We start from the raw sequence: 115,343 nt of genomic DNA, 5'->3' as shown, positions 1-115,343 counted from the left end.
CGTTCAGTCGGCATAAACTGAATTTTGCGAACATCCGTCACCCCGTCCAACTGACGAATCTGTGACATCAGCTGACTGAACTGCTCGAATTCAATTTCAGGGCAATTGAGGTAAATGATCCCTACCCGATCAATTTCAATCCCACGTAAGTCAATTTTCCGGCTGCTCAAGATATCCAGCAACTCACGGGTTATACCAAGTCGGTCTTCACAAAAGACTTGTAGCCTCATATTCTTCTCTTCCAAGGTGTCAGGAATTGTTGACACCATGAAGTTTGCGTCTTCCCTTCCATGCAGTCAAGACAGTGAATAATGACGGTGCGCTCAATTTCATTATTTTTCTCTGCTTTCTTTCATCCCAGCCAGACGGCGGACTAAATCTTTCCGGATATCATTCAGTTTCGGCTGATTGTCCGACAGCCATGGCATTGGCCGCATCAGGCTGATTGCCTTCAGCCCCAGTCGGCCGGTCAACAGGCCCACGCCCACGCCCTGTGCAACTCGGGTCGACATCCGCCCGGCCAGATCCATCGACAGCAGATCCATACTGTTATCAATAATCACCTCACTTGCCCCTGCCAGCGCCATATTCGCCAGTACCAGCTTCACCAGCCTGATCCGTGACCAGTAACCCAGCTCAATGCCATATACTGCCGAGATTTGCTCAATCAGGCGGAAGTTACGCCAGGCCACCAGCAGCATGTCTGCCACTGCCAGCGGACTGACCGCAACCATGACCGCCGCTTCCGTGGCATAGCGGGTAACCAGCTGACGAGCCAGCTTGTCCTGATGTGCCAGTACCATCTGGTCATACAGCTGCAGAACTTCACGATCATTATGCGTGGCTGCCAATGATTGCATCCAGCGATCATACCCGGCGTGCTCTTCCTGAATCCGCGCCTTGCGAGCCAGTTGCATACAAAAACCTTTGGCCTGACCGATACCATCGGCTTCCAGCATCGCCTGAGCCTGCTCTTGTTCGCTCTGGCGCTGGCGTAACCGGCGCAGACTGACAAACTCGCGCCCCAGCGCAGTGATACCGGCCGTGGCTACGCCTGCCACCAGCAGGCTCCAGCCCAGACTCAGCCAGTCACCGCTCTGAACCGCCGTCACGACATAGTCGACCGTTTGCCAGCCAATCATAACGGCGGTACCGGCCAGCAGACCTTTCAGCCAGCGTGTCCGCAGTTTAGGACGGGCTGACAACGTTTTTTCCAACGCCTTCTCAACCGATGCGGCCGACGAGGCCTGCTCCGGCAGAAACGTCTCCTGCTCAGCAAATTGCATCGCGGCAGTTAAATCGTGTTCTGCCCTTTTTGGCTTATCCGTCGATGATGCATCGGCCGGTTCATCAAAAACGATTTTTCCCTGATATTTGTTATTCATTGCAATTTGTCCCCCAACAGATATTCAAGGGCTTTGTCCATCCGGATATGCGGTAGCGGTTCGTCACTCTGCGCCACCAATGGTCGGAAATTAAGAAAATCAAATTCACTGCTTTGCCAGAATTCATCTGACGGCAAGCGACGCGGTACGTCTCCCGGAAACAGGGTTTTGGCTTCGCCGGATAAGGTGTGGCCACGTAGCGCCGGCACCTGACGCCCCTGATAGTCAACAAAACCGGGCTCCGTCGCCTGAATGGACGACAGACTGAGGCAATCCATCTGAATGCCTTCGAAAGAAGCGGTCTGCCAGGCTTCATTAACCAGTTGCTGCAACAAACTCACCAGATTCGGGTGCTGCTCCGGGGTCACATGATCCGCTTTGGTCGCAGCAAACAGCACTTTATCAATCCGAGGCGAAAACAGCCGCTTTAGCAACGAGCTGCGGCCATAACGAAAGCTTTGCATCAGTTGATCCAGAGCCTGCCGCATATCATTGAACGACTCCGGCCCGGTGTTAAGCGGCTGCAGGCAGTCGACCAGGATGATTTGCCGGTCAAACTTGGCAAAGTGCTCTTTATAAAACGCTTTGACGACATGCTGCTGATAGTAGCGGTAACGGCTTTTCAGCATGCCGGCATTGGTGTCTTCGCCCGCCTCTGCCAGTTGCTGCTCAGTGACTTTATCGAACCAGACCATAGGAAAGAACTGAATAACCGGCGCACCAGCCAGTTCACCGGGCAGCACGAACCGGCCGGGCTGCACCCAGTGCAAGCCCCCTTCGGCCTTACACTTAAACAGGTACTCGGTAAAACGGGCCGAAATACGTTCAATCAGCGCCTCATCAGCCGGAGCCAGCGGATCAAACTGTTCACCCTCAGCCAGCCAGTCGTGCGCCAGCTCTTCCCGTTTTCCTTTCAATACCTGCGCCTGCTGACGCGACCAGGCCACAAAATCCATGTCCAGCAGCGGTAAATCGAGCAGCCATTCCCCCGGATAATCCACAATATCGAGATAAAGCGTGGCGGTATCCTGCAGCAACTTCAGTGGCCCTTTTTGTGGCTTGTAACGCAATGCCAGACGAATCTGACTCACATCCCGGGTCGGCGACGGCCAAGCCGGCGGACTGGTCAGCAGGGCACTCATCCCTTCTTCATACCCAAATTTCGGAACATGCATGTCTACTTGCGGCACGCGCTTGGCTCCCAGCAAATAGCCTTCCCGCACAGCTGAAAACAACGGTAGCCGGGGGTTAGTACTGACATGCATCAACTGATTCACCAGTGATGTGATAAATGCGGTTTTCCCGGCCCGGGACAGACCCGTTACCGCCAGCCGGACATGACGGTCCAGACTACGGTTAACAAGTTTGTTTAACTCACTGCCAAATCGGTTCATAGCAATTCCTGATTCAAACATTTAGCGGAGAAGATAATAATAAAGCGTTGATTAACCTGGGATGAATCAGTAGTTCAGGTTAATAAAAGGATCATTCAAATTATCGGTTAGTCAGCAGACTGGAATCCGTCGCCCTCTGGCGATAGCCAGAAAAGAGTGCCAAGCCAGAAAACAAACGGCGGGACAGAACATACACAAACAGAAAAGCAGGCTTTCGCCTGCTTTTAACCACCCGAACGCTTACAGGTTGCGGAATTCGCGATCAACCTTGAAGGCGGTTGACGTGACGTAGGCTTCCATCTTGCGCAGTTCCTGCTCCATGCCATTGAGTTCACTTTCGACATTTCGCAAAATCTGCCCCGCTGGCTGACCGGCCTGCCATGCCTTCTGCTTCACATGATGCTCCCGGTATACCGAATGTTGCTGCTCACGCTCTTCCGGCATTTTGTCGAGAAATAACCAGGCTGCAAAATACGCCAGGGTGACAAAGAATCCGACCCCCAGCAGGAATGCTGACACCGTCAGAATCCGAACCAGCCAGATTTCCATCCCGAAATATTCGGCAATACCGGCACACACACCGCCAAGTTTGCCGTTTTTGGGATCTCGGTAAAGGGTCTTATTCATTGCTTGTGCCTCCATTGCGGCGCTTCTGCATCCAGAATCTGCTCCAGTGTCACAATCCGATCTTTCATCTGCTCTGCACGCGCCACCAGCTCCTGTAGTTTCTGGTGATCGTCCCCGGATAAGCCTTCACCCGCATGTTTTTTACTGCGGTAGTGCAGGATCAGCCACAACGGGGCTACAAAGATCATAAACACGATGAGCGGACCAACAATAAACCCCATAGACATTTTTTTCTCCTTTTCGCGCAGATTCAGTCAGTTACTTTAATAGGATTGCCACACCGAATATCATACCAAGCGATATTCAGACCGTTGAATTACTCTTTGTCCTTCAGGTTGGCTTTCATGCGCGCCAGTTCTTTTTCAATGTCATCCTGGGCTTGCAGATCAGCAAACTCGTCTTGCAGACTCTTGCCACGGCCAATGCTGTAGCTGTCGGCTTCGGCTTCCATCTCGTCAATACGACGCTCGTATTGCTCAAACTTCGACATTGCCTCGTCCACTTTGCTGGTATCCAGCTGACGACGAACATCACGGCGGGTGTCGGCCGTCTTATGACGCATTACCAGTGCCTGCTGACGAGCTCGGGTTTCCTGCAGCTTGCGCTCCAGTTCCGCCACTTCTGTACTCAGCTTATTAATGGTCTCTTCAACCAGCTTGTACTCTTCGTTCAGTGTCAGCGCCACATCATTGAGCTTTTGCTTCTCAATCAGCGCGGCGCGGGCCAGGTCTTCACGGCCTTTTTCCAGTGCCAGGCTGGCTTTTTGCTGCCAGTCAGCACTTTGAGATTCGATGGCCTGAATGCGACGTTGCAGTTCTTTCTTGTCGGCCAGGGCACGGGCGGAAGAGGTGCGTACCTCAACCAGTGTGTCTTCCATTTCCTGAATGATCAGGCGGATCATTTTTTGCGGGTCTTCTGCTTTATCTAGCAAAGAGTTAACGTTCGCGTTTACGATATCAGCAAAGCGTGAAAAGATACCCATAATCATTTTCTCCAGTTGTTGAATATGCGAAGTAGTCAGCTTGTTATGCTGTCGCTTGCATGGTTTCATGTCTCAAGCTTACATCAGTTATTACAACAACTGTGCCAACTTTTAATTTCATTAAATATCATAGGCTTATGATTTCACCCATTCTATAGCGGTGCTAAAGTCTGAGGATATACGCCAATAGTTAGCGAGATTGACCATGCGAAAACCTGATAATCTGATTGGAGAGTCCGAGGCGTTTCTCACTGTTCTCGATCATACATCACGTCTGGCCCCTTTGGATCGCCCAGTGCTGATTCTTGGCGAACGAGGCACAGGTAAAGAACTGATTGCACAGCGTATTCACTATCTGTCCCGACGCTGGGATCAGCCGCTGGTTTCACTCAACTGTGCCGCCCTGAGCGACGGGGTGATTGATTCCGAGCTGTTTGGTCACGAAGCCGGTTCCTTTACCGGAGCAAAAGGCCGCCATCAGGGACGGTTTGAGCGGGCAGAAAACGGCACCCTGTTCCTGGATGAGCTGGGTACGACGCCCCTTGGCGTGCAGGAAAAACTGCTGCGGGTCATTGAATACGGCGAATATGAACGGGTCGGGGGCAGCCGGACCTGTCAGGCCAATGTGCGGCTGATCTGCGCAACCAATGAAAATCTGCCGCGACTGGCTGAAGACGGAAAATTCCGGGCGGACCTGCTGGACAGGCTGGCCTTTGACATCATCCACCTGCCCCCTTTACGGGAGCGCCAGGACGATATTCTGCCCCTCGCCGAACATTATGCAGTAAGAATGTGTCGGGAGCTGGGCTACAGCTATTTTGCCGGTTTCACGCGGCACGCCAAAGCGATGCTGCAGGACTACAGCTGGCCGGGGAATATCCGGGAGTTGAAAAACGTGGTGGAACGCTCTGTCTTTCGCCACGGTCTGGAAGATGAGCCAGTTGGTGAGGTTATCCTCGACCCGTTCCATGCGCCCTGGCACGACAAATCCTTGTCACCGAGCACAAAACAAACTGAGGTCCATGCAGCAACCACTCAACCAGCTGACCTCGCTTCCCCGTCGGCGCTGTTTTCCACGCTGTCAGTATCCCATACGCCGGAGTTGCCCCTGGACTTTCGCCAGTGGCAACAGGATCAGGAAGTTGAACTGATCCAAAAAGCGCTGGAACAAAGCCAGTTTAATCAGCGGAAAGCCGCTGAATTGCTTTGCTTAAGCTACCATCAACTGAGAGGCCTGCTGAGAAAATATCAGCTGGTTGGCAGCAATGAGACTTAATTGCGGGTCCACTTTGCTTAATTGGTGATTTTCCCATCATAAAACACCTGCCCCTGGCAGGTATTTATAGCTGATGGCTTGGTGTGTCAGTGGGATAATGGTAAATTTGTAACCTTGTTTTCAGAAAATTTCTTATCTTATGAGCGCTTATACTCGTCTTCTGCTTGCGTGTGTCAGCCTGGCCAGCCTGGTTGGCTGCAGCGACCCTCAGCAGGACAGCAATATACGCAGCCGCGGCTTTGTATATTGCGGGCAAGATACGCCGGCAACCTTCAACCCTCAACTGACTGACGGAGGGCTAACGGCCGATACGCTGGCGGCGCAAATTTTTGACCGCCTGCTGTTGCTGGATCCGGTCAGCCACCAGCCGACCCCGGCACTGGCGAGTAACTGGACTATCAGTGAAGATGGTCTGGCATACACGTTTGAGCTGCGAAAAGGCATCGCCTTTCAGACCACGCCCTGGTTTACCCCGACCCGCGAGTTTAACGCGCAGGATGTCGCATTCAGTTTTTCACGGGTCATCAACCCAAATCATCCTTATCACGCGGTCTCCGGCGGGCGTTACCCTTGGTTTGACAGCCAGGGCTTTGCCAACCTGATAGAAGAGATAGAAATTCTCGACCCTTATACCGTGCGCTTTAACCTGAAGCGCCCGGATAACGCCTTTCTGGCGAACATGGCAACCACCTACGCCGTTATCCACTCGGCGGAATATGCTTCCAGCCTGCTGCGTGCCGGTAAGCCGGATCAAATTGACCGCAAACCGATTGGCACCGGTCCGTTCGCGCTCTACAGCTATCAGCCAAATGATTTTGTCCGTTTAAAACGCCATCCGGGCTACTGGCAGGGTCAGGCAGAAATGGAACAGGTTGTTTTCGATATCGCCTCGCGGGGGACCGGCAGTCTGGCTAAATTGCTCAGCGGTGAGTGTGATGTCTTGTCGTCACCGGTTGCCAGCCAGTTACCGGTGATCAGCGATAACGACAATTACGAATTGAATGCCCAGACCGGCATGAACGTGGCGTTTCTGGCGCTCGATACGAATCAGCCGGAACTGAAAGATGTACGGGTACGCCAGGCCATCAATCACGCCATCAACCGGGAAAATCTGCTTAATTCCGTCTACTACGGCACCGGTACTAAAGCGCGCAGCCTGCTGCCGCCAATGTCCTGGGCGTATAACCATAACAGTCAGGCGCTCGATTACGATCCGGAGCGGGCTCAGGCCCTGCTCAAAGAAGCCGGGTACGAGAAAAATCTGATGCTCAGTCTGTGGGTACCGCTTGAGCCGCGTCCGTATAACCCGAGTCCACGCAAAACGGCAGAACTGATTCAGGCTGACCTCAATGCCATTGGGGTGAAAGTGAACATCATCACGCAGGATTCGGTTCGTCGCTTCAGCACTATTGATAAAGCCAACAGTGATTTGATTCTGGCCGGCTGGATTGCCGACAACGGCGATCCGGATAACTTCCTGCGTCCGTTGCTTTCCTGCGATGCCAAACAGGCCGGTCTGAACGTCGCCAACTGGTGTAATCTGGATTTTGAAAACCTGCTGGAGCTTGCCTCCCGGACCACAAAACTGGATCAACGGCTGGATTTTTACCACGTCGCTCAGGATATTCTGGATAAGGAAGTTCCCATTGTTCCGCTGGCACACGGCGTCCATTTTCAGGTTCATCACCGCTCACTGAGCGGATTGCAGATGAGCCCGTTTGGCACCCGTTCTTTCTCGACTGTATACCGGAACGAAAACTAGTATGTTTATTTATACGATTCGACGGTTAAACCTGTTCATCATTACCATGCTGATCCTAACCCTGATTGGCTACAGTATTCTCCGCCTGGATCCTGAATCTTTCTGGAGCGTGCGCTCTTTCTGGTCGGGCTGGTTCATTTACCTGGATAACCTGCGCTTTGGCAACCTCGGTATGAATCAGGCAGGTGTGCCTATTGTGCAAGAAGTGATCGCAGTTTTTCCGGCGACGTTGGAACTCTGTTTCTTTGCCTTCATTTTATCTCTGGTCGTGGGGATTCCGCTGGGCACGCTGGCCGGAGTTAAACGGGGCCGGTTCATCGACACGGTGATCTCCTCCGTGACTCTGGTCGGCTACTCAATTCCGCTGTTCTGGCTGGCGTTGCTGCTGATTATGCTGTTTTCGCTGAAGCTGGGCCTGCTGCCGGTTTCCGGTCGGTTCAGCCTGCTGTACGAAATTGAACCGGTGACGGGGGTTGCCCTGTTCGACGTGATGCTGTCACCACAGCCTTATCGCGCCGAAGCACTGATGAACGTCATCAGCCATTTGATCCTGCCCACTCTGGTACTGGCCATGGCACCCACCACCGAAGTTATTCGCCTGACCCGGGCGTCAGTTTCGGATGTGATGGATCAGAACTTTATCAAAGTCGCGCAAACTAAGGGTCTGTCGATGTTTGAAATCATCACTCGCCACGTGCTGCGCAACGCCATTCCGCCGATTATTCCTAAGTTGGGGATGCAGTTTTCGACCATGATGACCTTTGCCATGCTGACCGAGTCTATCTTCAACTGGCCGGGCATCGGGCGCTGGCTACTCGATGCCATTTCGGCGCAAAACTATGTGGCGATTCAGGCTGGCGTAATAACGGTTGGCAGCTTTATCCTGCTGGCCAATATTCTGTCTGATCTGGCTGGTGCCTTCGTTAACCCGCTTGTGCGCAAGGAATGGTATGCTATCAAATAACATTTACCAGGAAACCAAGATCCCGACGCAATGGGAGCGCGCCTGGCAAAACTTCCGCGCCAATTCGATCGCCTTTTTTGGTTTCTGGTGCCTTATTTTACTGATTTTGGTGACGCTGGCGGCCCCGCTGCTGGCTCCGTATGCGCCGGCCAGCCAGGTTGGTGAGCTGTTGATGCCGCCCTCCTGGGATCCAAGCGGCCATGTGGAATTTTTCTTCGGCACCGATGATCTGGGTCGCGATATTCTCAGCCGCCTGATTCTGGGCTCACAGCTCACATTCGGCTACGCCGTGCTCATCGCGCTGGCCTCTGCCGTGATCGGTATTCTAATTGGCGTCCTGGCCGGGATGACTCAGGGTCTGAAATCCAGCTTCCTGAACCACGTTTTGGATACCGTAATGTCTATCCCTTCCCTGCTACTCGCCATTATCGTTGTAGCCTACATGGGGCCGGGGGAAGTGAACATCCTGCTGGCTATCTGGCTGGCCCTGATCCCGCGATTTATCCGCGCGGTATACCTGGCAGTGCATACCGAAGTAGAAAAAGACTATATCATCGCGGCCCGTTTGGACGGCGCCAATAACTTCTACCTGCTGTATAACTCGATACTGCCGAATATTTTGACCGTGCTGACCAACGAGCTGACGCGTGCGATTTCCATCGCGATCCTCGATATTGCCGCCCTAGGTTTTCTCGGGCTGGGTGCTCAGGCACCGCAGCCGGAGTGGGGAGCCATGCTGGGCGATTCGATTGAACTGATTTATCTGGCCCCATGGACTGTTACATTACCGGGTCTGGCCATTACCTTCAGTGTGTTAGTGGTAAACTTAGTAGGAGAAGGACTCCGCCAGGCCATTAATGCGGGGATTGACTAATGCCACTGTTAGATATTCGAAACCTGACGATTGAAATCGACACCCCACAAGGGATGGTCAAAGCTGTTGACAGGATGAGCCTAACCATCAATGAAGGTGAAGTCCGCGGTCTTGTGGGTGAGTCAGGGTCAGGAAAAAGTCTGGTTGCCAAGGCGATTGCCGGGGTGACCAAAGCCAACTGGCGTGTCAGCGCAGACCGTTTGCGTCTGGGAGATATTGATCTGCTGGCCCTGTCACCACGCGAGCGCCGAAAGGTTGTTGGCCGGGAAATTGCGATGATTTTCCAGGAACCGTCATCGTGTCTGGATCCCAGCGAGCACGTCGGGGCGCAGTTGGAAGAAGCGATTCCATCGTCCTCTTTCAACGGACATTTCTGGCAACGCTTCCACTGGCGTCAAAAACAGGCGATTGCCCTGCTCCATAAAGTCGGGATTAAAGAGCACCGCCGGGTCATGCGCAGCTATCCGTACGAACTGACGGACGGTGAGTGCCAAAAAGTCATGATTGCCATGGCCATTGCTAACCGCCCGCGCCTGCTCATTGCCGATGAACCGACCAATGACCTGGACCCGATCACGCAAGCGCAGATTTTCCGTCTGCTCAGCCGGATGAACCAACTCGGCAATACCACCATTTTGCTGGTCAGTCATGACTTGAGTGCCGTAACCCAATGGGCCGACCGCATCACCGTGATGTACTGCGGCCAGTCTGTGGAGTCCGGCAGCCGCCAGCAACTGTTGGAATCGCCGCATCATCCATACACCGAAGCCCTGCTGCGCGCGATGCCGGATTTCAACCTCGATATCCTGCCGCACAAAAGTAAGCTGGAAACCCTGCCCGGCTCGATCCCACCGTTGCAGCACTTACCGATTGGTTGCCGATTGGGCCCCCGCTGCCCGCACGCCCAGCGCAAATGCGTCGAAGTACCGAAGCGACGGAAGATTAAAAACCATAAATTCAGCTGCCACTTCCCGCTGAATATGGAGGAAACCAATAAATGAGCGCGCTGCTAGAGGTCGAGAACCTCAAAAAAGATTACCACTATCGCTCAGGCCTGTTTCATCGTCGTACTATTGAAGCGGTGAAACCGGTTTCCTTTTCGCTGGAAGCCGGTGAAACCATCGCGTTCATCGGTGAAAACGGATCCGGCAAATCAACACTGGCCAAAATGCTGGCCGGTGTAGTCGAGCCAACGGAAGGGATTATTCGTGTCAACGGCGAACCACTGGCTCACCGTGACTACCAGACCCGCTGCAAGCTGATCCGGATGATCTTTCAGGATCCCAACACCTCCCTGAACCCGCGCATTCAGATTGGTAAGATCCTGGAAGGACCATTAAAACGAAACACCCAGATGACCCCGCAGGCACGTGAGCGTCGAATCATGGAGACCCTGAAACGGGTTGGCCTGTTACCCGAACATGCGTACTTTTACCCACAAATGCTGGCAACCGGCCAGAAACAGCGGGTTTCTCTCGCCCGGGCACTGATTCTTCAGCCTTGTATCATCGTGGCAGACGAAGCACTGAACGGTCTGGATATGTCGATGCGTTCGCAAATCATCAACCTGCTGCTGGAACTGCAGGAAGAGATGGGGCTGTCCTACATCTATGTGTCACAGCATATGGGGGTAATCAAACACTTCACCGATAAGGTGATGGTCATGCAGACCGGAGACGTGGTCGAACAAGGCCCGACTCTGGAGGTCTTCAACAACCCTCAACATCCACTGACCCAGAAACTGCTCGACAGCCATTTTTCAGCCCCCGCCCACGACCGGACCAACCGTCTCAGCAGCGTGACACCCAAAATCGAGTACTGAGCGGGTGTGACCCTTTGCATGTGCTGGCACTATCCACGTGTCAGCACAACAAACCTTGCTCAGCTCATCAGAACCACAGAGCCCGCCCCCAGAGCCACCGCCAGAAGAATTGGCCAGACCACGAATTTTGCCATTCGGCTATCACCAATAACCACCGCCATTCCCATTTTCACCAAGCTGTTAACCGCCGAGGCAATGAAGATCCCGGTGGCAGCCGTCGTCAGCGTCAATGTGTCGATACTCTGCCGTCCCAATGCCAGCGTGATGGCATCAACATCGGTGATCCCGGAAATCGCCGACAGAATCAGGGTCCCGGTATTGCCAAACCACTGCTGTAATGCGGTCGCCAGCAATATAATCAGCATCAACCCCAAACCAAACATCAAGGCTGAGGAAAGTGCCAACGGGTTTTGTTTCATTTCAGGGTTGGTCTGGCTGTCCATTTTATTTTTTTTCCAGATCCAAGCGGCAGGCAGATAGAAACCGACCATCATGGCCGTCATCGGCAACCAGAGCAGGCTCAACAGCGATGAGTTAATCACGTAACTGATGAACAAAATACGCGGGAACATAGTGCCGCAGCTGAGTAAAATGCCACTCGCGAGCAGCCCACACAACCGAGGCTGCTGTTTGGAAAGGTTAGAAAACTGCAGTGTCAGCGCCGTCGAAGAGCTAAGGCCAGCAAACAGACAGGTCAGCAGAATCCCCTTTTCAGCTCCGCCGATCTTCATGGCGAAGTAGCCGATAAACGAGATACTGGCAATCAGGACAACCATCCACCAGATTTCGTAAGGATTTATCGCATTAAAAGGGCCCACTTGCTCATTGGGCAACAACGGCAGCATCACCACAGAAATCAGCAGCAGGCGCAAAGCCGCATCCAGCTCGTACTCCTGCAGCTTAGACAGGGCATCATGCAGCTCACGCTTGTTGTCGAGAATAATGGCGGTGATTACCGCAGCAGATGCCGCCAGCGCTGGGTTCTCGACCACGGCCAGTGCGCCAAGCAGAAACGTCAGCAGCATCCCTATCAAGCCGGTAATACTCAAATTCGCCTGGCTCCGCAGACGGTAAGCGTAGGCCACAGTAATGATCACAGCCAGGCCAAGGAAGGACAGACCCAAAAACAGCTCCGAGTATAAACTGGCTAACAGCCCACAAACCCCACCGAGCAGGCCAATCAGTGAATATGTCCGGATGCCTGCTACCCGACTGCCAGCAGCTTCATTACGCTCTACCCAGCCGCGTTGAATACCAATGATCGCCCCCAGCAACAGGGCGATTGCAAGACGAACAAAAGGAGAAGACAGATCCAGGGTGGTTTCCATATCGCGCTTCCGTATCGATGGCTGTCATACCGGATATTGGTATACTCTGACCTTCACTGAGGCGGTTCGGCGTTCGAGCGCACACCTTCAGCATGGCCCCACGCCGATAAGCTTATCGGGGGGCAACTGGGGAACAATACTCAGTTTTGTATTCAGTGTAGGCCGGACAGGAAAAGATAACTGCCTGCTTTGTCACGATTTATCATCAGTGAAGCACATCATAATGCCCTAAAAGGCATAGGCTCGATGACAGTGCCAGTCGAACCATACGGTTCTGCAGCAGCAAGAAGCAAGAAGCAAGAAGCAAGAAGCAAGAAGCAAGAAGCAAGAAGCAAGAAGCAAGAAGCAAGAAGCAAGAAGCAAGAAGAATAAAACACTGACAGGGCAATGCAACTGGCTCTGAACACCAGAGCCAGTTGATGACATTAAGACAGGCTCTGGTTAATTTCAGCCAGCACAGCGGCTGGATCTGCGGCCTGTGTAATCGGACGGCCAATCACCAGATAATCGGAACCCGCCTGTACCGCTTCAACCGGTGTCATCACACGGCGCTGATCACCTGCGGCACTGCCTGCTGGGCGAATACCAGGCGTCACCAGTTTAAATTCAGTACCCAGCTCTGATTTCAGCATGCTGGCTTCCTGAGCAGAACACACGACCCCATCAAGACCGCTGTTTTTCGTCAGACGCGCCAGATTCAGTACATGCTCCTGAGGCTCGGCTGTAATACCAATACCACGCAAATCAGAAGCTTCCATGCTGGTCAGTACAGTCACCGCAATCAGCAACGGACGATCTTTGCCATAAGGCTCAAGAATATCACGTGATGCAGCCATCATACGCTCACCACCGCTGGCATGGACATTGACCATCCATACACCCAGTTCCGCAGCCGCCGCTACCGCGCGGGAACAGGTATTCGGAATGTCATGAAATTTTAGGTCCAGGAATACAGAATGGCCCCGATCATGCAGTTTACGCACAAAATCAGGGCCAAAATAAGTAAACATCTCTTTGCCGACTTTTAATCGACAACTACCCGGCTCAATCCGGTCAACAAAAGCTAAGGCTTCGTCCTGGCTTGGATAGTCGAGTGCAACAATGACTTTTGGATCTAACATGGCATCTCCTGCTGAGTTACGGTTCACAAATCACCCGGCGAGCACAGGCGCGCTGAGGGCGGTCAGGATTGTACAATAAAATGTCCATTTATCGAGAATTTTTTAAGCTTTTCGACAAAAGCACCAAAAGTGACACTTTTCTCAGGAGACCAATCGTTTGTCAGGCGAGGTTAATTGCGAAAAGACTAAATACAAAAAAGCCCGTTCATTGCTGAACGGGCTTTCAAGAATGCTTATTCACCATCAAGACCACGAATCGGTTTGACGGATCCCCACCCTTTACAGGAAGGACACTGCCAGTATAGAGAGTGCGTCGCAAATCCACACTGGCTGCACCGATAATGAGGCTTGGTTTTCAACTGCTCACCAACCAGGCCGCGCAATGTCGACAGGCTGTCTTTCGCCCGCCCTTCTTCGGCTTCGTCCAGGTGGTACTCCATCAGCTGATAAAAACCCTTCATGGTCGGATTTTTCTGGAGCTGCCGGGTCATGAACGTCTGCGCTAAGGTTGATCCCTCACGCTTGGCAATTTCATCAGCTAACATCAGCTCGGCGGTTGAACCAGCTTCATGTTCCACACAATAGTGCAGAAAACGCAGCCAGCCGGCTTCATTATTTGTGGCTTCATAACACTGCAGCAGCAAAGGCAGCGCCTCACCAACGAAGACGATGTCCTGCTCCACCACCTTTTCGAGTTGCTTGGCAGCCGCTTTAAAGTCGTCCTCAGTGATCAGGATTTTCGCCAGCATAATCGTTGCACGAACACAGGATTTATCAACCGACAGGGCTTTTTTCAGCATCTGCTTGGCTTTATCCGGATTTTGCGCACTCATTTCCAGCATCGCCATCTCACACCAGAAGTGAGCAATGTCATGCTTGAGCCGGGATTTCCCCATTTTGACCAGCTGCGTCGCCATTTCAATGGCTTTATCCCACTCGCGGGTCTGCTGGTATATGGTCAGCAGTTGTTGCAGCGCCCCTTTGCGATGATCGGGCTCATCCAGCAGCTGCTCAAAAATTTTCTCGGCCCGGTCAAAAAAGCCGGCGGCCATGTAGTCCTGTGCCAATTGCTGCAATGCAAGATTGCGCTGGTCAATGGTCAGGTTTGGACGTGCAATAAGGTTTTGGTGAATGCGGATAGCACGATCGACTTCGCCCCGGCTGCGGAACAGATTCCCCAGAGCCAGGTGCGTATCAATTGTTTCACTGTCAACTTGGAGCAGCTCAATAAACACATCAACTGCTTTGTCAGACTGATCTGACAGCAGTAAGTTTAACCCCGTCACGTACTGACGTGACATGTGGTGAGACTGCTCCTGTTGTTTGTTACTAGCGCTCCTGTTACCCATATACCAGCCGTAACCGGCGGCAATCGGCAATAACAGGAACAACAGCTCTAGCATTAACGATTATTCCTTAACAGGCTCAGCGCGTAACTGCTCCAGTTCTTTCTGCTGTTTAGCCACTTTTTTGCCTAGGCGATTTTTAGTGAAGCGGGCTTTCAGATACAGCAGGCCGCAAATCATCCAACCAATGATAAAACCGGCACCGAAGGCAATGCCAAGCAGAGTTGATAACTGGAACTCACCCTGAGCGAGCAAATAGTCAAAATTGACAAGCTGTTGGTTCTGGGCGCCTAACGCAAGGGTAAGTAAAAAGCAGGCAACCAATACGAGAACAGTCAGTATCTTCATCGTGAATCCTTCTCACTCGAATGAAAAATAGATTGTACCTATCTGCTAAAGTAAAAGCTCTATGTTTTAAAAAATTCGCTTACCTGTAAAGGCAGATGGTATGGGCTGATTATGCAGGATTTTGGCTCTACAGACCATGATCAAAACGCATAAAAAAAAACGGCACACTTAACAGCATGCCGTTTTTTTATTTATACGCGGTTAACCAATAATTGAAGCGTTAACGCGGTCGCGTAATTCCTTACCTGGTTTAAAGTGAGGAACGTACTTGCCGTCCAACTCAACCTTATCCCCGGTTTTAGGGTTACGACCTACACGTGGAGCGCGGTAATGTAAAGAGAAGCTACCAAAGCCACGGATTTCAATACGGTCACCTTCAGCGAGCGTTGAAGCCATGTGCTCAAGGATTTCCTTGATTGCATCTTCTACCTGTTTGGCAGAAAGATGTGTTTGTTGACTGCATAGTCTTTCAATTAATTCAGACTTTGTCATAAACACTCCGTTTTTAGTATGTTTCTCAATAGTATAACCGCTTAGGGGGAAAAATGATCCCCCTATGCTCAATTATTCGCCTTTAGCAGCTTTGAAAGCGTCAGCCATAGCGTTACCGAACGCAGCATCATCTTGCTTGTTCAGTGCAGCCATTGCTTCTTGCTCTTCAGCAACGTCTTTAGCGCGAACTGACAGGTTGATTACGCGGTTCTTACGATCAACGCCTGTGAATTTAGCTTCAACAGAATCGCCAACAGACAGAACCAGAGTTGCGTCTTCAACACGGTCAACAGAAGCTTCAGATGCACGCAGGTAACCTTCAACACCTTCAGCCAGCTCAACAGTTGCGCCTTTCGCGTCAACAGCAGTAACTGTACCAGTTACCAGAGCGCCTTTCTTGTTCATAGCAACGAAGCCGTTGAACGGATCTTCTTCGATTTGCTTGATGCCCAGAGAGATGCGCTCACGCTCAGCGTCAACAGCCAGAACAACTGCAGAGATTTCGTCGCCTTTCTTGAAGTCACGAACAGCGTCTTCGCCTGCAACATTCCAAGAAATGTCAGACAGGTGAACCAGACCGTCGATGCCGCCGTCAAGACCGATGAAGATACCGAAGTCAGTGATTGACTTGATCTTACCAGTTACGCGATCGCCTTTAGCTTGCATTTCTGCAAATGACTGCCATGGGTTCGCTTTACACTGTTTCAGACCTAGGCTGATACGACGACGTTCTTCGTCGATATCCAGAACCATAACTTCAACTTCATCGCCCACGTTAACAACTTTAGATGGGTGGATGTTCTTGTTAGTCCAATCCATCTCAGAAACGTGTACCAGACCTTCAACGCCTTCTTCGATTTCAACGAAGCAGCCGTAGTCAGTCAGGTTAGTTACGCGACCAGACAGCTTAGTGCCTTCTGGGTAACGCTTAGCGATAGCTACCCATGGATCTTCGCCCAGTTGCTTAAGGCCTAGTGATACGCGAGTACGCTCACGGTCGAACTTAAGAACTTTAACGTTGATCTCGTCGCCAACATTAACGATTTCAGATGGGTGCTTAACGCGCTTCCAAGCCATGTCAGTGATGTGCAGAAGACCGTCAACACCACCCAGATCTACGAACGCACCGTAGTCAGTCAGGTTCTTAACGATACCTTTAACTTCCATGCCTTCTTGTAGAGAAGCCAGCAGTTCGTCACGCTCAACGCTGTTTTCAGATTCGATAACTGCGCGGCGAGAAACAACTACGTTGTTACGCTTCTGGTCTAGCTTGATTACTTTGAACTCTAGCTCTTTGTTTTCCAGGTGAGCAGTGTCACGAACTGGACGAACGTCAACCAGTGAACCTGGTAGGAACGCACGGATACCGTTCAGTTCAACTGTGAAGCCGCCTTTAACTTTACCGTTGATGATACCAACAACAGTTTCAGCGTCTTCGTAAGCTTTCTCTAGAACGATCCAAGCTTCGTGGCGCTTCGCTTTCTCACGAGAAAGCTTAGTTTCACCAAAGCCGTCTTCAACAGCGTCAAGAGCAACGTCAACTTCTGCACCGATTTCGATTTCAATTTCGCCAGCAGCGTTCTTGAATTCTTCAGCAGGGATAGAAGACTCAGACTTCAGGCCTGCGTCAACCAGTACATAACCGTTTTCGATAGCTACAACAGTACCTTTAACGATGGCACCTTGACGTGTTTCTACTTCTTTTAGTGACTCTTCAAAGAGCTGAGCAAAAGATTCAGTCATTATTCAATCTTCAATTTAATAAACAACCACGGGTATCCTACCGCATGGGGTTGATAGTAAAGTCAGTTTTCATCCGTGAAACCGACGCGATCATGCTGATTACTCAGCAGATAATTTCTGTTCAATATACGCTAATGCCTGTTCGGTCACTTGCTCTATTGACATCTCAGTAGAGTCTAGCACCAAAGCATCAGCTGCGGGACGTAACGGCGCGACCGCGCGATTGCGATCTCGATGGTCACGTTCCTGAATTTCTTTCAAAAGGTGGTCAAAGTTAACATCTAAGCCTTTCTGTTGCAACTGCTTCATACGACGTTCTGCACGTTCCTCTGCACTTGCATCAAGGAAGATTTTCACTTCAGCCTGCGGGAAAACTACGGTTCCCATATCTCGGCCGTCAGCGACCAGACCCGGTGCTTCGCTGAAAGCACGCTGACGTCGCAGCAGCGCTTCACGCACGCGAGGCAGTGCCGCAACTTTGGAGGCAGCCATGCCGGTTTCTTCTTTACGAAGTTCGCCGGAAACATCTTCACCTTCCAGGATCACCTTCACCAACTCGCCTTCCGCAATGAATTCAACATCCAGATGCGCCGCCAGTGGTACCAGGGCATCTTCTGATTCCAGATCAACGCCGTGATGGATAGCCGCCAGAGCCAACACACGATAAATCGCACCTGAATCCAGAAGCTTCCAGCCCAGTTTTTCTGCCAACAGCATACACAGTGTGCCTTTACCGGCACCGCTTGGTCCATCGACAGTGATCACTGGCGCGTGAGTAGACATAGGTTTTCTCCGAACTTGTTCTAATGTAAGCAGTAATACGCATCTGCGCGAGTCAGACGGGCAACACTGATGCGTATTACCGCTCCCAAGCGGGGCCATAGTATACGGGAAAATAGGCGGTGATACCAATCTGTAATCCGGTTATCTTCTGGACCATTAACGAATAAAAAAACAACCCGCCGTGATGGCGGGTTGTCGGACAACGGTCTGAAATTATGCCAGTTACTGACTAAGAATGGCCAGTTTATCAAAGTAATCCGGGAAGGTTTTTGACGTACACTTCGGATCATTGATGGTTACCGGCGTATCACTCAATGCCACCAGCGAGAAACACATTGCGATACGGTGATCGTCGTAAGTATCGATGGCCGCATGCTGCAACTGAGCCGGCGGTGTGATAGTGATGAAATCTTCACCCTCTTCCACTTCCGCGCCCACTTTACGCAGCTCGGTTGCCATGGCACTGAGACGGTCAGTTTCTTTGACGCGCCAGTTGTACACATTGCGAATTGCGGTCGTACCTTCCGCAAACAACGCCGCAGTAGCGATGGTCATGGCAGCATCAGGGATGTGGTTGAAGTCCATATCAATGGCTTTTAATTCACCTTTGCGGGCAATTACATAGTCATCGCCCCATTCGATGTCAGCCCCCATCGCCGCCAGTGCGTCGGCAAACTGCACATCACCCTGAATACTTTTCTTGCCGATACCGGTGACTTTCACTTCACCACCGCGAATTGCGGCGGCAGCAAGGAAGTAAGACGCTGAGGACGCATCACCTTCCACCAGAAACTCACCCGGCGACTGGTAACTCTGCCCGCCTTTAACGATAAAGGCCTGGTAGTTCTGATTTTCCACGTTCACGCCAAACTGAGCCATGATATGCAGAGTGATATCAATATAAGGCTTGGAAACCAGATCGCCGATGATGCGAATTTCGGTATCCGCTTCAGCCAGCGGGGCCGCCATCAGAAACGCGGTTAGGAACTGGCTGGAAATCGAACCGTCAATCTCAACCCTGCCACCTTTCAGTCCGGTTCCGGTTATGTTCAGCGGCGGAAAACCATCGTTTTCCAGATAGGTGATATCTGCCCCGGCAGAACGCAGCGCATCAACCAAGTGGCCAATCGGACGCTCTTTCATACGTGGTTCGCCAGTCAGGATGTACTCCCCTTGCCCGAGGCAAAGAGCCGCTGCCAGCGGACGCATCGCCGTACCGGCATTTCCCAGAAACAGCTCCAAGGGCTGAGCAGAATGAAATGCACCGCCCACTCCCGTCACTTCGCAAACAGTTTTATCGTCGGACAACTGGTAGTTCACGCCCAACAAGCTCAGGGCATTGAGCATATGACGAATATCGTCACTGTCGAGCAGATTGGTCAGGCGGGTTGTCCCATTTGCTAACGCAGCCAACAGCAAGGCGCGGTTGGAAACACTTTTTGAACCCGGCAGGTTCACAGTACCATTGATCTTGTTTATCGGCTGTAACGTTAAACTTTCCATCTGTATTATCTTTAATCCTGTTTGGTCACAGTCTCAGCAGAGTAACCAATAATATGGCGGTTCGCCAGTCCTGTTTAAGGTCTAATTTTGCTGTTTTGACCCGTTAGTGCGCTTTTTTCCTCAAACTTATCAGGAGATACCATGAACTGGCTGATGTGCCTTTGTCGAAAACAACGTGATCGATTCATCATTCCCTTGTTTGCACTGTTCTTTTTACAGGGATGTACCGGAATACCGGACAACATTCAGCCAGTCTCATCTTTTGATGTGAACCGTTACCTGGGAACCTGGTATGAAATTGCCCGGCTGGATCACTCTTTTGAACGCGGCCTGACCCAAGTCTCCGCAACATATGAAAAGAATAGCGATGGCTCAATCAGCGTGCTGAACCGTGGTTATGACCCAAGTCATCAAGAATGGAAGCAGGCTGAGGGGCGCGCCGTTTTTGTCGGTGAGCCAAACAAAGCACACCTGAAAGTTTCATTCTTTGGCCCGTTTTACAGCAGCTATGTGGTGTTTTATCTCGAGCCGGATTATTCAGTGGCACTCGTCAGTGGCTACAATAAGGAATATTTCTGGATTCTCGCCCGTCAACCGTCATTAACAGAGACGCAACTGGGCAATTACCTGCAGCGGGCTCGAGAGGCTGGTTTTGCCGTCGACAACCTGATCTACCCCCAACCGCCGCTGAAATCAAAAGCATCTGTTGATGAATAAAATTTAAGGCTAAGAACAGAAAACGGCGCCGCAGTCCTGCATGGAAAAAGAAAAAGCCGCACTCGGCGGCTTTTTACTTGTACAACAATGTCGTCTCACGACTTCACTCAGGCATTGTCCTGCTCAAACTTCACCATGAAGTCGACCAGAGCCTGAACACCTTCAATAGGCATTGCGTTGTAGATAGACGCACGCATTCCACCGACCGCGCGGTGCCCTGCCAGCGCCTTCAGACCCGCCGCTTCAGCCTGCTCCAGGAACAGGGCATCAAGTTCAGGGTTCTTCAGCTGGAACGGGACATTCATCAGAGAACGGTTGTCCGAATGGACCTCATTACGGTAAAACGCTGACTGATCGATGTAATCGTAAAGTACCTTGGCTTTGGCTTCATTGCGTTTTTGCATTTCTGCCACACCGCCAATGGATTTCAGCCACTTGAAGACTTCACCGGCCAGGTACCAGGCAAATGTCGGCGGGGTGTTAAACATCGACTCTTTATCGACCTGTACGGTGTAATCCAGCACGCTTGGCAGGGCAGCTCTGGCTTTACCCAGCAAATCATCACGGACAATCACAATCGTCAGGCCGGCAGGACCGATGTTCTTCTGTGCACCAGCATAGATTACCCCATATTTGGAGACATCAATTTCACGGGACAGAATTGTTGAGGACAAGTCCGCGACAATCGGTTTATCGGTAACAGGCAAGTCACGGATTTCAATCCCGTCGATAGTTTCGTTCGGGCAGAAATGTACAAATGCTGCATCATCTGACAGCGGCCATTGTGCGGCAGGCAGCACTGCACGTTTACCGTCTTTTTCACAGGTAATATCAATGATATTCGGCGAACAGTATTTTTCCGCCTCTTCGGCCGCGCTATGAGCCCAGTAGCCACCATCCACATAATCGGCACTGCTGGCCTCACCCAACAGGTTCAGCGGTACAGCCGCAAACTGAGCACGAGCCCCGCCATGGCAGAACAGAACGTGGTAATTATCAGGGATGGACAGCAGGTCACGCAGGTCTTGCTCGGACTGCTTGGCGACGACTACGAACTCTTTGCTGCGGTGACTGATTTCCATCACCGATGTGCCCAGTCCATTCCAGTCGATCAGCTCTTGCTGTGCTTTTTTTAAAACCTCTGCCGGGATCATTGCCGGTCCGGCGCAAAAATTATAAACCTGCTCCATGATGAAAGACTTGCTCCTGCTATAAAACATGGGGTTACATTATAGTTGCGACACAAGTCACAAATGTTTTCTGACAGTTTGTGACCAGGATCGAATACCTGTTTTTACACCTTTATGACGGCGCTGAAAAGGGTTTCATGACGAATTCCTTCATCCTCTTTTTTCAGCCATAAAAAAACGCAGCCCGAAGGCTGCGTTTAATACATGAAGATACACACTCAGGGATTATTCCTGATCGGTATCCTGCTCAGCAGAATCATCATTGCCAGCATCTTCGTCAGATACTGATGACTCAGTGCTATCAGCCTCGTTCTCAGCGTTAATCACGTCGCCTTCGAGAGCATCATTCAGCTCATCTTCTTCAGGCTCTTCGATACGCTGCAGACCAACAACCTGCTCGTCTTCTGAAGTACGAATCAGCGTCACACCCTGGGTGTTTCGGCCAACACGGCTCACTTCCGCCACACGGGTACGAACAAGCGTACCGCCATTGGTGATCATCATGAACTCGTCGCCGTCCAGTACCTGGATAGCACCGACAACGCTACCGTTACGCTCGGTCACTTTGATCGATACCACGCCCTGTGTAGCACGACTCTTCGCCGGGTACTCAAGCAGCTCAGTACGCTTACCAAAGCCGTTTTCGGTCACAGTCAAGACATCGCCGTCGTTATGAGGAACGATCAGTGACACCACTTTGTCGTTCTCTGCCAGCTTAATACCGCGTACACCTGCCGCAGTACGGCCCATGCCACGAACCTGCTCTTCAGAGAAACGTACCACTTTACCGGCTTTCGAGAACAGCATGATGTCATCGCCGCCAGCGGTGATATCAACACCGATCAGGGAGTCGCCATCACGCAGGTTCACTGCAATGATACCGGCGCTACGCGGACGGCTGAAATCAGTCAGCGGGGTCTTCTTCACGGTACCGTCAGCGGTAGCCATGAAGATAAACTTGTTCTCTTCGTATTCTTTCACCGGCAGGATGGCAGTAATACGCTCACCTTCTTCCAGCGGCAGAATGTTCACGATCGGCTTACCACGTGCAGTCCGGCTGGCCTGTGGCAACTGGTATACTTTCAGCCAGTACATACGGCCGCGGCTTGAGAAGCACAGAATGGTATCGTGCGTATTCGCCACCAGCAGACGTTCGATGAAGTCTTCATCCTTCATACGGGTGGCTGCTTTACCTTTACCGCCACGACGCTGTGCTTCATAGTCGCTCAGCACCTGGTATTTCACGTAACCTTCATGAGACAGAGTTACCACAACATCTTCCTGAGTGATCAGGTCTTCCAGATCGATATCATGGCTGGCCGCAGTGATTTCAGTACGACGAGGGTCGTTAAACTGCTCTTTCACCGCTTCCAGTTCTTCACGAATCACTTCCATCAGACGCTCAGAACTACCCAGGATATGCAGCAATTCTGCAATTTCACCCAGCAGAGTTTTGTACTCGTCGAGGATTTTCTCATGCTCAAGGCCTGTCAGTTTGTGCAGACGCAGATCCAGAATAGCTTGCGCCTGTTGCTCAGTCAGGAAGTACTGACCGTCACGGATACCGTATTGCGGTTCCAGCCACTCAGGACGCGCCGCATCAGTACCGGCACGTTCCAGCATTGCCGCAACGTTGCCCAGGTCCCAACCGCGAGCGATCAGACCGGCACGGGCTTCCGCTGGTGTCGGTGCTTTACGGATCAGGTCGATGATTTCATCTATGTTAGCCAGCGCCAGTGCCAAACCTTCAAGGATGTGGGCACGTTCACGGGCTTTACGTAGTTCAAAAATTGTACGACGTGTCACCACTTCACGGCGGTGGTTCACGAAGCACTTCAGCATCTCTTTCAGGTTGAACGTTTTAGGCTGACCGTTATCCAGGGCCACCATGTTGATACCGAAAGTTGTTTGCAGCTGAGTTTGTGCGTACAGGTTATTCAGTACCACTTCGCCCACAGCATCGCGCTTACATTCGATAACGATGCGCATACCGTCTTTATCAGACTCGTCGCGCAGCGCGCTGATGCCTTCAACTTTCTTCTCTTTAACCAGTTCAGCGATCTTTTCAATCAGACGTGCTTTGTTCACCTGGTACGGGATCTCAGTAACAATGATGCTTTCGCGGCCATTTTTGTCACTTTCGATATCCGCTTTAGAGCGCATGTAAACTTTACCACGACCGGTCTTATAGGCATCAATGATACCTTTACGGCCACTGATCATCGCAGCAGTCGGGAAGTCCGGACCTGGAATATATTCCATCAGCTGGTCGATAGTGATGCTTTCATCATCGATATACGCCAGACAGCCGTCGATCACTTCACCCAGGTTATGAGGAGGAATGTTGGTTGCCATACCTACCGCGATACCTGACGAACCGTTCACCAGTAGGTTAGGAATCTTCGTTGGCAGTACCGCAGGGATTTGTTCTGTACCGTCGTAGTTAGGTACGTAGTCAACCGTTTCTTTTTCCAGATCAGCCAGCAGCTCGTGGGCAATCTTGGACATACGTACTTCGGTATAACGCATTGCAGCGGCGGAGTCGCCATCGATCGAACCGAAGTTACCTTGACCATCTACCAGCATGTAGCGAAGCGAGAAAGGTTGCGCCATACGTACAATCGTGTCGTATACCGCACTGTCACCATGGGGGTGATATTTACCGATTACGTCACCGACCACACGGGCAGATTTTTTATATGCTTTATTCCAGTCATTGCCCAATACATTCATCGCGAACAAAACGCGACGGTGTACCGGCTTAAGGCCATCACGCACATCAGGAAGAGCACGACCCACGATAACGGACATCGCGTAGTCGAGATACGAGCCTTTCAGCTCCTCTTCAATGTTTACGGGCGTGATCTCTTTTGCAAGATCGCTCATGGAGCCAATATCCCTCAGGTAATTTCTGTCGTATACGTATACCAAACGGCATAGCTATCACATATTTAGAGTTATCACACGTCAGGACGGGCCTTCGTGATGTGATACCTATAGCGTTTGGAACCATACGTGCAAGGTGCGAGAATATAGCATATTTCAGTCTAGATAGGCACACCTTTCACTATGATGTTGTGAGTAATTTAGCGGATTAGTAAAAAATCGAAAGTGCTTATTTATCAAATTGGCACAGAACAGTTCACTTTTCACCCAACCCCTGTTTTTTGCGACTTTTCCTGTTTTGTACCGAATCAGACTAAATTGCAACCAGTTGTAAATTAGCGATCGATGCGGCAGTTTCACACTTTTGTCACCAAGCTGTTCAGAGTCTGAACGTGAAACCTGATCCTTATCAACATTGCCCTTTTTTCACCCGCTACAATAATCCTGTATCGCGATATTTGTGTTTTTCTACAACCCGTTACATTTAAGCGGAGGTCTGTATGTTAAGCCAAGCTATCAATACCATCGGCATGTGCATTATGGGTGGGAAATACCTGCTTATTGTGATTTTAGCCGCCACTATGCTGTTATCCGGTAACGTTCAGGCAGAAATGCTGGCATTCAGCCACCTGGACCCGACGGAGTAATTACACTGCTCACCCGTGACAGGGCTAATGAACCCGGTCGTTTTACCATCGGCTCACTGGCTGTCGGCCTGTCACCTTACTAAACCAACCTTAAATCAAAAGATGGCGCGCCTGGATCACGCTCCGGGCGGTTTTTCACACTGCTGTATTACCTCTGGGACGGTTTTCGCTATAATGTGGTCATTAATAAGGAATATGGCAATATCAGATGACTAAGCAGTTAAACGTCGATCCGGCTGAAATCAGTAAATTCGAAGAGATGGCGTCCCGCTGGTGGGATCTCGAAGGTGAATTCAAGCCGCTACACCAAATTAACCCGTTACGCCTGAACTTCGTCATGGATCATGCCGGTGGTCTGTTTGGCAAAAAAGTGCTGGATGTCGGCTGCGGCGGCGGCATTCTGGCTGAAAGTATGGCCGTTGAAGGTGCTGAAGTAACCGGTCTGGACATGGGTAAAGAGCCTCTGACGGTCGCCCGACTGCACGCCCTTGAAACCGGCACTAAGCTGGAGTACGTCCAGCGGACGGCGGAAGAGCAAGCAGAAATGTTCCCTGAAACCTACGACGTCGTTACCTGCATGGAGATGCTGGAACACGTCCCACAGCCAGCTTCTGTCATTGCCGCTTGTGCCAAAATGGTTAAACCGGGCGGCCACGTGTTCTTCTCGACCCTGAACCGCAATCTGAAATCGTACCTGTTTGCGATTGTCGGTGCCGAGCAACTGCTGAAGCTAGTGCCTAAAGGCACTCATGATCACGAGAAGTTTATCCGTCCTTCAGAGCTGCTGGCGATGATCGACAACACACCGTTGCAGGAACGTCACATCACGGGTTTGCACTACAATCCGCTGACTGATAAGTACTGGCTGGGCAAAAACGTGGACGTGAACTACATCGTTCATACCGTGAAGCTTTAAAACGATCACGCTCATTTGGCAAAGAATCCGCAGGGACTTTCTCAAGATCGCTGCCAAAGACTTTGCCAAAAACAAGCCACACATTAACAGCTGCGGGCATCGCCTCTTCGGCACTGCTTCTTCGGTATTGCTTCTTCGGCATGACTCCGCAGCTGTTATGACATCGCAAAAAGATGTTGCAAGCAGAAAGATGTCACTCGCAGGAAACCTGCGTCCCCTTGCTTCGCCCTGATGCCAGCCACTACACTAATGTCAGTTTGTCATTACAAGGAAACGTACCATGGCATCAACGATCAAGGCTGTCCTGTTTGATTTGGACGGCACCCTTCTTGACACCGCACCAGACATGGCTGACGCCGCTAACCGGGTACTCGCCGACTATGATCATCCCCCGCTGTCTGATGAACAAATTCGTGCCAACACCAGCTACGGTGCCCGGGGATTGCTGACCGCCGGTTTCGGCACAATTCCGTCGCACCTCGATATACATCAGCTACGCCTGCAATTTCTTGACTACTACGAGCAAAATATCTGCGTTAATACGTCTCTGTATCATGGTATTAGCCCGATGCTGACAGCGCTTGATAACATGCAGCTGCCATGGGGGATCATGACCAATAAACCCGGTTTTCTTACTGAGTTGCTTTTGCCATTTTTCCCGGAACTGATGCGCGCACGCGTCATCGTATGCGGCGATACTCTGTCAGTCGCCAAGCCCCATCCGGCTCCCCTGCTGCATGCCTGTGAAATGATGGGAATTCAGCATCAGCATTGCGCCTATATTGGTGACATCGAAAAAGACATGATTGCCGCCAGAGCAGCCAGTATGCCGGGCTATGTGGCCGGATGGGGATATATTGGCGCTGACCATACGCCACAGGCATGGCAGGCAACGGGGATTTTATCCCACCCGGGAGATCTACTTTCCATTTTATAAACCCCGTTTTTACGGGCTAACTAGCCAAGAAATAACCAGAAAATTTTGTATCATCCGACCTGTACAATGAGGGTCAAAAATCAAGGATTTTTTTTTCGGCGCCCCCAAATTCGGGGCGAATTTTTTTTGCATTTTTCTATGATATTGTCAGACCTGCGCAAATCGGTTAGTTGGCACTAACTAAAAATTATAAGTCCCCATGTTATCCACAGCCGGTTAAAAAATACCACCTTGCATTACCCCATTATCATCACTATCTTGTAACTCAAATAGCTCAACACCCCAATATATAGTGTTTGTAACGATTGGCTGAAACCTAACAAAGATCACACTCTTTGTTCACGTTCGTGCTAATTTTTGCAAAACTCCCTGTTTTGGGCTGATATCCGGGAAAACGACCAAAAATGAATCAACAGCTCACTGTTACCAAGCGTGATGGACGCAAAGAAAACATCGATCTGGAAAAAATTCACCGTGTGATCACCTGGGCCGCTGAAGGTCTGGAAAACGTCTCGGTCTCTCAGGTCGAACTCAAGTCTCACATTCAGTTTTACGACGGCATCAAAACTGAAGACATCCACGAAACCATCATCAAGGCAGCAGCTGATCTGATCTCGGAAGAGACACCTGATTACCAGTACCTGGCTGCACGACTGGCTATCTTCCACCTGCGTAAGAAAGCCTACGGCCAGTTTGAGCCACCAGCACTGTACGACCATGTCACCGGTCTGGTTGAGAAAGGCAAGTACGACAAACACCTGCTGGAAGACTACAGCAAAGAAGAACTTGACCTGATGGATACCTACATCGATCACTGGCGCGATATGAACTTCTCATACGCAGCAGTGAAACAGCTGGAAGGTAAATATCTGGTTCAGAACCGTGTCAGCGGCGAAATTTACGAAAGCGCCCAGTTCCTGTACATGATGATCGCGGCGTGTCTGTTCAGCAAATACCCACGCGAAACACGTCTGGACTACATCAAACGTTTCTATGACGCGGTATCTCTGTTCAAAATTTCACTGCCAACGCCAATCATGTCTGGCGTGCGCACCCCTACTCGTCAGTTCAGCTCTTGTGTACTGATCGAGTGTGATGACAGCCTGGATTCTATCAACGCCACAGCCAGCGCCATCGTGCGTTACGTGTCTCAGCGTGCCGGTATCGGTATTAACGCAGGCCGTATTCGTGCTCTGGGTTCTGAAATTCGCGGCGGCGAAGCGTACCACACCGGTTGTATCCCATTTTACAAGTACTTCCAGACCGCGGTGAAATGCTGTTCTCAAGGCGGTGTACGCGGCGGCGCGGCCACCCTATTCTACCCAATCTGGCACGGCGAAGTGGAATCACTGCTGGTGCTGAAAAACAACCGTGGCGTGGAAGAAAACCGTGTTCGTCACATGGACTACGGCGTACAGATCAACAAACTGATGTACACCCGTCTGATCAAAGGCGACAACATCAGCCTGTTCTCGCCATCTGACGTTCCTGGACTGTACGATGCGTTCTTCGCGGATCAGGCAGAATTTGAACGTCTGTACGTGAAATACGAGCAAGACCCAAGCATCAAGCGCAAAACAATCAAAGCCATTGACCTGTTTTCACTGCTGATGCAAGAGCGCGCCTCAACCGGCCGTATCTATATTCAGAACGTTGACCACTGTAACACGCATAGCCCGTTCGACCCGTCTGTTGCACCGATTCGCCAGTCAAACCTGTGTCTGGAAATCGCACTGCCGACCAAACCACTGAACAACGTGGAAGACGAGAACGGTGAAATTGCCCTGTGTACGCTGTCTGCGTTCAACCTGGGTGCCATTGACTCTCTGGATGATCTGGAAGAGCTTGCGGACCTGACCGTTCGTGCACTGGATGCCCTGCTGGATTATCAGGACTACCCACTGCCGGCGGCGTTCCGTGCAACCATGAACCGTCGTACCCTGGGTGTGGGCGTTATTAACTTCGCTTACTACCTGGCTAAACACGGCGTTCGCTACTCAGACGGCAGCGCAAACAACCTGACACACGAAGCGTTTGAAGCCATTCAGTACTACCTGCTGAAAGCGTCTTTGGGTCTGGCTAAAGAACAAGGCGCGTGCCCGGCGTTTAACGAAACAACGTACGCTCAAGGCATTCTGCCGATTGATACTTATAAGAAAGATATCGACAACATCTGCTCTGCAGAACTGCGTTACGACTGGGAAGCACTTCGTGAGGAAATCAAAACTCACGGCCTGCGCAACTCGACACTGTCTGCCCTGATGCCTTCTGAGACATCATCGCAGATCTCAAACGCGACCAACGGCATTGAGCCTCCTCGCGGGTACGTGTCAGTGAAAGCGTCTAAAGACGGTATCCTGAAGCAGGTAGTGCCTGAGTACACCAAGTACAAAGACAACTACGAACTGCTGTGGAACATCGGAAGCAACGACGGTTACCTGCAGTTGGTGGGTATCATGCAGAAGTTCATCGATCAGGCGATCTCTGCCAACACCAACTACGACCCGAGCAAGCAAGCAGGCGGCAAAGTGCCAATGAAACTGTTGCTAAAAGACCTGCTAACAGCGTATAAACTCGGCGTGAAAACCTTGTACTACCACAACACTCGTGATGGTGCATCCGATGCCCAAGGTGACGTTGCAGACGACTGCACAAGCTGCAAAATTTAAAAGTTAGATGAATGGGAGCTTCGGCTCCCATTGATGTTGAGGATAAGATGGCATACAGCACTTTTTGTCAAACCAATAACGATCAAATGAAAGAGCCGATGTTTTTCGGCCAGTCAGTTAACGTTGCTCGTTATGACCAACAAAAATTTGAGATTTTTGAAAAGCTGATCGAAAAACAGCTTTCCTTCTTCTGGCGTCCGGAAGAAGTGGATGTATCCGGTGATCGCATCGATTTCAATAACCTGCCGGACCATGAGCGCCACATTTTTATCAGTAACCTGAAATATCAGACCCTACTGGACTCCATTCAGGGCCGCAGCCCGAACGTCGCACTACTGCCAATCGTGTCGCTTCCTGAGCTGGAAACCTGGATTGAGACTTGGTCTTTCTCTGAAACCATTCACTCGCGCTCTTACACCCATATCATCCGTAATATCGTGAACAACCCAAGTGTGGTCTTTGACGATATCGTGGATAACGAGCACATCATCAAACGTGCGGGTGACATTTCTAAATACTACGATGACCTGATCAGCGCCACCAACGACTACCACCGTCTTGGTGAAGGTACGCACACCATTAATGGTAAAACCGTCGTCGTCAACCTACGTGAGATCAAGAAGAAACTGTACCTGTGCCTGATGTCTGTCAACGCACTGGAAGCGATTCGCTTCTACGTCAGCTTCGCATGTTCTTTTGCCTTTGCCGAGCGTGAGCTGATGGAAGGGAACGCGAAAATCATCAAGCTGATCGCCCGTGACGAAGCCCTGCACCTGACAGGCACTCAGCACATTCTGAACCTGCTACGTACCGGTCAGGACGATCCTGAGATGGCTGAAATTGCCGCTGAGTGCCATGAGCAGTGTTTCCACATCTTCAAAGATGCGGCCATTCAGGAAAAAGAGTGGGCAGAATACCTGTTCAAAGACGGTTCGATGATTGGTCTGAATAAAGACATCCTGTGCCAGTACGTGGAATACATCACGAACCTGCGTATGGCGTCTGTGGGTCTGGAACATGCCTTCCCGGGCGCGACGCAGAACCCGATTCCTTGGATCAACTCCTGGTTGTCTTCTGACAACGTTCAGGTCGCCCCACAAGAAGCAGAAATCAGTTCCTACCTGGTTGGCCAGATCGACAACGATGTCAGCGCCGACGATTTGGGTGATTTCGAGCTATGAGTCAAATCACCATCAAGGTGAATGGCATGAAGGTTCACGGCAACAGCCGTGAGCCTTTGCTCATCCAGCTGGAGCGCGCCGGATTGCGTCCGGAATTCCAGTGCCGTGACGGTATGTGCGGTGCTTGTCGCTGCAAGCTGGCTGCCGGTGCGGTTGATCAGAAAGACAGCATGGCGTTTATTGCCCCCAATGAGATTCTGGCTTGTTGCGCGATTCCGAAATCCGGGGTCGAAGTTGAGTTCGCCTATGATATTGGCGAAACAGAGCAGGAAGACCTGACTAAAAACACGCTCTCTGGCACTGCCCACCGCTCCTGATCCCAACCCCTAATCAAGTTTGCTTCTCCGTTTAGGCTATTTCTCAGACAGGGCTATGTCTCAGATAAAACTTTGCCGCAAACAAGGCTAAATCACAGACCAGGTTGTATCGCAGACCAAGCGCTGCCAATGAAATCTGTGCTCTGCAAATCTGTGTTCAGCAACAACAACCGCCACATCAAGCACTTTGGCTCAGAGCCAGCTTGCACCCGAAATACACAAACAACCCACCTGCCAGTTTATTCAGCCAGACAGTAAATGCCGGATTGTGTCTCAGACGGGCCCCGAGTCTGGATGATGTCCAGACCAGAAACAGGCTCCAGAGCAGACTGTTAACATTGAAAATCACCCCAAGCAGAATAAATGACCAAGTCTTCTCCGTTGCATCAGGCGCGATGAACTGAGGCACAAAAGCCAGGAAGAACAGTGCCACTTTCGGATTCAGTGTGTTGGTAAGAAAACCCTGAAAATAGATGGCATTTAGCGGCATGCAAGCCGAGCCATAATTTAATGGCAGCTCCGGTGACGCATGGCGGGCACGCAACATGCCAAAGCCGATATACAGCAAGTACAGGCAACCGATGACTTTCACCACCGTAAAGGCAGTGGCCGAAGTAGCCAGCAAAGCCGATAGTCCCAACGCAGCAGCCAGCACATGCACCATAACCCCGGACGCAATTCCCAATGCCGCTACTGTCCCGGCGCGCCAACCTTGATGCGCACTGCGCCCGATAATATACAGCGAGTCCGGGCCCGGCGTGATGTTCAGCGCAAAGGCCGTAATAATAAACAATCCCAGTTCTGTAATGCCGTCCATGCTCTTCCTTTCGCTCTGATTAGTCTCGCGCTCGAATGAATCATTTTTGCACTTTGAGTATAAAAGTTTGCCCTGACCAAACCTGAATACAATCGTTGTTTTTCTCTAGCCTGGCGTTGTCTGGTGTGAATAGCCTCTCTCTGGCAAACGACATCCGATTCCGCAATCATCAATCGCCCGACCTAAGAGATACACGCTAAGAGATACACCCTAAGAGATACACAACGTATTTTGCATCCGTAAAACTACAACCGGACACCCCTGTACTGACACCACTTGTCTGCCCACGATATCAAACTGGCAGGACTGATACAGACGAATCGCCTTATGGTTAGAGGCTGTCACACAAAGGCTTATAGTGCCTGTACCTAATTCTGCTGAACAGACTTCAGTAACCTCATTGTCAGAAACCCGTTCTTGGGACACATCACACCCGCTTTCACCTGACTGCGTGATACCGGAGTGAGTAACCCCAAAGTTCGTGGGAACAGAATAATTCGCAACCGCCTCCGGCGTTACAGACAAGGTGGCCGAAGTAGCCGCATCAGAATAGCCTCGTGGCAGAGAAAGTACATACTTCAGTAACTGCCGGCCAATACCTTTCCCCTGCCAGCGGGGACAAACATACAGCCAGCCAATATGCACGCCTTGGGGTGAAACAGCTTTTTTATGAGGGGCTTTTTTATGAGGGGCTTTTTTGTGACGAGCATTATCAGAAGAAGCAATGTCATGCCGAGTTGCTGTCTGCAGAGGTTGGTTGCCTTGCGCTTCCAGGGTGATAAACCCCACGACCTGCTTGTCTCTCTCACAGACAAACACATCCGAGGCGAAGAACTGGCGTCTGGCAGGCAAATTGTCCTGCAGCGGCAAAATCACCAGTCCCTTTTCGGCAAACGCTTCACCGGCAAACTCAGCCGGCTTGCATTGCAGATAGATTTCCGTGACCGATTGCCAGTCGGTTTGGCGATAACGTCGAATCATAAAACGGGACTTAAATTCCTTTTCACGCCACATAAGAAGTGGGCAGCAGACTTACCGTTTATGCCATTCATACTGCCATTTATGTGATCGAAAACATGTCCTCACAGACATAGCTTCACGAACATAGCATCCGGCCATCATTTCCCGGGCGCAATGTGTTCGCTGCTTGCTTGCTTGCTTGCTTGCTTGCTTGCTTGCTTGCTTGCTTGCTTAGCATGATGGCAACATCAACTGCCCTTTCAATACGGTTACCGCTTGCCCTGACAGCTTGACCCTGTTGTCGTCGCAGAGCGTCATGTTTACCTGACCGCCTCGCGCGGAAGCCTGATAACCGCTCAGAGTTGTCAAATTCAGCATGTTCCCCCAGTAAGTTGCCAGCGCACAATGCGCCGAACCGGTCACCGGGTCTTCATTCACCCCCACCCAGGGAGCAAAATACCGGGAGATGATATCCGTCCCCTCCGCGGCACGTACCGAAATCAGCACACTGCGACCGGGCAACTGCTTCAAGGCAGAAAAGTCGGGTGACAAGGAACGCACAATGGCCTCATCGCTCACTTCTATAAAGTATTTGGTATCGAACAAACCCGACGCCACTACCTGCGATTCTGTCAGTCCCAATCCGCTCAGCAAGGCCTGAGGAAGTTGCGCGGAGGTATCCACCTCAGTGGCAGGAAAGTCCATCACAATGTCATTGTCACTGACCGTTACCCGCAAAACTCCGGACAAGGTGGAAAACGCGATCGTTTCCCCTTTTTCAATGCGTCCCAGCTCTTTGAGGACATGCGCCACAGACAAGGTCCCGTGCCCGCAAAGTGCAACCTCCACCTCTGGTGTAAACCATCGCAGGCGCATGTCATGCAGGAACAAAAAGGCGGTTTCCGAGACCGCCATTTCTCTGGCAATGGCCAGCATCAGCGTCTCATCCATGTGATGAGTGTACTCGGGCGGAATCAGACACACTGCCGCCGGGTTGCCTTTGAATGGTTCAGAGGTAAAAGCATCGACCTGAAAAACATCAAGATTCATGGGTATATCCATATTGTTTAGGGTGCAGCGTTTAAAACACTGCTGCGTCAAAGTATTGCGCTAAGGCAAAGTTCATCGCGCAATAAAACATCGCATAACAAAACAGAGAGCAATAAAACAGAGCGCGACAAAAACGGGGCTCCGCATAAGAGCCCCTTCGTACGGTCAGCATTTGTCATTTTTTCGCTACATTTACAATCTGGCGAGAATGTACTCCGCTTTGACACTGATGCCGGTTAACCTCTGCCGCTAAACGACTGCAAAAAAGCGACTGCAATAAAACTGCTGCGATTAAACTTCAGCTATTGTGCACTCTGCTGTAGTACTTTGCTGCCCAGGCGCTGAAGCGATTCTGAATGACCAAACACAGGTTGAGCGTTCAGCCAGCGCCGCAGCATATCCAGCATCAGGGTCGAGATAACATGGCGGAAAGACTGATGATTGTACCGACGTTTCGTGGTCACCTCTTGCGACCAGATACCATCAGGGGTCAGCAGGGCAACCGCAATCTTTCCATCGCGGATTTTGCCTGAGGCCAGCACCAGTTGGGCACCACTTTGCACCGCTGCCGCCTGCGCCATCGACTCCACATCCAGTAATGGTTCACCATCTGAAAGATCACAATCTGCATCTGCCGGCCCTGATGATTCGCCAAACACCCAGCTTTGCTTCAGGCGCATCTGTAACGTGGGTTGTTCCTGCAGCCAGTTCACCACAAAACCCCCGGTGCCTTGTTCGGCAAGAGCCAGCGAATAAGAGGTCGCAGCCAGCTTTTCTTCCAGTAGCGCCAGCAACGGCTGATCCATCGACACGACGTTCTCACCCAAACGTTCACTGATGGCTTGTTTTACCGTACCAGCCTGCGGGTGAAGACGTGGACAGAACACTTTGACTTCGATAAACGGCAAAGCTGACCGGTAACCCAGCTCGAATTCCTCCGGCAACGGCAGAGACTGCAGAGTCTGGCCAATACCCGACTCGGATAAACCGAATGTATACAAGCGGTGACAATCTTTGGCGAGGTTCTCCGGGAAACGGTTTTTCAACCTTGGTAAGATCTGCTCGTGAGCCATCTTTTTAAATTCGCTAGGCACACCCGGGGTGAAAAACAGCCAGGCCCGATTAAGCCGCATCGCGAACCCGCAGGCGGTTCCAATCGGGTTATCCAAAATTCCCGCCCCTTCCGGCAACATCGCTTGTTTCAGGTTTGTTTCCGGCATTTCACGGCCAAGTTCCGCATATTTAGCTTGCATAGCCGCTACCCAGGAGTCAGACAATTCCAGCCCGACATTCGCTGCAATCGCTGCGGCCTGATTAGTAAGATCGTCCGTTGTTGGCCCTAATCCGCCGTTAACAATCACAACGTCCGCCGTCAGGCTGCAATGCTCAATTTCTTTTACCAGCATGTCCAGTTGATCCCCCACCGTCGTACGGCGGGTCATCGCAAAACCCTGCTCAAAAAACAAACGCGACAACCAGGCTGCGTTTGTATCTGTAATATCTCCGTGCAGTACCTCTTCACCGGTACTGATCATCACTACCTGTAGCATTCTGTCCCCTACATGCTGATTTACGTTCTGCCTGAACGTTATGGTCTGCCTGAACCATGGCCGAAACGACAGCGGCCAGTCCATCGCTTTAATTTGCCATTGGGTGTGTTCTCATCTTAATTCGCTTTTCTATCTATCTCACTCTTTTTTCCCTATCTCATTCTGTTCCCTGAGTTTTTTTTCATTCGAACACGACGCTTCCATACCCTCATTCAACTTACCAATCATTTGAGTGTAAACCTAAAATTACACCAAGATAAAGTAAAGTTGACAGTCAGATATCATAAGGATAAGGTACGCACACAAAACCAAACCTTACCCTGAGTAAGAAAACCGCAATTTACAACTAAAAAGCAGCGTCGAAGTATGGAAAACCACCAGATGAACACTTGCTATCGATAGCCACAACGGCTTAGACAGGTGTAAACAAAAATAAACACTCTGAACGCGCCGTTGTGGCCTCCTTACATGCAGGAAGTCACCGCAGGTGTAAACACTTCCTCCCGAACCGCTAAATCCTTTTTCTGGGAGTGATCCATTTAATGTCCATGAATAAAACATTCGGCAGTATGCTGATTATTGCCGGTACAACCATTGGTGCCGGTATGCTTGCCCTTCCCCTGGCTTCAGCCGGACTGGGGTTCACCACTGCCACGCTGATCATGTTCAGTATCTGGCTGCTTATGACTTACACAGCACTGCTGATGCTGGAAGTTCACCAGCATGCCGATCCGTCAGCAACCCTGAATTCCCTCGCACATCAGCTGTTGGGCCGTAAGGGCCAGTTACTGGCCAGTTTCGCGGTGGTGTTCCTGATGTACTCACTGTGTGCGGCTTACATTGCCGGTGGCGGTGATCAACTGAATGAGAAACTGAACTACTGGGCCGGATTAAGTATTTCTCCGCAAAGCAGCGCCGTGTTGTTTACAGTAATTATTGCAACTATCGTCGGGGTCGGGACACATTCTGTCGATTTGGTGAACCGTGTCCTGTTTACGCTTAAAGTCGTTGCCTTGGTAGTGATGCTGGGCCTGCTGGTTCCCAACGTTGAGGGGGGGCATCTGGTGAACATGCCGGTAGAGAAAGGTCTGGTCATTTCTGCCCTGCCTGTAATTTTTACCTCGTTCGGCTTTCACGGCAGTATCCCGTCGATTGTGCGCTACATCGGTTTGGATATGAAATCACTGCGTAAGGTGATGATTTTTGGCTCGTCCCTGCCGCTGATCATCTACATTTTCTGGCAGGTAGCCAGCCAGGGGGTGATGAGCCAAAGTGAGCTGATGGCGAATAATTCTCTGGGTACTTTTATCGGTGCACTAAGCGAAATTCTGCATAACCCGATGGTCAGCCAGTCTGTTTCCGTGTTTGCCGATCTGGCGCTGGCCACATCTTTCCTGGGTGTGAGTCTGGGGCTGTTTGACTTCATCGCGGACAGCTTTGGCAAAGGTCAGAGCAAGAGTGCCCGTCTGCAAACCGCACTGATCACCTTTGTACCACCACTGTGCTTTGCCCTATTTTACCCACAGGGCTTCATTATGGCGCTGGGTTTTGCGGCGATTGCCCTGGTCATTCTGGCGGTGTTCCTACCAGTCGCCATGGTGACAGCACAACGCAAGCAACGGGGTCAGGAAGATGACGCCTACCGGGTGGCAGGCGGTAAACCGGCGCTGCTGCTGGCGGCAAGCGCCGGAGTGCTGATTATCTCCTCACAGCTGCTGCAGATGGCTGGTCTACTACCCGCTGTTGGCTAACCGGTTAAAATGAGACCTGTATAATTAACCAGGCAGCTGATTCTTGCAGCTGCCTTTATTTTATCTGGCGATTCAAAAATACAATTTGATACTTTTTAGTCATACCCAAGCTAGGGTTTATCGTTCAAAATAGTCACTTATTTATATAAAAACAGTGATCAGCTATCGATTTTTTTGCTGACTTTCAAGAAATAACACAGAATAATTCATTATTCGTGAATTAGCATCACGCTTTCGTAGTGAGCACATACTTAACATCCTGTTTTTAATATAGTATTTATCAACTATCACAATAATTTATATAGCTTGGTGATGAATCGTTCTTTTTCTCTTTTTGAATACCTTCAGTCGCCTGTATGGGTATTCGACATTCACCAAAAACGTATTCTTTGGGCAAATTCTGCCGCCTTGCCTTTATGGGAAGCGACCTGTCGAGAAGAGCTGGTATCGCGCGACCTTAGCCGGGATATGTCAGAGGCGGTGAATGCCGTGCTCGACAGCTACCTGAAATGTTTTGAAGAGGGTGAAACTGTCAAAACCTGGTGGTATTTCTCCCCGAACAACATTCTCAAGAAAGCGCTTTGCTATTTTTCCGGCATTCCATTAGAAGATGGTCGCATCGGAATGCTGGTTGAAGTCATTGCCGAAGAATCCAGTTTGCGCCGCGAACTGGCGTTTTCCAGTACCTCCAATTTAGCCCTGCTGTTTGCCGAAGATGGCGAACTGGTCAGTGCTAACAACACATTTACCCACGCTTTTGGCGATCGATTACTCAGCCTGGAAGGATTTCTGGGTGACAGTCAGTTAGCTCTGGAATGGCTGGCCAAAGCCAAAACCGAAGGCAACTTGAAAACCAAAAAGTTGTGCTGGACCGGCAAAAATCATCACTGGTTCAGTATTGATGGCAAGTGGCTGACAGACAAACACCAGTTGCTGCTTAATCTGGTTAACATCAGCCAGGAGAAAGAGCAGCTGCAAAAAGCCAAATACAATGCCGAACATGATTTTCTGACCGGCCTGCTGAACCGCCGCGGTATCACTAACGCCATTACCGAAAACCAAAACAACCAGCACCCTTACAGTCTGCTGTTTCTGGATATTGACGGGTTTAAAATGGTCAATGACACCTATGGCCATGCCATTGGTGACAAACTGTTGCGGGCCATTGCCATCCGCCTGAAGGACGAGGTCAAAGATGATGGCCTGCTGGCGCGGTTTGGCGGTGATGAGTTCATCATTCAGGTCGAGCACCGTAATATCCGCCAGCCTTCGTTGTTTGCCCAGAAGCTGATCCGCGCCCTGAACCGGCCGTTTCACCTCAAAGAAGTGGGCGAGCTCTCAATCGGATGCAGCATTGGTACTTCGGACTTCCCGACAGATGCCAAAGATATTGAAACCCTGATCACTCAGGCTGACATGGCGATGCACCGCGCCAAGCTCCGGGGGCGCAACCGCAGCCATCATTTCTCGCCGGATATGGCCGATGCCCTGTACCGGAAAATGACCCTGCGCCATCACCTGACGCTGGCTCTGGAAGCGGAAGCTTTTGAGCTTTACTACCAGCCGATTGTTGATATGACGACCCAGCAACTGAAAGGGTTCGAGGCGCTGATCCGCTGGCACGATGAAGAACTGGGACAGGTTTCCCCGGCCGAATTTATTCCGCTGGCAGAAGAAACCGGCCAGATTGTACCGCTCGGTAAGTGGATTCTGAAGACCGCCTGTAAGCAGTTGTCAGTCTGGCGCGAGAAGTTCGGTAAAGGCTTTATTATGAGCGTGAACCTGTCACGGGCTCAGCTCCAATCCAGCCTGGCTCCCACGATAGAATCGCTGTTGCTGCGCTATAACATCCCGCCATCGCAACTTGCCCTTGAGCTGACGGAATCAACCATGCTGCAGGAATACGATGATGCCAAGCAGTGCCTGGATGATCTCGCGTCGCTGGGTCTGGAGCTGTATCTGGATGATTTTGGCACCGGCTATTCATCCCTGTCTCAGTTGCAGGATCTGCCAATCAGCACAGTTAAGCTGGATCAAAGCTTTGTGCAGGGCGAGCACAAAGGCAGCCAGGCGATTATTGAAGCTACCCGTGCAATTTGTGAGAAACTGGATCTGCGTGTTGTTGCAGAAGGGGTAGAAACCCAGGAGCAGCTGGACTACCTGAAGTCCTGCCGGTTTGATTACTGTCAGGGCTATTTCCTCGGTCGTCCAATGCCGGCTCATGAGCATGAAGAACGCAATTTCACGCTGCAGCATACGGCAGTGGTCTGACTTTCAGCCCAGCCAAAACCGACTAAAAAGGCCAGTGCATTGCACTGGCCTTTTGTATTTGGCTCGGTAACACCAACGCATGCTGCAGCATTGATGCTTCCCCGTCATTATTTACGCCATTTGTGGTGACAGTCCCTGCCAGATAGCAATCACTCCCGAAAATGAGCACAAACCAAGCAGGGCAAACCGCAACCACTCAGCTTTGATTAAATGCTGAATCCGATACGCAAACCAGGTCGCCAGAATCGGCGCAGGTAAAATCATCAGCGCATACTTCAGGTGCCACCAGCTAAAATGTCCCGTCGCCGACAACGTGATCAGTGACAGAATACAACTGAACACAAAATACCCGGCCAGATTGGCTCGCAGACTACCGGCTTCGGCATGTTGCAGTACCAGCGCCATCGGCGGACCACCGATTGATGTGGTGGTACCCATCAGACCGGAAGCAAAACCAGCCCAGAATAAGGATGTCGAGGTCGGCCTAATTCTCACTTTCAGTACACTGATCAATACGGCAATCAGTACCCCTGCGCCCAACACCAGAGCCAATGCTTCAGCGGAGATATACAGCAACAACGCGCCGGCGACCAGCGTACCAGGCACCCGCCCGACAAATGCCGCCCCCAGCCCTTTCAGAGAAATCATGGCCCGGTACTGCCACATGTTTATCAGGGCCAGAACCAGCCCCACAAAGGTCACCGTACCAGGCACAAATCGAGGTTCAAAAAAGTACACAATGGGGGCTGCGACAATAGCCATACCAAAACCCACCGTGCTTTGGACAAAACAGCCCGCCGCTAAAGCCAAGGCGCAGTAAATCAGTGTACTTGTGTCCATTTAAGGTGTTCTCTCCGCATGAATAAGAATATTACGTGGAGTGATCGGCTTGTCGCAGAAAGTACCGACGCTTACCCGATAACCCGCTTCTTCCATAAAGCACGCCCGATCGTATACCAGCCACAACTCGAGCGGACGACGAAACACTTGCTGCACCAACTCCAGGCGTTCCACCCAGTGATAGCGCTGCTCTCCCTCATTCTGCCAGACCGCAAAATCAATGTTGCCCGGCAATGGCAATTGCTTTTGCCCGGCAGCCCAGCGGCAGAAGGCTTCAAAGCCTTCATTCAGTAATGCTTTCTGCACGTTCGGCACTGGCAGATAGCTGTCCTGACCGAGGATATTCCTTTGCAGGCTGTCAAACCCGAGGCGGTAACTCACCTCAAGAAAACGCAGGTTTCTCACCCGGTTGCCTGCGGTGACCGTTTCCTGCAAGGGCAGTTTTAAATCCTGCTTTGACAGCGATAACTGGCTGTTGCGCGCCACGGCCGACATCGGCTCATAGGCATGACCACGAATCAGGTGATAACAACAGGGAGACACACTGACGGCCTGCCCCTTTTTCCGGGCCACCCGTGACAGCAATGACACATGGAGATCGCCGCAGGCATGCAAAGCCACCGCATGCTGCTCCGGCACAATGTACTGCTCACTGTCCGCGGAAAACGCATCGCCCTGTACAAACGTCATCGGCAACTTCAGCTTATGTGCCGCAGCCTGACCAGCCTCGCATAATCCAGCTTGCCATTCTAAACTCGTCACCGGCATAAAATGGCTCGCTGCCAGCACCCGCCCCAGAAAGCCTTTTCCGGCGCACCATTCCAACCAGGGCAGCCCTAACGCCGGCATTGCGCCATTAAAAGCTTCCAGCTGCTGCCATTTCCTTCCTGGTACACCGGCGTCCATTCCCCGGGGTAACGGACGGGAGACCTGCGGCAGGGATTTCAGCTCACTTAACGCCAACAGCGCTTTCGCTTCAGGGATCCACGGTAACAGTGCCCGGGCAAGTTGCTCAGGATCGTCCCTGTACAGCTGAAGATCGTCGTCCTTCAACTGAGCGAGCCACTGGTACATCTCCGGATATGAGTGCTGCCACTGCCCCGGCGGTGTGGCGAATGGCAGAAACTGCCAGTAATCGCGGGTCGCAGTCAGAAGGCTATCAAGCTGTTGGAATAACGGGATGTACATCAGTATCTCTTGCCAGGGTCAGGTAAAACCTCGCAATTATATACTAATCCTGGGAGGTTGAGCAGAAAGAGAGCCTGTCTCAACAAGAAAGAAAAACAAGATATAAAGGAGTTAGAAGCCCTGAGGAAAAACGAACTGAGAGGGGATCGCAGGGCAGCCTCTGCCACCCTGCAAATCATGCGATTAGCGGACCGGAAGCTCCATATTGGCAAACAGCGCTTCAATTTCGGCGTTGGTTTTCAGTGCAACCGCCTGATCGACCACATTACGGGTCAGATGCGGGGCAAAGCGCTCCATGAAGTCATACATGTAAGATCGCAGGAAGGTCCCTTTCTTAAAGCCGATCTTCGTCGTGCTGGCTTCAAAAATATGGCTCGCGTCAATCGCCACCAGGTCGCTGTCCGTCGCCGGATCCATCGCCATGCTGGCAATCACCCCAACCCCGATGCCTAGCCGAACGTAGGTTTTAATCACATCGGCATCTGTCGCGGTAAACACAATTCTTGGTGTCAGGCCGGCACGATTAAAGGCACTGTCCAGTTCTGAGCGACCGGTAAACCCAAACACATAAGTAACCAGCGAATACGCCGCCAGGTCGTGAATGGTAATCTCTTTCTTCTGTGCCAGCGGGTGATCCGCACGCACCACAATCGAGCGGTTCCAGTGGTAGCACGGCAGCATGATCATGTCCTGATACAGGTGCAGCGCTTCGGTGGCAATCGCAAAGTCAGTAGTCCCTTTCGAGACCGCATCCGCCAGCTGGCTCGGCGTCCCCTGATGCATGTGCAGGGTGACTTTCGGGTAACGCGCAGTAAAGCCCTGAATAACCGCAGGCAGCGCGTATCGCGCCTGTGTATGCGTCGTGGCTATGTTCAGGGTGCCCATTTCTGGGTGGGTATGCTCACCGGCAACGGCTTTGATGCTTTCAACTCTGGACAGAATATCGCGGGAAATTTTGACGATTTCTTCCCCCGCCGGCGTCACTTTGGTCAGGTGTTTGCCGCTGCGCTCAAAAATCTGGATACCCAGCTCGTCTTCAAGCAAGCGAACCTGTTTACTGATTCCCGGCTGAGAGGTGTACAGGCTCTCAGCGGTTGAGGAGACATTAAGGTTATGATTAACCACCTCAACAATGTATCTTAACTGCTGTAATTTCATGGTACCGCCTATTCATAGTCCATTATATTAATGCACCCATCTATGACTTAATGTTATATAACTTATTAGCTTCTTTTCCTAGTGTTAGATGATTTTTCACCAGCGAATAGTCAAGTTTTCTGCAGATGTGAAACCCATTCCAGCCTGCCAGACAACATTTGTCCGCCTCCATCCCCGTTAAGCCCGGTTTTACTTAGCAAAAATAGCCACAACGCTATGACCCCTTTACGAGATAGTGTATCTTATGAGGCTTAGTGTCAGCATGGACGGTCTATCTAATTTATGAGCATGCCACTGATTATAGGCTTAGTGGGCTTATTACTGGTGTTAATCATTGGATACAACATCATTATCCAGTATCGCCAGAAACTGCAAAGCAGCAAACAGCAGGAACTTGCCAAATACATCGCAATTATTGATGCAACCGAAGATTTGATCGGCAATGCCCATCACTTGCCTTACAGCAAAGAGCTATTGGTATGCCTGAATAAACGGATTCTGTATTCCCTGCAGAGTATGCTGGATACCGATCCATCCGATAAATCACTGCCGCAACGCATTGATAATGTGGCCGAGCAAATCCGCCAGTTACAGGACAACTATTCGGCGTCAGATGTGGCCACGTTTAAAGTCCCGAGTACAGACAAACAGGCGATTGGCATGTTACAGCTGGTTAAACGACTGAAAACGGTCATTAAGAGTGAGCACAGCAAGGGGCGCATGCCGACCCAGTCATTTGTGGCGGAAAATGCACGGCTTGAAGGGATCCAGCTGCGTATTAACATCGAAAATGTGATTAAGCGTGCTAACGATGCCACGGCCAAACGCCAGTTGGGTACCGCCAAACAGTTGCTGAAGAAAGGTCTGGACGTACTGGCAACGAAAAACGACAACTATGCGAATCAGGCTCGTGAAAAGCTCCAGCAAATGCTGGCGGATATCGACAGCAACCAGAACCGCAATCAGGAGCAACAACGCCAACAACGGATCGAAAAAGATCAGGATGAGCTGGATGTTCTGTTTCAGCCGAAACGTAAATGGTAAGGTCATCGACCCTCAGCAAGACTCGCCAGAGGCCACCGCAAGGTGGCCTTTTTCATGGAGTGGCTAAGCTGCGCCAACACCACTTTTTTTGCTATACTGCGCCGAATTAATTTCACCAATTTCAGACAAGCAAGCCCATGAATACCACCGAGCGGATGATTGACGAGCTACTGACGCCAATTAAACAGTTCCTGCATTGTGAAACGCCTCAAGCCTGGATTGACGAAGCCCGTAAACCAGAGAACCAGACCGCATTGCTGGTCGATCACTGTAATTGCGAGTTGAAAGCCAGTCAGACAGCCATGTTCCTGATCCGCAAGTACGCGGTGGATGCTGAAAGCGGCAAGGCGCTGTTGGAATGGGCCAAGCCGTACGAAGAATTTGTGTATGGTATCCATCGCGACACCGCCGCCTTCCACGGCAAGAAAAATGGCCTGAGCGCAGAATTGAAGCCAAAAGCGGACTTTCCTTTCGGTGCAGAGCTTATCGACAAGATGGTCCGTCTGATCAAAGAAGAATTTCACCACTTTGAACAAGTGCTGGATATCATGGCTGCTCGCGGCATCCCCTACTCCAACCTGCGTGCCGGTCGTTATGCCCGTGGCCTGATGAAAGCGGTACGCACCCATGAGCCTGCCACTCTGGTGGATAAGCTGATTGTCGGTGCCTACATTGAAGCCCGCTCCTGCGAGCGCTTTGCCAAACTGGCACCGTACCTCGATGACGAACTCAAGAAGTTCTACATTTCATTGCTGCGCTCTGAGGCACGCCATTATCAGGACTACCTGACACTGGCCGAGCAGATCGCCGGTTGCGATATCACAGATCGCATCCGGGCAATTGGCGCAAAAGAAGCAGAGCTGATTATCGGCGGCGACCCCGACTTTCGTTTCCACAGCGGTGTACCGGTAACCAGTGACATTACCGCCTGAGCCGTTTCACAAAAGTGTGCACAGCCCTATTCACTTTAGATTTTTGACACAGGATTCATTGACACCGTTTTAATTGGCACTGCTTCAGAGACAAAAAAACCGCCTTTATCGGCGGTTTTTTTCGTTTTCAGACTCAACTTTCCTTGGTCTTTTTACGCTTGTCGGTCACTTCCCATTTTCCGTCAATGTACAGTGCCGTCCAGCCCGTCGGCTTGCCGTCATCCTCAGAGCGAACATAGTTCTCTTTGGTTTTACGGCTGAAACGCACCACTGTCGGACGACCATCCGGATCATGCGTAGGCGCTTCTGTCAGGTAATGGAACTTCGATGACAGACGATCCTGGAAGCGCACCAGCTCTTCCACCAACGGCGCACGGGTTTCACGCGATTTCGGGAACGTGCTGGCTGCCAGGAACAAACCGGATGCCCCGTCACGCAGTACAAAGTACGCGTCAGGATCCTGCGAGCATGGCAGCTCTGGCAGGTGAACCGGATCTTCCTTCGGTGGTGCCACTTCGCCGTTCTTCAGAATCTTACGGGTGTTCTTACATGACTCATTGGTACAACCCATGTATTTACCGAAGCGACCGTTTTTCAACTCCATGTCCGAGCCACACTTGTCACACTCAATCACCGGGCCTTCGTAACCCTTGAGTTTGAACTCGCCTTTCTCAACCAGGTAACCATCACAGCTTGGGTTATTACCACAAACATGCAGTTTACGGCCCTGATCAATCAGGTAGGCATCCATCGCGGTGCTACATTTCGGACAACGTTTCTTCGCACGCAGCGCGGCAGTTTCAACGTCTTCTTCCAGAACGTTCACGATCCCTTCTTCGTCACCCAGGTTGATCGTTGTTTTACAACGCTCCTTCGGTGGCAAAGCATAACCGGAACAGCCCAGGAACACCCCGGTTGAAGCGGTACGGATACCCATTGGGCGGCCACAGGTCGGACACTCAATATCAGTCAGAACAATCTTGTTCGGCTTCATGCCGCCTTCATCTTCTTCCTGCTCGGCTTTTTCCAGTTCAGCAGAGAAATCATTGAAGAAGTTGTCCAGCACCTTCTTCCAGTTCGCTTCACCTTCAGCGATCTTATCCAGGTTGCCTTCCATGCGAGCCGTGAAGTCGTAATCCATCAGATCCGCGAAGCTTTCGCTCAGACGATCCGAAACGATCTCACCCATTTTTTCAGCATAGAATCGACGTTGGTCAACACGCACATAGCCACGATCCTGAATGGTCGAGATAATAGACGCGTACGTCGACGGACGACCAATACCGCGCTTCTCAAGCTCTTTAACCAGTGCCGCTTCAGTAAAGCGAGCCGGCGGCTTCGTGAAGTGTTGTTTCGGTTCCAGCGACTCTAGCTTCAGGGTATCTCCGACACTAACCATCGGCAGCGTAGTGTCTTCATTTTTACCCATCGGGCGCTGAACATGCGTCCAGCCCGCAAAGCGCAGGGTGCGGCCCTTGGCTTTCAGAGTAAAGTCACCTGCTTCCACCGTAATGGTGCTGGAATCGTATTTAGCCGGAACCATCTGACAGGCGACAAACTGGCGCCAGATCAGATCGTACAGCTTCACCGCATCCGCATCCATCCCTTCCAGATTCTCGGCTTTAACAGCCACATCGGACGGACGGATCGCTTCGTGCGCTTCCTGTGCATTTTGCTTACTGCCGTACACATTCGGTTTACCCGGCAGGTACTGCTCACCGTATTCACTGGTGATGTATTCGCGTACCGTCTCAACCGCTTCTTTCGACAGGTTCGTCGAGTCCGTACGCATATAAGTAATGTAGCCCGCCTCATACAGACGCTGAGCCAGACCCATGGTGCGCTTCACCCCGTAGCCCAGGCGCGTACTGGCCGCCTGCTGTAGCGTCGAAGTGATGTATGGCGCAGAGGGTTTGCTGGTTGTCGGGCGATCTTCACGATCTACCACGGTATACGCCGCTTTTTCCAGCAGCGATTTCGCCGCCATGGTGTCAGCTTCGTTTTCCGGACGGAAGTTTTTACCCGCTTGCTGAGCGACCATCAAACGCAGCGCATCCTGACCGGCAGTCAGCGTGTTCGCGTGAATATCCCAGAACTCTTCAGGAACGAACGCCTTGATTTCACGTTCGCGTTCAACAATCAGCTTAACCGCTACCGACTGAACCCGTCCGGCAGACAAACCACGGGCCACTTTTTTCCACAGCAGAGGCGAGACCATGAAACCCACGACGCGATCGAGGAAACGACGTGCCTGCTGAGCATTCACCCCATCCATGTTCAGTTCACCAGGCTGTTCAAACGCCTGCTGAATCGCATTTTTGGTGATCTCGTTGAAAACCACTCGTTTATAACGTTCATCATCGCCGCCGATGATCTCACGAAGGTGCCACGCAATAGCTTCTCCTTCGCGGTCCAAATCGGTCGCGAGATAAACGCAGTCAGCATCAGCCGCCAGCTTTTGCAGTTCAGTAACGACTTTTTCCTTGCCCGGCAGGATTTCGTACTGCGCATCCCAATCGTGGTATGGGTCAACACCCATTTTGTTGATCAGTGCTTTCTGTTCTTTTTCTTTTTTAATACGGGCTTTGTCTTCCGCACTCAGCCCTTTGGTTGTAGTGGCTGCTGCTTTTTTGCCCGTACTCCGCGCACCGGTCGGCAAATCACGTACGTGACCTACGCTTGACTTAACAATGAAGTCCTTGCCCAAGTACTTATTGATCGTCTTCGCCTTGGCTGGGGACTCCACAATAACGAGAGATTTACCCATAATAATTCTATTACGTCCTCGTGCTTACAAAATTCAAAATAAAACAAATAGTTGCACGCTTAAAAACCTGAATAGCACGGCAACGTTGATACGCCAAACTGATTAAGTAACTATTCACATAGTGAGACCCGAACTGGGTGGAGGACACTGTATAGATAAGTAGTTACGTAATGTAATTGGTATTTACATATTGGGCTACAATCCAAGAAGGTCAACTGGTTTTTAACAAATCGGGTTTGTTTGGTTGTCCCTTCCCCACTTGTTAATAGCCCGTTACACAAGCCGGAAACCGAATTTTTCCTCTTCACGAGAACGAAAAATCACCGTTTTCCCTCTTTTATATAGTTCATGTCAGTGCAATACCTTAACGGGCGCTAATCATTACCACCTCATCAACAATTTGACTATAAAAAACAGCGGATCTTTGTCGTGGCTCACAGAATTTGAGCATTTCAATCACTTAGCGACCTACTCTTTCATCACTTTTGCAATAACCATCATATAAACAAGGATTTGTAATCCTGTGTCGGTTTCAATACACTGAACGCGTCTGTACCGGCCTGCCGGGACAACAAATTGCTCAATTTACCCACAGAGACATTCCCATGAGTCAAAAAAAGTCAATTTCATCTACCGACCTTCTGATGATCGCCAACCAACTGATTCAGGACCATGATGCTTACCAGGAAGGTATGCGAGCCACCTCCGTTGAGGAGCGCGACGGAGTGCTGGTGTTTAAAGGGGAATATTTCTTGGACAGCAATGGACTGCCAACGGAAAAAACGACGGCTGTATTCAACATGTTCAAATATCTGGCCCACCAGCTGTCGCCGGAATTCACCCTGGAATAATCCATACAGACCAAAAACAGCAGCCCCGCGAACGGGGCTGCTGTTATCGTCTTTTCAGTGCTATAGCATACTGGACCAGCCGTTACATCTCGATGGTCACTGAATCTTTCTCCGCCTTGTCAGACGGCTGCCCTGAAGATGGTGTACCCGAAGATGGCGGTGCACCCCGCCCCTTTGGATCCGGACCGTACTGGTTTGGCCCAGCAGTGCCATCCAGAATACCCAGCTCGATAATCACAAAAATAGGGCCAATGACCGGCAGGAAGGTCAGAATGATCCACCACGCGCTTTTATTGCGATCGTGCAGACGTTTGACATTCAATGCGGTGGAAGCCCAGGTCACGAAGCCCATTATCACCAATGATAACGTTTCGAGCAGCGGATTCTGGCTGAAGTTCTCCGGAGACGTATAGAAAAACACTGGCATGATCATGAGCAGTACCGGGATACTGTACAACCAGTAATCACGCCGACGCATGCGCCCTTTAAAAGAGAACAGAGCCCATTTCTGGTTCATAGCCATCCCTTAAACAATCGGACGCTGACCGCGGCTGATCCACTTCAGCAGCAGATTGTCAGCAGCGTCACCGGTGGCACCAGCCAGTTTTTCTGCCAGCTTTTTACGCTGCACATAACGCACCTGCAGCACTTCACGCTCTTTGCAGGCATGACTGATAAAGTCATCGCTGGTACCGATTTCATCTACCAAACCCAGCTCAAAAGCCTGCTTACCAAACCAGTGTTCCCCCGTCGCCACTTTTTCCAGATCCAGTTCCGGACGGTGATCGGCAATAAAGGCTTTGAACAGCTCGTGTGTTTCTTCAATCTCACTTTGGAACTTTTCACGCGCTTTATCTGTATTTTCACCGAACATTGTCAACGTTCGCTTAAATTCACCGGCTGTAATCTGCTCGAACTCGATGTCGTTTTTCTTCAGCAACTTGTTAAAGTTCGGCAGCTGGGCAATGACCCCGATCGAGCCGACCACCGCGAACGGCGCCGAAATGATACGGTCAGCGACACACGCCATCATGTAGCCGCCACTGGCTGCAATTTTATCCACCGCGATGGTCAGTTTAATGCCGGCAGATTTCAGGCGATCCAGCTGAGATGACGCCAGACCATATCCATGTACCATACCACCGCCGGTCTCAAGACGCAGCAGGACTTCATCCCCTTCAACTGCCACCGCCAGAATGGCCGTTACTTCTTCACGCAGCGAGGTGACCTCTCGGGCATCCAGGCTACCGTGAAAATCCAGCACAAACAGGCGAGGTTCACGGGTTTGAGACAGCTCGCCGGATTTCGCAGCCTTTTTAATCTCATTCTGACGCGCTTTATTTTTCTCTTTGTCAGCCTTTTTCTCTGCTTTATCGCGTGCTTTCAGCAGAGGCTTATCGAACAAGTGGGATTCGAGTTGATGAACGGTATCGTTGTATTGCTCGGTTAAATCGGTTACTTCCAGCTCGCCCTTTGCGCCGTGCTGGCCTTTCAGTCCTTTCGCAATCACTAAAATACCGACAATTGCGATCACCACCGTGGCAATCTTGGCCAGGAAAAGCCCGTAATCAAACAAAAAATCCAATGTTGAGTCCTCATTTTTTGACGTCACCCCATTGTAACCAAGTTGTCATTGGTTCGGCTATCGCAATACAATAGGAAAACGAAAAAACAATAAGGATGTAAAGCGTGGAGTATCAAATCGCCGACAACTCTCTGAAAGATAGAGTGATTCTTGTAACAGGCGCGGGTGACGGTATCGGGCGTCAGGCCGCAATCAGCTACGCAGCGCACGGTGCCACCGTGATTCTGCTGGGCCGAACCGTCGCCAAGCTGGAAGCGGTTTACGATGAAATTGAGTCGCTCGGCTACCCTCAGCCTGCGATTATCCCGCTGGATATGATGGGTGCGACTAAACAGCACTACATCGACATGGTGGAAACTATCGAAGGGCAGTTCGGTCGCCTGGACGGCGTGCTGCACAATGCCGGTCTGCTGGGCGTATTGAGCCCGTTTGACCAACTGGGCGAAGATACCTACGACGAAGTCATGCAGGTGAATGTGAAGGCGCAGTTCCTGCTGACTCAGGCGGTACTGCCGCTGGTGAAGAAGTCGCAAGACGGCCGTATCGTTTTCACATCTTCCACTGTGGGCCATCAGGGGCGCGCATTCTGGGGGGCATACGCCATCTCAAAATTCGCCACAGAAGGTATGATGCAGGTGCTGGCAGATGAACTGGCAAACACCAACGTGCGCGTCAACGCCATCAATCCGGGCGGTACCCGCACCGGCATGCGTGCCAAAGCGTTCCCGGCAGAAGATCCGAATCTGCTGAAAACTCCGGCTGATATCATTCCGCTGTACCTTTACCTGATGGGACCGGAAAGCAAAGACGTCAACGGCCAGTGCATTGATGCCCAGCCTAAACGCAAGCCCGGTGCTGCCAGCTAAGACGAAGCCCACCGTCGTCTGCTCTGAATGACAGGCATAAAAAAAGCAGCCAACCGGCTGCTTTTTTTCATATCTGGTACTTATTTACGTGTACGCGGCTTAGCCGGTTTGTTCTTCAGCGGATTGCGGCGGTTAGCTGCATTCCCTGACGGCTTGCGACGTGGACCATTGTTGCTTTCGCTACTTTCCACTTTGTTAGTGCGGGAAGAGGAACGACGCTGATCCTGACGGCGACGACCACCACGAGTTTCGTCATTCAGACGTTCTTCGTGACGACGCACGGCACGACGGATCTGACGCACACCACGCTTACGCTTCTGACCTTCAACAGTCAGATGTGTCTCGGTTTCCGGCGGCAGTTCCACTTTCTCACGCAGGTAGTTCACTTCCTTCAGCTCAAGCTCCATCCATCCGCCGCGAGGCAGATCTTTGGTCAGGAAGATATCACCGTAGCGAACACGCTTCAGGCGGCTTACGGTCACACCCTGTGAATCCCACAGACGACGAACCTCACGGTTACGGCCTTCGGTGATCACCACGTAGAAAGTGTGGTTCATACCCTCACCACCGGCGTAAACCACGTCTTCAAAACGTGCCATACCATCTTCCAGCTCAACGCCGCGAACTAGGTTACGCACCATTTCTTCGCTCACTTCACCGAAGACGCGCACCATGTACTCACGTTCAATGCTGCGGCTTGGGTGCATCAGGCGGTTTGCCAGTTCACCGTCAGTGGTGAACAGCAACAGACCTGCTGTGTTGGCATCCAGGCGTCCAACTGACACCCAGCGCCCGTCCGTCAGGCGTGGCAGACGGTCGAATACCGTACGACGACCTTCCGGATCATGGCGAGTACATAACTCACCTTCTGGTTTGTTATAAGCCAGTACACGACATACTTCATCAGAAGAAGAAACCAACTGAATCTTGTGACCGTCAATACGAACAACAGAACTCAGGTCTTCCAGTCGGTCACCCAACTGTGCAACCTTGCCGTCCACACTGACACGCCCATTCTGGATCAATAATTCGACTTCACGGCGAGAGCCCTGGCCAGAACGCGCCAGTACCTTCTGTAATTTTTCACTCATTAGACAAACCTTTGTCGCCTTCACAGGCGTCGAAAATCATCACACTTTAAGCCATCTTAAAGCGACGGCGGATTATGCCAAAAGCTTAGCTCAGTTACCACCGAAAACACGGTACAGAGCGCAGGAAATCATCATTTTTCCCACCCTATGCAAATATGCCCCAAGCGGCCGACTGACTCCTGCGGGCGCTAAGCTGTTGGCTATTATCTGTTCAGCTGACGCCGGGTTACTCAAATGGCGTCGGGTCACCGGCACCCACACGCACGATTTCCATTTCATCGTTGCTGAAATCAATCACTGTCGTGGGTTGCTCACCCAGGAAACCTCCATTGATGATCAGATCCACCGCATGTTCCAGCTTATCGCGAATATCATCAGGATCGGACTCAGTCACGTCACTTCCCGGCAAGATCAGCGATGTTGACATCATTGGCTCGCCCAAGGCTTCCAGCAGCGCAAGTGCAATAATATTGTTCGGCACCCGAATACCGATGGTTTTTCGTTTCGGGTTCATCAGCCGGCGCGGTACTTCCTTCGTTCCCTTAAAGATAAAGGTATATGCCCCCGGCGTGTTGTTACGCAGCAGGCGGAACGCCCCGTTGTCAACACGGGCATACAACGACAGCTCAGACAGATCACGGCACAACAGCGTAAAGTTGTGCTTATCATCAAGGCGACGGATTTGACAGATACGCTCCAGTGCCGATTTGTTTTCCAGCTGGCAACCCAGGGCATAGCCGGAATCAGTCGGATAAACAATTACCCCGCCATTGCGAATAATCGCCACGGCCTGATTGATCAGGCGGGTTTGCGGGTTTTCCGGGTGAACATAAAAAAACTGACTCATTCTTCCTCCGTTGAAAGTGTCCGCTCTTCCGACACTTCCTGTTCAATGCGCTTCTTCTCAACGCTCCAGTCCTGCCAGACTTCTGTCACCCCTTTGGGCTGCCACAGGTTGCGCCCGAGATCGGTCCAGGGAGAGACATAATGAAAATCAGAGCCTTGCGAAGCCAATAATTGAAATTCAATGGCATAATCGGCCAGCATGCGACGTTCCTGAGGGGATTGCTGCGGCAAGGCCACTTCCATCGCATCACCGCCGGCTTCCACAAAGGTTGTCAGCAGCCGCTTTAACCACTTGCCATTGAGTTTGTACCGTCCCGGATGGGCCAATACAGCCTGGCCGCCGGCAGCTTGAATCGCCGCCACAGCCTCGGCAATCGAGCACCAGTTAGGCGGTACGTAACCCGGTTTATTGCGGGTCAGAAACTTTTTGAACACACCCTGCATGGTCTTGGCGTGCCCTTGCTCGACCAGCCATTGGGCAAAATGTGCCCGGGTCAGGGTGGCCCCATTCGCCAGCGCTTTTGCCCCGTCCAGTGCCCCGTAAATCCGGTTCTTCGCCAGACGCTCACCAATCAGCACCGCACGGGCTTCACGACGTTCAGCCTGGGCCGCAATCAGAGTGGTGATTGCCGGGTGCTGCGGGTCGATATTCAGTCCGACAATGTGAATATCAAAATTTTGCCAAACTGTCGATATTTCAATGCCTTTGATCAGAGATATTGGCAGATCACCCTCCAAAATCGCCTGCTCAGCCGCTTCCAGACCGGCTACCGTGTCATGGTCTGTAATGGCCAGCACATCCACCCGTTTTTCTACGGCCCGGAGCATCAACGCTTGCGGGGATAAACGTCCGTCTGACGCCGTGGTGTGGCTGTGTAAATCAAACAACATAAAATTAAGGCCTTGACATTACTTCTCTGAACTAGTTTACTAGTACGCAGTTAAACGCAACCAAATGCATCGCGTTAAGGATTATTAACATGGTACAGCAAATTCATCATCAACTCTGCGCTTTCTTCTCTTGGTGGTGGCACTTCCCAACGCGGGTGGTGTGATTCGCTGTGCCTTGAGCCAGACAACACAAACCCGCCTGAGTGCGGGTTTTTTTCACTCTGCACCCAGATGGCAAACGATTAACTTCTTAATTTTTAGCAGTGCCAGGCACTGAATAGGGACTGAAACATGATTATCGTACTCAAACCCAATGCAACTGAAGAACAAGCGAAGACCATTCTGACCCGCATCGAAGAAGCCGGTTTGAAACCGTTGTACATGCCGGGTGTAGAGCGCATCGTGCTGGGCGCGCTGGGTGACGAACGCGTGCTCCAGCAACTGCACCTGGACGCCTACCCTTGCGTGGAAACCGTCAAGCCGATTCTGACCAAATACAAAATGGTCAGCCGTGAAGTACAGGCGCACGACACTGTGGTGCGCTTTGGCGGCGCAGCTATTGGCGGCGAAAAATTTGCGGTGATTGCCGGGCCATGCTCCGTCGAGTCCGAAAGCCAGCTGATGTCCGTTGCCGAAGTGGTGAAAAAGCATGGTGCGGTTGCATTGCGTGGTGGCGCATATAAACCCCGCACCAGCCCGTATGATTTTCAGGGTATGGGGCTGGATGGATTAAAATTACTGAAACAAGCCAACCAACAACTGGGGCTGCCAACCGTCTCAGAAGTTATGGAAGTGAGTCAGATGGATGCCATGTGCGAATACATTGACTGCTTACAAATTGGCGCACGCAATATGCAGAACTATGCGCTGCTGAAAGCTGTTGGTGAGAGTAAAAAACCGGTATTGCTCAAGCGTGGACTTTCCGCCACTATCGAAGAACTGCTGCTCGCGGCGGAATACATTTATGACGCAGGGAACCCGAACATTATCCTGTGTGAACGTGGTATCCGCACCTATGAGACAGCAACACGCAATACATTGGACCTGAACGCAGTCGCCGTTCTTAAACAACGCACCCACCTGCCGGTGGTTGTGGATCCAAGCCACGGAACCGGCGTGCGTGAACTGGTGATTCCGCTGTCCCGCGCAGCCGCTGCTGTCGGCGCGGACGGTATCATCGTCGAAACACACCTCAACCCGTGTGAAGCCTTGTCTGACGGTCACCAGGCACTGACCGGTCCAATGTTCGAACAATTAATGCAAGAGCTGAAACCGTTTGTAGAAGCGGCAGGGAGAACGCTGTGAATACGACCCCATTAGGCATGGGCGAGCTAGATGTGCTCAGCCTGGATGTCCCTTACGTATCAAACCCAACGGAGCTGTATTACTCCGTGTGTGGCAACCGGCCGCATAATCTGCTGCTGGAATCCGCCGAGATTGACTCTAAACAGGATCTAAAAAGCCTGATGCTGATTGATGCCGCGGTACGAATTGTCTGCCGTGGCCATCAGGTTCGCCTTGAGGCCCTGACTGATAACGGGCTGAACGTCCTGCAGACGCTGGAAAGCAAACTGCCAACCGACATAGAGGCCAACCGTGAAGCACGTTGCCTGATCCTGGATTTCCCGCAGGCAGGCCGTGCGCTGGATGAAGACAGCCGTCTGCGCCAGACCTCATCGTTTGACGCGTTGCGTCTGATCCAGCATGCATTTGACTGTACCGGGCAGCCTCGTGAAGCCCTGTTCCTCGGCGGGCTATTTGCCTACGACGTGGTGGACAGTTTTGAACCGCTGCCGCCGGTCAATCAGGATAACCGCTGTCCGGATTACCTGTTCTACATCGCCGAAACGCTGCTGGTAATTGACCACCAGCGTCGCAAAGGCAAACTGCAGGCGAGCCTGTTTGGCGGCGATGCCTACACCGCCAGCTATTTTGAACTGAGCCGCCGCCTGCAACACATTAAGGAAGCCTGCTTAGAGCCTAAGCCCCTGCCGGCTGCCGCCATTCTGGAAGCCTGCGAACCGCAAGCCAGTGTCAGTGACGAAGCCTTCTGCCAGCAGGTTGTCGACCTGAAGCAGCATGTGGTTAACGGTGATGTGTTCCAGGTGGTGCCGTCACGTCAGTTTATCCTGCCGTGCCCGTCACCGCTCAATGCCTATAAAGAGCTGAAAATCGGCAACCCGAGCCCATACATGTTCTTCCTGCAGGACGCCGATTTCACCTTGTTTGGTGCCTCGCCGGAAAGTGCCCTGAAGTACTGCGCGGACAGTAATCAGGTCGAGATTTACCCGATTGCCGGAACCCGACCTCGCGGCAAAAATCCAAACGGCTCCATCAATCTGGACTTAGATGGCCGCATTGAGCTGGAACTGCGCAGCGACATGAAAGAAAACGCTGAGCACATGATGCTGGTTGATCTGGCACGCAATGACGTCGCACGCATCAGTGAGCCCGGTACCCGCTATGTGGCGGACCTGCTGAAAGTCGATCGCTACAGCCACGTCATGCACCTGGTTTCGCGGGTGGTCGGCCAGCTACGCGGCGATCTGGATGCGCTCCATGCATATCAGGCCTGCATGAACATGGGAACACTGACCGGAGCACCGAAAATCCGCGCCATGCAGCTGATTCGGGAAGTGGAACAACGCCGTCGCGGCACCTATGGCGGGGCTGTTGGCTACCTGACCGGTGAAGGCGACATGGACACCTGCATCGTGATCCGCTCGGCGTATGTCGAAAACGGCATGGCCAGTGTGCAGGCCGGCGCCGGGGTTGTGTACGACTCACAGCCGCAAGCCGAAGCCGACGAAACCCGGAGTAAAGCGCAGGCGGTGATCAATGCGATCCGTCAGGCGCATACCGCGCCTCTGATGGCCTCATCATCGCGCAAAACTGCTGAATAAGGAGCCGGATATGACATCCCCACACATTGTATTACTGGATAACTTCGACTCCTTTACTTACAACCTAGTCGACCAATTCCGTTCGCTCGGCTGCACGGTCACCATCTATCGCAACAGCCTGAGTGCCGAACAGGTCGAACAGGCACTGGAAGCCTTGACCAATCCGGTGCTGGTCCTGTCTCCCGGCCCCGGTGCCCCTGCTGATGCTGGCTGTATGCCGGCACTGATCCAGCGCGTGCGGGGCAAAGTGCCGATGATTGGTATCTGTTTAGGCCATCAGGCCATCATCGAAGCCTATGGCGGTAAAGTCGCAGGAGCCGGTGAAATTGTGCACGGTAAGGCCGCCATGATGCGCCATAACGGACACGAAGTGTTTGGTCCACTGCCAAGCCCGCTGACCATTGCACGTTACCATTCGCTGGTCGCCCATGATGTTCCGGACAGCCTGACCGTTGTTGCGGATGTTGACAGCCTGGTGATGGCCGTGACCAACGACGCCGATCGGGTTTGTGGCTACCAGTTCCACCCGGAGTCCATCCTGACAACCCAAGGAGCCCAGCTGCTGACCAACACGCTGGAATGGGTCATGGCTGTACCACCAGGCGGACAACATACCGCCGAGCAAACTGCGCGCGGATAAGCGCTGGCATACCAAGCACTGAAGGATACTTTTATGGATGCGACCATTTACACTCTGGCTGACAAACTGTATGACCAGCAAAACCTCAGCCAAGAAGAAAGCCATACCCTGTTCGATGCCATCATCAAAGGGGAGGTCGAGCCGGTACTGCTGTCAGCCGTGCTCACCGCATTGAAAATCAAGGGCGAGACCCCGGCAGAAATCGCCGGCGCCGCACAGGCTTTGCTGGCCAATGCCAGCGATTTCCCCCGCCCGGACTATGACTTTGCCGATATCGTCGGGACCGGCGGCGACGGCCATAACACCATCAATATTTCGACCACCTCGGCGTTTGTTGCTGCAGCGTGTGGCGTCAAAGTCGCCAAGCACGGCAACCGCGGGGTATCGAGCAAATCCGGCTCGTCTGATCTGCTCGATAAATTCGGCATTAACCTCGCCATGTCACCGGACAGTGCCCGGGCAGCGCTTGACGAACAGGGCGTATGCTTCCTGTTTGCACCGCAATACCACGGCGGCGTCCGCCATGCCATGCCGGTTCGCCAGGCCCTGAAAACGCGCACCATCTTCAACCTGCTGGGGCCGTTGATTAATCCGGCCCGCCCGAATATCGAACTGATGGGCGTGTATGACAAAGCGCTGGTTCGCCCGATTGCCGAGACCATGGCTGCCATGGGCTTTAAACGGGCGGCAGTCGTACACGGCAGCGGACTGGACGAAGTGGCAATTCACGGAGAAACCACCGTGGCGGAAATCATTAACGGGGACATTCGTGAATACACTCTGACCCCGGCGGATTTTGGCCTGGAAACTTACCCGCTGGATGCAATTAAGGGTGGCGAGCCGGAAGAAAACCGTGCCATTATCACTGATATCCTGACCGGTAAAGGCACCGACGCCCAGATGGCTGCCGTTGCAGCTAACGTCGCGCTGTTACTGCGTTTATTTGGTCAGGAAGAGTTAAAGGACAATGCCCGACAAGCGCTGGCCGTGATGCAGTCCGGTCAGGCCTACCAGCTTGTGGGTCAACTGGCGGAACGAGGATAATCATGGAAACCGTGCTAGCAAAAATTGTCGCCGACAAACACCTTTGGGTTGAAGCCAGAAAACAACAGCAACCGCTGGAATCCTTTCAGGATGCGCTGACACCCAGCGACCGGGATTTCTATCAGGCGCTGTCCGGCGATCAGGCGGCATTTATTCTGGAATGCAAAAAAGCGTCACCGTCAAAAGGACTGATTCGCGAGGATTTTGACCTCGACTATATCGCACGAGTGTACAACAACCACGCCAGTGCCATTTCCGTACTGACTGATGAGAAATACTTTCAGGGGAACTTTGACTTTCTGCCGCAGGTACGTCGTCAGGTCTCCCAGCCGGTCTTGTGCAAAGATTTTATGATCGACCCGTATCAGGTTTATCTGGCGCGTCATTATGGAGCCGATGCGATCCTGTTGATGCTATCGGTGCTCGATGACGACCAGTACCAGCAACTGGCCCAAGTGGCAGAGTCACTGAACCTCGGCATCCTGACTGAGGTCAGTAACGAGGAAGAACTGGAGCGTGCCATTACCCTGAAGGCCAAGGTTGTCGGTATCAATAACCGTAACCTGCGTGACCTGAGCATTGATCTCAACCGGACCAAAGAGCTGGCACCTCGCCTGCCCGAGGGCACCATTGTGATTTCTGAGTCCGGTATCTACAACCACCAGCAGGTACGCGATCTTGCCGCCTATGCCAATGGCTTTCTGATTGGCAGCTCGCTGATGGCAGAAGATGATCTGGAACTGGCGATACGCCGCGTGACCCTCGGTGAGAATAAGGTCTGTGGCCTGACCCATGCCGATGATGCAGCCGCAGCGTACAAAAGCGGCGCCATCTATGGCGGTCTGATTTTTGTGTCAGGCTCTCCGCGTCAGGTCGACATTGAACAGGCCCGCATGATCATGAGTGGTGCTCCGCTGAAATACGTCGGTGTTTTCCGCAATGCTGATCCGGATGCAGTCACGAAAGCGGCAAAAGCCCTGGCACTCTTTGCGGTTCAATTACACGGTGAAGAAAGCCCGGAGTATGTGCAGGGGCTGAAAGCTCAGCTCCCCGCAGGCTGTGAGATCTGGAAAGCTCATGGTGTAACCGATTCCGTACCGGATTTCTCCCAGTGGCAAGTTGACCGCCATCTGCTCGACAGCAAAGTGGGCAACCAGTCCGGCGGCACCGGCGTTGCCTTTAACTGGCAACTGATCCCGGATGAGCAGAAAAAAATCACCATGCTGGCTGGCGGGCTGACCCCTGAGAACGTGTGTGAAGCGGCCCATATCGGCTGCAAGGGGCTGGATTTGAACTCCGGTGTTGAGAGCCAGCCCGGCAAGAAAGATGCGAACAAGTTACAGGCTGCATTTACAGCGATTAGAAAGTATTAAGGATAAGTACGATTATGAGCAAAATCAGCGCCTACTTTGGCGAATTTGGCGGGCAGTACGTACCGCAAATCCTCGTCCCGGCTTTGGACCAGCTGGAAGCCGCTTTTGTTGAAGCCCAGCTGGATCCGGCCTTCCAACAAGAATTTATGCACCTGCTGACCGAGTACGCAGGTCGCCCGACGGCCCTGACCCTGTGCCGTAACCTGACCAAGGGCACAAACACTAAACTGTACCTCAAGCGTGAAGACCTGCTGCACGGCGGCGCGCACAAAACCAATCAGGTGCTGGGTCAGGCACTGCTCGCCAAACGCATGGGCAAAACCGAAATTATCGCCGAAACCGGTGCCGGACAACACGGTGTGGCAACGGCCCTGGCCTGTGCCCTGCTCGGCCTGAAATGCCGCGTTTACATGGGTGCCAAAGACGTTGAACGCCAGAGTCCTAACGTATTTCGGATGAAACTGATGGGTGCAGAAGTGATTCCGGTTCATTCGGGCTCTGCCACCCTGAAAGATGCCTGCAACGAAGCGATGCGTGACTGGTCTGCCAGCTACGATACGGCGCATTACCTGCTGGGGACCGCTGCCGGGCCGCATCCGTTCCCGACCATTGTGCGTGAGTTCCAGCGGATTATCAGTGAAGAAACCAAAGCCCAGATTCTGGCGCGTGAAGGCCGTCTGCCGGATGCCGTCATCGCCTGTGTCGGTGGTGGTTCAAACGCGATCGGGATGTTTGCCGACTTCATTGAAGAAGAAAACGTGGGCCTGATCGGCGTTGAACCTGCCGGGAAAGGACTGGATACCAACATGCACGGTGCGCCGCTTAAGCACGGTAAACTCGGTATCTTCTTTGGTATGAAAGCCCCGTTGATGCAAGACGAGCACGGTCAGGTTGAAGAGTCTTACTCTGTCTCGGCCGGTCTCGACTTCCCGTCCGTCGGCCCTCAGCACGCTCACCTCAACGCCATTGGCCGTGCCGAATACGTGGCAATTACCGATGACGAGGCGCTGGATGCCTTCCAGTCCCTGGCGCGCAATGAAGGGATCATTCCGGCGCTGGAATCTGCGCATGCCCTGGCATACGCACTGAAACTGATAAAAGAAAACCCGGAAAAAGAACAGCTGCTGGTCGTTAACCTGTCAGGCCGCGGCGATAAGGATATTTTCACTGTTCACCACATTCTGGAAGAGAAGGGAGTGCTGTAATGGATCGTTATCAAACCCAATTTGCCCGTCTGGCGGCTAAACAGGAAGGCGCATTTGTTCCTTTCGTAACGATTGGCGATCCAAACCCGGAGCAGTCGCTGAACATCATCGAGACCCTGATTGCAGCCGGTGCTGACGCACTGGAGCTGGGTATCCCGTTTTCAGATCCGCTGGCCGATGGCCCGACGATTCAGGGCTCAACCATTCGGGCGCTGGAATCCGGTACCACCCCGACCGTCTGTTTTGAGCTGCTGAAAACCATTCGTGAGCGCCACCCGGACATTCCGGTTGGCCTGTTAATGTACGCCAACTTGGTATTTGCCAACGGAATTGAGCACTTCTATCAGCGCTGCGCAGATGCCGGGGTCGATTCGGTTCTGGTCGCTGATGTGCCGGTGAAAGAATCTGCCGAGTTTCGTGCTGCCGCTGAAAAGTACGGCATTCACCCGATTTTCATTGCCCCGCCAAATGCTAATGAAGATACGCTGAAAACTGTGGCTGAATATGGTGGCGGTTATACCTACCTGCTGTCCCGAGCCGGGGTGACCGGTGCTGAAACCAAAGCCGGTATGCCCATTGATAACCTGCTGGCCAGCCTGAAAGCACATGACGCCCCGCCGGCGCTGCTGGGTTTCGGAATTTCTGAACCAGCCCAGGTAAAAGACGCCATTCAGGCCGGTGCTGCTGGCGCCATTTCCGGCTCTGCCGTGGTGAAGATCATTGAGCGAAACCTGGCGGACAATGATGCCATGCTGTCGGAACTGCATCGCTTTGTCAGTGACATGAAAGCGGCGACCCGCGTCTAGTCGCCATATGTAGCAATAATGTGAAGCAAATAATGTGCAGCAAGAGTATGTAGTCGTAATAGGGTCAGTCTCGCATCATGCTTTGCATGGCCTCGGAGTGACCAGCGCACTTTATCGCATACCGCCGCACTTTATCGAAGACCGTATAGCTACTTGTTATAGCTACTTGTTGAAGCCGCCCCTGCTGGGCGGCTTCTTTATTTAGCCGGGTTGTAAATCGACAAGTTGCCGCCATTTCAGGGTTATACGGCTATGTATAAGACGTTTTCACATAGTCAATTAGAAGGAATGAGAGCAACCCACCACGAAAGCAGCAAAGCGCCAGCCAGACAGCGGAAAAGGCAATTTCGTGACACCCAACAAAAACTGAACAAAGATCAAAGAACTTCCCCTTATCTGCCCTTACAGTAGCCAACTTGTTAAGACAAAGGTCACGCTTCGCTACCAAGTGTTAGAAATGATAACCCAGGAATAAAACATTTAAATTTATTATTGATAAATATTATGTTTCGGTGTAAAAACACATCCGCAAAATATTGGGTTAACATTTAAAACAATTTCAAAACAAAATTCCAAACAGTAACGTGACCCTATAAAATTAAGCTAGCAGCAAACACAACTGAGGTATCTAAAGGTGTTAAAAGAAAAAGGACTGTTAGGCAATATCGGCGTCCAGGTCGTTATTGCCATGTGTGTGGGTACACTAGTCGGTGCAATGATGGGCCAGTCCGCCAGCATGTTTGCACCACTGGGCAGCATCTTTATCCATCTGATCAAAATGCTGGTCATTCCTCTGGTCGCAGTCGCGATCATCTCCGGTGCTGCCGGTCTTGGCGGCAGTCAGTCTGCCGGTAAAGTCGGTCTGACAACACTTGGCTTCTTCGGCCTGACCTCTGCGGTAGCCGTTGCCCTGGCACTGTTCATGGGGGAAGTCTTCAAACCGGGGATTGGTGTTGACCTCAGCGGTGTGGAAGGCATGTTCTCTAATGCCTATGCCGATAAAGGCGACCTGCCTTCGTTCTGGGCGACCCTTTTGGGGATGATCCCAACCAACGTTTTCCAGTCCCTGAATGAAGCCAACATTCTGCAGATTCTGGTGTTCTGCCTGTTCTTCGGTATTGCGGTATCGAAACTGGAAAAAGAGCGCCGTGAGCCACTTATCAACGGGGTCAATGCCATTGTGGATGCGATGGTATGGATGATCAACGTTGTCATGAAAGTTGCACCACTGGGCGTATTCGGTCTGATGGCCGATGCGGTCGGTACCTTCGGCTTTGGGGCGCTGATGGTCGTGTTTAAGCTGTTCGTGGTGTATGTGGGCGCGATTCTGATTTATGGCTTCCTCTTCTATCCGGCCATGATCAAGCTATTCAGCAAAACCTCGCCAATGAAGTTCCTGTCAGTAATGAAGAAACCTCAGGCCGTTGCCCTGTCTACCGCTTCTTCGATGGCGACCCTGCCAGTGACCATGGAAGCCTGTGAAGAAGAACTGGGTGTGAAAAACTCCACCGCTTCTTTCGTGCTGCCGCTGGGCGCAACCATCAATATGAGTGGTAATGCAATTTACTACGGTCTGGTGGCTATCTTCTTTGCCCAGATGTTCAACATCGACCTGGGCATGGGGGCATACATCGCCATTATTATCACCTCGACACTGGGTGCTGTTGGCCAGGCCGGCGTACCGGGCCCATCGTTCTTGGTTGTTGCGGTACTGCTGTCAGCCGGTATTCCGATTGAAGGCCTGCCACTGCTGTTCGCCCTAGACCGTATCTTCGATATGATTCGTACTGCGCTGAACATTACCGGTGACGCGGCATGTGCGGTCATCGTTGATAACATGATGAACGACGAAAGCGAACAAGCACCAGAGAACAAACCACAAAACGTGTGAGTTATCGGTTAGCGGTTCAAAACCGTTAAACGAATCAACAGGCGGCCGGGCACAACCCTGCCGCCTGTTTCTATACTGACTTAAGGTATACTATGGTTCTGCGTAATTAACTGGTTAACCTTATGAAGCAGCTACTCGATTTTATCCCACTGATTATTTTCTTCGTGTTATACAAGACCCACGATATTTATACCGCTACCGGCGCGCTGATTATTGCCACGGCGGTACAAGTTTCGCTGACTTGGTTTCTGTATAAGAAAGTCGAGAAAATGCAGCTTATCACCTTTGTAATGGTGACGATTTTTGGCGGATTGACCATTTTTCTCCATGACGCCGACTTTATTAAGTGGAAAGTCACTATTATTTACGGCCTGTTTGCCATTGGTCTGGCCATTAGCCAGTATATGGGTAAGCCACTGATAAAAAGTATGTTAGGCAAGGAAATTACGCTGCCGGACACCGTCTGGCGCCGTATCAATACTGCCTGGATGGTGTTTTTCATTGTATGTGCGGTCGTGAATGTCTATATTGCCTTCCGCCTGCCCTTAGATGTCTGGGTAAATTTTAAAGTGTTTGGGCTATTAATTCTGACCCTGCTCTTTACCCTTGCCACTGGCGGGTATATTTATCACCATATGCCAAAAGAAACCGATTCAAAGTAGTTATAGAGTCGCAACATGACAGCAGAAAACAACGTTCCTCGCGGGCAACTTTTGCTTCGCACCCTCGCAATGCCAGCTGACACTAACGCCAACGGCGATATTTTTGGTGGCTGGATCATGTCTCAACTTGACCTTGCCGGCGCCATTCTGGCGAAAGAAATTTCCGGCGGCCGGGTTGTGACCGTCTCGGTCGACAGCATCGCCTTTAAAGCCCCGGTCAGTGTCGGTGACGTGGTTTGCTGCTATGGCGAATGTAAGCGCATTGGTAACACATCCATGAGTGTTGCGCTGGAAGTATGGGTTAAACCGGTAGCTCATGACGGTATCGGGGATCGCTACCGCGTATGTGAAGCGACCTTTAACTATGTCGCGATTGACAGCAACGGCCGCCCTCGCCCGGTCAAAAAAGCCTGAGTTTCTGTCAGATGTCCGCAAAAAAGCCCTAAGCAGATGCTAGGGCTTTTTTTTTCCTTTAAGATATCGGACATTAACACGCATTCAGCTTACACTGCCGTCCACCGATCTAGTGTGAGAGCAAACAAGGAGAGACACACATGTGGTACGTTATTTTTTCCCAGGACGTTGAAAACAGCCTAGAGCGCCGCCTGAGCGTCCGTGAAAAGCACCTTGCCCGCCTGAAAGATCTGCAAGAAGAAGGTCGTCTGCTGGTGGCGGGACCTATGCCTGCGATTGACAGTGACAATCCGGGCGAAGCTGGTTTTACCGGCTCCACTGTGATTGCGGAATTCCCGTCTCTGGAAGAAGCACAAGCGTGGGCTGACGCGGATCCGTATATCGAAGCCGGTGTCTATGAGAAAGTCATCGTGAAACCCTTCAAGAAGGTGTTGCCATAACACTTTAACGTGAGACTCAAAGTTATGCTGAAACGAACGCTCGCTGTCATGGCGGCGATGCTGCTGGCAGGTTGTGCATCGAATTCTAAAGATCAGGCGGTATTTGACCTGGCTAAGTCACGTGCGATGGCAATCAACAGTAAAGCGCCGTATGCCAAGATTGATCAGTACCAGATCATGAAAGCGCAGGCGCGCGAAAAGAACGTTGAGATCACCATCCTCTACGGGGGTGGCGGTAAAACCCCACCCACTATGGCAGCGCAAAACGCGGCCGCCAGTTACTGCAACAGCAGTGAACTGAGCCCTCTGGTGAGTGAAGGCGTCAGCTACACGATCGTGATTATGGACATGCGCGGCCGCCCTATGGTCACACAACCAATCACCGCGGCAATCTGTAATCAGCTTGCCCAAGGCGCAGCAAAGTCCTGATCACCAGATACCGGTCTTTCACCCGTTACCAAAACGCCAGCTGCTGCTGGCGTTATTTTTTGACTGAACAGCGCTTCTGTTAACGGCACTTCCAATGGCAAGCCCTAAAATAGAGCTGGCCCTAAAAAACCGGTTTCGAAGACTGTGCCGTAAATCAGCCTTTGTCTGCCCTTTACTCTTTCCTTTACCCAATCAATGACCGGCCTGTCCAACCGTGCCTCAACCTTCGCAATTCATACTCATGCTAATACCGCATTCAAACCTTGTTTACCGTCAGAATGGCCTTGCGACGGTTTACGTATCAACACGTGAATAAACAGATCAAACCAATTTTTTCGTAAGGCTTGTCCTGACAGAAAAAAACTCATCCATACTCATTGATGGCACTGCATAAAAACGTCCACCAGGTTCGAAGCGTTCATGCAATTGATGGAAATAAATCACATGTGCAGGGATAAACATAACTGATTGCAATGTAATGCGCCGTCAGCGTGTGCACTTCCCCATGTACGTTGTCATCACATTTTAAACCGCAGTACGCATAATCCCGTAGTAATGCAACACGCTCATTCCCTGTAAATGGTCTTTTGACTGATTACTGATTACTGATTACTGATTACTGATAAAAAGATGGGAAATATGACAGCCAGACAACAGCTTACTTATCCTTTCATAGCGTGTGCGATCACTCTGTTCTTTATTGCTATCAACTTCCATTACCGGCCTATTTTGCCCATCGATGAAACGCGCTACGTCTCTGTTGCCTGGGAAATGTGGCTGAATAACACATGGCTGGTACCGCACGCCAACGGACTGCCCTATTCCCACAAGCCACCACTGCTGTTCTGGCTGTTCAGTTCGATGTGGACACTGTTTGGTACATCGGAATTCATTACTCGCCTTACCATTCCGCTGTTCGTTTTACTCAATCTTTTTCTGATCAGAAAACTGGCGCAGAAAATCTACCCCGACAACCCGCAGGCAGCCGCTCTGGCTCCGTTAGTACTCTGCAGCGGCTTAGGATGGTTTCTGTATTCAGGCATGATCATGTTCGATTTGCTGCTGACTGTTTTTGTACAGACCGCCATGTTGTCCGTGTGGAAATATGCCGAGACCCGTCGGATGGTATGGATAGTGTCTGGTGGCGTGGCAATAGGATTAGGGTTGCTGACAAAAGGGCCGGTCACCTTTATTTATCTGATTCCCTTCGTGGCACTGGTCAAATGGTGGAACCCTGACCCGCAGGCTAATCACACCGCCATCCTCAAGGCGAGTGTAGTCATGGCTGCCATTGGTATATTGATCATTCTCGCCTGGGCGATTCCGGCTGCGGTGGTCGGAGGCCAAGATTATGCCTATGCGATTTTTTGGGGACAATACGCAGGACGGATTCATGAGTCGTTTGCTCATGCCAGACCTTTCTACTGGTACCTGTTGTTACTGCCTGTGCTCATTTTTCCCTGGCCGTTCTTAGTTGGGTTCTGGCGCAGTGGCCTCTGGAACAACAACCAGAACAGCGACAAATTCTGTCTAGCAATGTTCACAATTATCCTGGCCGTATTCAGCTGCTTCAGCGGTAAGCAGCTCCATTATCTGTTTCCCGCTTTTCCGGTGCTTGCTATCTGGGCAAGCAACAAACTCAGACCTGAAAAATTCAACCTTGAGCCTGTCGTCATTATCTTTCTGGCAGCCGCCACCATTGCGATATTCAGTGCCTCATTATGGGCACCACAGGTATTTCGCAATGCAGAGAGCGCGAATGTCATCCCTTGGTGGGGCGTGTTACCTTTAGTGCTGACTGCACTGGTCATGAAGCCTAACGTCCTGACCTCCTCCCGACTGGCATTACATATCATTGCGGTGCTACTGAGCTTATCGGCGCTGCTCGCCAGCATTTCCCCGATGATCAATGAAATTTATAACGTTACGCCGATCGCTCAGCAGATCAACGCTCTGCAACGGCAAGGGAACAAAGTCGCTTACGTCGGAAAATACCAAAATACTTTTGGCTATGCCGGTAAATTAACCGCACCTATCGAACAAGCCCCAAACAATCCCAACGCGCTGCAAAACTATCTGCAAGAAACGCAGGGGTATACCGTCCTGATTCAAAAAAAGCCGGATATAGCACAAAACATCAATGCCATCTTAGCGACCCCATACCGAGGGGGATGGCTGTATATTGTTGACAACCAAAGATACGCGGCTCAAATGGAACTGGCTTCAGAGTAAACACCAAGACTCTAAAACAAAAAAGCGCTATCGAACGATAGCGCTTTAACAGGGTACAGCGAGAACGAAGAACTAATAAGTGAATCTCATCACTTTCAACCCTTTTTCAGGATCAATGTCCTCAAATTCAGGTGGATTCTCTAATCGCCCAATAAATTGTAATTCAGGGGCTTCGGCGGCCATGCCATCAATTAAAAACTGCGTGGAGATGGCCGGTGAGTTAACACATGCCAGAACCTCACCACTTGCTGATAACAAGCTAGGCAGGCGACGAAGAATCTTCTGATAATCCTGAGTCATGACAAAACTATTTTTTTGGAAACTTGGCGGATCGATAATAATCAGATCATACGGGCCCAGTTTCTTCAACTTACCCCAGGATTTAAACAGATCATGCCCCAAAAACTTCACTTTCGATAAATCATGCTGATTCAATCTATGATTATCACGCCCGCGACTCAGTGACGCTTTGGCCATATCCAGGTTTACCACCTGCGTGGCGCCCCCTTCAATTGCTGCGACGGAGAAACCACATGTGTAAGCGAATAAGTTGAGAACAGATTTACCCTGACTGTTTTCCTGCACCCACTTACGGCCATAGCGCATATCCAGAAAAAGCCCCATATTCTGGTTTTTCTTAAGCTCTAGTTGGTATTTCAGGCCATTTTCGACCCCAACAGGGTAGACATTCTCTTCGCCCCACAGCACCTGCGTCGGCGCCAGTTCTTGATAGCGGTGTTGTATCAGAATCGCGTAGCCCTCGGCCTTGCTCCAGACGTCTCTGGTTGTTAACGCCAGCAATTCCGACTCAAGAGCCTGAATAAAATGATCGTCCTGCTGCTTGAATACGGCGACAACCAACTGGCCTTGCAGCCAATCAACCGTAATCTGCTCCAGCCCATCCACTGTTTGACCACGCCCGTGGAACAGACGGCGCAATTCTTTCGGTGGCTCACTGAGTAAATTCTCAATTCGGTCAACTAATTCTTTCAGGGCTTCAATTTTCATTATTTATTCAGCTTTACAAGGGAAAACAGGCCAGAGCACAAATGTCCACGATGACGTTCTGCGCAGGATCAAACAACAGCCGCTAGTTTACCCGCAAACGGCAGGCAGCAATAGCGCGCTGAGGGGACATTCCCGTCATGCGACCAGTTTGAGTTGTTCGAGTTCAGGTATACGGTGGCTGGCAAGGTGGACATATTCAGCCTGGAGACGGACTTGCCGGGAACGGCGGGCGCGTTGCTTGAGCAGCTTATGGTGTCGTCTTGACTGCGCCAGCCCCCAAAATCGAGATTGGGACTTTTTCTTTTTCAGTCGCATTCTCAGCGACACAGAGCGGGATAGGCGCATAATTTCCTCGGTCTAGGGTAATTCCTAGACCGGTAGGATAAAGGATTTTGCTTTATTCGGCTATCACAGCGCCCATGCAACAAGCTCATATGCAGGAAAAACCATCAAAATATGGCGTTATGGTGCCTTTTGTCGCAAAACCTACATTTTATTAACATTATGCCTTTTTACCCGGCAGTACCGGCCAATCCAGCGTCCAGGGCTGCTGCCAGTCTGCCAGCGCCTGTTGTGTTTCCGGCAAAGCCCACAATTCGCCCTGCTCAGGCAGACAGACAAACTGCCTCATCGTCCCCTGGTATGGAAAACACAAAGCATAAGCATGAAGGTAGCCACGATCTGCCGCTTCTGAACCGTAGATATCATCGCCAGTGATCCCAGAGCCAACGCTGCGCAGTGCAACACGAATCTGATGGGTTTTTCCCGTATGCGGTTTACACAGGAACAAGCGCCGCCCCTGCCCGGCCGCTGTCGAAAAGAACTGGGTAATGGCCGGATTCTCACGCGTGGTTTCCAGCTTCCAGCTGCTTCGCCGTGAGCGGGTCATGTCGCCAATCACTACCCCCTGCTTTTTTTTCGGCTTCTTGCTGCCAATTGCCAGGTAATATTTTTCGACATCCCGGTTGGCAAAATTTGCCGACAACAGAGCCGCCGCCTCCCGGTTTCTCCCCAGCAGCAACAGACCCGAGGTCATTTTGTCCAGCCGATGGATCAGGTACAGCTTTTCATCACCAGTCTGACGGGCAATTTCCGCCAGCAAAGGCTGATCATTATCGTCTTTATGCACGCTGACGCCGGGATGTTTATTAATAACCAGAAAGTCCGGATGCTGGTAAAGCAGGGTAAACATAGGAAAACTCATTTCTGTCAAAAACGGTTGCAGTCAAAACCGGGGCAGTATAAACAACCATGACGATGAGACCAAGCCGGACGCAGGATTCAGGCAAAGAACACGTACAACATCAGTAACGGGCAAACCACACGCACATACACCGGCCAGATTTTCCAAAACCACCCGGCGGCAATCGCCGGGTTGCCTTTCTGCAGCTCCGCCAGCACCTGATCGCGATGCCAAATCCAGCCGACCAGCAACGCAAAGATCAGCCCCAGTATCGGCTGGGCGTATTCGGTGGATGCCACAATCACCCAGTCAAACAGAGGATCGAAATAGAAAATAATGACGGCAGACAATGCACTGATCATCCCGCCAATTGTCCACGCGGCATAGTTTCGGGGCTGGGACAATTCTTCTACCGCAGCCGCCACCGGCACTTCCAGCAATGAAATCGACGATGTCAGCGCGGCGATGACCATCAGGGCAAAGAAAATCGAGGCGACCAGGTATCCCGGTGCGCCCATGGTATCGAACATCGCTGGCAGCACATCAAACACCAGCGTGCCGGAGCTGGCCAGTTGCCCGTCATCATTATAAATCGTCACGCCGTGATTCTGCGCCACAAACATCGCCGGCAGGATAAGCAGGCCAGCAATAAACGCAATCGCGGTATCAATCAGAGCCACTTCCGCTGCCGTCCGCGGCAGGTTAGCGTCTTTTTTAAGGTACGAGCCGTACACCATCATGGTGCAGACTCCCAACGACAACGAGAAAAATGCCTGTCCCATGGCACTGTGAATCAGGGCCGGGTGAATCTGGCTGAAATCCGGAATCAGAAATAATTTCAGACCGTCAACCGCGCCATCCTGAGTGAAGATATATCCAATCAGTACCACAAACAGCAGCACCAGAATCGGCATCAGCCGGGTTGACCAGCGCTCAATGCCTTCCGCTACCCCGCTTTTCACCACATGGATAGTTGCCCACATAAACAGCAGCATCAAAAACAGATTGCGGCCGATAGAAAATGTCTCCAGCCACTGTGATACCCCGGTCAGCCCGATGGCTTCAAGGATCGGACTGAGGAAATAACCCACCAGCCAGCCTGCCAGAATAGCGTAAAAGCTCAGAATGCAGGATGCCGCCGTAAGTCCGACCAATGCGAGCAATGTGCCCAGCCAGCGGCTGCCGGATGGCAGAATCGACCGTAACGACTGCACCGGATTCGCCTGACCGTAACGGCCGATAGTCAGCTCCGCCACCAGCAATGGGTAAGCCAGGCCGATCACCATCAGGGTGTAGACGACAATGAAAACGCCGCCGCCGTTGTTTGCCGCCTGTGTCGGAAATCCCCAGATGTTCCCCAGTCCGACCGCTGAGCCAGCGGCGGCCAGAATGAAGCCAAAACGTGAACTGAACTGCGCCCGGGATGCACTCGCCATACCACTACTCTTTTTGAAAATACCGATGTTCCATGAACCTGTAGCAAAAAGTCATTGTCGCGAGTAGCCGGTACGGATGGGATGACTTCACGCCCGGTTCATACAATCGCTTATTATCAATGTAATCAAGATTGAGCAGGAAACCAGCTTGCCTTTAAGACAGCATCGCAATTCGATCCCGCACACGCCGATCCCTTCCCCCATTCATTCAGATAATGCGGCAAAAACGGAGAGCGATCTCTCCGAATCTCGTCTTGCGAAAATTCGTGAATTTGCTGCGATAAAAGTCACATATTGTAAATTTCGCTGGTATTCCCCCAGTTTCAATGCACAATAAAGACACATGTTCTGTTGCTATCAACCCACTGAATGGAAAAGTTTTATCAAGTCCTGGCCTGGGCCAGCTTGTTCATATACTGGCTGAGTATTGCCGCCGTCACCATGCGCATCGTCTTTAAGCGCAGGGTAGTCGGTGTCTCCCTGGCATGGTTACTTATCATCTATATCATTCCGATCGGCGGTATCATGGCCTATCTCCTGTTAGGCGAGCTAAATCTGGGCAGAAAACGGGCTGAACGCGCCCGTGACATGTTTGATCCCTTTGCTGAATGGTTCCAGCGTCTCAACGACTGTCCCGGCCACCAGCCTCACCTGATGAGCGAGCATGCCCGCCCGCTGAACGACCTGTGCGAAAACCGGCTGGGCATTCCGGCATTGAGTGGCAACAGCCTGTCGCTGCAGGACTCCCCTCAAGCAATCCTCCGCTCGCTGATTGACGATATCCATCAGGCAAAGTCTTCGATCCACATGGAGTTTTATATCTGGCATCCGGGCGGGCTGGCCGATGAGATTGCCACAGCGTTAATCATGGCTGCCAAGCGGGGAGTTGAGATTCGCATCCTGCTCGATTCAGCCGGTAGTATGCGCTTTTTCCGCTCGCACTGGCCGCGGCTAATGCGTCATGCCGGTATACAGCTGGTAGAAGCACTGGCGGTATCACCGTTGCGGGTTTTCCTGCGCCGCATGGATTTGCGCCAGCACCGGAAAATTGTGGTGATCGATAGCCGCATTGGTTTTACCGGCTCGATGAACCTGGTCGATCCCGCTTATTTCAAGACGAATGCTGGTGTCGGCCAGTGGATTGATGTAATGGTCAGAATGACCGGTCCGTCAGTCACGGTACTGAACACCATTCAGGCCTGGGACTGGGAAGTTGAAACCGGCGAACGCTATCTGCCTCGCCTGCCGGAGTGTCATGTGCCTTCCGTGTCCGACGATGCGGACACGGTACAGGTGATCCCATCCGGACCGGGGATGCCGGATGAAATCATCCATCAGGTGCTGCTGCTGAGTATCTATCAAGCCAAAGAAAGCGTGGTAATCACCACCCCATATTTTGTGCCGAGTGAGAACCTGCTCCATGCCATGAAAGCTGCCGCGCAGCGCGGTGTCGCGGTGGATCTGGTGATTCCGGATAAGAACGACTCACTGATGGTGGAATGGGCCAGCCGCTCTTTCTTCTCGGAACTGCTGAATGCGGGGGTGCGCATTCACCGTTTCCATGGTGGCCTGCTGCATACCAAGTCGGTTGTGATCGACCGTAATCACTGCCTGATTGGCACGGTGAACCTGGATATGCGCAGCCTATGGCTGAACTTTGAGGTCACGCTGGCGGTAGACAATGCTGAGTTCACCCAGCAACTCAATTGGGTACAGCAGGAATACATCAAGCAGTCGACGCGGGTCAGGCCGGAAGAATGGGAAAAACGCCCGATCATCAACAAACTGGTTGAGCAGTTTTTCTACATGTTCAGCCCGCTGCTGTAACATCCTTCAGTCGGCAACCCGGTTTGCCGGCTGAACGGCCGAATGACCATGCTGGCGTGCCGTAAGGGATAATGGCTTTCTTGACTCAGCGATGCGCAGTTTGAGAGCTGTCATACACTTCCACTTGCCAGCCTCAGCCCGGTAACCTGTGACGAGCGCCAAAAAAATGACTCCCTCCAAACGTAACCCACCTCAAACTTTTCCAATTTAATATGGATTTCGCCTTAATTTTATTCGTCTATATTCGTCATGCATTCAATTAATAGATTGATTTTAAATAAATAAAATAAAAACCAGCCTGATTTACTGATAACAACTTTATTATTTAGGGTTGTCCTTATTTCGTCTGCAGCAACTACACTATATTGCAGGCAACATGATTCAGGAGTTCAACGAATGCCTCAGCAGGATGCTAAACTTTTCTGGCTTATCGTCATGATCGGCATGTTGCTTTCGTTTCCGGCGAAAGCCTTTACACCAACGCTGCACCTTATCGGGTATAACGCTGAAGGAAAAAGCGTGGATATCCAACTTGAACGCGATCGGCTTGAAAGCCTGCCACAAAGTGAACTCACGACACATCTACCCTGGTTTGAAGGCCCGTCCACCTTCACCGGAGTGCGGCTGAAAACACTGCTGGAGCATTTTTCTCTGGTTCACCCTCGCATCAAGTTATCGGCCCTGAACAACTACGCCACCGATATGACGCTGGACTACATCAAGCAATACGATCCGCTGATTGCTCTTAAGCAAAACGGGCATTACCTTAAAGTCAGAGATTACGGCCCATACTGGATTGTGATATCCATTGATGAGCACCCTGAAACCGCAGAGATGAAACATTTGGCAAAGATGGTTTGGCAACTTAGCCGTATTGAAACCTATTAATTAAGCAGTAGCAGTACTTTTGCCTATGAGACAAAATAAAACAAGAAAGGCTCTTATCATCATTACTCCGCTGCTGGTGCTCAGCATTTTAGTGGCAGTAAGTGCACTCAAGCGCCATTCCGATATCATTTCCAGCAGTCAGCACGAGGCTAACTGGTATATCCTCCAGCTCACCAAAGAGTATGCCGAGTTCAATTATCAGTTGCGCAGTTATCAGGGAAACCTGAGTGATTACAATGATATGATGCTGCAATATGAGATTCTCTGGAGCCGTTTCAAAACCATTCTCAGCAACTCAGCCATCATTCACCTTCACCTCTATGAAGGGGCGCTGGAGCAGATACAACAGCACTTTGACCTGATTAAAGCCTTCGAGCCCAGGCTGGTCAGTCTGGCTCATGATCCCGATCCCCAGATCATTCACGAACTCGTCGACACCTCCCGCAACCAGTACGAGAACCTGGTGCTGTTTGTGAATAATAAATTCCGCCTGACCAGCGGCGATCTGAAACGCCGGGTTGAGGCCACCGAAAAAATTGAAATCATTATTCACTTCATGCTGGTCGTGACCCTTATTCTGGGCGGCGCCTTGTTTTATACCCTGGTCAGTGAATCCCGCCTGATGCGGCGGCTGGCAATGTATGACTCATTAACCGGCGTTCATAACCGGCTGTGGTTGAATCAAAAACTGGATCAACTGACAGAAAACAATGAGCCGTTTCGTTTTTATCTGATTGATCTGGACGGGTTTAAACAAATCAATGACACCCTCGGCCATCAGGCCGGAGATGAACTGCTGGTTGAAGTCGCCAAGCGCCTGTCCTGCCTTAACGCCGCTCACTACCGGGTTGCCAGAATGGGAGGTGATGAGTTTGCCATCATTGAAAAATTGCAGGCCGATCCCGTGTCGTCTCTGGACGATGTCCTGATGGATGCATTCAAAGCCCCTGCTTACTATGCCAAAGAGTTCCATGCCATATCCGCCAGTATTGGTGCCAGTGAATTCCCGAAACACGCCAAAACCGTTTCGCATCTGTTGCAACAGGCTGACTTTGCAATGTATGAAGTGAAGCAACAAGGGAAAAACGGCATGATTCACTATTCAACCCGCCAGGCGGAAGCAGCAGAAAACTCCCCAATGAAAACGCAGACCCTCGCTCAGGAGCTGATCCCTCCGGCAAACCTGCCCGCCAAATAACCCAACAGCTTACTGACACAACCACTGACGAGCACAAAAAAAGCGGCCAATGGCCGCTTTTTTGCATTTTGAAGTGATATCACTCTGCTTCGATTCTGAATCAGAACGCGGCAGCGAAGATGCCAGAAATCTCTTCGTGTGTCGCTTGTTTCGGGTTGGTGAAACCACAAGCATCTTTCAGGGCATTATCAGCCAGCACAGGAATGTCTTCTTTCTTCGCGCCCAGCTGTTCCAGACCAGCAGGAATACCTACATCGCGAGACAGTGCCTGAATGGCTTCAATCGCAGCCGCTGCGCCTTGCTCAGCAGACAGACCATCAACGTTAACACCCATGGCTTTTGCCACATCTGTCAGACGCTCAGGACACACCTGCGCGTTATAGCGCTGAACGTGTGGTAGCAATACGGCATTACATACACCGTGAGGCAGGTCGTAGAAACCACCCAGTTGGTGCGCCATTGCATGAACGTAACCCAGAGAAGCATTGTTGAACGCCATACCAGCCATGAACTGGGCATACGCCATTTGTTCACGCGCTTCCAGATTCTGACCATCTTTCACTGCAGTACGCAGGTTGGCCTGAATCAGTTCAATGGCTTTAATCGCAACAGCATCAGTGATTGGCGTTGCAGCTGTCGACACGTACGCTTCGATGGCGTGCGTCAGCGCATCCATACCCGTTGCCGCCGTCAGTGAAGCCGGTTTCGCCAGCATCAGCTCAGGATCGTTCACCGACATCAGCGGCGTGGTGTGCTTGTCAACGATCGCCATCTTGATGTGGCGCGCTTCATCAGTGATGATACAAAAACGCGTCATTTCCGATGCAGTACCCGCCGTGGTGTTAATGGCAACTAGCGGCAACTGTGGTTTGGCCGAACGGTCAACACCTTCGTAGTCAGCAATTTTGCCGCCATTCGCTGCAACCAGCGCAATCCCTTTCGCACAATCGTGCGGTGAACCGCCACCCAGTGAAATAACAAAGTCACAGCCGCCTGCTTTCAACAGCTCAAGGCCAGCTTCAACGTTGTTAATGGTTGGGTTTGGTTGTGTCCCGTCGAAAACAACAGACTCAACATTTCGCTCTGCCAGCAGGTCAGCAACTTGCTTAACCATGCCAATTTGGCTGAGAATTTTGTCAGTGACGATCAATGCTTTTTTAAAGCCATGACCTTTAATTGCATCCGCCGCTTCAGTCAGGCAGCCAGCGCCCATGAGGTTTACTGTAGGAATAAAGAACGCAGTGCTCATTTATAATTCTCCATAATTATCAAATACTCATTACTTTAGCTTACCAACGGCCAAGAGACTGATTGGCTTAGATCAAGCTACCTGTAATCAGTCTTGTGTAACTCCAGCGGGGTAGAAGCTACCACCAAATTAATGTGCAACAAATTGATCTTGAGCAAGGTATTCAAGTTGCCGAGATATGCAACCAAATTAATTTGAAGCGGATCACTAAACCAGTTTAAAACAGGATTAATTGTTTTTTACTGTAAACACTGACTTTCCTGTCATTGACGTTTCATACTGATTTTCGTGAACTTTCAGGTATAAAAAAGCGCCGGACTGTGCCAGCGCTTTTCTCTGAATTTCAGCGGTTGATTACAGTTTCAACCAGGCATCCTGCCAGTTCGAACCATAACCCGGCTCATAATGTGAGGCCGAATTAATGTTACACCATCCGCCTTCCGGAAATGGCCGACATTGGTATGTGCTGCCGTCCCGGCTCAGCACCACGGTTTTACCCGGCTCGTAACTGCCAATATTGTCGGGGTAAACAAAATCGTATTCGCCTGGTTCACTTGGCTCAACAGGATCCGGCGGGATCACTTCACCGTCGCGAATATCCAGGGCATAACGGTAATCACGGTTAGTCACATACACCTGATTGCCGTACAGATCGGATTGATCAAACCAGATCTCTCCGGTTGGTTGCAGCATCCCCAACTGCGTGATTGCGTGGTACTGCTCATTGACCTTTAGTGCCAGTTCATACGACCACAGATGGACGCTCTGATTGGCAACCGTTACAGGAAGCGTAACTTCAACCACCTCCTGCCCTGAACCATCAAAAATACGGAACAGCACCTGATCACCAACCTGGGCCTCCAGCCCCTGCGGGATCAACGCGCCCAGAGGCTGCCATTCAACTGGCGGTGCGTCACCGTCGAAACGGATATCACTGCAGTTGTAGAATCCCTCCCCGGCGGCATCATCCCGCTGCCAGCGGGTCAGCAGAGTCGCATCACCAGAACGGCCTGCTGGCAGTGTCACGTTCATCACATAGTAATCCTGACCGTCTATCTGGGTTTTCGCGATATTGCCGTGTTTGGCAATCAGCTCGACATCGTCCCAAGCCAAGCGGCTGTGCGCCGCATTGTAAGACGGTTTCGACAGGTAAATTTCCCAGAAACTCGGGTTGTGCGGTGCCGTAGCACGAAACTTGAGCTGAAACGTCTCACCGGATTGCATTGCAGTCCGCTGCCATTGGCCTGAGGCAACCCCCATGCCGCTCTTTTTGGGATCCGAGCCATAACAGAGCTGCCCGTCAGCAACCACAGCCTTCACGGCATTCAAGTCAGTGTAGTCCGCCACATTGGCAGAGAACTCATGATTCTGAACAAATGGATAGGCGCCGGATTCCTGAAAAATGGCCCGACATGCCTGGTTCGGAATGCCAGAGCCGTCTGTCGGCCAGTAATACCCGCCATCTTCTACGCAAAACATTTGCCGGGCTTTGGGAAAATCGGTGTAGCCGTGCGCACTGGCCTGTAGCGGAATCAAGGCCATCACCGTAGCGGCGCTCAATGATAAGGAAAAACGTTTTTTCATGATGTGCTTCCAGTTAATTCGTTGGGAAGCCAGCTATGTGAAGAAAGCCGTGCTTTCTTAATCAGGTAGCCCCGCTGCCATAAAGCACTGCGACAAGTAACCACGCCGGATAGCGTATGAACGGTCGTGCAATCTGCGCTTGTTAGGCCGGTGGCTTTGCGTCGAACCCTTTCAGATTCTTTGCCTTTAGCTGACCGCACTAGTTATAGTGATTTTTCCTGTCAGAACAATTCCCTACGACAACTCTGGAAGGGTGATCCCGTTCTCTTTATCAATGGCGTTTCGTCCTTATTGTGAGCTTCCTTGTTTACGCCTTACCTGTCATTCGATCAATGCCCCGCCTTCCAGTTCGAAATCGCTGACAAACACATCGGCCTGCCCCACCGATACCCCCAGAGCTTTCAGCAGAGGATCGACCACCTCCGTCACCACCGGCGTCAGCACATCATGCAAAATAGCAGGAAGCAGCACACTGTCTATCAGGCTTAATACCGAGTTAAGTACATTCAACAGGCTCCCCAGAAGACCGCCAAGCAAGCCTCCTAACAAACCTTTATCAACGTCTTCCCCCGTGTCAGCGGTTTTCAAATTGGCAGACAAGGTTGCCCCGGATACGGTCTCAGACAAGGTGCCGGAAGCTACCTGCGCGTATTGTTTGGGCAGCATATCGGTAGCAGTCAAGCGCTCACTGTGGGGCTGAAATGCCGCCGATGCATTCGGAAAACTGGCCCCGACTTCTACCGCCAGCAAATCTGAATACAGCGTCGGAATATCAACCACAACCGAGAACGGCTGACTGATATCACCGAAATCGTCGGCATTGCCTTCTGCCCCACCATCACCAACGAAAATCGTTGCCACCGAGGGTTTGGTAGCAAAATCAAACGTGACGGTATGTTGCTGACTCCACTGACAGCCAGACACATCCAGCAGCCGGGTTTCGGCTTCTGCTGCCACAACCTTGACCCCAAGGACACTGCTTTTCACCGTAATAATCCCCAGATCCAGACTGCTCAGCAGACTCAACGCATTAACCTTTAAATCCAGCTCTATTTGGGCGGTTTTTACAGCATTAACGAACCCGTCATTTTCCTGAGACGGCAGCAGCCCCATTTTAAATTGCGGCGGCTGCGTCACTGTCAGACGGATTTCCGTTAACGGTGCCAACAGTGATGCCAGATCCAGCTCTCCTCCCGCCAATGACAAGGTACGGCTGTCGAGATTGACCGCAGCCAGCACAGATGCGTAAACAAGATCATATAAAGACAGGCTGGCAGCGAGCGCCGCTTGATGAATAGCCACTATTTCACTGTCATCACTCCCGTTGGCCAGCGTCAGAAATCCGTTCAGGGTGATTAACGGCAGGGAAGACACACTGGCCACACTACGGATCTGGGAAAGAGCCTGACCGGCTTCTGACGTCGCTCCAACTTGGGTGATCAACACGTCTATCAGCTGCGCGATAGACAACTCTTTGACCAGCAACTGATCGAGTTGTTGTTCCAGCGAGTCGCCACCCAGCGGCTGCTCTTGATTCATTGCAGCAACCAAGGTTCCCAGTCCGATTCGGGTGTTGACCAGCTCGTCATACGACACCAGTGTCAGGTTTCCGCCCAGTGCCGCGCCGAGAATGGAATTGGTCAACCCGACATCGACCAGCGTTGAGCCAACGCCGAAACCGACTTTCGCTTTTTTATTGATCCCCGCCTGAGCTGACAAGGTGATCATCTGGGCGTCAGAAGAGCCAGAAAGCAGACGGGGAAACAGGCTGGCAGCCACCTTTTTGCTGATGGTCACCCGCGCGGCGTCCTGAAATGCGCTCTCAGTACCGGTCTCGATCACCCAGTGATTATCGTGAATACTGGCTGTGCCGACATCAACCCGATAACTGGCACTACTGGTGTCAAAGCCATTCGCCGCCAGAACCGATTTAGCCGTCGCTTCCATGGCACTTTTCTGGCTGACTCCGTGGAGATAACAACCGCTTCGCCCCAGACTTAATGCCGCAAGATCAGCCTGTTGCTGCAGTCGTCGTTGTTCCCAGAACAATCGCCCGGTATCGACTGCCAACGCTAAAAATACGGCCATCGCTATCATCAGCAGAATAAGCCCGCTCCCGACAGCTCCCTGCTGCCGCTTTCTGATACCACCACCGATGCGCACCGACATATTGGTATCCTTCCTAGCTGCCGCCCATAGAATCAGAGATAAATTTGGCCGGAATGGGGGTGGTAAAGCTGTTCAGCATCCGCTGCTCAGTCTGCTCGGCTGCCTGCGGCAACACCGCATCGTTATATTCTGTCGCCAGCTTGCCGCTCGCCTGCAGTTCAAGCCATATCTGCGTCGTGGTTTTAGGGCGCTGTATTGGCACCAAACCCGCCTCGTGATAAGAGGCCGAGCCCCTCACTGGCAAGTATTCCGGGCGCGCAGCATTCAATGTGCTTTTTTCTTGCTGAGGTTCTTGCCGAGATTTTTGCTGAGGCTTTTGCTGAAACGTTTGTCCTGCTTCAGCCCTGATTGTCGGGCTGACTGCTGTCGTACCCAGTAAAAACACCACCAACAGGGCATCAACCAGACGGCCCAAGATATGATCCCCACCAGTGATACGGTGTATGCCTTTTGTCATTGCCAAGCCTCCTGCGTCAGTAACGAATAACCACGCTTGCGCACCGAAGTGCCACCTTTGCGGCTTGCCGGATCCTGGTTCAGATCCAATGGCCGAAACCGGGCAATGGCCGCCAGCATGTCCTGCTGATCCTGCTCGGCCCAGCGATAGCGCTGTGCCAGGGTCTCAGCCTGCGCCGTTCGGTGGGTCTTGAGCAGTAAAAACCATAAATTTCTGGCTGCGGTCTGATGGTCCGGATTAAGCTCCAGCGCGGTGCGCAGTTCATCATAAGCCAGACTATCCTGACCAGTTACCAGCATCAGAAAGCCCAGATCATTGCGGATGTTCGCTGAGACAGGCGACACTCTGGCTGCTTTTTCCAGTAGCTTCACAGCCGGGGATACCTTGCCCTGATAGGCCGCAATCAACCCGAGGCCGTGATAGGCTTTGCCACTCAGGCAGGTATCCACCAGTCGGGTATATAAGGGTTCGGCATCCGCCCACTTGCCGAGCTTACGATAACTGTCTGCCTGCATCAGCAGACTGTCGGGCGATGAGTCCGGTAACACCGCCAGTTCCGCCAGCGCAGAGTAATACTGGCCTTTCTGAATTTGCTGCTGGATCAGAGAAAGCGACATGCCTTCTCCGGCAGAAATCTGCTGACCACATGCCCCGACCGGCTTGGTCATGCTGGCCTGAGTGTCTGCAGGTTTTCCGGCGCATCCGGTTAATCCCACCAGGCCTGTCACCATGAAGATCGTTGCCAGCCGCAGCGATTTAAATTTACGGCAATTCAAAATACAGGGTTGCATTTCCATCCTGCCTCCATGCTGATAATCACGGCTCTCAGAGCATCGACTGAAAGCGTTTAAAAACCGATCGCCTGGCTGAGTGCTATCATGCCCGGCCCCGCCAGCACCACAAACAGCGCCGGAAACAGAAAAATCATCATCACCACCGACATCCTCCCTGACAACTTGGTGACTTTCTCCTGCAGTTGCGTACGACGTCGATCTCGCAGCAGCAATGTCAGCTGAGTCAGTGAGGTCGACAGGCTGCCGCCGGAATCCGAAACCTGAGCAAACATCGTCAGGACATCCTGCAACCCCTGAGAATCTGTTGAACGGGCAAGCACGGAGAACACGGCTGAGCGCTCCTGTCCGGCCTCAATTTTATTCAGCGCAAGCTGCATCTCTTTAGTGAGCTCAGGGGTCAGATTTCCCAATTCCCGGCAGTAGGCTCGCAAAATACTTTCCAGTGACAAGCCCACATCCCACAAGGTTTTCATCATCTGGAGTCCCACAACCAGCTCTTCATCAATGATCCGGGAACGCTGTGCAACTTTCTGCTTCAGCCATTGCAGGGCACCGTACAGCCCTCCCGCCAGACTGATCACCAGTAAACTCAGCATCTGTTCCGTGGCGATCTGCCCCTGAACCACTGGGATCACCACCAGCAACTGGATTAGCAGCCATGTCACCAACAGTTTCATCAGGCAAAGCGTCTGTTCCCGGTTCGAGATATACCCCGCCTTGCGCAATAATTGCTGCACTTCTGCCAGGGAAGGGATCTTCTGCCGTTTGGTGCGACTCCACAAAGCCTGACTCTGTTGTATCACCGCTTCACGCCGTCCGGTTTTACCCAGTCGCTGCGCGAGGTTCTGCTCTACACGCCTGATGCGTTGTTGTCTGACTGACCACAAAAACAGCCCGGCAGCCAGTACCAGTAACACCAGTCCACTGATGAACAACCCGGTTGATACACTGAGAGATAACCACATGCAGACCTCCCTGCTTTACCTCAACATCATTCCGTTTCCCGTGACCGCGTGAGAGTGTGAGAGTGTGAAGCGTCAGCACGTTATGACAGCGAACGCAGCATCCGCCACAAAACCAGCGCGCCGACCGCCTGCGCCCCCAATGCAAAATACAATGCCTGGCGACCTTCTGGATCCAACCACATCGTCTGAATTCCCTGCGGATCAGTCACTAACAAGTACATCGCCATTACCGAGGGAGTAACGCCCATGACCCAGGCGGTAATCCGGGTTTCCCCCGTCATCGCCTTCAGTTCCCGCTGGCTGCGCTCATTCTGGTACAGCAGCTCAATCAGGTTATCCAGCGACTGGCTTACACTGCCGCCAAACTGCCGGTTGACCCGAAAAACCGCCCCCAACAGCTGGAATTCCTTCACGCCGGTTACCCGGGCTTCTTTGGCAAACGATGCATCCAGATCAGTGCCCAAAGATTCGCGACGGATGGCACGCTCAACAATGTCCCGCAGGGGATTTTCCAAGACACTGACGGAGCGCCCGACCGCCTGCGACAGTGACATCCCGACTTTGACCCGGCGGTTGATTTGTTCCACTAGCCCCGGCAGCTGCAACAGAATCCGGCGCCGGATTGCCACTTTCCGCCACTGCCCGCAAAAAACAATGCACGCGACCAGCACTACACCATAGAGCCCAGAACCGACGGAACCCACCCGGTAAGCGATCACGTACTCTCCTGCAACAAAAACGCTGATAACCGCTGTCCAGAATACCGGTGACGTTGTCAGTCCCAGTTTCTGGCAGCGTTCGGCCAGACGCTCGCGCCACCCAACAGGCCGGAGCGAACCCAGTTCGGCTTTACCAACAGCGGAGTTGGCCGATGCACGGTCAGCGTTTGCTACCGCAGACGGCTCGGCCTCAACCTGTGTACCGGCACGCGCAGCCAACAGTAACAACGCTGCCCCAGCACACAACAACACGATAGCCAGCCCAAACAACAGATTCACTCGGCCTCCTCCAACCATGCTCTCAGTGCAGTCGATAACGTATCGACACTCGAAAAATCGCCGCCTTTAAAGGTGTACAGCAGCTGGGTTCGAATCTGGCCATCGGCCACATCCTGTATCTCCACAATGTGAGTAATCACTCGTTTTCCGTTCGGCAATCGCGCAACCTGCACTACCAAATCCAATGCGGTGGCGATAATCTGTTTGACCAGTGCTGACGTCGAATTGAAGCCGGCCATCGTCACCATCATTTCCAGCCTTAACAGGGCATCCTGCGGTGAATTGGCATGCAGGGTACTCATTGAGCCTGAATGCCCGGTATTCATAGCCTGCAGCACATCCAGCACTTCACCGCCGCGGCTTTCCCCGAGAATGATGCGATCTGGCCGCATCCGCAGGGCATTTTTCAGCAGATCCCGCGGCGTAACCTCGCCTTGTCCTTCTGAATTCGGCGGGCGGGTTTCCAGCCTGACAACGTGACCGTTTTGCAACTGCAACTCGGCGGCGTCTTCAATGGTGACCACCCGCTCACCGGCGTTAATGTACTGGCTGAGCACATTCAAGAGAGTGGTTTTACCCGACCCGGTTGAGCCACTGATCAAGATGTTGCAGCGGGCCGCGGCACATTGCCTCAGCAACTGGTGCATTGCCACGCTCATCGCCCCGTTCTGGATCAGGGTGTCTGCCGTCATGCAATCGGTTTTGAATTTGCGCACTGACAAACAAGGCCCGTCAATGGCCAGAGGCGGGATCACCGCATTAATCCGACTACCATCCGGCAGACGGGCATCCACCATTGGGTTAGCTTCATCAATCCGCCGACCAAGAGGTGCAATCATTCGCCGAATAACCCGCAGCACATGCTGATCGTTCATGAAACGAAACGGCACTTGGGACAACTGCCCTTTGCGTTCCACATAGATCAGCCGTGGGCCGTTAATGAGGATATCGTCGACCTCGTCATCATCAAGCAGGTTCTGCAATGGCCCAAAGCCGAGGATTTCATCCAGCAGCTCATTCACCAGCCCGGTCAGTTCATTCTGAAAGCCAACCACCTGCTGTTGTTTCAGGTAAGTGCGCACATAGTCATACACATGGGTTTGCAACTCGGGCCGCTCCATTTCCTGCATCAGTCCGTCATCTTCCAGCCGGTCGATAACAAAACGGTGCAAATCCGCTTTCAGCTCCTGGCGGGACTCATCCTGCTGAATCGCCACCTCGCGGCTGGGCCACCATATCGCATCACTCATTGTTCACCTCTCTGGCAATCACCCCGGTCAGCTTATCCAGCCAATGGGATTTTTCTGCTTTCAGCGTGCGTAACCTGTCGACTTCACGCAGGAACTGCTTATATCTCCCAGTCGGCGGCAGCAAAGTGCCGGCATTAATATCAGTTGTCAGCGGATGGGCGCACGGCAACACCCCCCGGATAGGCAGTTCCAGCTGGGCGGCAATCATCTCCCTGCCCGGCAACACCTGTGTTAAAAACGGTGCCAGGATCAGGTTCACCCCTCCCGGCCGGGCCCCAGCCTGATAAAGCATCTCTGCCAAACGGCGGGTCTGAGCCAAGCTGATATTTTTCTGATCAGTCAGCAGCCAGTGCTGATCACACCGCTGCGCCATCAACTGTAATAGCGGGCAGATCGGCATCCCGACCAGATTGACAATGATGCTGCTGTAAATGGTTTCGAGCTTATCCATGACGGTTTGCAGGGACGCCTGTGTCATTGCCGACGGGTATTCCTGCTCTGACATCCCAATCACATGGATACGCGGAGCCAGTTCTACCCCCTGCTCAGCCAGCCACTTCTTGTCTATGCAGGCACTGCGTTCGACGAGGCTCATAAAATCGATACCTGCAGGCTGATTGAGGTAACTGGGGATGTCACTTTCGGGCTGCCCGATATCCAGAATCAGGACATCGCCCTGATGCTGCGTATCCCGGCTGATTTGCCAGGCCAGCGAGATGGCCAGCAACGCGCTGTCGAACTCGGGTCTTGCCGACATCATGGCCAGCCGACTGGATGGCCGCAACGCAGACACCTGCACCAAGGTCGCCAGTGTCTCTGCCAGGCGTTCAGGATCACACAGATGAAGGTTGTTGCGTGAAGGCATGCCATACCAGTGGCTTTCCGGCGTCTGATCCAGCAATACAATATGGCGTGGCGAAAAAGTCTCGATCAACAAATCAATGGACGGTTCCGGCCAGCGGTCGGTGGCCAAAATCAGCACCTGTGACTGATGCCATCGGGTATGGGATGTCTGCCGCTCTGGAGCTTCCATCCAGTGGAGACGGCAACCCGACGGGACAGCATCCGAGATGAGTGCCCTGCTCTCACCGGCTTGATCATAAGCAGCCAGATACATGTTACTCCTCCCGGGAAAAACCCATGTTGGCCGGCAGCGGATGCGGCTCGGCATCGAGAAAGATCAGATCAAAAAAGTCAGGCTCAAACTGGCGATACATTTCACCCGGCAGTGGTGGCAATGGCGTATTTCGGGCAAAAGGTTTGATAAGATGCGGCGTCACCACCATCATGATTTCTTTATCACTGCTGTCGAAACGGGTTGATCGGAAGAAAGCCCCCAGAATCGGCACATCGCCCAATCCCGGAAAACGATCGGCATTTTTGATGGTATTGCGGCTGACCAGCCCGCTGATCACAAAGCTCTCACCGTTTCCTAATTGCACGGTAGTGTCAGTACGACGCACCGATAAAGCCGGCACCATCACGCCGGCAGAACTGATACCCTGCGCATAATTCAGCTCACTGACCTCTGGTGCAACCTTGAGCATGATGCGCTCGTCAGCCAGTACTGTCGGCGTTAAATTCAACCTGACCCCGAACTCTTTAAACTCAATAGTAATGTCCCCGTCTCCCCCGTTGACGGGATAGGGGAATTCCCCCCCAGCTAAAAACGTCGCGGTATGGCCCGACATGGTCACCAGACTGGGCTCCGCCAGGGTGTAGGCAAAGCCATTGCGACTCAGTGCGCTGATCGTACCCAGAAGCCCTTGCGATATATTGCCAACAACCAGATTGAAAGAATCAGAGCCCGGCAGAAAGTTATTTCCACTGATTAAATTGCCGTCAAAGCCCCCACCAGACAGAGCGCCGCTGTTACCAATCCCGAAGAAAGTATTGCCCTGCTTGCCAAAGAAAAATCCAGCTTCTTTCAGTGCATTTCGGCTGATTTCAACCACTTTTATGTCAGTCTGTACCTGAACATTGGCGGTCGCCACACCATAGGGCGTCACCTGAATCCGATGCCTGACCGGCTCTTCAGTACCGCGCTGCCAGACCAGCAACGTGGTGGAGCCAGCCTGCTTACCGGTGAGCATCAGCTCTTTACTGCTCAATACTTTCAGACCAGCAATATCCGGATCGCCAATCGCCGCTCTGACAATGCGAGTAGATGTGGTCAGCGACTGTTGCTGCCCGGTCGCCAGTTCAATACCCCTCGCGGGTTCGCTTCTCGGCGAATCCACCGTCTGATAAGCGGCCAGCAACGGCCAGCCCCATAGCGCCAGCAGCAAAATTACGAAAATGTTCATCCCAGACTCCAATTCATTGTCGAACCAATGTCAGTGACGAGTCCGGACCAGCGTGCGAGATTCCCCCTGATAAATCTCTACGCTGGGCGTGACATAACGGTATTTCACCGGGGCTGGCTTTTCCTGCACGATATCGACTTCCTTGTACTCCCCCAGGGTTTTCAGAGCGACAACATGACTGGAGTCATTCCCTGACACAAGAGGTGAAGCGGGCATACCCTGCGCTGCAATCGTGAATGGCCGTGACTCGATGGCTGGCTCTTGCAGTGCAAGAGTCTGGAACACCGGCTGAGCAGACATTTGGGGAGTGAGTGTAAGAGTGAGATCAGTGCCAGCCTGATCGGTAGAATTTTGCTTGGTGGACAATCGCACGGTGGCATCATGGTTATTGATAGATACCACGGGTTGATGTTCATTTGTTCCCACTAAAGCCAGCCTGAGCTGCCCGGTATTCTCAGCCAGTAGCAGCTCAGGTGTAGCTTGTTCGGGTACGGCGAGAATGATCGTATTGGCGATACCCGTTTGTTTATGACCTTGGGCTTTTCCCTGAGCCGATCCCGTTGTCTGATTCTCAGAGTCGCCACCAACCCCCAGCACTTTTACCTGACTGAGCAATCGACGTGCCGTGCTGTTTTGTCCGGATTCTTTGTTGGCTCGCAGCAGAAAAAGCACATCAACAACATCACCACGCTGCAGATGTCCTCCCACCACTGTCAGCGCATTGGCCGAAATAGCATAGGCACGATAACCGGCTTCCAGCGTATCCAGAACCGGTCGGGATACCGCAAACTGATTGCCGTGAAGCCGTGTTCCGGCCATTACCGCCTGCGACAGGCGACGTCCGAGATAGTCAGAGCCATCACGACTATCTTCTTTGCGCGCATTCGTTACCTCGACGCTGCGCAGCATTTCCGACCGAATGAGGGTCCCGGCGGGCAGATCAACGGCATATTCAATGACATTGACCGGTGGAGCAACAACTGTCACTGGCATCGGCACCCCGGCAGACTGACTGAGATGTACCCCGTAAGCCCCCACCATCGCCGCCAGCCCCAATAAAACTGCAGCCGCGATTTTTAACGAACGTCCCTGCATAATTTTCTCCTGACTGCCCCCTGTCACCGATACAAACCGGGCTGACATTGCTTTTCCTGTTCGCCTTGCTTTTCCTCGTTATAACTGCAATCTGGCCGATCCGGTCAGTTGGTCAGGGACCGGCAAGTGAAAAATCGCCGGCAGGAAAGGAAAACGGGCATACTCATAACGGATCACAACCTGACAGCATTCACCCTCCCCGACATCTGCGACCAAAATCTCAAACGCTTTACCACTTTGACTGGTCTCTGCCGATGTCCAGACCTGCGTCAGGCTCTGACCAAACAGTTTTCCACCGGGTGTCATCCCACCAATAATTGCCTGCGCATTACTTTTGACTTCATCTTGCAGGGCTTGCGAGTCGCAACCGCCACCGTAATAGCAGGACTCATCGACAAACCGGATACTCTCCCTCAGTGCCTCTTCTGCCGTATAAGTAAACATCTGCATCGCAACAAAAATCAGGCTGTAGTGCGCAATGGTATAAAGCATCAGCAAGATGGCAGGCATCAGAAAAATGGTTTCCAGTGCCGCGGCCCCTTGCTGATGATGGCGAGCGACTGACTGGCTGATAGGTTTAACCGCCTTTAATACAACCATACCGACAGCCCGACTCCCACCAGCAAACACGGAATGAATGGTCCGTGCTGTTGCCGATCACGAATAAACAACAACCAATAAAGTGCAAAACAGCCAAACGACACCAATAAAATATTGAGCATTAACGCAAGCGGACTGATTATCGCCACAGATAATAAAATTTTTACGTCAGCACCACCAAATACGCCGAAAATAAAACCGGGCAACGTTAATATAATGACAAATACCAGTGACCAGAATGACCATTCACTTCCAACTATTAGTCCTTTATTTTGAACAACCATAGAAATAGAATTTAAAACAAGTAAAAAGGATAGCTTGTTACTTACTATTCTTTGTTGGATGTCTAATAAAGAACACAGCAATAATATAAATGTGAAAATAAAAACCATATTATTACATGTAATTATGATCCTATGGTGCTACTGGCAGCACTAACTTGCTGCTCAAGTTTATCTCCTGCAGCGCTTACAGCATTTTCAATATTTCCGGAGATTAAACTAACGGCAGCCACCACCACAGCTGCAATCAGGACATATTCAATGGCAGAAGCCCCTTTCTCATCACGGGCAAGGCGGGATATAACTCGGGCACAAAAAGCCCAGCACGAAGATACTACTTTCATGATATAACCTCTGATGTTTTACACTTCTATGCTTCTCAATTTGTCAAGTTCATTATTGAGAATTTAATTGTTTTATTAAATATTAGAACAAGTATCAAATTTGTCTAAAAGAATTTACTAGAAAGTTGGATTTTTTTGTCAGGCTGTATTAACCGCACTTTCTGTGTAAGAATTTGCACTTTCCCTATGTATATCGGAATAATAAATAAATTGGTTTTTACCGGTTTGTTTTGCGCGGTACATCGCTATATCAGCATATTTCAACAGAGCCTGCTCATTACACGCATCCATGGGATAACAGGCAATACCAATACTGGCTGAAATAAAGCATGTTTTCCCATTTAAGACAAAAGCTTGGGTCAGCGTTTGTTTCAATTTGGCAGCAATAAGATCAAGCCGGGCTTTATACGCTTCTGCCTGCAAGCCCCGCTCGCCTTCCAGCTGAATCCAAATCACAAACTCATCGCCACCTAGCCGAAACACCTCATCCTCAAGTCGCATACAGCTACGCATCCGCTTAGCCGCGCATTGCAGCAACTCATCGCCGGCATCATGACCCAGGGTATCGTTGATCTGCTTAAAGCCATCTAAATCAATGAACATCAGGCCAAAAGACAGGTTTTTCGGCGGTTCCGCCAGCGTTATCTGCAGACGCTGGGTCAAAGCACGAGAGTTACACAGCCCGGTCAGTTTATCTTCAAAGGCCGCTTGCTTCATTGCCTGCTGAATAGAAATGGCTTCTGAGATATCCCGTTGAGTGCCGATCAGACGCTGTGGTTCTCCCGGCACCCCACAAGCGAGCAGCTCAATAATTTTCGGCTTTCGATTGCCATACTCTGGTATTGTCAGTCTAATCACCTTTTGTTGGGCATTGCCTGCCATTTCACGAAGCTGTTCAATACAGAATGCATCACTTTGTTTTAACTTTGTTTTCCATTCATCCACCGTCAGCGTCTCTTTTTTACCCATACCATAGAGCTGATATAAATAGGGATTCCAGACCAACACATCCTGCTTAATATCCCATTCCCACACTCCCAGGCCAGCAACGGAAGTCGCTATATGAAAACGCTGATTCGCCCTTGCGCGATACTTCAGGCGATGTATGGTTTTCTTTTGATAAAACCAGGAGAAAAACAACAGAATATAAATGGTTACAGCAACGCCAGTTATTATTACTGACCATGGCAAACTTTTTAAATACATCAACATCTTTCCGCCTGCTCACGAATAATGACAGTGCATATATTTTAGATGACATATTTAAAAGTAATAAGCCGTTATGAATGGAAAACGTAGAGTGATGGTTGATAGCCATAATTTAAAAATCACAAATATAATATATGGATTTATTTATAATTAAAAAATTTGTATTCTATGACTCACATTTATTACAGGTCATACAATTAAATAACAGACAAATTCAGAAAGATCTATAATTGTCACACATTGCTCATTCTCTCCGTAAACACCTCACCATTAAGATGAAAGCTCTGAATTCATAAGAAGACATGACGACTTTTATCTGCACTTTACGTCATAAAACACAAGTTATTCGAAGCATATAAATATAATTATTACTATCTGGCTCTGCTTTTTGTTTACCGCAATTATTGATTACAGCAACACTTGTTTACCACAGCACTTACTAAGCGGAACCCAGTGGCATTTTTTGAGATTTGCTGATTAAGAAAAGCATTCAGTCTGAGAGCGGACGATTTTGGCTTATCTGCCTGATGGAGATACGAAAAAGCCCCAGCATTTCTGCTGGGGCTTAGAATGTGGCGGAGAGATAGGGATTTGAACCCTAGATACGCTATTAACGTATGCCGGTTTTCAAGACCGGTGCTTTCAACCACTCAGCCATCTCTCCGAAATATGGCGGTGAGGGAGGGATTCGAACCCTCGATACGTTGCCGTATACACACTTTCCAGGCGTGCTCCTTCAGCCACTCGGACACCTCACCAAATTGTTTGCTGTGACACTGTGCGTCTCAACGGCGGCTAATTTAATGGCTAACGGCAGAGGGGTCAAGGGGTTTTCTCTCTAAAAGGCCTAAGTGGTGACGAATAGATCAAACTGCCTCAATCACCAGCAATTAACACAGGTTTAACCCGAAGCTTCCCTCCCCTGTCAGCTCTGATAGACTAAGGCTCTTAACTCGTGAGTGACCTATTTTATCGGAGTCCTATGTTCAACAGGCTATTCGTGTTCATATTGCTGATCACCGTTTCCGCATTCAGTATCGCTGCCAGCGATCAATACAACGAACGGGAGAAGCAACTCAATAAACGTATTGAGGCAATTCAGGCCCAGGCCAATACCCCGGAAAACCTGAAAGTGCTCGATACTTTGATGAGCGCGCAGGGACAGCTGGAGAAAACCCTCGAGTTTGAGCAGCAAACCGAACAATACCGCAAACTGGTAGAGACCTTCCCGGAGCGCTCTACCCAGTTGGATCAGCAAATCAACAAATTTGCGCTGACTGAGTTTCCCGATTACAGCAAGCTGGATCAGGACGGACTCAGAGAAGCCGTTCGTCAGCAAGATGCCAAACTCAAGCAGCTAGAGCAAAGCCGCAACAGCCGCAAGTCTGAGCAATTGGACATAGAGAAAGGCATCGACGAGTTCTCAAGCCGTTCAGCCAAGCTGCGCGAGCAGATCAAACAGGAAGAACAGGCACTGCAGCAACTGGAAGAGCAAGCGGGTACTTCTCAGCAGCAGTTGCTGCATCAGATCACTCATCAGTACTACGTCAGTCAACTGACGATGCTGGAAGCCGAACAACTCAGTGCCGGTAACCGTCGTACTCTGGTCAAACAACAGATCCAGCTGCTGAATCTTGAAATTGATGCGCGCCAGGCGTACCGCAATAACCTGCAGCGTGAAATTTCTCGCTTGCTGCGTATTGATGCCAACAGCGACAGTGCCGAAGACGTCGATCAGACGATTTCAGATTTCGATACTGATCAGCCCGAAATTCTGCGCCAGCTGAACGCCAGCAATAAACGGTTTCTGGCAGCACTGACTGACATCTCAAATCAGAGCGAACAGATTCAGCAACGCATTGAACAAACGGAAAAGCAGATCAGCAAGGTTGAGAAAACCGCCACCGATCTGCAAAACATGTCTGAATGGCTGAAACTGAGCCCGGCGTTCAGTGAAAACCTGCGCACCCAGATCAACCGTTTGCCGGTCAACCCGCCTATTGATGATCTGGATAAGGAAATCGCCCAGAACCAGATCAAAAAATACGAATACCAACAACTGCGGGATACGATTGCCGATCCCAGCACGCTGCCGGGCTCAGGAGAGCTGACGGAAGAGCAGAAACTTCAGGAACGCGCGCTGTTTGAGTCGAACCAGCTGCTGCTGGATAAGCTGATCGACAACACGGATGCCCTGATTTACCAGCAGGCCACGCTCAAAGTCTCGTATGAACGCCTGAACAACAACCTCAATGAACTAAAGGCGCAGGCAACCAAGCAGCTGTTCTGGGCGCCGGACACCAATCCATTAAGCCTGAACCTGATTGTTTCAACCTGGGACAAGCTGAAGTGGTTTTTCTCCCCTTATCAGTGGATGGGCTTCCTAAAGTTCCCGGCATCGGTCGACAAACTGCCGATGTTTATTGCCCTGACCGTGATTGCGGTGCTTATTGGTGGCCTGAGCTGGACCCGTAAGCGCTGGAAACGCCACCTTGCCGACACCAGCAAAAAAATCGGCAAAGTGACCCAGGATAAATTCCGTTACAGCTACGGCAACGTGTTTTTGTCCTTTTGTTTCGCCTGGCCAATTCCCCTGACGGTCGGCCTGGTTGGCCTGATGTTTACCGAAGCCTGGCAATACCCGTTTGTACACCATATCGGGCAGGCACTCACTGTGCCGCTGGCGCTGGTCGTGTACTGCTTTATACGGGAGCTGGTACGAGAAAACGGCCTGCTGATTTCGCATTTTGACTGGGAAACAGAGCGGGTACACCGCTGTTTCCGCCATTATCAGCAACTTTTGTGGATCTACCTGCCGCTAATGGTGATCCAGAATTTTACCCAGCTCTACAGTGACATTGATGTCAATGCCACGCTTGGACGACTGGCGTTCGTGGTCAGCAATATCGCCGTCAGTTACTTCCTGTGGAAGATGTACCGCGAAAAAATACCGATGACCTATGGCGATTTGCCTGAAGGTAAGCCGCATATTGGGCATCACCTGTTCTGGTGGGTACTCATTCTGATCCCGCAGGGTCTGAACTACTCGACCCTGAATGGTTATCTGTCGTCTTCACAGTCAGTCATGCAAAAGCTGGAGCTGTCAGCGGTTATCGGCGTCGTGACGCTGCTGATCTACTATCTGATCAAACGCTTGATGCTGATCCAGAAACGCCGCCTCGCTTTTGAACGTGCCAAAGCGAAGCGAAAAGAAATCATTGCTCAGCGTATGGCAGAGGTGGAGGAAGACAAGGACGAGCACCACCACCATCACGCCAGCAGTGAAATGCAGATTGATGTTGAAGAGCCGGAAGTCGACCTCGATAAAATCAGCGCCCAGTCTCTGCGTCTGTTGCGTTCGCTGCTGCTGCTGATTTATCTGGCAGTGCTGTCAAATGTCTGGTCTGACTTTATTCAGGCGATTTCGTACCTGGGAGATGTCACACTGTGGGATGTTTCCAGCAATATTGACGGCATTGACGAACTCAGCTCCATTTCGCTGAAGCACGTTCTGCTCGCCATTCTGGCGTTCTGGCTCACCGCCATCCTGGCACGAGACCTTCCCGGTGCCATGGAGCTACTGATCCTGCAGCATCTGGAGCTGTCGCCGGGTACCGGTTATGCCATCACGTCACTGACCCGCTACGTCGCCATTTTTATGGGGATCATCGTCGGCTCCGGTCTGATTGGTTTCGACTGGTCGAAAATGCAATGGCTCATTGCCGCACTTGGTGTTGGTTTGGGCTTTGGCTTGCAGGAAATTTTTGCCAACTTTATATCAGGTCTGATTATCCTGTTTGAAAAACCTATCCGGATCGGGGATACCGTCACTATCCGCAACCTGACCGGGGTGATCGCCAAAATCCAGACCCGTGCAACGACCATTGTCGATTTCGATCGCAAAGAAGTGATCGTGCCAAACAAAGCCTTTGTGACCGAGCAATTCGTAAACTGGTCGCTATCTGACCCAATTACGAGGGTTACATTGTCGATCAGCGTAAATTATGCCGCCAATACCGATCTGGTGACGAAACTGTTGTTTGAAGCCACGGATGAATGCGAACTGGTTCTGGATAACCCGGCGCCGGAGGTGTTCTTCCTGACTCTGACCGCCGACAGCCAGAACTTTGAAGTGCGAGCCTATGCTGCAGAGACCGCGCACCGTTTACGCCTGACGCATGACCTGCACAATCGGATCAAGAATAAATTCAATGCGAATGGCATCCAGATTGCTAATCCGCAGCTGGAAATTCAGATGAAACACCGGGCTAAACGCACAACGCAGCCGGTATAAGGGTGCGGCTTTAAAACACCGTTCAAACCGCAACTCAAAAACAGAGTCAGCGAGCTGACTCTGGTGCAACCACGAAAAACAAACGCCCCCGAAGGTTAACCTCGGGGGCGTTTTCATGTTCAGCTGTTCAGGCGTATCCGGACACTGTTGCGTATGGTGCTGTTGCTTACGCTTAGATTAATTACGTTTCTACAAACAGGAACAGGACTCAGGCCTGCTGGTAATAACCGGGAACCCGGAACAAACGACGGCACTTTTCGAGAAACTGGCCATAAACCAGACCTAACGGACCAGAAACAAACGCATTACTGGCGACGGCTGTGGCAATCTGATCCATATCCGCACCGACCACCCACAAGATACAGGCATAGACCGGAGACTGAAACAGCACATAAGCTGCCATATCAGAGACTCCTTTCATCCAGCCAGAACCTGATAAACGTGTTCCCTGCCGGATCACCATGTCACGAAATACCCCATACGGCCAAGCTATTGCAATATTGACCGGAATCGCCAAGGTTCGAGATGCCAATGACTGCTGAAACGACATGCCCGAAACAAAGACCTCAATCACCATACCTGTAATAAAACAAAATATGACCATCGCGAAAGTATCCGCTACAGCACTTCTGACATTAAACGGGGCTTTTCCAGACATCTCGAAACCTCATCACACAGTAAAAACATCCACAGAATAGATTCAAAGCAGACCAATTAACCATGTTAATGATTAGTGACCAGTTGATGTGATTATTAAATCAGTTTTTATGTGGAATTACTCACCAAATATTTCAAACATTGGTAAGTTTACCACTGATTTGAGGCTTCACTTTGGCATGTTTTGCTACCCACGCACCACAGACGTGCTGCAACCCAAAACTACGTCATTAAGACCGCCAAAACTGACAACAAACCATGCTAACACAGCGCCAGAATTGCAACGTAAGCTGTCATTTATAGAACTTAGAGTCACCCTAAGCACATTAACCAACCATTAACACAAAAAAGATTTACCATGTCGCCACCAACTCAGATACCAATAAATACTCCATAAATTACAGTTAAATAGGAGGGTAAATTTGATTTCAAGACTTCACACGGTCACTATCCAGTGATTTACTCCAGACAACTGTTAACAGACGGCCTTGATAGCGATGGTAAACAATGATTTAAATCAACCTTTCAAACCATTTCACACCAAAGCATCAAAACATGAGGTTTTTTAATCGTGATATTGATAGCCGCACATCTGGAAAAATTGTACTGATGCAATAAAAACTGGCTGTATTTCTTACGGTTTATTACCGTTCGAAAGGAGTAAAGTCAGAGGGAGGCCAGGAGCGATTCTTTTCAGAAGTCTTTTCTTTCTGAGGTTCTTCTTTTCAGCGGCTTTTTTCGAAGCCCATTCTCACGGAAGATTCTCTTTTGGGGCCTCTCTGATTAAATGCCCTCTATTCAAATGTCCTTCGGCTTAAGGGTCATCACAATGGCTTAATACCGAGTGATATAGGAAAAAGGCACGACAACGGTCTTATTACTGATGTGAAAATTACGTAACGAGTGCAGCACATGAGTAACAGGGGCAATAACGAGGCGCATACGTACACGAGAGAATGAAACGCGAGAGATGGTGCTGTAAACACAGCGCACGGTGAGTGCCGCAATCAGAATTGGAAAATAACGCAGATACGAAAAAGCCCGCTGTCAACCAGCGGGCTTTCTCTAAATGATGGCGGTGAAGGAGGGATTCGAACCCTCGATACGTTGCCGTATACACACTTTCCAGGCGTGCTCCTTCAGCCACTCGGACACCTCACCACATTTTTCTGTCGTGGCTTAACGCCTCAACAGGGTCGCTACTATAGTGGCTATGCTTATAGAGGTCAACAAAAAAGTCTGACCTTTCTTTCAACTGATTAATTTTACAACAGAAAGCCGTAATCCCCGTTCAATAGTGCCACTGAGATTGTGAGCCTGTTACAATACTGGCCATCTGAACCGGGGCCAGAGATGGCTTTCCACATCAACCGAATGACTGAGAGAGTATTATGTCTTCATCTCTGCAAACGCTGCTGGCCGAGCCACAGCTGGCACAACAATTACTGTCCGAAGCTCAGACTCGTGGTTTTGTCACGGCAATGGCTGCTGCGCCCTACCTCATCGATCCGTCTGAGTGGCTGGCTTTTATGTGGGGCGGCGAAGAAACGTCTCCGTTTGCCAGCCATGAAGAGCTGGAAGCCTATGCCAACGCGATTGTTGATCTGTGGAATGCGTCCCGTGAAGCCTTGCTGACCGGCACCTGGCAATGGCCTGAAGGCTGTGCGTTGGATGACAAAGAGCTGGTCACCCCAGACACCCGTGAGTTTGCAGAGGGTCTGCTTCAAGGCTGGCAGCTCGCTCGTGACGACTGGGAAACCGTGATGCCGCAAGAAAGCGAAAACAATGCCCTGCTTGGTGGCGTATTGCTATGCTTCAGCCTGCTTTACGATCCAGAAAGTGCCATGGAAGCATTGGCGCAAGAAGGCGCGGACAACCTAGCGCAGTTCGAAGAAATCTTCCAGTCGGTCCCAACCATGCTGTGTGGCCTGACGCTGCGAGCGCAGGACCTGGTAGATAACGACGCGGAATAATCCCACAACCACCAGCGCGTTTATCTCTGGAACAGTCGTTACCGGCGCAAATTTATCGCATGAACAGCGAACCAGACTTACACAGAAACAAGCGCCACAAACAACAACGGCCAGCAATTTGCTGGCCGTTGTTTAGACAAGTCTCTGTACGCAACGCGGCAATAAATACCTTGCGCTACTGACTAATACCTGCGCTTAGGGCTTAGGCATTCCCTTTCACTTTGAGCTGTAACTCAGCGGCAAAGTCCAGCATCCGGTTTAGCGGGATCAGAGATTTCTCACGCAGCGCCTCATCCACAAAGATTTCGTGCTGAGCACCGCCTTCACGCAGACCCGTTTCAATGGCTTTCAGGCCATTCATTGCCATCCACGGGCAATGGGCACAGCTGCGACAGGTCGCACCGGCACCGGCAGTCGGCGCTTCGATCAATTCTTTCTCTGGCACCATTTGCTGCATTTTAAAGAAGATGCCTTTGTCCGTTGCCACGATCAGTTTCTTGTGCGGCAAAGTCTTAGCGGCTTTAATCAACTGACTGGTTGAGCCAACTGCATCCGCAAGGGCAACGACACTGGCGGGTGATTCCGGATGCACCAAAATTGCTGCATCCGGGTGTAGATGCTTCATATCCTGCAGTGCTTTGGCCGAGAACTCATCGTGTACCACGCACTCCCCTTGCCACAGCAACATCTCAGCCCCTGTCTGCTTCTGGATATACGATCCTAGGTGGCGGTCCGGCCCCCAGATAATCGGTTTGCCTTCGCTATCCAGATGCTCAACAATCTCGAGCGCGATACTGGATGTTACGACCCAATCAGCCCGTGCCTTAACGGCAGCAGAGGTATTGGCATACACCACCACGGTGTGGTCTGGGTGGGCATCACAAAATTCGGCAAATTTATCAGCCGGACAGCCAAGATCCAGTGAACATTCCGCTTCCAGGGTCGGCATCAGCACCGTTTTTTCCGGAGTCAGAATTTTCGCTGACTCGCCCATAAAACGCACGCCGCAGACAACCAGGGTTTTGGCCGGATGCTGATTACCAAATTTGGCCATTTCCAGCGAATCCCCGACGAAGCCACCGGTTTCTTCTGCCAGGGCCTGAATTTCAGGATCGGTATAATAGTGGGCAACCAGCACGGCATCTTTTTCTTTCAGCAGTGCTTTGATCTTGGCCTTATAAGCGTCCTGCTCATCAACAGTTAGCGGGGTCGGCTTAGGCGGAAACGGATAGACCATTTCAGAAGGATCGAATGTCAGGTTCATCGCTCGCTTGCTCTATTGCTGTCCTTGTATTAATCCGCGCATTATACACCGCAAACGTTCAAATATCATGGTACAAAAAAGACCGGTAAAAACCGGCCTTTTTTCAACAGACTAGCGTCAACACACTATTTCAGTGCCTTGAGATTTTTCTCTGCCTGACGCGAACTGGTTGAATCCGGGTAAGTCGAGATCACCTCTTGGTAATACTTTTTAGCCTGTTCAGGTTTCTTGGCTTTTTCCGCAATCAGTCCGAGCTTCAACAGGGCATCAGCACGCTTGTTGGAGTCTTTCTCGCTGGCTACAGCCAGGAACTGTTTCGCCGCATCCGGCAACTGATTTTTGGTGAAGTAAAGCTGCCCCAGCCAGTAATGGGCATTGGATTTGTACACCGAATTCGGGTACGTCGTTAAGAAAGACTGGAAGGCAGCAATCGCGCCATCATAATCCTTTTTCTTCAGGATCAGATTCACCGCCGCTTCATAAGCCTCATTTTCGCTAACATTGCCGGAATAAGCTTCCTTCGGGGCTTTTTCAGACTTACCGTCACCCTCAGTCGCTGCTTGTGGCTTCTGGCGACTCAGCGCGTCGACTTCACGATACAATTCACGTTGGCGTTCCAGCATCTGACTCAGGTCATAACTGTTTCGCTCAACCATACCTCGGAGCTCATCCATTTCGGTTGCCAGCTGATCCAGTTGCCGCTGCATCTCCAGCTGCATCTGGTTGCGAGCCTCAATCATCCTTTCCAGACGTTCCAGGCTATCGCCCTGCGCACTGCCACCCAGTGAGGTGACAGGAGCAGGTGCGGCGACCACCTGGGTCGCCGCACCAACCAGCAACGTTAATGCGAGCATTCGCATTTTGTTACTGTTCATCATAAAAACCTATATGGCTTCTTAGTAAACCAGAACCGAACGACGGTTCTTAGCGTAATCTGCGTCAGTGTGGCCCAGTACCAGCGGCTTCTCTTCACCGTAGCTTACGATAGAGATTTGGCTAGCAGAAACACCCAGCGCCTGCAGGTATTTAGCAACAGCGTTCGCACGACGCTCACCCAGAGCGATGTTGTACTCAGGTGTACCACGTTCGTCAGCGTGACCTTCAACGATCACTTTAACGCCCGTGTTGTCACGCAGGTATTCTGCGTGTGCAGTCAGCATGTCCTGGTACTCTGGCTGAATTTCTGCGTTGTCAAACTTAAAGTATACAGTTTGCTCCTGACGCAGTTGCTGGCTACGCATCTCTTGCTCAGCCAGTGCCGCAGCTTCAGAATCTACTGGAGTTGCAACAGTGGTTTGTTCAGTTGAAGTACCAGCGTTAGTTTCAGCTGCAGAGCTGTCAGTGCTATCGCTAGAGCTACACGCCGCAAGAGTGAACATTGGCAGCGCAATTGCCAGGCCCTTCAAAACTTTGTTAAGTTGCATTTTATTTTCCTTTGTTATCGTTTGTTACTGCGACTTCAGAGAAAAGGCCCCCAAGAAGGTGCCCTTACTCGTCCGTTTGTTGCAGGTAGTCGTGCTTTAAAACGCCCGTCAATAGACACTAATGACAGCTCGTTGGATTTGTTATTCACCGAGCTGTAAATCACCATACTGCCGTTTGGCGCGATACTTGGTGATTCATCCAAAAATGTCTTTGTCAGGATTTGTACTGCACCGGTTTGCAAATCCTGTTTGGCGATGTTGTAGCCACTGTCTGAACGGTTAACCATGACCAGGAAGCGTCCATCCGGGCTTAACTGTCCACCCAGATTCTGACTGCCTTGCCAGGTCAGGCGCTTGGTCGAACCGTCCGCTAAATTTACTCGATAAATCTGTGGTTTACCACCTCTGTCGGAGGTAAAGATCAAAGAGTCACCTTTCGGGTCCCAAAATGCCTCAGTATTGTTGGCGCGACCATTGGTCACTTGCGTCAGGGCTTTGGTTTGCAGGTCCATTACGTAGATCTGCAGGCTGCCGCTTTTCGACAGAACCATGGCCAGTTTATTGCCGTCCGGCGAGAAACGCGGACTGCCGTTATGACGTGGATAAGACGCCACTTTCTCACGGGTACCCTTATAGATATCCATGATGTAGATTTCTGACTGTTGATTCTCGAAGCTGACGTAGGCCAGCTTGCTGCCGTCCGGAGACCAGGATGGCGACATCAGCGGCTGCTGGGACTTCAGTACCAGGCGCTCGTTGTAACCGTCATAATCTGCCACACGCAGCTGATAAGGGTATTTCGACTTATCATCCACAACAACGTAAGCAATACGGGTCAGGAACGCGCCTTTTTCCCCAGTCAGCTTCTCGTAAATGATGTCGGCAATACGGTGCGAATATTTGCGCATCTGCTTGCCATCTACCACTGCACGACCGGCATACAGAACATGATCTTTCGTCTGTACCAGTTTGCCGTCCTGCAGACCGCGACTGTCGCCGCTCGTCAGCTGGCCACGTACCACATCAATCAGCTGGTAGGTCACTTCGTAGTTCCCTTCCGCGTTCAACACGATGTTACCGGTGACCAGGGCATCCACCCCCATTGACGTCCAGGCGTTGTAATCGACCTGCTCGTCACTGTAAGGAGTCTGCGGCATTTTACTCGCATCAACCGGGGAGAATTTCCCGCTGCGACGCAAATCAGACGCAACAACGCCCGCCATGTCCGTAGGCAGTTCGCCCGGACCTTGCCACTGAAACGGCACCACACCGATAGGGCGCGCAGAGTCGACCCCTTCAGTGATGACCAGCTCGAGTTCTGCCTGTGCCAGCTGGCTGAAACTCAGCAGCGCAACACACAAGCTCATTAACCAACGTTTCATCCTCACTCCTTCATCATTGTGGGCTGACAATCAGTTTGATTCCACGCAGCTTTTCAACGATCGCCGGATCATCCGGCATCGGGAATTGGCTGACTTTAACCACGGCGGCTTTTGCCGCACGGCATAAACTTCTGTCGCCGCCTTCTTCTGACGCATCCAGCACCAGGCCGTTTGCCGCCAGGCGCATACGAATCACACACTCACGACCGATGAAGCTTTGCTCCACCAGCAGGTTTTGCTGAATCAATTGCGTGTAGATGGCACCGTAGCGCTGCGTTTCATCGGCAACAAACTGGCCACGGGCACCGCCACGTTGCTCAGTTTCGGCTTCAAGGCCGGAAAACAGCTCGTTCAGTGCAGCTTCCTGCTGCTTTTGTGCCTCGCGGGCTTCAGCAGCTTTACGCTCGGCTTCTTTGCGCGCCGCTTCTGCTTTACGGGCCTCATCTTCAGCTTTCTTCTTCGCTGCTACTTTAGCCTGACGCTCTTCTTCAGCTCGCTTCGCTTCAGCTTCCGCCTTGCGCTTGGCTTCTTCAGCTTTACGCTGTTCTTCAACCTGCTTCTGACGTTCTGCTTCCGCTACGCGGGCAGCTTCCTGCTTCGCTTTACGTTCCGCTTCGGCTTTTGCTGCCTGCTCACGCGCGACTTTCGCCGCTTCATCTGCTTTGCGTTTTTCGTCTTCCGCTTTACGTTTGGCTTCCGCCACACGCTGGCGCTCTTCCGCTACACGCTTACGCTCTTCTTCTGCCTCACGAGCAGCTTTCTCTGCCTTCAGCTTGTCGGCCTTCAGCTCACGCAAACGTCGCTCTTCTTCCTGACGCTGCTTTTCCAGCGCATCAGCTTGCTGCTCAAGGCGGCGCAGGCGATCCTGTTCAGCTTGTTTGGCCGCGGCGCGCTCCTGACGGATCCGTTGCGCCTGCTGATTCACCAGCGCCGGATCCACCACGACAGCTTTTATCGTGCTGCCGGCAGGCTTGGGCTTGTCTGACGAAAAGTCAGCGCCCCAAAGCAGGGCTACGACCAGTAAAGCATGGAGAAGTAACGAAACAATGACGGCAACGGTGTAGTCATTCTTTTTCATCCTTGTCCGCCCGCTAGTCTTCAAGTGGTTCTGTCATCAAACCGACCGAGCCGACACCCGCCTGATTCAACGCATCCAGGGTTTCGATGATGTAAGCATATTGGGCGCGTGCATCACCGCCTACCAGCACAGATGATTTCGGGTTCAGTTGCAGTTCGGCCCGTACTCGGGTCAGCAGTTCGTCCATGGCCAGGCCACGCATCATGTCCTGGTTGTCGACACTCAGGCCCAGCTCCCCTTCCCTGCCGACTTCGACAATGATTGGCGGGCGATCGTTATCGGCTCCGCCCAGCTCTGCGGCAGTTTTGGCCGAAGCCGTTGCCGGCAGATCCACATCAACCCCTTGAGTCACGAACGGTGCTGTTACCATAAAGATGATCAGCAGTACCAACATCACGTCGATATACGGCACGACGTTGATCTCTGCCGTTAATTTACGCTTTTTTGGTTGATAGGCCATGCCAGTTACTCCTGGTTAGCCGCAAATGCCTGACGGTGCAGAATACTTGAAAATTCTTCCATAAACGTCGCGTAAGCGTGCTCCAGTTTTGCAACCTGGTTTGTCAGTTTGTTATAGAACATAACTGCCGGAATAGCCGCAAACAGACCCATCGCCGTTGCGACCAGTGCTTCAGCGATGCCCGGCGCAACCATTGCCAGTGTCGCTTGCTTCACCGCACCCAGTGCAATAAAGGCGTGCATGATGCCCCAAACGGTACCAAACAGACCAATGTATGGAGTGATCGAACCAACCGTTGCCAGGAATGGCAGGCTGGTTTCCAGATCATCGACTTCACGGGACAGCGCCACGCGCATTGCACGACTGGTACCATCCATCACCGATTCAGGCGCTTTACCGTTGTTGCGGTGCAGACGGGCAAACTCTTTAAATCCCGCGTGGAAAATTTGCTCTGAGCCAGTCAGGCTGTCTTTACGAGCCTCGACTTCCTGATACAGCTGCGACAGGTCGATCCCGGACCAGAAGCGGTCTTCAAATCGTTCCGCTTTCGCTTTGGCTTGCGACAACACCTGCGAGCGCTTGATGATCAAGGCCCACGAGACAACTGACATTCCCAGCAGAATCAACATAACGATCTTTACCAACAGGCTCGCCTGTAGAAAAAGATCTAAAATCGACAGTTCAGCAGTCACTTAAAAAATCTCCGACATAATATTTTCTGGGATCTTGATTGGTTTCAAGGTATCAGGGTGGACACAGGCTACCTGAACCAAGGCTTTACACAAGGTTTGGCCATTATTGTTAACTAAAACCTGACAGAATTCGATCGACGCTTTTCGCACCGAATTTGGCCAGGTTCTGACAACCAGTTCATCATCTAATTGAGCGCCTTTAAGAAAATCAATATCCATATGGCGAACCACAAAGCTGATCTTCTCGGCAAATTGATCGCTTAAACTGACACCGGCACTCCGAAACAGTTCCGTGCGGGCACGCTCGAAGAATTTGAGGTAATTGGCATGGTATACAATGCCGCCGACATCAGTGTCTTCGTAATAAATCCGGATCGGCCATTCAAAGGCATTCTCTTCGGTCATCATTCTTCCAGTTTTATGTTCTATCCGGTTATTACCGAAAATACAGGTACATTCCGAGACGCCTACTATACCTAACTTACCCAGTAGAATGAAATCACCCACCCGCGAATCCTTGGCTGCCAACGATAAAAATATTCATGCGCCGAAGCAGGCCATCAGCCTGACAGCACAATAAAAAAACAGCCCAAAGCAAATGCTTAGGGCTGTTTCAATGTTCTCGATTTGTTTCAGCTTCTAACAGTCTGAAGCAATTACCACAGTCTCAGGTAGAGAATGTAAGCCAGAATTGGTAGTGACAGGTAAGGAGTAAAAAATACCTGCCAGAACCATTTCTTTGGTACAAACCCGACGCCATAGACCATCGCGGCGCAGGTTGCCCAAATCAGGGCCGGCGATATGACGGGCCCGAACCCGCCAATCGCCTGGGCAAAGAGCGTGGGATCCCACACCACCAGCCCTGCCGAGGCCAGTGACATCACCAGCCCCAGCAGTCGGAGCAGACCAACGTCTACCCACTGATGGATTCTCTTTACCCCATCGCCCAGGTTACTCACCGTTCTGAGCATCCATGTTTTCTGTCGCTTCCAGCCACAGAGCATTGATGATACCGAATGAGCAAGCTAGCAGCACACCCAGAATCCAAGCGAAATACCACATAGTTTATCTCCTTAGTACAGTGAGTTCTTGTTGTCTTCGATGAACTGGGTATCAAGACGACCGAACATCTTGTAGTAACACCATGAGGTGTAGCCCAGAATAATCGGAACCATAACCGCCGCAACCACTGTCATGATTTTCAGGGTCAGTTCAGACGACGTCGAATCCCACATAGTCAGGCTGTGCGCAGGCACCAGGCTTGAAGGCATGATGAATGGGAACAGTGCAAAACCAAAGGTCAGTACCACGCCAGCCATTGTCAGGCTGGAGCTGATAAACGCCATGGCGCCACGGTTCAGGCGAGAAGCCAGCATCGTCAGCAGCGGCATGAACACAGCCAGAGCCGGTGCAATCCACAGCAGCGGATAAGCATCGTAGTTCGCAAACAGTGCACCTGTCTGACGCATCACTTCTTTGTTCAGCGGGTTAGAAGGCGCATTAGTCACGATTTCAGACGTGATGATGTAGCCTTCGATGCTTTGAGCCCAGAAACCGGCAATGGCAAAACATACCGCAGTCGCAATCGACGTCATCATGGCAACGCGACGAGCGCGCTCACGGATTTCAGTCGTTGTCTTCATCTGCAGGTAAGCCGCACCTTGCGTCACGATCATCAGCAGGCTAACCACACCACACAGCAAGGCGAACGGGTTCAGCAGACCAAAGAACGAACCTTTGTAGGTTGGGATCAGCAGTGAACTCAGTTCAAACGGCACACCTTGCAGCAAGTTACCGAAAGCCACACCGAAGATCACTGGCGGTACAAAGCTACCGATAAAGATCGCGTTATCCCACATGCCACGCCATTTTGGATTTTCGATTTTCGAACGGTAATCGAAGCCAAGCGGACGCAGCCACAGCGCAGCCAGTGTTACCAGCATCGCTAGGTAGAAGCCAGAAAACGCCGTTGCGTATACCAGCGGCCAGGCAGCAAACAGAGCACCACCCGCGGTGATCAGCCATACCTGGTTTCCGTCCCAGTGCGGGGCGATTGAGTTAATCATGACGCGGCGCTCGTTGTCTGTCTTACCAATAAATTTGGACAGAACACCTACACCCATGTCAAAACCGTCAGTGACTGCAAAACCGATGCATAGCACACCGATCAGCACCCACCAGATAAAGCGCAATACTTCATATTCAAACATTGCTTCACTCTCCCTGATTAAGCTTCAACCTGACGCGCAACCACGTTCTGTGGGGCATCGGTTGTTTCAAAGTGATAGCGGCCAGTTTTCAGGCTGCTAGGACCCAGACGAGCAAATTTGATCATCAGGTACATTTCAGCAATCAGGAACACTGTGTACAGTGCAATAATTGCCAGCATTGAAGTGATAATGTCAGACGCAGCCAGGTTAGACGCCGCCATTGATACCGGCAGGATCTCACCCACAGCCCATGGCTGACGACCGTACTCGGCAACAAACCAACCGGCTTCGATCGCGATCCATGGCAGTGGAATCCCGTACAGCGCAGCTTTGAGAACCCATTGCTTCTCGGTGATTTTGTGACGGCAGGTCTGGACGAACGCCGCAGCAAAAATACCCAGCATCAGGAAGCCACAGGCGACCATGATCCGGAAGCTCCAGAACAGCGGCCAAACCGTTGGAATTGAGTCATCAGCAGCTTGAGCAATATCGGCTTCTGTTGCATCAACAACGTTATCGGCATAAGGCTTCACCAACAGGCCGTAACCCAGATCTTTCTTCACCGCGTCGAACGCCGCAATGTTTTCCGGCGTTTTCTCACCAGCACGCAGTTTTTCCAGCAGACCGTACGCGATCATACCGTTGCGGATACGCACTTCGTGCTCCGCTTTCAGGTCACGCAGGCCGGTCACTTCGGTATCGAAAGAACGCGTCGCGATAATCCCCATCACGTATGGGATCTTAATCGCGTAATCGGTGTGCATGGTTTCCTGATTTGGCAAACCAAACAGGGTAAATGCAGCCGGTGCTTCTTCGGTGTGCCACTCAGCTTCAATAGCCGCCAGTTTGGCTTTCTGAACGTCACCCAGCTCATAGCCAGACTCGTCCCCCAGAACGATCACAGACAGGATCGAGGCCATCCCGAAAGATGCTGCAATCGCGAAAGAACGGCGGGCAAACGGGATATCACGGCCTTTCAGCATGTAGTAAGCACTGATCCCCATGATGAACATTGCGCCACAAACATAACCGGAAGCAACGGTGTGAACGAATTTCACCTGGGCAACCGGGTTGAAGACTACTTCGGCAAAGCTCACCATTTCCATACGCATGGTTTCGAAGTTGAACTCTGCACCCACCGGGTTTTGCATCCAGCCATTCGCGATCAGAATCCATAAGGCCGAGAAGTTAGAGCCAAGCGCCACCAGCCAGGTCACCGCAAGGTGCTGACGTTTAGACAGGCGGTCCCAGCCAAAGAAGAACAGGCCGACCAGAGTTGATTCCAGGAAGAAGGCAATCAGCGCTTCGATAGCCAGAGGGGCACCGAAAATGTCACCAACATAGTGGGAGTAGTACGCCCAGTTTGTACCAAACTGGAATTCCATGGTGAGACCGGTAGCCACACCCAGTGCAAAGTTAATCGCGAAAAGCTTACCCCAGAACTTGGTCATGTCCTTGTAGATTTGCTTTCCGGTCATTACATAAACCGACTCCATGATGGCTAGTAGGAACGCCATCCCCAGAGTCAACGGGACGAACAAAAAGTGATACATCGCAGTTAATGCGAACTGTAACCGCGATAGTTCGACGATATCAGTGAACATTGAGAACTCCTTTAACCGCCAGGCTGACTGACGACAGTACGACACAGTGTACCGATGATTGGGCTTAGCAACTTGTAGCCGAACTTAACCGCAATCTTGTCACCTTCCTGGCTGCCATTTATCCGTGATAAGCGGCATCCCTGATAATGTTGCGATACTGTGCCAAATTAGTTAATTTGTTGTTAAGCTACAGCTAATATAGTCATTGCTAATATTACTGACATTATTCAAATCGCTCAATGGATTTAGCGCACAATTTGCTTTGATGAGCATCAAAAAAGCCTGTTCATTTTTTACACAAGCACTATTTGATTGACCTGGATCAAACATCCGAACATTTGTTAAAACCCGCAATACGCCTGCTAAAAACGGATGTTTAGCCGGTTCTGACGGTCTGGTTTCCGCCCACTTGCCAGCATGTTTACCAAGCAAAAAAGTCCTGATAAAACCTGTTAGAAAATCGAGTCCTTCCTATCTTGACACCCCTATTATCAGCACAATCAACTGGCCTCAAAGGCTGTTAAATCAGCACTTCACTGGGCTAATCAACAGATTTTGAAATTAGATAAACTAATCCGAAAATATAATTTATATCGCTTTTGGTAAGGCAATAAATCTCTATAATCAGCGCCAGAAACAGAATGAACCGCCCGGACGATAAAAGTCATCTTTTTGGCGGGTTGTATGCTGTTTCCCCATCTGTAACAGAGTATGAATGAGGAAGTGGATATGGCTCGTATGTTTGAAAAAATTATTGCACTGTATCAACCAAGCTTTGCCGAAATGTACAAAGCATCAGTAAAATAATGCTCACAATGTAGCCGTTCGCTTGTTTTTGATCTCATCCCGGGACGGAAGCAACATCAAAAATATCCTTTGATTTGTCAATAAGATGTAAATAAGCGAACTGATTTATCCGTTATTTTGTGTTTTCTCAAAAAACGGATATAAAAAAACGAGGCACCTGTGCCTCGTTTTTTATTGCTGTTTTTACAACTTGCTTACTTTTATCGGTAGTTACGACTCCGGTAAGTCCAACCCGAAGTGCAGATAGGCCCGGTGAGTGGCAATCCGGCCACGCGGCGTACGCTGCAAATATCCCTGCTGAATCAGATAGGGCTCAAGAACATCTTCGATTGTGTCCTTTTCTTCGCCGATCGCCGCCGCCAGGTTATCCAGCCCTACCGGCCCGCCCATGAATTTATCAATAATCGCCATCAGCAATTTGCGATCCATGTAATCGAAGCCACTGCTGTCAACATCCAACATATCCAGTGCTTTAGTGGCAATATCCGGGCAGATATGACCATTTCCTTTCACTTCGGCAAAATCGCGTACCCGGCGCAGCAGGCGGTTAGCAATACGCGGTGTGCCACGGGATCGCATCGCCACTTCCATTGCTCCGGTAGAGTCCATCGACAACCCGAGACATTTCGCACTGCGCTCAACAATCCCACACAAATCATCCACTTTATAGTATTCCAGACGCTGTGTGATACCGAAGCGATCCCGCAGCGGTGATGTCAGTGATCCAGCCCTTGTCGTCGCTCCAATCAGGGTAAACGGCGGCAAGTCGATTTTGATTGAGCGCGCTGCCGGCCCTTCCCCGATCATGATGTCCAGCTGGTAATCTTCCATCGCCGGATACAGCACCTCTTCCACCTGTGGGCTGAGACGGTGGATCTCATCGATAAACAGGACATCGTTTTCTTCGAGGTTAGTTAGCAATGCCGCCAGATCACCGGCTTTTTCCAGCACCGGACCGGATGTGGTGCGAATGCTCACTCCCATCTCGTTGGCCACAATGTTGGCCAACGTGGTTTTCCCCAGTCCCGGAGGACCAAAGATCAGCAGGTGATCCAACGCTTCGCTTCGCAGTTTGGCTGCTTTGATGAAGATTTCCATCTGCTCACGGACATGATCCTGTCCGCGGTAGTCAGACAACATCTTAGGCCGGATAGCGCGATCAATAATGTCTTCTTCACGCGAAGTGGGGTAATCGTTCGCTATCAGTCGATCCGCTTCAATCATTCTTGCTTACCTTAAACCATGGACCGCAGGGCTTCACGGATAATCGTTTCACTGCTCATCTCCGGTGCAGCCACCTGAGCCACCACTTTCGACGCCTGCTGTGGTTTGTAGCCCAAAGCAATCAGGGCGCTGACCGCTTCATCTTCTGCTCGTGCTGCCGCTGCCGTGTCCTGAACCGGTGCGTTCGACGCTGCCGTATCCAGCGCAGGCGTAAACAGGTCACCTTCACCCCAGCCTTTCAGGCGGTCTTTCATTTCAACCACCAGGCGTTCAGCGGTTTTCTTCCCAACCCCGGGAATTTTCACCAGCGTGGTAATGTCTTCATTCTCAACACTCAGCACAAACTGGCTGGCTGTCATGGCAGAGAGAATAGCCAGTCCCAGTTTCGGGCCGACGCCATTCGCTTTAATCACTTCGCGGAACAGATCACGCTCGCTTCGTTTGTTAAAGCCGTACAGCAACTGGGCATCTTCACGCACCACATAGTGCGTTGCAATGACAGCTTCCTGACCGACTTCCGGCAGTTCATAGAAACAGCTCATCGGCATATTGACTTCATAGCCAATGCCCCCGACTTCCAGCAGGATTTCCGGCGGTTGTTTTTCGATAATGGTTCCACGTAGTCGGCCAATCACAGCAATATCTCTTCGTTGAATCACAAAATGGGTTTTAGGATAGTCAATGGCTGGATGTATATCCAGCATTTTTCTCCTTTTCAGAGGTGCTTTCTGCTTAAAGATTCAGCCTAGAGCAAAAAGAGTCACAGCGGGTGGGATAAACGGCACAGGAAACAAGCTTCGCTCATTAATCGACAGCCATCAGAAGCACTATCCACAGAACGCAGAACGCAGAACGCAGAACGCAGAACGCAGAACGCAGAACGCAGCACTAAAAAACAGAAAAAGATAAGAAAAGAAAAAAGCAGCCGAAGCTGCTTTTACTATTAACCATGGATATTTTGAGGCTCAATAACCAGTGCCTCAAAACGGGGAACCGTGATTCAAAAAACCGTGTTAGCGGTAACGCCCCCGACGTGCCCCCCGGGCCTGCCCGGCCATGGCGACCAAGGTTTTATGGGTATGGGCGTGGCAAATCGCCACAGCCAACGCATCGGCCGCATCGGCCTGCGGTTTGCCCGGCAATTTCAGGACTGAGCACACCATATGCTGCACCTGCGCTTTATCGGCGCCACCGGTGCCGACAACCGCCTGTTTGATCAAACGCGCAGCATATTCGTTTACCGGCAATCCGGCATTCACGGCCGCCACAATGGCACTGCCCCGCGCCTGCCCGAGTTTCAGCGCCGAGCTGGCATTTTTGCCCATAAAGACTTCTTCGATCGCGAACACATCAGGCTGAAACTGTGTGATCACTTCCGTCACACCGGCATAAATCTGCCTCAGGCGCCCCGGAATGGCTTCTTCGGAAGTGCGGATACAACCACTGCCGAGGTACTCAAGATGTCGCCCGACCTGACGAATCACACCGTAACCGGTGATTCGAGAACCGGGGTCGATCCCTAAAATGACTGACATTCAGTCAGACTCCTTGTTAGGGCAATCGTGACGCTTATAGCTGCGCCGCAACCTCATCTGAGATATCACCGTTGTGGTACACTTCCTGAACGTCGTCCAGCTCTTCCAGCGCATCGATCAAACGCAGCAGTTTAGGAGCAGTATCAGCATCCAGATCCGCTTTGGTTGACGGCACCAGTGTCACTTCTGCATTCTGTGCCTCGAAGCCTGCTGCATCCAGGGCATCTTTCACCGGACCGAATTCTGCCGGTGTTGTGTAAACGTCGATAGAACCATCATCGTTGGTTTCAACATCGTCCGCGCCCCCTTCCAGTGCCGCTTCCATCACCGCGTCTTCGTCCAGACCCGGCTCATATGAAATCACACCTTTTTTATCAAACAGGTAATTGACACTGCCGTCGGTACCCAGGTTACCGCCTGCTTTAGAAAAAGCATGACGTACCCCTGAAACGGTACGGTTACGGTTATCGGTCAGACACTCAACCATTACCGCAGTACCACCCGGCCCATACCCCTCATAGATAACCGTTTCCATGTTATCTTCACCTTCGCCACCAGTACCACGGCTGATTGCTCGGTTAATGGTGTCGCGGGTCATATTGTTTGACAGTGCTTTATCGACAGCAGCACGCAGACGAGGGTTGGTCTCCGCTTCGCCGCCACCTTCTTTCGCAGCAACCACGATCTCACGGATTAACTTTGTGAAAATTTTACCGCGCTTGGCATCCTGTGCCGCTTTACGGTGTTTAATGTTGGCCCATTTACTATGACCTGCCATATCACACTCCGAAAATCTTCCAGCCGAAAGGCTATATGTTTTACAAAATAGATTTTACTAAAATAGCTTTAACAATACAGAGTTACAAAACGCGCCATTTCAAACGCACCATTGCCAAAATGGCTTCTGCAAACACCGTATTTTATCTGTTGCGAGAGAGCCTCCCGCTAACCGGCACCCGATAAATCACGGCTGACGCCATTCTGGTGCGGCTAAAACAAAGACTGGCCTTTCGGCCAGTCTGATTGTTTGTGTGGGGTCGCTTACGCCTGCTCGGCGTTGTCTTCCTTCGCGGCCTTCACGGCAATTGCCAGTTCGTCCAGCGCAGCCGGGTTAGCAATGCTTGGAGCATCTGTCAGCAGACATGCTGCCGCCGTGGTTTTAGGGAAGGCAATTACGTCACGGATGTTTTCCGTGCCGCACAGCAGCATTACCAGACGGTCAAGACCAAACGCCAGACCGGCGTGTGGTGGCGTACCGAATTTCAGCGCATCCAGCAGGAAGCCAAACTTCAGACGTTGTTCGTCAGCGGCAATACCCAGGATATCGAATACTGCTGACTGCATGTCGGCATTGTGAATACGCACAGAACCACCGCCCACTTCGTAGCCGTTGATCACCATGTCGTACGCGTTTGAATTCACGCCAGCCGGATTCGCTTTCAGCTCTTCCGGTGAAACACCCAGCGGAGAAGTAAACGGGTGGTGCATCGCGTGCAGGTTACCTTCATCGTCTTCCTCGAACATTGGGAAGTCAACCACCCACAGAGGTGCCCATGCACTAGTGTCAGTCAGTTCCATATCGTTACCCAGCTTCAGACGCAGAGCGCCCATTGCTTCTTCAACGATACGTTTCTTATCTGCACCGAACAGCAGGATATCGCCAGTTTGCGCCTGAGTGCGATCCAGCAGCTGAGCGACAATGTCTTCGTTCAGGAATTTCGCCACCGGAGACTGAACGCCTTCGAAGCCTGCTTCGCGGTCATTCACTTTCATCCAAGCCAGACCTTTCGCGCCGTAGATACCCACGAAGTTTGTGTACTCGTCAATTTGCTTACGAGTCAGTACCGCACCGCCTGGTACGCGAATAACAGCCACACGGCCTTTCGGATCGTTTGCCGGGCCTGAGAAAACCTTGAAATCAACGTCTTTCAGGATATCAGCAACGTCTACCAGCTCCATCGGGTTACGCAAGTCAGGTTTATCTGAACCGTAACGGCGCATGGCTTCTTCATATTTCATGATTGGGAAAGCGCCCAGATCCACATTCAGCAGCTCTTGCCACATGTTCGCGATCATCTTTTCTGTCACTTCACGTACCTGCTCAGCAGACATGAATGACGTTTCGATATCGATCTGGGTGAATTCCGGCTGACGATCAGCACGCAGGTCTTCATCGCGGAAACACTTAACAATCTGGTAGTAACGGTCGAAACCAGACATCATCAGCAGCTGCTTGAACAACTGAGGAGACTGCGGCAACGCGTAGAAGCTGCCTTTGTGTACGCGGCTTGGTACAAGGTAGTCACGAGCACCTTCCGGCGTAGCTTTAGTCAGTACCGGCGTCTCGATGTCCAGGAAGCCGTTTTCATCCAGGAAGCGACGAACGAAGCTTGACGCTTTCGCGCGCAGCTTGATGCGATCACTCATTTCAGGGCGACGCAGATCCAGGTAACGGAACTTCAGGCGCTGCTCTTCAGTGTTCTTCTGGTTGAAGTCAAGTGGCAGTACGTCGGAACGGTTAATGATTTCCAGACCTTTCGCCAGTACTTCAACTTCACCGGTCGCCATATCTTTGTTGATTTGGCTTTCCGGACGCGTACGCACTTCACCGGTCAGACGGATACAGAACTCGTTGCGCAGTTGGTTAGCGACGTCGAATACATCTTTCATATCCGGATCAACAACTACCTGAACAATACCTTCACGATCTCGCATATCGATAAAGATAAGACCGCCTAAATCACGGCGACGGTTAACCCAGCCGCATAGCTCTACTGTTTGCCCTGCAAGGGACTTGTTCAGGTGACCACAATATTGGGTGCGCATATGAAATTCCCGATCTGTTTACTAACTTTCCTGAGTACACTGCCACCTTAAAAATCACACAAGCAGCGTACTATCTGAATTCTTCCCGGCCAATAAGATTAAACTTTGCGCAATCTGACGTATTACCGTCGGCCGAGAGACAAAAATAACGAGGTATTATATACCCAAGTCCCCTAACTTGCATGTTCAGCGCCAATTAATTACCGGAACGACAGTACCGAAGCAAAATGTCCTGAAGTAAACAGTACCTAGCTAACAAGCGCGGTGATAACCAAGACTTTAATAGCCGAGATTTGATAACCGAGACGATGGTAACAAAGGCCCGCGAAACCACAGCACTGACGGACACAGCACTGACGGATACACAAGGTTGAAGCCAATATAACCGGCTAGGTCCGACATCCGTCAAGAGTCTGAAACACTGCAAGGAGAACACTGAGTAACAAGAAGTTCCAATGTAGAAAAAAACACGGCCGGAAATCAAGCAAAAAACCACTCAGAATCAACTGATAGCAGCAGAAAGATTGACCCAACACAAACAAACTCTTCACAATAGCGGTATTTCCGCCACATTCAGCCTGGAAGGACACCTGTTATGCCCTCACCCACTCCCCATCGTCCCGTACTGCTTGGACTGGCCATGTGGTCTCACAACCACTGGCAACAGTCGCTGTATGGCAATGGCTGTAAAAGTGGCGACCGGCTGGCGAAGTACGCGGAGGTGTTTCACACCGTCGAGGGCAATACCACGTTCTACGCGACGCCCTCTCTTGGCACCGTGAAGAAATGGCATGATGCCACACCTGATGATTTCCGTTTTACTTTTAAGTTTCCGCAAGCCATCACCCATCAGCAGCAACTCGCCCACTGCGACCAGTTGGTGGCCGATTTCCTGTCTGTGATGGCTCCGCTGGTCGACAAAGTCGGGTTGTGGACAATTCAACTGCCAGCCCAGTTTGGTCCCGACCACCTGGGCGCTCTGGAGCAGTTTCTCAACCGCCTGCCTCGCCATTTCCCGGTCGGAGTGGAAGTCCGTCACCCGGCGTTCTTTCAAAAAGGCGAGGCCGAAAAACAACTCAACCGCCTGTTGCTCGACCATCAGGCAAACCGCATTATCATGGACAGCCGCCCGGTTTTTGCCGCCGCCCCCACTACTGAGGCGATCATTGATGCGCACCAGAAAAAACCCCGGGTGCCAGTGCATGCGATCGCCACCGCCGATCATCCGATGATCCGCTTCATCGGCCACCCGGAGGAGGCTGACAACGATCCCTTTTTTGCCAATTGGCTGGCGCGCCTTCCGCAATGGCTGGCCGACGGCAAGCAGCCTTATCTTTATATCCACACGCCTGACAATAACCGGGC

At 51.4% G+C, this 115,343-nt stretch carries 105 protein-coding genes, 3 tRNA genes, 1 riboswitch and 1 other annotated feature (2 of these 110 running past the window's edge); of the genes, 39 read left to right on the top strand and 69 right to left on the bottom strand.

Translation table 11 applies throughout. The features are described from left to right. The 6 genes from tyrR to pspA all read right to left on the bottom strand — a co-directional run. Window positions 1–230: the 5' end (the start) of a transcriptional regulator TyrR gene (tyrR, locus tag C9I92_RS12075; RefSeq protein WP_047883612.1), read on the bottom strand. Its footprint begins 1,306 nt before the window's first position; 230 of the gene's 1,536 nt are visible here — the first part of the coding sequence; the start codon lies at window positions 228–230; its stop codon lies beyond the left edge, outside the window. A 102-nt stretch (window positions 231–332) separates the two neighbouring features. Next, window positions 333–1,385, bottom strand: a complete 1,053-nt coding sequence (locus C9I92_RS12070; protein ID WP_047883363.1) for a YcjF family protein — start codon at window positions 1,383–1,385, stop codon at window positions 333–335. Continuing rightward, window positions 1,382–2,779: a YcjX family GTP-binding protein gene (locus tag C9I92_RS12065; protein WP_047883362.1), complete on the bottom strand. Its 1,398-nt coding sequence runs from the start codon at window positions 2,777–2,779 to the stop codon at window positions 1,382–1,384. The genes C9I92_RS12070 and C9I92_RS12065 overlap by 4 nt, the downstream gene beginning before the upstream one ends. Window positions 2,780–3,019: 240 nt before the next feature. Next, a complete protein-coding gene (pspC, locus tag C9I92_RS12060) occupies window positions 3,020–3,406 on the bottom strand; it encodes an envelope stress response membrane protein PspC (protein ID WP_047883361.1) in 387 nt (128 codons plus the stop codon). After that, window positions 3,403–3,633 carry an envelope stress response membrane protein PspB gene (pspB, locus tag C9I92_RS12055; protein WP_047883360.1) on the bottom strand — a complete coding sequence of 77 codons (231 nt, stop codon included), beginning with the start codon at window positions 3,631–3,633 and terminating at the stop codon, window positions 3,403–3,405. The genes pspC and pspB overlap by 4 nt, the downstream gene beginning before the upstream one ends. 89 nt (window positions 3,634–3,722) lie before the next feature. Next, a complete protein-coding gene (gene pspA, locus C9I92_RS12050) occupies window positions 3,723–4,388 on the bottom strand; it encodes a phage shock protein PspA (RefSeq protein WP_047883611.1) in 666 nt (221 codons plus the stop codon). A gap of 205 nt (window positions 4,389–4,593) precedes the next feature. Here pspA and pspF point away from each other — a divergent pair, with 205 nt between their 5' ends. The 6 genes from pspF to C9I92_RS12020 all read left to right on the top strand — a co-directional run bounded on the left by pspF (window position 4,594) and on the right by C9I92_RS12020 (window position 11,086). Beyond that, a complete protein-coding gene (gene pspF, locus C9I92_RS12045; RefSeq protein ID WP_047883359.1) occupies window positions 4,594–5,664 on the top strand; it encodes a phage shock protein operon transcriptional activator in 1,071 nt (356 codons plus the stop codon). A gap of 139 nt (window positions 5,665–5,803) precedes the next feature. Then, the gene (gene sapA, locus C9I92_RS12040; RefSeq protein ID WP_047883358.1) at window positions 5,804–7,426 is read left to right on the top strand and encodes an ABC transporter substrate-binding protein SapA; all 1,623 of its coding nucleotides are present in this window, start codon (window positions 5,804–5,806) and stop codon (window positions 7,424–7,426) included. A 1-nt stretch (window position 7,427) separates the two neighbouring features. Continuing rightward, the gene (locus C9I92_RS12035) at window positions 7,428–8,390 is read left to right on the top strand and encodes an ABC transporter permease (protein ID WP_047883357.1); all 963 of its coding nucleotides are present in this window, start codon (window positions 7,428–7,430) and stop codon (window positions 8,388–8,390) included. Beyond that, complete coding sequence (gene sapC, locus C9I92_RS12030; RefSeq protein ID WP_047883356.1) at window positions 8,377–9,264, top strand: putrescine export ABC transporter permease SapC; 888 nt, start codon at window positions 8,377–8,379, stop codon at window positions 9,262–9,264. Before C9I92_RS12035 ends, sapC begins: the two co-directional genes overlap by 14 nt. Beyond that, entirely contained in the window at window positions 9,264–10,265 is a 1,002-nt protein-coding gene (locus tag C9I92_RS12025) for a peptide ABC transporter ATP-binding protein (RefSeq protein ID WP_047883355.1), read from the top strand. The genes sapC and C9I92_RS12025 overlap by 1 nt, the downstream gene beginning before the upstream one ends. Further along, the gene (locus C9I92_RS12020; protein WP_047883354.1) at window positions 10,262–11,086 is read left to right on the top strand and encodes a peptide ABC transporter ATP-binding protein; all 825 of its coding nucleotides are present in this window, start codon (window positions 10,262–10,264) and stop codon (window positions 11,084–11,086) included. Before C9I92_RS12025 ends, C9I92_RS12020 begins: the two co-directional genes overlap by 4 nt. A 59-nt stretch (window positions 11,087–11,145) precedes the next feature. Here the strand turns inward: C9I92_RS12020 and C9I92_RS12015 are convergent, their stop codons facing one another. Then, window positions 11,146–12,414, bottom strand: coding sequence for an MgtC/SapB family protein (locus C9I92_RS12015; protein ID WP_047883353.1), 1,269 nt, complete (start codon window positions 12,412–12,414; stop codon window positions 11,146–11,148). Window positions 12,415–12,660: 246 nt separating this feature from the next. On the opposite strand from C9I92_RS12015, the gene C9I92_RS25785 reads away from it, so the two are divergent. Beyond that, the gene (locus tag C9I92_RS25785; protein WP_282958008.1) at window positions 12,661–12,786 is read left to right on the top strand and encodes a hypothetical protein; all 126 of its coding nucleotides are present in this window, start codon (window positions 12,661–12,663) and stop codon (window positions 12,784–12,786) included. A 53-nt stretch (window positions 12,787–12,839) separates the two neighbouring features. Here the strand turns inward: C9I92_RS25785 and pyrF are convergent, their stop codons facing one another. The 7 genes from pyrF to aroA form a co-directional block, all read right to left on the bottom strand. Then, window positions 12,840–13,535, bottom strand: coding sequence for an orotidine-5'-phosphate decarboxylase (gene pyrF, locus C9I92_RS12005; protein WP_047883352.1), 696 nt, complete (start codon window positions 13,533–13,535; stop codon window positions 12,840–12,842). Window positions 13,536–13,768: 233 nt separating this feature from the next. Beyond that, entirely contained in the window at window positions 13,769–14,938 is a 1,170-nt protein-coding gene (gene lapB, locus C9I92_RS12000; RefSeq protein WP_047883351.1) for a lipopolysaccharide assembly protein LapB, read from the bottom strand. A gap of 6 nt (window positions 14,939–14,944) precedes the next feature. Continuing rightward, the gene (locus tag C9I92_RS11995; RefSeq protein ID WP_047883350.1) at window positions 14,945–15,229 is read right to left on the bottom strand and encodes a LapA family protein; all 285 of its coding nucleotides are present in this window, start codon (window positions 15,227–15,229) and stop codon (window positions 14,945–14,947) included. 201 nt (window positions 15,230–15,430) lie between these two features. Next, the gene (gene ihfB / locus C9I92_RS11990; RefSeq protein WP_047883349.1) at window positions 15,431–15,721 is read right to left on the bottom strand and encodes an integration host factor subunit beta; all 291 of its coding nucleotides are present in this window, start codon (window positions 15,719–15,721) and stop codon (window positions 15,431–15,433) included. Window positions 15,722–15,793: 72 nt separating this feature from the next. Then, window positions 15,794–17,464: a 30S ribosomal protein S1 gene (gene rpsA, locus C9I92_RS11985; RefSeq protein WP_047883348.1), complete on the bottom strand. Its 1,671-nt coding sequence runs from the start codon at window positions 17,462–17,464 to the stop codon at window positions 15,794–15,796. A 99-nt stretch (window positions 17,465–17,563) separates the two neighbouring features. Further along, on the bottom strand, window positions 17,564–18,247 hold the full coding sequence (cmk, locus tag C9I92_RS11980) for a (d)CMP kinase (RefSeq protein WP_047883347.1): 684 nt from the start codon (window positions 18,245–18,247) through the stop codon (window positions 17,564–17,566). Window positions 18,248–18,469: 222 nt separating this feature from the next. Next, window positions 18,470–19,750 carry a 3-phosphoshikimate 1-carboxyvinyltransferase gene (aroA, locus tag C9I92_RS11975; protein ID WP_047883346.1) on the bottom strand — a complete coding sequence of 427 codons (1,281 nt, stop codon included), beginning with the start codon at window positions 19,748–19,750 and terminating at the stop codon, window positions 18,470–18,472. Between the two features lie 141 nt (window positions 19,751–19,891). On the opposite strand from aroA, the gene C9I92_RS11970 reads away from it, so the two are divergent. Then, window positions 19,892–20,467, top strand: coding sequence for a lipocalin family protein (locus C9I92_RS11970; protein WP_242551852.1), 576 nt, complete (start codon window positions 19,892–19,894; stop codon window positions 20,465–20,467). Between the two features lie 107 nt (window positions 20,468–20,574). Here the strand turns inward: C9I92_RS11970 and serC are convergent, their stop codons facing one another. Beyond that, window positions 20,575–21,657 (bottom strand): 3-phosphoserine/phosphohydroxythreonine transaminase, encoded by a 1,083-nt coding sequence (gene serC, locus C9I92_RS11965; protein WP_047883345.1) that lies wholly within the window; start codon window positions 21,655–21,657, stop codon window positions 20,575–20,577. A gap of 225 nt (window positions 21,658–21,882) precedes the next feature. After that, window positions 21,883–24,543, bottom strand: coding sequence for a DNA topoisomerase (ATP-hydrolyzing) subunit A (gene gyrA / locus C9I92_RS11960; protein WP_047883344.1), 2,661 nt, complete (start codon window positions 24,541–24,543; stop codon window positions 21,883–21,885). Window positions 24,544–25,043: 500 nt separating this feature from the next. Here gyrA and C9I92_RS25430 point away from each other — a divergent pair, with 500 nt between their 5' ends. From C9I92_RS25430 to C9I92_RS11935, 6 genes are all read left to right on the top strand, one after another. Next, entirely contained in the window at window positions 25,044–25,190 is a 147-nt protein-coding gene (locus C9I92_RS25430; RefSeq protein WP_169776005.1) for a hypothetical protein, read from the top strand. Window positions 25,191–25,398: 208 nt separating this feature from the next. Next, window positions 25,399–26,106 (top strand): bifunctional 2-polyprenyl-6-hydroxyphenol methylase/3-demethylubiquinol 3-O-methyltransferase UbiG, encoded by a 708-nt coding sequence (gene ubiG, locus C9I92_RS11955; RefSeq protein ID WP_047883343.1) that lies wholly within the window; start codon window positions 25,399–25,401, stop codon window positions 26,104–26,106. A gap of 280 nt (window positions 26,107–26,386) precedes the next feature. Next, window positions 26,387–27,043, top strand: coding sequence for an HAD family hydrolase (locus tag C9I92_RS11950; protein ID WP_047883342.1), 657 nt, complete (start codon window positions 26,387–26,389; stop codon window positions 27,041–27,043). Window positions 27,044–27,447: 404 nt separating this feature from the next. Next, window positions 27,448–29,712 (top strand): class 1a ribonucleoside-diphosphate reductase subunit alpha, encoded by a 2,265-nt coding sequence (nrdA, locus tag C9I92_RS11945; RefSeq protein WP_047883341.1) that lies wholly within the window; start codon window positions 27,448–27,450, stop codon window positions 29,710–29,712. Between the two features lie 47 nt (window positions 29,713–29,759). Further along, on the top strand, window positions 29,760–30,893 hold the full coding sequence (nrdB, locus tag C9I92_RS11940; protein WP_047883609.1) for a class Ia ribonucleoside-diphosphate reductase subunit beta: 1,134 nt from the start codon (window positions 29,760–29,762) through the stop codon (window positions 30,891–30,893). Next, window positions 30,890–31,210, top strand: coding sequence for a 2Fe-2S iron-sulfur cluster-binding protein (locus tag C9I92_RS11935; protein WP_047883340.1), 321 nt, complete (start codon window positions 30,890–30,892; stop codon window positions 31,208–31,210). The genes nrdB and C9I92_RS11935 overlap by 4 nt, the downstream gene beginning before the upstream one ends. A 178-nt stretch (window positions 31,211–31,388) precedes the next feature. Here the strand turns inward: C9I92_RS11935 and C9I92_RS11930 are convergent, their stop codons facing one another. The 4 genes from C9I92_RS11930 to C9I92_RS11915 all read right to left on the bottom strand — a co-directional run bounded on the left by C9I92_RS11930 (window position 31,389) and on the right by C9I92_RS11915 (window position 35,587). Then, window positions 31,389–32,027: a LysE family translocator gene (locus tag C9I92_RS11930; RefSeq protein ID WP_047883339.1), complete on the bottom strand. Its 639-nt coding sequence runs from the start codon at window positions 32,025–32,027 to the stop codon at window positions 31,389–31,391. Window positions 32,028–32,237: 210 nt separating this feature from the next. Next, on the bottom strand, window positions 32,238–33,008 hold the full coding sequence (locus C9I92_RS11925; RefSeq protein ID WP_047883338.1) for a GNAT family N-acetyltransferase: 771 nt from the start codon (window positions 33,006–33,008) through the stop codon (window positions 32,238–32,240). 210 nt (window positions 33,009–33,218) lie between these two features. After that, complete coding sequence (locus C9I92_RS11920) at window positions 33,219–34,037, bottom strand: PhzF family phenazine biosynthesis protein (RefSeq protein WP_047883337.1); 819 nt, start codon at window positions 34,035–34,037, stop codon at window positions 33,219–33,221. A gap of 302 nt (window positions 34,038–34,339) precedes the next feature. Beyond that, entirely contained in the window at window positions 34,340–35,587 is a 1,248-nt protein-coding gene (locus C9I92_RS11915) for a CinA family nicotinamide mononucleotide deamidase-related protein (protein ID WP_047883336.1), read from the bottom strand. A gap of 542 nt (window positions 35,588–36,129) precedes the next feature. Here C9I92_RS11915 and tyrP point away from each other — a divergent pair. After that, window positions 36,130–37,338 (top strand): tyrosine transporter TyrP, encoded by a 1,209-nt coding sequence (gene tyrP, locus C9I92_RS11910; RefSeq protein WP_047883335.1) that lies wholly within the window; start codon window positions 36,130–36,132, stop codon window positions 37,336–37,338. Window positions 37,339–37,650: 312 nt separating this feature from the next. Continuing rightward, window positions 37,651–39,609 (top strand): putative bifunctional diguanylate cyclase/phosphodiesterase, encoded by a 1,959-nt coding sequence (locus C9I92_RS11905; RefSeq protein WP_047883334.1) that lies wholly within the window; start codon window positions 37,651–37,653, stop codon window positions 39,607–39,609. A 111-nt stretch (window positions 39,610–39,720) separates the two neighbouring features. Here the strand turns inward: C9I92_RS11905 and C9I92_RS11900 are convergent, their stop codons facing one another. The 3 genes from C9I92_RS11900 to cysB form a co-directional block, all read right to left on the bottom strand. After that, complete coding sequence (locus C9I92_RS11900) at window positions 39,721–40,449, bottom strand: sulfite exporter TauE/SafE family protein (RefSeq protein ID WP_047883333.1); 729 nt, start codon at window positions 40,447–40,449, stop codon at window positions 39,721–39,723. After that, window positions 40,450–41,637: a methyltransferase gene (locus C9I92_RS11895; RefSeq protein ID WP_047883332.1), complete on the bottom strand. Its 1,188-nt coding sequence runs from the start codon at window positions 41,635–41,637 to the stop codon at window positions 40,450–40,452. 183 nt (window positions 41,638–41,820) lie between these two features. Continuing rightward, entirely contained in the window at window positions 41,821–42,795 is a 975-nt protein-coding gene (cysB, locus tag C9I92_RS11890) for an HTH-type transcriptional regulator CysB (RefSeq protein ID WP_047883331.1), read from the bottom strand. Window positions 42,796–43,077: 282 nt separating this feature from the next. On the opposite strand from cysB, the gene C9I92_RS11885 reads away from it, so the two are divergent. Next, complete coding sequence (locus tag C9I92_RS11885) at window positions 43,078–43,839, top strand: hypothetical protein (RefSeq protein ID WP_047883330.1); 762 nt, start codon at window positions 43,078–43,080, stop codon at window positions 43,837–43,839. Window positions 43,840–43,976: 137 nt separating this feature from the next. Continuing rightward, window positions 43,977–44,771: a tRNA isopentenyl-2-thiomethyl-A-37 hydroxylase MiaE gene (miaE, locus tag C9I92_RS11880; RefSeq protein WP_047883329.1), complete on the top strand. Its 795-nt coding sequence runs from the start codon at window positions 43,977–43,979 to the stop codon at window positions 44,769–44,771. Between the two features lie 133 nt (window positions 44,772–44,904). Here miaE and topA read toward each other — a convergent pair whose 3' ends face one another. Continuing rightward, entirely contained in the window at window positions 44,905–47,538 is a 2,634-nt protein-coding gene (gene topA / locus C9I92_RS11875; protein WP_047883328.1) for a type I DNA topoisomerase, read from the bottom strand. A gap of 605 nt (window positions 47,539–48,143) precedes the next feature. On the opposite strand from topA, the gene C9I92_RS11870 reads away from it, so the two are divergent. Continuing rightward, on the top strand, window positions 48,144–48,389 hold the full coding sequence (locus tag C9I92_RS11870; RefSeq protein WP_047883327.1) for a YciN family protein: 246 nt from the start codon (window positions 48,144–48,146) through the stop codon (window positions 48,387–48,389). An 82-nt stretch (window positions 48,390–48,471) separates the two neighbouring features. On the opposite strand, the gene C9I92_RS11865 is transcribed toward C9I92_RS11870, so the two are convergent. Together C9I92_RS11865 and sohB are read right to left on the bottom strand one after the other, a co-directional pair. Continuing rightward, the gene (locus C9I92_RS11865) at window positions 48,472–48,906 is read right to left on the bottom strand and encodes a DUF805 domain-containing protein (RefSeq protein ID WP_047883326.1); all 435 of its coding nucleotides are present in this window, start codon (window positions 48,904–48,906) and stop codon (window positions 48,472–48,474) included. 9 nt (window positions 48,907–48,915) lie between these two features. After that, a complete protein-coding gene (gene sohB / locus C9I92_RS11860) occupies window positions 48,916–49,974 on the bottom strand; it encodes a protease SohB (RefSeq protein WP_047883325.1) in 1,059 nt (352 codons plus the stop codon). A 104-nt stretch (window positions 49,975–50,078) separates the two neighbouring features. Here sohB and C9I92_RS11855 point away from each other — a divergent pair, with 104 nt between their 5' ends. Beyond that, on the top strand, window positions 50,079–50,840 hold the full coding sequence (locus tag C9I92_RS11855) for a YciK family oxidoreductase (protein WP_047883324.1): 762 nt from the start codon (window positions 50,079–50,081) through the stop codon (window positions 50,838–50,840). An 80-nt stretch (window positions 50,841–50,920) separates the two neighbouring features. On the opposite strand, the gene rluB is transcribed toward C9I92_RS11855, so the two are convergent. The 3 genes from rluB to rnm form a co-directional block, all read right to left on the bottom strand. After that, window positions 50,921–51,931 (bottom strand): 23S rRNA pseudouridine(2605) synthase RluB, encoded by a 1,011-nt coding sequence (gene rluB, locus C9I92_RS11850; protein WP_047883323.1) that lies wholly within the window; start codon window positions 51,929–51,931, stop codon window positions 50,921–50,923. Window positions 51,932–52,157: 226 nt separating this feature from the next. After that, window positions 52,158–52,778: an L-threonylcarbamoyladenylate synthase gene (locus C9I92_RS11845; RefSeq protein ID WP_047883322.1), complete on the bottom strand. Its 621-nt coding sequence runs from the start codon at window positions 52,776–52,778 to the stop codon at window positions 52,158–52,160. Then, window positions 52,775–53,668 carry an RNase RNM gene (rnm, locus tag C9I92_RS11840; protein WP_047883321.1) on the bottom strand — a complete coding sequence of 298 codons (894 nt, stop codon included), beginning with the start codon at window positions 53,666–53,668 and terminating at the stop codon, window positions 52,775–52,777. Before rnm ends, C9I92_RS11845 begins: the two co-directional genes overlap by 4 nt. Before the next feature lie 125 nt (window positions 53,669–53,793). Then, window positions 53,794–53,887, top strand: a sequence feature (Trp leader region). 72 nt (window positions 53,888–53,959) lie between these two features. Between rnm and C9I92_RS11835 the strand changes: the two genes are divergently transcribed. The 13 genes from C9I92_RS11835 (at window position 53,960) to C9I92_RS11775 (ending at window position 67,707) form a co-directional block, all read left to right on the top strand. After that, window positions 53,960–54,973 (top strand): bifunctional 3-deoxy-7-phosphoheptulonate synthase/chorismate mutase, encoded by a 1,014-nt coding sequence (locus C9I92_RS11835; protein ID WP_047883320.1) that lies wholly within the window; start codon window positions 53,960–53,962, stop codon window positions 54,971–54,973. A gap of 17 nt (window positions 54,974–54,990) precedes the next feature. Continuing rightward, on the top strand, window positions 54,991–56,571 hold the full coding sequence (locus C9I92_RS11830; RefSeq protein WP_047883319.1) for an anthranilate synthase component 1: 1,581 nt from the start codon (window positions 54,991–54,993) through the stop codon (window positions 56,569–56,571). A 10-nt stretch (window positions 56,572–56,581) separates the two neighbouring features. Beyond that, the gene (locus C9I92_RS11825; protein WP_047883318.1) at window positions 56,582–57,211 is read left to right on the top strand and encodes an aminodeoxychorismate/anthranilate synthase component II; all 630 of its coding nucleotides are present in this window, start codon (window positions 56,582–56,584) and stop codon (window positions 57,209–57,211) included. Between the two features lie 33 nt (window positions 57,212–57,244). After that, complete coding sequence (gene trpD / locus C9I92_RS11820; protein WP_047883317.1) at window positions 57,245–58,255, top strand: anthranilate phosphoribosyltransferase; 1,011 nt, start codon at window positions 57,245–57,247, stop codon at window positions 58,253–58,255. A gap of 2 nt (window positions 58,256–58,257) precedes the next feature. Continuing rightward, window positions 58,258–59,628, top strand: a complete 1,371-nt coding sequence (gene trpCF, locus C9I92_RS11815) for a bifunctional indole-3-glycerol-phosphate synthase TrpC/phosphoribosylanthranilate isomerase TrpF (protein WP_047883316.1) — start codon at window positions 58,258–58,260, stop codon at window positions 59,626–59,628. 14 nt (window positions 59,629–59,642) lie between these two features. After that, window positions 59,643–60,833, top strand: coding sequence for a tryptophan synthase subunit beta (gene trpB / locus C9I92_RS11810; protein WP_047883315.1), 1,191 nt, complete (start codon window positions 59,643–59,645; stop codon window positions 60,831–60,833). Further along, complete coding sequence (trpA, locus tag C9I92_RS11805; protein WP_047883314.1) at window positions 60,833–61,639, top strand: tryptophan synthase subunit alpha; 807 nt, start codon at window positions 60,833–60,835, stop codon at window positions 61,637–61,639. Before trpB ends, trpA begins: the two co-directional genes overlap by 1 nt. Window positions 61,640–62,258: 619 nt before the next feature. Next, window positions 62,259–63,530 (top strand): dicarboxylate/amino acid:cation symporter, encoded by a 1,272-nt coding sequence (locus C9I92_RS11800; protein WP_084712422.1) that lies wholly within the window; start codon window positions 62,259–62,261, stop codon window positions 63,528–63,530. Window positions 63,531–63,652: 122 nt separating this feature from the next. Next, window positions 63,653–64,192, top strand: coding sequence for a septation protein A (locus C9I92_RS11795; protein WP_047883313.1), 540 nt, complete (start codon window positions 63,653–63,655; stop codon window positions 64,190–64,192). 15 nt (window positions 64,193–64,207) lie between these two features. After that, window positions 64,208–64,606: an acyl-CoA thioester hydrolase YciA gene (gene yciA, locus C9I92_RS11790; RefSeq protein ID WP_047883312.1), complete on the top strand. Its 399-nt coding sequence runs from the start codon at window positions 64,208–64,210 to the stop codon at window positions 64,604–64,606. Window positions 64,607–64,746: 140 nt separating this feature from the next. After that, window positions 64,747–65,046: a YciI family protein gene (locus C9I92_RS11785; RefSeq protein WP_047883311.1), complete on the top strand. Its 300-nt coding sequence runs from the start codon at window positions 64,747–64,749 to the stop codon at window positions 65,044–65,046. Between the two features lie 24 nt (window positions 65,047–65,070). Further along, window positions 65,071–65,475 (top strand): GspS/AspS pilotin family protein, encoded by a 405-nt coding sequence (locus C9I92_RS11780; RefSeq protein ID WP_047883310.1) that lies wholly within the window; start codon window positions 65,071–65,073, stop codon window positions 65,473–65,475. 639 nt (window positions 65,476–66,114) lie between these two features. After that, a complete protein-coding gene (locus C9I92_RS11775) occupies window positions 66,115–67,707 on the top strand; it encodes an ArnT family glycosyltransferase (RefSeq protein WP_047883309.1) in 1,593 nt (530 codons plus the stop codon). A 72-nt stretch (window positions 67,708–67,779) separates the two neighbouring features. On the opposite strand, the gene C9I92_RS11770 is transcribed toward C9I92_RS11775, so the two are convergent. From C9I92_RS11770 to C9I92_RS11755, 3 genes are all read right to left on the bottom strand, one after another. Further along, a complete protein-coding gene (locus tag C9I92_RS11770; RefSeq protein WP_047883308.1) occupies window positions 67,780–68,715 on the bottom strand; it encodes a class I SAM-dependent methyltransferase in 936 nt (311 codons plus the stop codon). 502 nt (window positions 68,716–69,217) lie between these two features. Beyond that, on the bottom strand, window positions 69,218–69,907 hold the full coding sequence (locus tag C9I92_RS11760) for a TIGR01621 family pseudouridine synthase (RefSeq protein WP_047883307.1): 690 nt from the start codon (window positions 69,905–69,907) through the stop codon (window positions 69,218–69,220). Window positions 69,908–69,996: 89 nt separating this feature from the next. Further along, on the bottom strand, window positions 69,997–71,334 hold the full coding sequence (locus C9I92_RS11755; protein ID WP_047883306.1) for a sodium-dependent transporter: 1,338 nt from the start codon (window positions 71,332–71,334) through the stop codon (window positions 69,997–69,999). Between the two features lie 369 nt (window positions 71,335–71,703). Between C9I92_RS11755 and cls the strand changes: the two genes are divergently transcribed. The 3 genes from cls (at window position 71,704) to C9I92_RS11740 (ending at window position 75,247) form a co-directional block, all read left to right on the top strand. Then, on the top strand, window positions 71,704–73,161 hold the full coding sequence (cls, locus tag C9I92_RS11750) for a cardiolipin synthase (RefSeq protein ID WP_047883305.1): 1,458 nt from the start codon (window positions 71,704–71,706) through the stop codon (window positions 73,159–73,161). Window positions 73,162–73,557: 396 nt separating this feature from the next. Beyond that, a complete protein-coding gene (locus C9I92_RS11745) occupies window positions 73,558–74,049 on the top strand; it encodes a putative pterin-binding protein (protein WP_053061698.1) in 492 nt (163 codons plus the stop codon). A gap of 25 nt (window positions 74,050–74,074) precedes the next feature. Continuing rightward, a complete protein-coding gene (locus C9I92_RS11740; RefSeq protein ID WP_047883304.1) occupies window positions 74,075–75,247 on the top strand; it encodes a GGDEF domain-containing protein in 1,173 nt (390 codons plus the stop codon). A 100-nt stretch (window positions 75,248–75,347) separates the two neighbouring features. Here the strand turns inward: C9I92_RS11740 and yiaY are convergent, their stop codons facing one another. The 17 genes from yiaY to C9I92_RS11655 form a co-directional block, all read right to left on the bottom strand. Further along, entirely contained in the window at window positions 75,348–76,496 is a 1,149-nt protein-coding gene (gene yiaY / locus C9I92_RS11735) for an L-threonine dehydrogenase (protein WP_047883303.1), read from the bottom strand. 354 nt (window positions 76,497–76,850) lie between these two features. Next, window positions 76,851–78,080, bottom strand: coding sequence for a lytic polysaccharide monooxygenase (locus C9I92_RS11730; protein WP_053061697.1), 1,230 nt, complete (start codon window positions 78,078–78,080; stop codon window positions 76,851–76,853). Between the two features lie 61 nt (window positions 78,081–78,141). Next, a riboswitch (cyclic di-GMP riboswitch) is annotated at window positions 78,142–78,275 on the bottom strand. 126 nt (window positions 78,276–78,401) lie between these two features. Continuing rightward, a complete protein-coding gene (locus C9I92_RS11725) occupies window positions 78,402–80,249 on the bottom strand; it encodes a pilus assembly protein TadG-related protein (RefSeq protein ID WP_047883302.1) in 1,848 nt (615 codons plus the stop codon). A gap of 13 nt (window positions 80,250–80,262) precedes the next feature. After that, window positions 80,263–80,706, bottom strand: a complete 444-nt coding sequence (locus C9I92_RS11720) for a DUF3613 domain-containing protein (protein WP_047883301.1) — start codon at window positions 80,704–80,706, stop codon at window positions 80,263–80,265. After that, a complete protein-coding gene (locus C9I92_RS11715; protein WP_053061696.1) occupies window positions 80,703–81,503 on the bottom strand; it encodes a tetratricopeptide repeat protein in 801 nt (266 codons plus the stop codon). Before C9I92_RS11715 ends, C9I92_RS11720 begins: the two co-directional genes overlap by 4 nt. 50 nt (window positions 81,504–81,553) lie before the next feature. Then, complete coding sequence (locus C9I92_RS11710; RefSeq protein WP_053061695.1) at window positions 81,554–82,465, bottom strand: type II secretion system F family protein; 912 nt, start codon at window positions 82,463–82,465, stop codon at window positions 81,554–81,556. Between the two features lie 80 nt (window positions 82,466–82,545). Continuing rightward, a complete protein-coding gene (locus C9I92_RS11705; RefSeq protein ID WP_053061694.1) occupies window positions 82,546–83,463 on the bottom strand; it encodes a type II secretion system F family protein in 918 nt (305 codons plus the stop codon). After that, complete coding sequence (locus C9I92_RS11700; RefSeq protein WP_047883300.1) at window positions 83,460–84,713, bottom strand: TadA family conjugal transfer-associated ATPase; 1,254 nt, start codon at window positions 84,711–84,713, stop codon at window positions 83,460–83,462. The genes C9I92_RS11705 and C9I92_RS11700 overlap by 4 nt, the downstream gene beginning before the upstream one ends. Next, a complete protein-coding gene (locus tag C9I92_RS11695) occupies window positions 84,706–85,830 on the bottom strand; it encodes a P-loop NTPase family protein (protein ID WP_047883299.1) in 1,125 nt (374 codons plus the stop codon). Before C9I92_RS11695 ends, C9I92_RS11700 begins: the two co-directional genes overlap by 8 nt. Before the next feature lies 1 nt (window position 85,831). Continuing rightward, a complete protein-coding gene (locus tag C9I92_RS11690) occupies window positions 85,832–87,019 on the bottom strand; it encodes a type II and III secretion system protein family protein (protein WP_047883298.1) in 1,188 nt (395 codons plus the stop codon). Window positions 87,020–87,049: 30 nt separating this feature from the next. After that, window positions 87,050–88,162, bottom strand: coding sequence for a Flp pilus assembly protein CpaB (gene cpaB / locus C9I92_RS11685; protein ID WP_047883297.1), 1,113 nt, complete (start codon window positions 88,160–88,162; stop codon window positions 87,050–87,052). Between the two features lie 30 nt (window positions 88,163–88,192). Next, window positions 88,193–88,714, bottom strand: coding sequence for a TadE/TadG family type IV pilus assembly protein (locus tag C9I92_RS11680; RefSeq protein ID WP_053061693.1), 522 nt, complete (start codon window positions 88,712–88,714; stop codon window positions 88,193–88,195). Further along, on the bottom strand, window positions 88,702–89,106 hold the full coding sequence (locus tag C9I92_RS11675; RefSeq protein WP_047883296.1) for a prepilin peptidase: 405 nt from the start codon (window positions 89,104–89,106) through the stop codon (window positions 88,702–88,704). Before C9I92_RS11675 ends, C9I92_RS11680 begins: the two co-directional genes overlap by 13 nt. A gap of 14 nt (window positions 89,107–89,120) precedes the next feature. Further along, window positions 89,121–89,339, bottom strand: a complete 219-nt coding sequence (locus C9I92_RS11670) for a Flp family type IVb pilin (RefSeq protein WP_107193856.1) — start codon at window positions 89,337–89,339, stop codon at window positions 89,121–89,123. A gap of 138 nt (window positions 89,340–89,477) precedes the next feature. Continuing rightward, the gene (locus tag C9I92_RS11665; RefSeq protein ID WP_047883295.1) at window positions 89,478–90,551 is read right to left on the bottom strand and encodes a sensor domain-containing diguanylate cyclase; all 1,074 of its coding nucleotides are present in this window, start codon (window positions 90,549–90,551) and stop codon (window positions 89,478–89,480) included. A gap of 570 nt (window positions 90,552–91,121) precedes the next feature. Continuing rightward, a tRNA-Ser gene (locus C9I92_RS11660) sits at window positions 91,122–91,212 on the bottom strand. A 6-nt stretch (window positions 91,213–91,218) separates the two neighbouring features. Further along, window positions 91,219–91,306, bottom strand: a tRNA-Ser gene (locus tag C9I92_RS11655). A 224-nt stretch (window positions 91,307–91,530) separates the two neighbouring features. Between C9I92_RS11655 and mscM the strand changes: the two genes are divergently transcribed. Then, complete coding sequence (gene mscM / locus C9I92_RS11650) at window positions 91,531–94,842, top strand: miniconductance mechanosensitive channel MscM (protein WP_047883294.1); 3,312 nt, start codon at window positions 91,531–91,533, stop codon at window positions 94,840–94,842. Between the two features lie 208 nt (window positions 94,843–95,050). On the opposite strand, the gene C9I92_RS11645 is transcribed toward mscM, so the two are convergent. Both C9I92_RS11645 and C9I92_RS11640 read right to left on the bottom strand, forming a co-directional pair. Beyond that, window positions 95,051–95,500, bottom strand: a complete 450-nt coding sequence (locus C9I92_RS11645; protein ID WP_047883293.1) for an L-alanine exporter AlaE — start codon at window positions 95,498–95,500, stop codon at window positions 95,051–95,053. Between the two features lie 1,072 nt (window positions 95,501–96,572). Beyond that, window positions 96,573–96,660: transfer RNA gene (locus C9I92_RS11640), tRNA-Ser, on the bottom strand. Between the two features lie 230 nt (window positions 96,661–96,890). Here C9I92_RS11640 and C9I92_RS11635 point away from each other — a divergent pair. After that, window positions 96,891–97,472, top strand: coding sequence for a UPF0149 family protein (locus C9I92_RS11635; RefSeq protein ID WP_047883292.1), 582 nt, complete (start codon window positions 96,891–96,893; stop codon window positions 97,470–97,472). Window positions 97,473–97,674: 202 nt separating this feature from the next. Here C9I92_RS11635 and nadA read toward each other — a convergent pair whose 3' ends face one another. The 18 genes from nadA to aspS all read right to left on the bottom strand — a co-directional run bounded on the left by nadA (window position 97,675) and on the right by aspS (window position 113,978). After that, window positions 97,675–98,736, bottom strand: a complete 1,062-nt coding sequence (nadA, locus tag C9I92_RS11630) for a quinolinate synthase NadA (protein ID WP_047883291.1) — start codon at window positions 98,734–98,736, stop codon at window positions 97,675–97,677. A gap of 125 nt (window positions 98,737–98,861) precedes the next feature. Beyond that, window positions 98,862–99,611, bottom strand: a complete 750-nt coding sequence (gene ybgF / locus C9I92_RS11625; protein ID WP_047883290.1) for a tol-pal system protein YbgF — start codon at window positions 99,609–99,611, stop codon at window positions 98,862–98,864. Between the two features lie 21 nt (window positions 99,612–99,632). Next, window positions 99,633–100,160, bottom strand: a complete 528-nt coding sequence (gene pal, locus C9I92_RS11620) for a peptidoglycan-associated lipoprotein Pal (protein ID WP_047883289.1) — start codon at window positions 100,158–100,160, stop codon at window positions 99,633–99,635. A gap of 35 nt (window positions 100,161–100,195) precedes the next feature. After that, window positions 100,196–101,542, bottom strand: a complete 1,347-nt coding sequence (gene tolB / locus C9I92_RS11615) for a Tol-Pal system beta propeller repeat protein TolB (protein ID WP_047883288.1) — start codon at window positions 101,540–101,542, stop codon at window positions 100,196–100,198. 13 nt (window positions 101,543–101,555) lie between these two features. Then, window positions 101,556–102,620 (bottom strand): cell envelope integrity protein TolA, encoded by a 1,065-nt coding sequence (tolA, locus tag C9I92_RS11610; RefSeq protein ID WP_047883287.1) that lies wholly within the window; start codon window positions 102,618–102,620, stop codon window positions 101,556–101,558. Window positions 102,621–102,633: 13 nt separating this feature from the next. Then, a complete protein-coding gene (gene tolR, locus C9I92_RS11605; RefSeq protein WP_047883286.1) occupies window positions 102,634–103,080 on the bottom strand; it encodes a protein TolR in 447 nt (148 codons plus the stop codon). 5 nt (window positions 103,081–103,085) lie between these two features. Then, window positions 103,086–103,772, bottom strand: coding sequence for a protein TolQ (tolQ, locus tag C9I92_RS11600; protein ID WP_047883285.1), 687 nt, complete (start codon window positions 103,770–103,772; stop codon window positions 103,086–103,088). After that, window positions 103,773–104,180, bottom strand: coding sequence for a tol-pal system-associated acyl-CoA thioesterase (ybgC, locus tag C9I92_RS11595; protein WP_373689506.1), 408 nt, complete (start codon window positions 104,178–104,180; stop codon window positions 103,773–103,775). 248 nt (window positions 104,181–104,428) lie between these two features. Then, a complete protein-coding gene (gene ybgE / locus C9I92_RS11590; protein ID WP_047883283.1) occupies window positions 104,429–104,731 on the bottom strand; it encodes a cyd operon protein YbgE in 303 nt (100 codons plus the stop codon). Then, complete coding sequence (gene cydX / locus C9I92_RS11585; protein WP_047883282.1) at window positions 104,724–104,834, bottom strand: cytochrome bd-I oxidase subunit CydX; 111 nt, start codon at window positions 104,832–104,834, stop codon at window positions 104,724–104,726. Before cydX ends, ybgE begins: the two co-directional genes overlap by 8 nt. Window positions 104,835–104,845: 11 nt before the next feature. Then, window positions 104,846–105,982, bottom strand: a complete 1,137-nt coding sequence (cydB, locus tag C9I92_RS11580; protein ID WP_047883281.1) for a cytochrome d ubiquinol oxidase subunit II — start codon at window positions 105,980–105,982, stop codon at window positions 104,846–104,848. Window positions 105,983–105,999: 17 nt separating this feature from the next. Beyond that, window positions 106,000–107,586 carry a cytochrome ubiquinol oxidase subunit I gene (gene cydA, locus C9I92_RS11575; RefSeq protein ID WP_047883280.1) on the bottom strand — a complete coding sequence of 529 codons (1,587 nt, stop codon included), beginning with the start codon at window positions 107,584–107,586 and terminating at the stop codon, window positions 106,000–106,002. Window positions 107,587–107,757: 171 nt separating this feature from the next. Beyond that, window positions 107,758–108,018 (bottom strand): hypothetical protein, encoded by a 261-nt coding sequence (locus C9I92_RS25285; protein ID WP_146149688.1) that lies wholly within the window; start codon window positions 108,016–108,018, stop codon window positions 107,758–107,760. Between the two features lie 585 nt (window positions 108,019–108,603). Beyond that, the gene (ruvB, locus tag C9I92_RS11570) at window positions 108,604–109,617 is read right to left on the bottom strand and encodes a Holliday junction branch migration DNA helicase RuvB (RefSeq protein ID WP_047883279.1); all 1,014 of its coding nucleotides are present in this window, start codon (window positions 109,615–109,617) and stop codon (window positions 108,604–108,606) included. Window positions 109,618–109,628: 11 nt separating this feature from the next. After that, window positions 109,629–110,252 (bottom strand): Holliday junction branch migration protein RuvA, encoded by a 624-nt coding sequence (gene ruvA, locus C9I92_RS11565; protein ID WP_047883601.1) that lies wholly within the window; start codon window positions 110,250–110,252, stop codon window positions 109,629–109,631. Between the two features lie 378 nt (window positions 110,253–110,630). Next, complete coding sequence (ruvC, locus tag C9I92_RS11560) at window positions 110,631–111,152, bottom strand: crossover junction endodeoxyribonuclease RuvC (RefSeq protein WP_047883278.1); 522 nt, start codon at window positions 111,150–111,152, stop codon at window positions 110,631–110,633. Window positions 111,153–111,186: 34 nt separating this feature from the next. Next, the gene (locus tag C9I92_RS11555) at window positions 111,187–111,930 is read right to left on the bottom strand and encodes a YebC/PmpR family DNA-binding transcriptional regulator (RefSeq protein WP_047883277.1); all 744 of its coding nucleotides are present in this window, start codon (window positions 111,928–111,930) and stop codon (window positions 111,187–111,189) included. A 263-nt stretch (window positions 111,931–112,193) separates the two neighbouring features. Beyond that, the gene (gene aspS / locus C9I92_RS11550; RefSeq protein ID WP_047883276.1) at window positions 112,194–113,978 is read right to left on the bottom strand and encodes an aspartate--tRNA ligase; all 1,785 of its coding nucleotides are present in this window, start codon (window positions 113,976–113,978) and stop codon (window positions 112,194–112,196) included. A 595-nt stretch (window positions 113,979–114,573) separates the two neighbouring features. Between aspS and C9I92_RS11545 the strand changes: the two genes are divergently transcribed. Further along, window positions 114,574–115,343, top strand: the 5' portion of a protein-coding gene (locus C9I92_RS11545) for a DUF72 domain-containing protein (RefSeq protein WP_047883275.1). 112 nt of this gene lie beyond the right edge of the window; only the first 770 of its 882 coding nucleotides appear in the window; it begins with the start codon at window positions 114,574–114,576; the stop codon falls past the right edge of the window.

The sequence above is a fragment of the Photobacterium ganghwense genome, assembly GCF_003025595.1.
GTDB lineage: Bacteria > Pseudomonadota > Gammaproteobacteria > Enterobacterales > Vibrionaceae > Photobacterium > Photobacterium ganghwense.
Note: the sequence above shows the minus strand (reverse complement) of the source record. Positions and strands in the feature narration are given on the sequence as shown.

What these genes read in the sequence shown, in the direction of transcription:
- C9I92_RS11870 (WP_047883327.1), top strand. Translation starts at nt 48,144, where the DNA reads ATGAGTCAAAAAAAGTCAATTTCATCTACCGACCTTCTGATGATCGCC.
- C9I92_RS11895 (WP_047883332.1), bottom strand. Translation starts at nt 41,637, where the DNA reads ATGTACATCCCGTTATTCCAACAGCTTGATAGCCTTCTGACTGCGACC.
- C9I92_RS11555 (WP_047883277.1), bottom strand. Translation starts at nt 111,930, where the DNA reads ATGGCAGGTCATAGTAAATGGGCCAACATTAAACACCGTAAAGCGGCA.
- C9I92_RS11710 (WP_053061695.1), bottom strand. Translation starts at nt 82,465, where the DNA reads ATGTGGTTATCTCTCAGTGTATCAACCGGGTTGTTCATCAGTGGACTG.
- C9I92_RS11715 (WP_053061696.1), bottom strand. Translation starts at nt 81,503, where the DNA reads ATGGAAATGCAACCCTGTATTTTGAATTGCCGTAAATTTAAATCGCTG.
- C9I92_RS12035 (WP_047883357.1), top strand. Translation starts at nt 7,428, where the DNA reads ATGTTTATTTATACGATTCGACGGTTAAACCTGTTCATCATTACCATG.
- C9I92_RS11730 (WP_053061697.1), bottom strand. Translation starts at nt 78,080, where the DNA reads ATGAAAAAACGTTTTTCCTTATCATTGAGCGCCGCTACGGTGATGGCC.
- miaE (WP_047883329.1), top strand. Translation starts at nt 43,977, where the DNA reads ATGAATACCACCGAGCGGATGATTGACGAGCTACTGACGCCAATTAAA.
- mscM (WP_047883294.1), top strand. Translation starts at nt 91,531, where the DNA reads ATGTTCAACAGGCTATTCGTGTTCATATTGCTGATCACCGTTTCCGCA.
- rluB (WP_047883323.1), bottom strand. Translation starts at nt 51,931, where the DNA reads ATGAGTGAAAAATTACAGAAGGTACTGGCGCGTTCTGGCCAGGGCTCT.
- C9I92_RS12025 (WP_047883355.1), top strand. Translation starts at nt 9,264, where the DNA reads ATGCCACTGTTAGATATTCGAAACCTGACGATTGAAATCGACACCCCA.
- C9I92_RS11745 (WP_053061698.1), top strand. Translation starts at nt 73,558, where the DNA reads ATGCCTCAGCAGGATGCTAAACTTTTCTGGCTTATCGTCATGATCGGC.
- C9I92_RS12015 (WP_047883353.1), bottom strand. Translation starts at nt 12,414, where the DNA reads ATGGAAACCACCCTGGATCTGTCTTCTCCTTTTGTTCGTCTTGCAATC.
- C9I92_RS11795 (WP_047883313.1), top strand. Translation starts at nt 63,653, where the DNA reads ATGAAGCAGCTACTCGATTTTATCCCACTGATTATTTTCTTCGTGTTA.
- ybgC (WP_373689506.1), bottom strand. Translation starts at nt 104,180, where the DNA reads ATGATGACCGAAGAGAATGCCTTTGAATGGCCGATCCGGATTTATTAC.
- ubiG (WP_047883343.1), top strand. Translation starts at nt 25,399, where the DNA reads ATGACTAAGCAGTTAAACGTCGATCCGGCTGAAATCAGTAAATTCGAA.
- cmk (WP_047883347.1), bottom strand. Translation starts at nt 18,247, where the DNA reads ATGTCTACTCACGCGCCAGTGATCACTGTCGATGGACCAAGCGGTGCC.
- C9I92_RS25430 (WP_169776005.1), top strand. Translation starts at nt 25,044, where the DNA reads ATGTTAAGCCAAGCTATCAATACCATCGGCATGTGCATTATGGGTGGG.
- C9I92_RS11835 (WP_047883320.1), top strand. Translation starts at nt 53,960, where the DNA reads ATGATTATCGTACTCAAACCCAATGCAACTGAAGAACAAGCGAAGACC.
- C9I92_RS11900 (WP_047883333.1), bottom strand. Translation starts at nt 40,449, where the DNA reads ATGGACACAAGTACACTGATTTACTGCGCCTTGGCTTTAGCGGCGGGC.
- C9I92_RS11930 (WP_047883339.1), bottom strand. Translation starts at nt 32,027, where the DNA reads ATGGACGGCATTACAGAACTGGGATTGTTTATTATTACGGCCTTTGCG.
- cydA (WP_047883280.1), bottom strand. Translation starts at nt 107,586, where the DNA reads ATGTTCACTGATATCGTCGAACTATCGCGGTTACAGTTCGCATTAACT.
- tyrP (WP_047883335.1), top strand. Translation starts at nt 36,130, where the DNA reads ATGTCCATGAATAAAACATTCGGCAGTATGCTGATTATTGCCGGTACA.
- nrdB (WP_047883609.1), top strand. Translation starts at nt 29,760, where the DNA reads ATGGCATACAGCACTTTTTGTCAAACCAATAACGATCAAATGAAAGAG.
- tolA (WP_047883287.1), bottom strand. Translation starts at nt 102,620, where the DNA reads ATGAAAAAGAATGACTACACCGTTGCCGTCATTGTTTCGTTACTTCTC.
- C9I92_RS11830 (WP_047883319.1), top strand. Translation starts at nt 54,991, where the DNA reads ATGGGCGAGCTAGATGTGCTCAGCCTGGATGTCCCTTACGTATCAAAC.
- C9I92_RS11905 (WP_047883334.1), top strand. Translation starts at nt 37,651, where the DNA reads ATGAATCGTTCTTTTTCTCTTTTTGAATACCTTCAGTCGCCTGTATGG.
- cydB (WP_047883281.1), bottom strand. Translation starts at nt 105,982, where the DNA reads ATGTTTGAATATGAAGTATTGCGCTTTATCTGGTGGGTGCTGATCGGT.
- C9I92_RS11995 (WP_047883350.1), bottom strand. Translation starts at nt 15,229, where the DNA reads ATGAAGATACTGACTGTTCTCGTATTGGTTGCCTGCTTTTTACTTACC.
- C9I92_RS11865 (WP_047883326.1), bottom strand. Translation starts at nt 48,906, where the DNA reads ATGAACCAGAAATGGGCTCTGTTCTCTTTTAAAGGGCGCATGCGTCGG.
- cpaB (WP_047883297.1), bottom strand. Translation starts at nt 88,162, where the DNA reads ATGTCAGCCCGGTTTGTATCGGTGACAGGGGGCAGTCAGGAGAAAATT.
- pspB (WP_047883360.1), bottom strand. Translation starts at nt 3,633, where the DNA reads ATGTCTATGGGGTTTATTGTTGGTCCGCTCATCGTGTTTATGATCTTT.
- rpsA (WP_047883348.1), bottom strand. Translation starts at nt 17,464, where the DNA reads ATGACTGAATCTTTTGCTCAGCTCTTTGAAGAGTCACTAAAAGAAGTA.
- C9I92_RS11925 (WP_047883338.1), bottom strand. Translation starts at nt 33,008, where the DNA reads ATGATTCGACGTTATCGCCAAACCGACTGGCAATCGGTCACGGAAATC.
- nadA (WP_047883291.1), bottom strand. Translation starts at nt 98,736, where the DNA reads ATGAACCTGACATTCGATCCTTCTGAAATGGTCTATCCGTTTCCGCCT.
- C9I92_RS11690 (WP_047883298.1), bottom strand. Translation starts at nt 87,019, where the DNA reads ATGAACATTTTCGTAATTTTGCTGCTGGCGCTATGGGGCTGGCCGTTG.
- C9I92_RS11775 (WP_047883309.1), top strand. Translation starts at nt 66,115, where the DNA reads ATGACAGCCAGACAACAGCTTACTTATCCTTTCATAGCGTGTGCGATC.
- nrdA (WP_047883341.1), top strand. Translation starts at nt 27,448, where the DNA reads ATGAATCAACAGCTCACTGTTACCAAGCGTGATGGACGCAAAGAAAAC.
- rnm (WP_047883321.1), bottom strand. Translation starts at nt 53,668, where the DNA reads ATGTTGTTTGATTTACACAGCCACACCACGGCGTCAGACGGACGTTTA.
- cls (WP_047883305.1), top strand. Translation starts at nt 71,704, where the DNA reads ATGGAAAAGTTTTATCAAGTCCTGGCCTGGGCCAGCTTGTTCATATAC.
- C9I92_RS11645 (WP_047883293.1), bottom strand. Translation starts at nt 95,500, where the DNA reads ATGTCTGGAAAAGCCCCGTTTAATGTCAGAAGTGCTGTAGCGGATACT.
- pspF (WP_047883359.1), top strand. Translation starts at nt 4,594, where the DNA reads ATGCGAAAACCTGATAATCTGATTGGAGAGTCCGAGGCGTTTCTCACT.
- C9I92_RS11665 (WP_047883295.1), bottom strand. Translation starts at nt 90,551, where the DNA reads ATGTTGATGTATTTAAAAAGTTTGCCATGGTCAGTAATAATAACTGGC.
- ruvC (WP_047883278.1), bottom strand. Translation starts at nt 111,152, where the DNA reads ATGTCAGTCATTTTAGGGATCGACCCCGGTTCTCGAATCACCGGTTAC.
- C9I92_RS11780 (WP_047883310.1), top strand. Translation starts at nt 65,071, where the DNA reads ATGCTGAAACGAACGCTCGCTGTCATGGCGGCGATGCTGCTGGCAGGT.
- C9I92_RS12065 (WP_047883362.1), bottom strand. Translation starts at nt 2,779, where the DNA reads ATGAACCGATTTGGCAGTGAGTTAAACAAACTTGTTAACCGTAGTCTG.
- tolB (WP_047883288.1), bottom strand. Translation starts at nt 101,542, where the DNA reads ATGAAACGTTGGTTAATGAGCTTGTGTGTTGCGCTGCTGAGTTTCAGC.
- C9I92_RS11760 (WP_047883307.1), bottom strand. Translation starts at nt 69,907, where the DNA reads ATGTTTACCCTGCTTTACCAGCATCCGGACTTTCTGGTTATTAATAAA.
- C9I92_RS11950 (WP_047883342.1), top strand. Translation starts at nt 26,387, where the DNA reads ATGGCATCAACGATCAAGGCTGTCCTGTTTGATTTGGACGGCACCCTT.
- yciA (WP_047883312.1), top strand. Translation starts at nt 64,208, where the DNA reads ATGACAGCAGAAAACAACGTTCCTCGCGGGCAACTTTTGCTTCGCACC.
- cydX (WP_047883282.1), bottom strand. Translation starts at nt 104,834, where the DNA reads ATGTGGTATTTCGCTTGGATTCTGGGTGTGCTGCTAGCTTGCTCATTC.
- yiaY (WP_047883303.1), bottom strand. Translation starts at nt 76,496, where the DNA reads ATGAGCACTGCGTTCTTTATTCCTACAGTAAACCTCATGGGCGCTGGC.
- ihfB (WP_047883349.1), bottom strand. Translation starts at nt 15,721, where the DNA reads ATGACAAAGTCTGAATTAATTGAAAGACTATGCAGTCAACAAACACAT.
- C9I92_RS11825 (WP_047883318.1), top strand. Translation starts at nt 56,582, where the DNA reads ATGACATCCCCACACATTGTATTACTGGATAACTTCGACTCCTTTACT.
- C9I92_RS11670 (WP_107193856.1), bottom strand. Translation starts at nt 89,339, where the DNA reads ATGAAAGTAGTATCTTCGTGCTGGGCTTTTTGTGCCCGAGTTATATCC.
- C9I92_RS11885 (WP_047883330.1), top strand. Translation starts at nt 43,078, where the DNA reads ATGAGCATGCCACTGATTATAGGCTTAGTGGGCTTATTACTGGTGTTA.
- cysB (WP_047883331.1), bottom strand. Translation starts at nt 42,795, where the DNA reads ATGAAATTACAGCAGTTAAGATACATTGTTGAGGTGGTTAATCATAAC.
- C9I92_RS12020 (WP_047883354.1), top strand. Translation starts at nt 10,262, where the DNA reads ATGAGCGCGCTGCTAGAGGTCGAGAACCTCAAAAAAGATTACCACTAT.
- C9I92_RS11740 (WP_047883304.1), top strand. Translation starts at nt 74,075, where the DNA reads ATGAGACAAAATAAAACAAGAAAGGCTCTTATCATCATTACTCCGCTG.
- C9I92_RS11635 (WP_047883292.1), top strand. Translation starts at nt 96,891, where the DNA reads ATGTCTTCATCTCTGCAAACGCTGCTGGCCGAGCCACAGCTGGCACAA.
- C9I92_RS11935 (WP_047883340.1), top strand. Translation starts at nt 30,890, where the DNA reads ATGAGTCAAATCACCATCAAGGTGAATGGCATGAAGGTTCACGGCAAC.
- topA (WP_047883328.1), bottom strand. Translation starts at nt 47,538, where the DNA reads ATGGGTAAATCTCTCGTTATTGTGGAGTCCCCAGCCAAGGCGAAGACG.
- pal (WP_047883289.1), bottom strand. Translation starts at nt 100,160, where the DNA reads ATGCAACTTAACAAAGTTTTGAAGGGCCTGGCAATTGCGCTGCCAATG.
- tolR (WP_047883286.1), bottom strand. Translation starts at nt 103,080, where the DNA reads ATGGCCTATCAACCAAAAAAGCGTAAATTAACGGCAGAGATCAACGTC.
- serC (WP_047883345.1), bottom strand. Translation starts at nt 21,657, where the DNA reads ATGGAGCAGGTTTATAATTTTTGCGCCGGACCGGCAATGATCCCGGCA.
- C9I92_RS11720 (WP_047883301.1), bottom strand. Translation starts at nt 80,706, where the DNA reads ATGACAAAAGGCATACACCGTATCACTGGTGGGGATCATATCTTGGGC.
- C9I92_RS11845 (WP_047883322.1), bottom strand. Translation starts at nt 52,778, where the DNA reads ATGAGTCAGTTTTTTTATGTTCACCCGGAAAACCCGCAAACCCGCCTG.
- C9I92_RS12070 (WP_047883363.1), bottom strand. Translation starts at nt 1,385, where the DNA reads ATGAATAACAAATATCAGGGAAAAATCGTTTTTGATGAACCGGCCGAT.
- trpD (WP_047883317.1), top strand. Translation starts at nt 57,245, where the DNA reads ATGGATGCGACCATTTACACTCTGGCTGACAAACTGTATGACCAGCAA.
- C9I92_RS11680 (WP_053061693.1), bottom strand. Translation starts at nt 88,714, where the DNA reads ATGGTTGTATTAAAGGCGGTTAAACCTATCAGCCAGTCAGTCGCTCGC.
- C9I92_RS11725 (WP_047883302.1), bottom strand. Translation starts at nt 80,249, where the DNA reads ATGTCGGTGCGCATCGGTGGTGGTATCAGAAAGCGGCAGCAGGGAGCT.
- trpB (WP_047883315.1), top strand. Translation starts at nt 59,643, where the DNA reads ATGAGCAAAATCAGCGCCTACTTTGGCGAATTTGGCGGGCAGTACGTA.
- pspC (WP_047883361.1), bottom strand. Translation starts at nt 3,406, where the DNA reads ATGAATAAGACCCTTTACCGAGATCCCAAAAACGGCAAACTTGGCGGT.
- trpA (WP_047883314.1), top strand. Translation starts at nt 60,833, where the DNA reads ATGGATCGTTATCAAACCCAATTTGCCCGTCTGGCGGCTAAACAGGAA.
- pspA (WP_047883611.1), bottom strand. Translation starts at nt 4,388, where the DNA reads ATGGGTATCTTTTCACGCTTTGCTGATATCGTAAACGCGAACGTTAAC.
- ruvB (WP_047883279.1), bottom strand. Translation starts at nt 109,617, where the DNA reads ATGATTGAAGCGGATCGACTGATAGCGAACGATTACCCCACTTCGCGT.
- C9I92_RS25785 (WP_282958008.1), top strand. Translation starts at nt 12,661, where the DNA reads ATGACAGTGCCAGTCGAACCATACGGTTCTGCAGCAGCAAGAAGCAAG.
- C9I92_RS11700 (WP_047883300.1), bottom strand. Translation starts at nt 84,713, where the DNA reads ATGAGTGATGCGATATGGTGGCCCAGCCGCGAGGTGGCGATTCAGCAG.
- gyrA (WP_047883344.1), bottom strand. Translation starts at nt 24,543, where the DNA reads ATGAGCGATCTTGCAAAAGAGATCACGCCCGTAAACATTGAAGAGGAG.
- pyrF (WP_047883352.1), bottom strand. Translation starts at nt 13,535, where the DNA reads ATGTTAGATCCAAAAGTCATTGTTGCACTCGACTATCCAAGCCAGGAC.
- aroA (WP_047883346.1), bottom strand. Translation starts at nt 19,750, where the DNA reads ATGGAAAGTTTAACGTTACAGCCGATAAACAAGATCAATGGTACTGTG.
- C9I92_RS11970 (WP_242551852.1), top strand. Translation starts at nt 19,892, where the DNA reads ATGAACTGGCTGATGTGCCTTTGTCGAAAACAACGTGATCGATTCATC.
- C9I92_RS11770 (WP_047883308.1), bottom strand. Translation starts at nt 68,715, where the DNA reads ATGAAAATTGAAGCCCTGAAAGAATTAGTTGACCGAATTGAGAATTTA.
- C9I92_RS11915 (WP_047883336.1), bottom strand. Translation starts at nt 35,587, where the DNA reads ATGCTACAGGTAGTGATGATCAGTACCGGTGAAGAGGTACTGCACGGA.
- C9I92_RS11675 (WP_047883296.1), bottom strand. Translation starts at nt 89,106, where the DNA reads ATGGTTTTTATTTTCACATTTATATTATTGCTGTGTTCTTTATTAGAC.
- ybgF (WP_047883290.1), bottom strand. Translation starts at nt 99,611, where the DNA reads ATGAACAGTAACAAAATGCGAATGCTCGCATTAACGTTGCTGGTTGGT.
- lapB (WP_047883351.1), bottom strand. Translation starts at nt 14,938, where the DNA reads ATGCTAGAGCTGTTGTTCCTGTTATTGCCGATTGCCGCCGGTTACGGC.
- trpCF (WP_047883316.1), top strand. Translation starts at nt 58,258, where the DNA reads ATGGAAACCGTGCTAGCAAAAATTGTCGCCGACAAACACCTTTGGGTT.
- C9I92_RS11695 (WP_047883299.1), bottom strand. Translation starts at nt 85,830, where the DNA reads ATGTATCTGGCTGCTTATGATCAAGCCGGTGAGAGCAGGGCACTCATC.
- aspS (WP_047883276.1), bottom strand. Translation starts at nt 113,978, where the DNA reads ATGCGCACCCAATATTGTGGTCACCTGAACAAGTCCCTTGCAGGGCAA.
- C9I92_RS11755 (WP_047883306.1), bottom strand. Translation starts at nt 71,334, where the DNA reads ATGGCGAGTGCATCCCGGGCGCAGTTCAGTTCACGTTTTGGCTTCATT.
- sapA (WP_047883358.1), top strand. Translation starts at nt 5,804, where the DNA reads ATGAGCGCTTATACTCGTCTTCTGCTTGCGTGTGTCAGCCTGGCCAGC.
- sapC (WP_047883356.1), top strand. Translation starts at nt 8,377, where the DNA reads ATGCTATCAAATAACATTTACCAGGAAACCAAGATCCCGACGCAATGG.
- C9I92_RS11920 (WP_047883337.1), bottom strand. Translation starts at nt 34,037, where the DNA reads ATGAATCTTGATGTTTTTCAGGTCGATGCTTTTACCTCTGAACCATTC.
- C9I92_RS11785 (WP_047883311.1), top strand. Translation starts at nt 64,747, where the DNA reads ATGTGGTACGTTATTTTTTCCCAGGACGTTGAAAACAGCCTAGAGCGC.